Source organism: Streptococcus sp. bf_0095, assembly GCF_004166885.1.
Taxonomy (GTDB): domain Bacteria; phylum Bacillota; class Bacilli; order Lactobacillales; family Streptococcaceae; genus Streptococcus.
The window spans coordinates 1-114,059 of the sequence record NZ_RCYU01000004.1; the positions used below are offsets into that span (position 1 = coordinate 1).

The window sequence follows — 114,059 nt, forward strand, 5'->3', positions numbered from 1 at the left end:
CCTGCACATTGGTTCGTCTTGTTCAGTTTTCAAAGGTCTTTGTCGCTCTCGCGCGACAACTATATTAGTATATCACGACCATGAAAACTTGTCAATATCTTTTTTCTATTTTTTTAATTTTTTTGTTGTTTTTTTGATTTAAAAAAAAGGAAATGCTGTTAAATCAGCATTTCCCAAGCTCTTTTATGATTTCTTCGAGATAAACCTCTTCTTGGTTTCCACGATCCATCAATCCTCTTTTTGATATTTTTAACAGATCTAACGAATATTGTTTAATTTTCACCAATTCACTTTCAGTTAACTGTTTTTTCGAATATTGCCTTCTTAATTCTTTCGGATTTTCTTTACTAAAATCAAAAACGATGTTTTGAGCTAAATACTCGTTTAATTCTTTGATATTATGATGCAATCCGACATGAAATGCAATTGGTGCAAATGTTTTATTTAATGGTTGAGTACAAACACTTCTATATTCGATGGTTCCTCTTGTTGTTAAATCTTGAAAATGGTAGCTTCTATGATTCTTTAGGTCCTCTTCTTGCGGTTTTATTTCTTGTCTAGTTCTATCTAAGCGATAGGCTACTATTTTTTCTTTTGCGAGATAATCCTCTACTCTAATAGGTTCGAAATATAAGATTTCATTCTCACGATAAACATAAAACAAGGCTGTCTTCGCTAAATATTCTAGAAAGTCCTTTTCATTTATAAACTCTTTAGGATTTACACCAACATTTTCCTGATAATAGCCATGCATGGAATCTTCCCAGAAAATATCTCTTGAGATCTTCGTATCCCAGTCTTCTCCATCAAAAATGGAATTAGCAAACAGGTATGCTTTTGCTGACTCTACCTTATTCATCGCATTAATTATTTCCAAGTAATTCGTTCTTGAAACATCTAATTGTACTTGATTGCCACAAATAAAGGTTCCATAGTCTGGATAATGATGGAATCGATGGGTAGGATCTTGTTCAGACAGTTGTAAGAATTGAATCAGCATTTTATAACGATCAATTTTTACAGGTTGATTTTCATTTATTCTCCAATAAGGATGAATGCCTTTTCCTTCTATTTGATGCTGTCTCTCTCTTAAGAATGGTTGAATGATACCTAAATAGTGTTGATACCGGCTTTCGACTTCTTGGATGGTTTTAGTCTTTTCAAAAGCAAATTCAATGGTATTGTAAGATAACTCAAATACAATTTGATCTTTGTTTGTTTTATGTTGTAACTGGACTGGATTTCCATCTTCATCTTGTTTAATCGCAATAAAGTCTTCAACTTCTTGTAGATACCTAAAAAGAGCCTTTGTAACCAGTACATCCGTTTTATTCCCCATTTTATTTACGATTGGAAATTCGAGTTCAACCCCAATGTACTGCTCTGGACTATCTTTCAGCGAGGCAAGGTAACGCTTTGCCAATAATTGCTGGGCGAGTGCTTGTGATTTTTCTTTTACTGTCATAACTCTTCTATTATATCAAAAAAACGCCTGCTTACGAAATTGTTTTAAATTAAAGCAATTTCGTAAACAAGCGTCTACCATTTACCTCAATATGATGAGTGTTACCGCTAGGATAAATCCTAGCGGCAGACCAGAGCTAGACTAAGAAGAACCATTCAGTCCTTCCAACATCATAACACTCAACAAAATTGATGATTTTATACTAATTCGATAATTGCCATTGGCGCAGCATCCCCACGGCGTGGTTCAGTTTTAAGGATACGAGTATATCCACCATTGCGCTCAGCATAACGTGGTGCAAGTTCAGAGAACAATTTTTGAAGTGCAGTTGTTTCTGAATATTTACCAGTTTCTTCATCAAAGTTTTGTGATGCAACTTCGTTACGTACGTAAGCAGCTGCTTGACGACGTGCATGCAAGTCACCACGTTTACCTAAAGTAATCATTTTTTCAACTGATTTACGGATTTCTTTTGCACGTGCTTCAGTTGTTACGATTGCTTCATTGATGATAAGATCTGTTGTCAAATCACGAAGCATTGCTTTACGTTGTGAGCTAGTGCGTCCTAGTTTACGGTAAGCCATGTATTCCTCCTCTATTTATCGTTTTTTAGCCCAAGGCCTAAATCGGCAAGCTTAACTTTAACTTCTTCGAGACTCTTACGTCCAAGGTTACGAACCTTCATCATTTCTGGTTCAGATTTTTCTGTCAAATCATACACAGTATTGATACCGGCACGTTTCAAACAGTTATATGAACGAACAGAAAGATCCAATTCTTCGATGGTACGTTCTAGTACTCGATCATCTGATGCTGTATCTACTTCCTTCATAACATCTGTCGCAATCGCGATTTCTGTTAAGTTCGTAAAGAGGTTAAGGTGTTCTGTCAAAATACGAGCAGATAAACCTAAAGCATCTTCTGGAATAATTGTTCCATTTGTTAAGATTTCAAGGGTTAGTTTGTCAAAACCATCGTTGCTACCAACGCGAGCTGGTTCAACTTGGTAATTAACTTTTGTCACTGGCGTATAGATTGAATCTACAGCAAGTGTACCTACTGGTGCATCATCTTTTTTATTCTGATCAGCTGGAACATAACCACGACCGCTGTTTACAGTCAAAGTTGCTTTGAAGCTTGATCCTTCACCGATTGTAAAAAGATAATGATCAGGGTTTACAATTTCAATATCACTATCTGTAAGAATATCTCCAGCAGTTACTTCTGCAGGACCTTCTACATCAAGTTCAATAATCTTTTCGTCTTGGACGTAAGATTTTACAGCGATCCCTTTAACGTTAAGAATGATTTGCATAACGTCTTCACGGACACCTGGAACTGTATCAAATTCGTGCAATACACCTTCAATGTTAATTGAAGTAACAGCAGCACCTGGAAGTGAAGCTAATAATACGCGACGAAGAGAGTTCCCTAGTGTTGTGCCATAACCACGTTCAAGTGGTTCTACTACAAATACACCGTAATCTTTATTTTCATCAATTTTTGTTATATTTGGTTTTTCAAACTCAATCATTTGCTATACTCCCTCTGAAACGAAAAGCTGTGTAATTGTTGATGATTATACACGGCGACGTTTTGGAGGACGAGCACCATTGTGTGGCACAGGAGTCACATCGCGGATTGCAGTAACTTCAAGACCAGCAGCAGCAAGAGCACGAATAGCAGACTCACGACCAGAACCAGGACCTTTAACAGTAACTTCTACTGATTTAAGACCATGTTCTTGAGCTGATTTTGCAGCAGCTTCTGAAGCCATTTGTGCAGCAAATGGTGTAGATTTACGAGAACCTTTGAAACCAAGAGCACCTGCAGATGACCATGCAATTGCGTTACCATGCACATCAGTAATCATAACAATTGTGTTATTAAATGTTGCGTGAATATGAGCAATACCTGATTCGATATTCTTTTTCACACGACGTTTACGTGTTGGTTTAGCCAAGATTTTTACCTCCTTATTTTATTTTCTTATTTTTTCTTACCAGCAATCGCAACAGCTTTACCTTTACGAGTGCGAGCATTGTTTTTAGTGTTTTGTCCACGAACAGGAAGTCCACGACGGTGACGGATACCACGGTATGAACCGATTTCCATCAAACGTTTAATGTTCAAGTTCACTTCACGACGAAGGTCACCTTCTACTTTAATTGCGTCAACTTCACGACGGATAGCATCTTCTTGATCTGGTGTAAGGTCGCGAACACGAATATCTTCAGAAACGCCTGCAGCAGCAAGAATTTTCTTAGATGTTGGAAGTCCGATACCGTATACATAAGTCAATGAAATTACTACACGTTTGTCATTTGGAATGTCAACTCCAGCAATACGAGCCATGTTTTCTCCTTTCTATCTTATCCTTGACGTTGTTTGTGTTTTGGATTTGCTGGGCAAATTACCATAACACGACCATTACGACGAATTACTTTACAGTATTCGCAAATTGGTTTGACCGATGGTCTTACTTTCATTTTTATCCCTCCAAGTTTTTCGATTATTTAAAGCGGTATGTGATGCGTCCACGTGTCAAATCGTACGGACTCATCTCCACTGTAACACGATCTCCCGCTAAAATACGAATATAGTTTTTACGAATTTTACCAGAAACTGTTGCTAAAATCTGATGTCCATTTTCAAGTTCAACCGTAAACATAGCATTCGGCATTGTATCAACTACCTTGCCTTCTACTTCAATCACATCGTCTTTTGCCACGCAAAAGTACCTCCATAAATTTCGATTCATTCCTCTGAGCACAGAGGTAACAATTATAAGTCAGACTAATTCATTGTATCACTTGTTGTCAATTATTGCAAGCAACTAAAACGTTTTTATTTCAAATTCTCTAAGACTTTTTGGATATCCTTAAAGACGTCGTTAATATCTTGGTTTCCTTCGATATCATGGACTAAACCTTTTGCACGATAATGAGCAAGAATCGGCTCACCTTGAGCGATATTCACATCCAAGCGGCGTTTAACCGTTTCTGGTTTATCGTCCTCACGTTGGTAATAGTCTTCTTCCTTGTAATCAGCTGGTGGGTTGAATACTTTATGGTAGGTTTCACCTGTTTCACGGTGAATAATGCGACCGCTCAAGCGTTCAAGAAGGCAAGATGGATCCACTTCGATGTTGATTACACCCTCAAGTTCAAGGCCAAGATCTACCAAAATTTGATCCAAAGCATGTGCTTGTTCAATCGTGCGAGGAAAACCGTCTAAAAGGAATCCTTTTTCCTTAATATCGTCTTGAGCCAAACGTTCTTTTACAATCCCGTTGGTTACATCATCCGGCACCAATTCACCTTTATCGATGAATGATTTTGCCAACACACCCATTTCGGTTTGATTGGCCATTGCAGCACGGAACATATCCCCTGTTGAGATATGTGCAACTTGAAATTGTTCCACAATTTTAGCTGCTTGCGTCCCCTTACCTGCTCCAGGCAATCCCATGATTAATAAATTCATAATCATTTGCTCCTTATTTTGTTTTTAAATAAGCCTGTTACAATTTAACAAACTTATTCAAAAACAAAATAGAAGGTTGACAATGTCAACCTAATTCTATTCTGTTGTATCCATGAAACCAATGTATTTGCGTTTCAATAAGTAACCTTCTAATTGTTTCATTCCCTCAATACCAGTCGAGATGATGATCAAGAGACTAGTTCCTCCGAGAGCAACTGTATCTGTCAGACCAAAGATATCCCGAGCAAGGATTGGAATAATGGTGATAAATCCAAGGAATAGAGAACCGACCGTAGCCAAACGTCTAAGAAGACGTGACATGTAGTCTTCTGTTCCCTTACCAGGACGCACACCTGGAATGTAAGCACCACTCTTTTGTAGATTTTCCGCAGTTTTTTCTGGGTTAATCTGTACAAATGTGTAGAAGAAAGTAAACAAAATGATTAGCAAAGCATACATTGCTACACCAGTAGGTGTATTGGTTGCTAACATAGATTGTGCTGTTCGAACCCATCCAGCATTGTAACCCATGGCACTAATGACCTGGAAAATTGCTGCCGGTGCAGCCGTGATCGAACTAGCAAAGATGACAGGAATAACTCCAGCTGGGTTTACCTTCAATGGAAGATATGAGCTAGATGGTGCTCCTTGTGCAATCTTTGTGTATTGGATTGGAATTTTATACTGAGCTTGTTCCACAAAGGTTGTGAAGTAAATAATCACTAATACCGCTAAGATTAACAGACCTACGAAAATTAGTGAATTAGTCAATTGTCCAGAACGAACGTTAACAAATGAATCTTCATAAACACCTTTGATCATCTCTGGAATTGAAGAAACAATCCCCGCAAAGATAATCATAGAAACACCGTTTCCGTATCCTTTGTCTGAAATCTGTTCTCCTAACCAGGTCACAATCATCGAACCTGTCGTTAAAATTGCACCAATTAAGATGTAGGTTTCAACGTTTGGTGTCGACACTAATTTAGCCTGTGACAAGGTGTGGAAAGTAGCTGTAATTCCAATGGATTGAACGAAAGCTAGAACCAAAGCGATATAACGTGTTGCCTGATTCAACTTTCTCCGTCCAACTTCTCCTTGTTTCCCCCACTCAACAAACTTTGGAAGCAAGTCCATTTGAAGGAGCTGAACAACGATGGAAGCCGTGATGTAAGGACTCACCCCTAGGGCAAAGACAGAGAAGTTTCTCATGGCATTCCCTGACACCAAGCTCATCATATTCAAGAAGGAAACATCTTGTAAGTTGTTAAGGATTTTCGCATTCACACCAGGAACCGTAATCGTGGTTCCGATTCGAAAAACAAGTATGATAAAAATGGTAAATAAAATTTTTGATCTTACTTGTTTTACCTTAAATGCATCTTTTAATAATTTAAAGAACATAGGTCACCCCTCTTAGATGACTTCTACTGAACCACCTTTAGCAGTGATAGCTTCTTCAGCTGATTTAGAGAATTTAGCTGCCTTAACAGACAATTTCTTAGTCAATTCCCCGTTACCAAGAATTTTAATCCCTGATTTTTCAGCTTTTACAATACCTGCTTCAACAAGTACAACTGGTGTTACTTCAGCACCATCTTCGAAGACGTTCAACTGATCAAGGTTTACAATAGCATATTCTTTAGCGTTGATGTTTGTAAATCCACGTTTTGGAAGACGACGGAACAATGGAGTTTGTCCACCTTCAAAACCAAGACGTACACCGCCACCGCTACGAGCTTTTTGACCTTTTTGACCACGGCCAGAAGTTTTACCATTACCAGATGAAGTACCACGACCAACACGGTTGCGGACTTTACGTGAACCTGCAGCAGGTTGTAATTCATGAAGTTTCATTATTTAATTTCTCCTCTTTTGTAAATTGCTAACGCATGCAATCAGGAAAAGGTGTCCCGACTACAAACTCGCCTATACTTATATTTAGTTTTAGGGGATGAGAAATTTCCCATACCCCTGAAAACCTTGTTCTATTATAAATAGATTATTTTACTTCTTCAACTGTTACCAAGTGAGATACTGCAGTGATCATTCCACGTACTGCTGGGTTATCTTCTTTAATAACAGAGCTGTTCAATTTGCCAAGTCCAAGTGCTACAACAGTTTTACGTTGTGACGGGATGCGTCCGATTGGAGACTTAGTCAAAGTAATTTTAATTTGAGCCATTTGAATCTCCTTTCTTAAGCCAAGTCAGAAACTGAAATACCACGAAGGGCAGCAACTTCTTCAGCGCGTTTCAATTGTTTCAAACCTTCAACAGTTGCACGAACAATGTTGATTGGAGTGTTTGATCCAAGTGATTTAGATGTTACATCTGCAATACCTGCCAATTCGACAACGGCACGAACTGCACCACCTGCAGCAACCCCAGCCCCTTCGATAGCTGGTTTCAACAATACACGAGCTCCACCAAATACTGATGTTACTTCGTGTGGAATTGTTGTTCCAACCATAGGAACTTCAATCAAGTTTTTCTTAGCATCTTCTACTGCTTTACGGATTGCTTCTGGTACTTCTTGAGCTTTACCTGTACCAAAACCAACACGTCCGTTACGGTCACCAACAACTACAAGAGCTGCAAAGCGAAGACGACGTCCACCTTTAACAACTTTTGTAACACGGTTGATGGCAACTACACGTTCTTCAAGTTCAACTGCATTGTCTTTAAATGCCATTTTCTAGTGTCCTCCTATTAGAATTTCAATCCGTTTTCACGAGCTGCATCAGCCAAAGCTTTAACACGTCCGTGATATAGATATCCACCGCGGTCGAACACCACTTCAGAAATACCTTTAGCAACTGCACGTTCAGCAACAAGTTTGCCGACAACAACGGCTTGTTCAGTTTTAGTTCCTTTTGAAACTTCTTTGTCAAGAGTTGAAGCGCTTGCGAGCGTTACACCCGCTACGTCATCAATTACTTGAGCGTAGATGCCTGTATTAGAACGGAATACGTTCAAACGTGGGCGATCAGCAGTTCCAGAGAGTTTTCCGCGAACGCGACGGTGGCGTTTTTGACGGATTTTATTTTTATCTGGTTTCGAAATCACAATTTTCACCTCTTAATTTTAAAATCATGTGCTAAGCACTGAGTTGGAAAATAGGTGGGTGGTTGATAGACAACCACTCAACATTATTTACCTGTTTTACCTTCTTTACGGCGAACGAATTCACCAACGTAACGGATCCCTTTACCTTTGTAAGGTTCTGGTGAACGAAGGCTACGTACGTAAGCAGCTGTTTGACCAACTACTTCTTTTGAAATTCCGCTGATAACGATAGTCGTTGGGTTTGGAAGTTCAAAAGTAATTCCTTCTGGAGCTTCAACTTCGTCTGGGTGAGATTTACCAACAGCCAAGACAAGTTTGTTTCCTTGAAGTTGTGCACGGTAACCAACCCCGCGCATTTCAAGTTCTTTCTTGAATCCTTCTGATACACCAACAACCATGTTGTTCAAAAGGGCACGAGTAGTTCCATGGATGGTTTTCATTTCTTTTGAATCGTTTGGACGGTGAAGAGTTACTTCAGTACCTTCCACACGGATTTCAATATCTTTTGAGAACTCACGAGTAAGTTCTCCTTTAGGTCCTTTTACAGTTACTACGTTGTCATTGTTAGTGAGTTCAACACCAGCAGGCAACACGATAACTTTATTACCAATACGTGACATGTTTTTATTCTCCTGTTAAATTGTCAGGCCATGACGGCCAGTTTTCACGGGGTTTAAATCTTTTTGATTTAAAAATTAATGTTTAGGTCTCAATTTCTAAGTGAATCGAGGCATCGTCTCGCAGGCATAACTTTGAGTTAGGCAAGAGACGATAACGAAGAGTCACAACGAAATTGGGAGCTAAATATTACCAAACGTAAGCGATAACTTCCCCACCAACGTTCTTTTGGCGTGCTTCTTTATCAGTAAGCAAACCTTCAGAAGTTGAAAGGATAGCAATTCCAAGTCCGTTAAGAACTTTTGGAAGATCTTCACGTTTTTTGTAAACACGCAAACCTGGTTTAGAAACACGTTTCAAGTTTGTGATAACTTTTTCACCGTTTGCTCCGTATTTCAAGAACACGCGGATGATTCCCTGTTTGTCATCTTCGATTACTTCAACGTTTTTTACAAAACCTTCGCGTTTAAGGATTTCAGCAATCCCTTTTTTGATGTTTGATGCAGGTACTTCAAGTACTTCGTGTTTTGCTTGGTTAGCGTTACGAATACGAGTTAGGAAGTCTGCGATTGGGTCAGTCATAACCATTTTATATTTCTCCTCTTACTAGTAGTTTGAAATTTTCACTTGCTAGTTAATGATTGAGCTAGGCTCAGAATATGTTTCTAGGTTTCAATTCCTAAGTGAGTCTAGGCATCTGCTTGCAGGCATAACTTGAGTTAGGCAAATGCAGATAACGACGATTCACGACGGGATTGGAAGCTAGAATTACCAAGATGCTTTAGTGACACCAGGAATTTGTCCTTTGTATGCCAATTCACGGAAGCAAACACGGCAAAGTTTAAACTTGCGGTAAACTGAGTGTGGACGTCCACAACGTTCACAGCGAGTGTATGCTTGAGTAGAGAACTTAGCTGGGCGTTTGTTCTTAGCAATCATAGATTTTTTAGCCATTAGTTTTACCTCCTATATTATTTTGCAAACGGCATACCAAGGCCAGTAAGCAATGCACGTGATTCTTCGTCTGTGTTCGCAGTAGTTACGATTACGATATCCAAACCACGAGTTTTATCAACATCATCAAAGTTGATTTCTGGGAAGATCAATTGCTCTTTCACACCAAGTGTGTAGTTTCCGCGTCCGTCAAATGATTTTGTTGGAACACCGTGGAAGTCACGAACACGTGGAAGTGAAACTGAAACCAATTTGTCCAAGAATTCGTACATACGTTCGCCACGAAGAGTTACTTTCGCACCGATCGCTACACCTTCACGAAGACGGAAGCCGGCGATTGATTTTTTAGCTTTTGTGATAAGTGGTTTTTGACCTGAGATCAATGCCAATTCTTCAGCAGCTTTCTCAAGGTTTTTAGCGTTAGAAACAGCGTCTCCAACACCCATGTTCAAAACGATCTTATCAACTTTTGGCACTGCCATAACTGATGAGTAGTTAAATTGTTCAGTCAAAGCTGGAACTACTTCATTAAGGTATTTTTCTTTTAAACGATTAGCCATTATACTTCTCCTTTCCTTCGTGATTAGTCAAGCACTTCGCCTGATTTTTTGTTATAACGAACTTTTTTGCCGTCTACGAATTTGTAGCCAACACGTCCAGCAACACCGTTCTTGTCCAAGACTTGAACGTTTGATACATGGATTGGAGCTTCTTTTTCGATGATAGCACCTTGAGGGTTTTCGTTATTTGGACGTTGGTGTTTCTTAACAAGGTTTACACCTTCAACAACAACTTTATTTACTTTTGGAAGAGCAGCAACGACTTTAGCTTCAACACCTTTGTCTTTACCAGCAATTACACGAACTTTGTCGCCAGTTTTTACAAACATTTTATTCTCCTTTTATTCTTACGCCCGTTGGGCACCCTGGCCAATGAGCCAGGGGACTGTGTTTGTGATTTTTATATTAAAGTACTTCTGGAGCAAGTGATACGATCTTCATGAAACCACCGTCACGCAATTCACGAGCGACTGGGCCAAAGATACGAGTTCCGCGAGGAGTTTTGTCTTCACGGATAATCACTGCAGCATTTTCGTCGAACTTGATGTATGAACCATCTTTACGACGAGCACCTGATTTAGTACGAACGATAACAGCTTTTACAACGTCACCTTTTTTAACCGCACCACCAGGAGTAGCTTGTTTTACAGATGCTACGATAACATCACCGATACCTGCGAATTTACGTCCTGAACCACCAAGAACTTTGATGGTCAAGATTTCGCGTGCACCACTGTTGTCAGCAACTTTCAAACGAGTTTCTGTTTGAATCATTTAAGTTTTCTCCTTTCAGGTCAGATTAGATGATGACCGCTTCTTCAACAACTTCTACAAGACGGAAGCGTTTTGTAGCTGAAAGCGGACGAGTTTCCATGATACGAACGATATCGCCTTCTTTGGCAACGTTGTTTTCATCATGTGCTTTGTATTTTTTAGAATAGTTGATACGTTTACCATAGACTGGGTGGTTACGTTTAGTTTCAACTACAACTGTGATTGTTTTGTCCATTTTGTCAGACACAACGCGTCCAACAAGAACTTTACGATTATTGCGTTCCATTGAAATTCTCCTTCCCTAGTCTATTATTTAGCTTCTGATTGAACAGTTTTGATACGAGCGATTTGTTTTTTCACTTCTTTCAAACGTCCAGTTTGTTCCAATTGACCAGCAGCTGCTTGGAAACGAAGTTCAAACAATTCTTTCTTCAATTCATTTTCACGCTTCGCGAGTTCTTCTTGAGAAAGACCACGAAGTTCTTTAACAAATTCTTTTACTTCTGTAAGTTTCATGACCTCTCCTTATTTTGCTTCACGTTTTACGAATTTACATTTAACTGGCAATTTGTGGCTTGCAAGACGAAGCGCTTCGCGAGCGATCTCTTCAGATACACCAGCAACTTCAAACATTACTTTACCACGTTTAACTGGTGCTACCCAACCTTCAGGTGCCCCTTTACCAGATCCCATACGTACCCCGATAGCTTTAGCGGTGTATGATTTGTGTGGGAAGATCTTGATCCAAACCTTACCACCACGTTTCATGTAACGAGTCATGGCAATACGAGCAGCTTCGATTTGGCGGTTAGTGATCCAGTGGCTAGTTGTAGCCTGAAGACCGTATTCACCGAATGATACTTCTTTTCCACCTTTTGCTTCACCGCGCATTTTACCACGGAATTCGCGACGGTGTTTTACACGTTTAGGTACTAACATTGGTTATTTACCTCCTTTAGCGTCTTTACGAGCTGGAAGAACTTCACCACGGTAGATCCATACTTTAACACCAAGTTTACCGTAAGTTGTATCTGCTTCTTCCCAAGCGTAATCGATGTCTGCGCGAAGTGTGTGGAGTGGAACTGTACCTTCAGAGTATCCTTCAGCACGGGCGATATCTGCACCGTTCAAACGACCTGATACTTGAGTTTTAATTCCTTTAGCTCCAGCGCGCATAGTACGTTGGATCGCTTGTTTTTGAGCACGACGGAAAGCCACACGTTGCTCCAATTGACGAGCAATTCCTTCACCAACAAGGTGAGCATCCAAGTCAGGACGTTTGATCTCGATGATGTTGATGTGAACTTGTTTACCTGTCAATTTGTTAAGAGCTGCACGAAGTGCATCGACGTTTGCTCCACCTTTACCGATAACCATACCTGGTTTAGCAGTGTGAAGTGAAACGTTAACTTTGTTTACTGCGCGTTCGATTTCAATAGTAGAAACCGCTGCGTCAGCTAATTCTTTTTGAATAAATTTGCGGATTGCAAGATCTTCATGAAGGTAATCCGCGTATTCTTTTTCAGCATACCATTTGGCATCCCAATCACGGATGATGCCGACACGCATTCCAATTGGATGTACTTTTTGACCCACGATGTTACCTCCTTATTTTTCTGTCACAACCACTGTGATGTGGCTTGTGCGTTTGTTGATTGGTGAAGCTGAACCTTTCGCACGTGGACGGAAACGTTTCATAGTTGGTCCTTCATTTGCGAATGCTTCAGATACTACCAAGTTTGCTTTTTCCAAACCAAAGTTGTTTTCAGCGTTTGCTACTGCTGAGTTCAATACTTTCAAGATGATTTCAGCTGCTTTGTTTGGAGTGAATTTCAAGATTGCTACTGCATCGGCTACGCTTTTACCACGGATGTTGTCAAGAACAAGACGTGATTTACGAGGTGAAACACGCACTGTACGAGCCATTGCTTTAGCTGAAGTAATTTCTGCCATTTATGTTCTCCTTATTTTCTACGTGTCTTCTTGTCATCTGCAGCGTGACCTTTGTAAGTACGAGTTGGTGCAAATTCACCAAGCTTGTGACCTACCATGTCTTCTTGGATGTAAACCGGTACGTGTTTACGTCCATCATAAACTGCGATAGTGTAACCAATGAAACTTGGGAAGATCGTTGAACGACGTGACCAAGTTTTGATAACTTTTTTCTTTTCGTCATTAGCTTGAGCTTCAACTTTTTTCATCAAATGCTCATCGACGAAAGGTCCTTTTTTAAGACTGCGTCCCATTTTATTATTTTCTCCTTTAAATATAGTACCACAGCGGCTTGCGCTCCCAAGGAGCGCTACCGAGCTGGCGGATTCTCTAGCCACTTAAGCGACTAGTTTAAAATTATTTCTCGTTGCGACGACGAACGATAAGTTTGTCAGATTTCGCTTTCTTGTTACGAGTTTTAAGACCAAGAGCAGGTTTGCCCCATGGAGTTGATGGTGCTTTACGACCAACTGGTGCTTTACCTTCACCACCACCGTGTGGGTGATCGTTAGGGTTCATTACAGAACCACGAACTGTTGGGCGGATACCTTTCCAACGGCTACGTCCTGCTTTACCAAGGTTAACAAGTCCATGTTGTTCATTTCCGACAACACCAACTGTAGCACGGCAAGTACCAAGGATCATACGAACTTCACCTGATTGAAGACGAACAAGAACATATTTACCTTCAGAACCTAACACTTGAGCAGAAGCTCCAGCAGCACGTACCAATTCTCCACCACGACCTGGTTTCAACTCGATGTTGTGGATCAAAGTACCAACTGGGATGTTAGCAAGTGGAAGAGCGTTTCCGACTTTGATATCTGCTTCTGGACCTGAAACGATACGTTGATCAACTTCAAGACCTTTTGGAGCGATGATATATGCTTTCACACCGTCAGTGTAGTGTACCAAAGCGATGTTTGCAGAACGGTTTGGATCGTACTCAATTGTTTTTACAACTGCTTCAACGTTGTCTTTGTTACGTTTGAAGTCGATCAAACGGTAATGACGTTTGTGTCCACCACCTTGGTGACGAACTGTGATACGTCCGTTGTTGTTACGACCTGCTTTGCTCTTCAATGAAACAAGCAAAGATTTCTCTGGTGTGCTTGTTGTGATTTCAGCGAAATCCAAAGAAGTCATATTACGGCGACCGTTTGTTGTTGGTTTATAAACACGAATTCCCACGATATTTCCTCCTTAGATTATTCAGCTTCAGTAGCGAACAACTCGATTGCTTTTGAATCAGCTGTAAGCGTGATGATAGCTTTTTTAGTTTTTGAAGTAAAACCAGTGTAACGTCCAACACGTTTTGCTTTTGGTTTTACATTTACAGTGTTCACATTCGCAACTTTCACACCTTCAAAGGCAGCTTCAACAGCTTGTTTGATCAAAAGTTTGTGAGCGCGAGTGTCAACTTCGAATACATATTTGCCTGCTTCAAGTTGAGCCATTGACTTTTCAGTGATAACAGGTTTTTTGATAACATCATACAAATTCATTATGCAAGAACCTCCTCGATTTTAGAGATAGCTGCTTGAGTAACAAGAAGTTTGTCACTATTTGCGATGTCAAGAACACTTGCAGTTGTAGCAGTCGCAACTTTCACGTTTGGAAGGTTACGAGCTGAAAGAGCTGCGAATTCGTTTCCTTCTTCAAGAATAACAAGGACTTTAGAATCGATGCTCAAAGCTGCAAGAACTTTTGCAAATTCAGCAGTTTTTGGAGCTGTAAATTCAAGAGAATCAACGGCTACAAATTTGTTTTCAGCAACTTTTTCTGAGTAAACAGATTTAAGCGCAAGGCGACGAACTTTTTGAGGAAGTTTGTACGCATAGCTACGTGGAGTTGGTCCGAAGACGATTCCACCACCACGCCATTGTGGAGAGCGGATAGAACCTTGACGAGCACGTCCAGTTCCTTTTTGACGCCATGGTTTGCGTCCACCACCTGAAACGGCAGAGCGGTTTTTAACTGCGTGAGTTCCTTGACGAAGGCTAGCACGTTGGCTGATGATTACATCAAATACAACTGCTTGGTTTGGTTCGATACCAAAGATCGCATCGTTAAGAACAACTTCGCCCGCTTGTTTACCAGTTTGGTCGAATAATGTTACATTTGCCATTTTGACTGTATTCCCCTTTCCTTATTATTTACCAGCTTTAACTGCTGACTTGATAGTGATAAGAGATTTCTTAGCACCTGGTACGTTACCTTTGATAAGGATAACGTTCTTTTCTGGAACAACTTGTACAACTTCAAGGTTTTGAATGGTTACACGATCGCCACCCATACGTCCTGCAAGGTTTTTACCTTTGAATACGCGGTTAGGTGCAACAGGTCCCATAGAACCTGGACGACGGTGGTAACGAGAACCGTGAGCCATAGGTCCACGTGATTGTCCGTGGCGTTTGATAACACCTTGGAAACCTTTACCTTTAGAAGTACCAGTTACATCAACAATGTCTCCAGCTTCGAAAGTATCAACTGTGATTTCAGCACCAACTTCTAAGCCTTCAACGTTTTTGAATTCACGAATGAAGCGCTTAGGAGCCGTGTTAGCTTTTGCTACATGTCCTTTAGCAGGTTTGTTACTCAATACTTCGCGTTTGTCATCGAAACCAACTTGGATAGCGTTGTAACCATCTGTTTCAACAGTTTTAACTTGAAGAACAACGTTTGGAGTTGCTTCGATAACTGTTACAGGGATCAATTCGCCAGCTTCAGTGAAGATTTGAGTCATTCCCACTTTTTTCCCTAAGATTCCTTTTGTCATGAGAAAATAGTTCCTTTTCTATAATTTTTTATTCAAAAAGTTTTTAACGAGCGTTTTTTATGCTCAATGTATCAAGCTTTAGATTAAAGTTTGATTTCTACGTTTACACCACTTGGAAGATCCAATTTCATCAAAGCGTCAACTGTTTTTTGAGTTGGGTTGATGATGTCGATCAAACGCTTGTGTGTACGCATTTCGAATTGTTCGCGAGAATCTTTGTATTTGTGAGTCGCACGAATGATTGTGTAGAGGCTACGCTCAGTTGGAAGTGGGATTGGACCCGCAACTTGTGCACCTGTACGAGTAGCTGATTCTACGATTTTTGCAGCCGCTGTGTCAAGTGTACGGTGTTCGTACGCTTTCAAACGGATGCGGATTTTTTTGTTTGCCATCTTTTTCTCCTTTTCGTCTATTTAAGATAATAGGCTAGCTCCACAAGAAAACCGACATGCGTTGCGTGGCAATGCAACCGAGCGTGTCGCAACCTCTTGCATCAAAGCTAATAGCTGTTTTTCACAGCACCATAGTAGTTTAACACAATGAAAGGCTCAATGCAAGGGATTTGAACAGATTTTTTTCGTTTTTTTAATGAAAGTGTTTTCGAAAGAAATAGAGTACTAAAAAAGTTGCTATTATATAGAAAAAAGAAGCAAGACAGAACAAATTTATATCCAAATTTGTTCTGTCTTGCTCCCTCACAGTTGATTGGGTTATCTTCGGAGCTTCATAAGCTCCAAGGATAGCAATCAACCACTGCGTCTAGCAGTTGTTTCTATTATTCTCAGATGGCTGTAGTCTTTTCTCCAGCCTTTGTTCTTTATATGTAGCTCTTCCTAGAAATTCCGACCTGACTTGTTATAGCCATATTTTTCGACGAAATGCTCACGGAATTCTAAGAGATTGTCATCCATGATCGCTTGACGGACCTGCTTCATGAGGTTAATCAAGAAATAGAGATTGTGGTAGCTAGTCAAGCGGATCCCAAAGGTCTCATCCGCCTTGAGGAGGTGGCGGAGATAGGCCCGGGTGTAATTCTTACAAGTGTAGCAATCACATTCATGATCTAGCGGCGTAAAGTCTTCAGCAAATTGCGCATTTTTCACCACCAGGCGTCCTTGACTGGTCATGCAGGTACCATTTCGCGCAATCCGCGTTGGCAAGACACAGTCAAACATATCCACTCCACGAATTACCCCATCGATTAGACTGTCTGGAGCTCCCACTCCCATGAGGTAACGAGGCTTGTTCTCCGGCAAGAGAGGAGTTGTAAAATCAAGCACCGCATTCATTTCTTCATGGCTTTCTCCAACAGCTAACCCACCGATAGAATATCCTGGGAAGTCCATGCTGACCAGATCACGCGCAGACTGACGGCGCAAGTCTTCAAATCCAGCCCCTTGAACAATCCCGAAAAGACCTTGATCATGAGGGCGACGATGAGCCTTAAGGCCACGTTCTGCCCAACGACTGGTCCGTTCGATTGATTTCTTCACATAATCATAGGGTTGATAGAACTGAGGACATTCGTCAAAGGACATCATGATGTCGCTCCCTAGATTATTTTGGATCGAGATGGCCTTTTCTGGGGAGAGGAACATCTTCGAACCATTGAGGTGGTTTTTAAAGGTTACCCCTTCTTCGGTGATATTTCGGGTATCCGCTAGTGAATAGACCTGGAAGCCTCCACTATCTGTCAAAATGGGCTGGTCCCAGTTCATGAACTGGTGCAGTCCTCCTGCTTTTGCGACTAGATCATCCCCCGGACGAAGCCAGAGATGGTAGGTGTTGGCCAAAATAATTCCGGACCCCATTTCCTTGAGTTCTTCTGGTGATTGGGTCTTAACGGTTGCCTGAGTCCCTACAGGCATAAACATTGGAGTTGGGAAAGTCCCGTGGGGGGTGATAATTTCTCCCAGACGAGCTCCTGTATGCTTTTCTTTTTTGATTAATCGATATTGAATCGGTGAATCTGTCATGGTTACCTCCGTACTGGGAAAAACAGTCCCAGCCTTCTTATTCCTGTCACAGGATCTCCTGTGAGCACCTGTACGATTGTACCAAATTTTACCAGCTCTGTCACGGACTTGTGTTATAATAAAGGGTACTACTACCATGAAAGAGGACATTATGAATATAAAATTGGTTCGTGCTCAAGCTCGTCAGCTGCAATTGCAACATCCCAAAGTCTTCTCCTACTTTGCCTTACCAACTTTCCTGACAATCCTTGCAAGTTACATGCTGACAGGGACAGACATCACTGAAACACTTGCTCACATGGAACTTAGAGAAGGGATACTCTTTCTTCTAAGTCGGCAGATTTTTCCTGCGATTGTTGGTTTTATCCTGTCTTTTCTCTATTTAGGGGCAACTTTTCGCTTTTTGATTTCTGCCTCTAGCAAGGGAGAAAAGAACTTTGGTATCTTCACCATCTTTCAGAGCCAGTATTTTACACCTGCGTTTTTGACGCTATTCATTAAGCAAGTGATCCTGTCTTTGTGGGGGAGTCTCCTCTATGTGAGTCAACTCCTCTTAACGGTGGTCAGCTATCACGTTCTCGCTATCAATGAATCCTCCTCCACTACGTCTACCCTTAGAGCGGATACTCCAGAAGTTCAAGCAATTCTAAAGTTAGCTCCAACGATGACGACCGGCCTCTTAATGGCTCTGGTTGGGCTCCTGCTCTTCCTCCCTTTTTATTACCAGTATAGTTTGGTCGAGTTGATCCTATATAGTCGACTGATGACAGGAACCTATGATGGGCCTATGTCTATCCTCCGCCAAAGTAAGGAAGAGATGAAAGGCTTTAAGAGCCACCGCCTTGTTCTTGATTTGAGCCTGCTTGGTTGGCAAATTCTATCTTTTTTCACTTTAGGAATGGCGAATTTTTATGTCAAACCTTATGCAACCAGTTGCCAAATCATCTTCTACCATACCCTCCTTCAAAAACGGATGCAGGCGGACAGTCGCTTCCAGCAAAAGGCGCCGGATCTACCAAAGTCTAATCCACTTGATTAACAAAGAAAACAAGAAAACCCACCTTCGATTGGAGCCATTCTCCAAAGCACTAGGTGGGTTCTTTTATCTCTGTTAGGGAAATCCGTCTGTATTTATTTCATCTCCCGTATCAGTTTAATCACCGGATGAAAGACGCGAGGTTCTGGGATAAATCAAAGGCTATCCTTCTCCTAAGACCAAACGAGTGTGCTCGCGTTTGATACAGCGGTTCATGACGATATCTTCTCGTCCAGCTCCACGAAGGATTTCTTCTGCTTCTTGATTTTCCAGCTCCAATTGTGCCCAGAAAATCTTCGCATCCGACTCGATAAAGTCACGCGCTACATCTGGCAAAAACTCACTGCGACGGTAAACATCGACGATATCTACTGGGAAAGGAATTTCCTGCAGGCTAGCGTACACCCTTTCTCCAAGGATTTGGCCACCGGCTGCACGAGGGTTGACAGGAATAATCCGATAGCCCCGCTCTTGCATCTCCTTGCTAACACGATGACTGGTCGTATCTTCACGGTCAGATAATCCAACCACAGCGATGATCTTGCTGGTTTCTAGGTAATGTTTGATAATGCCATCACTAGGATTGCGAAATGAATAAGCCATAAGAATCTCCTTTTGTATGCGTTTCCTTTATTTAAATAGTATAACAATACGGAAGGCATTGCAAGTGTTTGTCGTTAAAAGCGGTAGGAAACTGAAAAGTTTCCTACCGCTTTCTGTTTTGAACAAACTTAATCTTATTTGGCCTCATACCATGTTTTGCCTGCATTCTCATCGGCTTCCAGTGGTACCGCAAGCTCAATAGCGGATTCCATGGTCTCTTTGACGAGTTCTTTGATCGCTGCAAGTTCATTACTTGGTACTTGCAGAACGATTTCATCGTGGACCTGAAGAAGCATCTTGGTCTTGTAGGCCCCTGCTTCTAGCGCTTCATCCAAGTGGATCATAGCAATTTTCAAGATGTCTGCTGCCGATCCTTGGATTGGTGAGTTGATGGCTGTCCTTTCCGCAAATCCTCGAATATTGAAGTTGCGAGAGTTGATATCTGGAATTTCCCGACGACGCTTGAAGAGGGTTTCTACATAGCCCTTATCACGCGCTTCCCGCACCACTCTTTCCATATAATCCTTGATGCCAGGATAGCGTTCAAAGTAGGTCTCAATGTAAGCTTTAGCTTCTTTTCGACTGATCCCTAGGTTGTTAGACAGTCCAAAATCGGAAATTCCATAAACCACGCCAAAGTTTACTGCCTTGGCATTGCGACGGTCATTTGCTGTCACATCTTCTGGTTTTTCAATATTGAAGACCCGCATAGCGGTTGATGTATGGATATCTGCCCCATGCTGAAAGGCATCAATCAAATGCTCATCTCCTGAAATATGGGCCAAGACGCGCAATTCGATTTGTGAATAGTCCGAGCTGAGCAAGACACTGTTTTCGTCTTCTGGAACAAAAGCCTTACGAATAAGACGACCTTGTTCCAAACGGACAGGGATGTTTTGCAGGTTGGGATCCACACTAGACAAACGGCCTGTCTGCGTCAAATCCTGTACATAGCGGGTGTGGATTTTCCCATCTTCCAAAATCCAGTCTTGAAGCCCGATGACATAGGTCGACTGAATCTTAGCAATCTGGCGGTATTCGAGAATCTTAGACACAATCGGTGCAATTGGAGCCAGGCGTTCCAAGACATCAACAGCAGTCGAATAACCAGTTTTGGTCTTTTTGGTATATTCAAGAGGGAGTTCTAATTTTTCAAAGAGGATGACCCCCAATTGTTTTGGAGAATTGATATTGAACTCTTCTCCTGCTAACTCGTAGATTTCTTGGGTCAAGCGCTCCAAGACTGCTTCGTTTTCCACCTGCATGTTTTGGAGGGTTTGGCGTTCTACCTTGATCCCCGCGATTTCCATCTTGGCCAAAACAGCTGCTAGTGGTTGCTCCATATCATAGAGCAAATCTAGTTGGTCATGGGCTTGCAACTGCTCCATCATGGGCTCTTCCGTATCTAGTAGAACAGCGACTTTTCGTGCCAAATGCTCTAATAAGACCGCCTTTTCTGGAATGGCTTTTTTGGCCCCCTTGCCATAAACAACTTCGTCGATCGGTAGCGCAATCTGGCTATAGAGGCTCGCAATCGTTGAAATTTCATTGTCCTCTACGGTCGATAAGAGATACTTGGCCAACCGACTATCAAAAGCCGGCTTTTGCAGGGTAATGCCCAAGTGGCTGAGCAAGACCTTGGCCCGCTTGAAGTCATAGACCTTAAGAGGCGTTTTTTCAAGAAATTCTTTAAAAATTGGTGTTTGTAAAAGACTACTGTCTGTGCTAGCGTAGAGCTGACCTTTTGTCCCCCATGCAAAACCAATGATGGGTTCTGTATGGTAATTGTCTCCAAAGATCTCAAAATGGAAGAAACTATCTTCTGTGAGCATATCCGAGGTGACCTGCTCCACCTCCGTGTAGTTAATGGCTACGGGAGCAGCTTCTTCTCCGCCTAAATCCAAGGCCTGACGAAGTTGCTTGAAGCCCATCTCCTCATAAAACTTAGCCAGATTTTCAAGATGGGGACCTGTATAGGTGATATCGTCCAGGCCAATCTCAATAGGTGCATTGGTATCGATGGTCGCAAGGGTCTTGGACAGGTAAGCCTGCTCCTTGTCGTTGATGAGATTTTCCTTCATTTTAGAAGGCTTCATCTCGTCAATATGCTCGTAAATGCCATCAAGAGACCCGTACTCTAGGAGTAGTTTGATCCCGGTCTTTTCTCCAATCTTGGTAACACCTGGGATATTATCCGACTTATCTCCCATCAAGGCCTTGAGGTCGATAAATTGCTCTGGTGTCAATCCCATCTTTTCTTTCAGATAGGCTGGAGTGAATTCTTCAAACTCTGCCACTCCTTTTTTAGAGATTTCAACGACCGTATTGTCATCCGTTAGCTGGATCAAGTCCTTGTCCCCAGAGACAATAGTGACTTCAAAGGGTACCGAGGTAGCTTCTGCCATCTTATCTAGCGTTCCAATAATGTCATCCGCTTCATACTGGGCCAGCTCATAATGGCGAATTCCCAGATGGTCCAATTGCTCGCGAATGAAAGGGAACTGCTCGCGGAATTCATCTGGTGTCTTTGCCCGCCCGCCCTTGTAGTCGGCATACATCTCCGTCCGGAAGGTGGTCTTTCCTGCATCAAAGGCGACGAGAACATGGGTTGGTTGGATGCGCTCCAAGAGATGGCTCAACATGAGGTTAAAGCCATAGACCGCATTGGTATGCAATCCATTGGCGTTTTTAAAGCGATCGATTTGATTATAAAGTGCGAAAAAGGCACGAAAAGCGACGGAAGACCCGTCGATGAGTAGTAATTTGTTCTTTTTTTCCATAGGCTTATTATACCACGAATCACAAGGTCTCTGGTACATAAAAACTCTACCCTTTCGGGTAGAGCCTTCTTTAGGAATTTCTTATGAAAAATGAAGAGAAGTGTTTATTCGCCGTAGCAAGAACCTTGTTGTGGCAATTTCTTAAAGCGTTTTGGATAATTAACTGAGATTTTCATTTTCTGTACCTCATTTCTTATTGGATGAGTTTAGTATACAGCTCAAACCTAAACCATTCCTTATAGAAAGCTTTAAGAAAACTAAAAGCTGAGGCGCAAAGCATGCAGTTGTTTTTTGCTGCAGACCGGTAACTGAAGATGGAGCCCTTGCCATCGTAGCCCTAAGAAAAGCAAAGTAAAAGACCACCGGATTTGGTGGCCTTTTAGGGAGATTATTATGAAAAAGAAAAGTTTTAGGATTTCATAAACAAAGTTAGGAGGTCTTTGTTTATGGTTTTATTATATCGGATTTATCTTAAAGATTTCTTAAGGAATTATTTCATTTCCAAAACAAATTGTTTACGGATTCTTTTCATAGCGCCATTCCAGCAACAAAGAAGCCTAGCTTTGTTAAATAAGTTAACTTTTTTCTTCTTCAAAATAGAGGCGAATGTCATCCAAATGACGAATCGCATGATTGACATCCGGCTTGTAATCCAAAAAATTAATACTCCCGATTCTTGCATTGTCTGCCAGATCAACATCCAAGGTTCGATCTCCAATATAATAGGTCTCACTCCGATCCAGTTGATACTTATCTACTAGATAATCGACTCCTTCTGGATCTGGTTTTCTTCGAAAGCCATTGTCCGTTGTGACAACCTCTTGGAAATAGGATAAGATCCCTAGATCTTCCAGAATTGGATAAGCATTTTTCCCCTTGTGGGTATAGACGAATTGGACAATCCCTTCCTCTTTGGCCCAAGCTAGAATGTCTCTAGCTCCTGACATCAGATGCACTTGGGCATTTTTCTCACGCAGGCTAGACGCGCGATAACGATTCATTTCTTCCGCATCCAAACCATGTTCTCTAGCCACTTCTTCAAGAAGTGCCTGGACGGATTGTTGAAGGATAAAGGCATGGACCACTTCTCGATCAAAGTCCAAAGAGTAATGCGCATAAGTCTCAGCAATCCCATCTAAAATAGCTTCATAAGAATCCAAAAGAGTTCCATCCAAATCCCAAATAAAAGCTCGTGTCATACATTTTATTCCTTCCATGTCCGATGATAGAGTGTTTTTAAGAAAATCCAGCGAAATCCATTGTCCAAAAGGGTACCAGCCCAAATCCCTGGCAAGCCCCAACCGAGGCTAACCCCCATCAGATAACCTGAGCCAATCCGAATCACCCACATGCCGATAGTGGTCGCATAGAAGGGAAGACGCGCGTTGCCTAACCCTTGCCAGACCGCGGTATAGATGACGGTCCCAGCTGTCAGAGGCGTTCCAAGTAAGGAGAACAAAATGACGGATAAGGAGGCAGCAAGGGCTCCTGGATCCTTAGTGTAAAGGGCTGTCAAAGGACTTCCAAACAAGAAGATGGTAAGGGCGAGGGGAAGCATGGTGAGAAAGGAAATCCAAAAACTCCTACTGATGATTTGCTTGATCCCTTGTAAATCATTCTGTCCCAAACTTTTGGCGACCAACATGACTGTCGCTGTCGCAATCCCAAAGACCGGCATATAGTTGAACTGGGTCAAGACTTCCCCAATAGCATTCCCAGCTACCGCTCTAGTACCAAAAACGGCCACCATAGCAATGATGACAATATCCCCTGCTCGCATCATGAGGCGCTCACCAGCAGCAGGCAAAGCAAGGGAGAGCAAGTCTCGATCCAAGCCCCAACGAAAAGGAGCAAAGGGAAGTTGAACCTGACGCCAGAGCAAGAAAGCCCCTAATAAGCGAGAGAGAACCGTTCCTAAGGCAGCCCCGGCGATGCCCAGCCCAAAAACAAAGATCAAGATGCTCGATAATAGAGCATTCAAAACATTGGTCAACAAACTGACATACATGGGTAGTCGCGGGTTATGGGCCACACGGACTAGGGCTCCCAAGGTCGTCATCAGACCTAAAAGCAAAATACTTCCTCCGACAAGGGATAAATAAATTCCTCCGGCTTCTGCAACCGCTGCTTCAACCCCCAAGAGGGCAATCAATTCCTTGCCAAAGCAGAGGGATAAGACCCCCAAGATACAACTTAATAAAACCGTGACTTTAATAGATTCAGTCGCCTGACGAGCTATGGCTTTCTGATCTTTTTGTCCCATACTTTTAGATAAGAGACTCACGACCGCTGCTCCAAGAGCGATAAAAATAGCTTGGTAAATCGTAATGATATTGCCTGCAACGGATACACCCGATACAGCTACTAAACCCAACTGAGCAACCAAGTAGCTATCTACCATCCCCATGAGCATTTGGAGAAAGTTTTCTCCGATGGCTGGAAGGGCAATTCTTAAAATTTGTCGATCTACTTGTTGTTGACGTGACACACTTTCCTCCTGATGAAAAGAAACTCAGCTAGTTGCCTAACTGAGTTCTGCTTGTAGAACTATTGTGAGATTTATTCAGTCAAGTCCTAGAGACTTCTGCTTTCTAATTTTGGGACTCCCACTTACAATCCCAAATAGGCTTCAACTGCAGCCTGCATATCTGTTGCTGCAACAGTTGTCTTGTGACGAACTGGAGCAGTTTCGAGACCATTCACTGCTGGTGGCAAGGCTACACCTGAGATTTCATGTAATTGAGCCAAGGCTTCAAAGTCGCTCAAACCTGATTTCCCTGTTACAGCTTCCACCGCAACCACTGGGAATTTGTAAGGACTAGCTGTTGATGCAATTACGGTCTTGGCCGCATCGCCTGTCGCTGCTTGGTATTTTTTATAAACTGCTGAAGCAACCGCTGTATGAGGGTCCTCAATATAAGAATCTGACTCATAAACACGCTTAATTTCTGCTGCTGTTTCCGCTTCCGTCGCATACTCAGCTGCAAAGAGGTCCAAAATCTCTGCATCAAAGTCTGTCAATTCATACTGACCTTGCGTATTCAAGGCATTCATGAGTTCAGCTGTCTTTTCAGCATCATTTCCCAAAAGATGGAAAATCAAGCGCTCCAAGTTTGAAGAGACCAAGATATCCATAGATGGGCTAGTGGTTACCTTAAACTCACGCTTCTTGTCATAAACACGAGTTTTAAAGAAGTCTGTCAAGACATTGTTGTCATTTGAAGCACAAATCAATTTGCCGACTGGTAGGCCGATTTGTTTAGCGTAGAAGGCAGCCAAGATATTTCCAAAGTTTCCTGTCGGTACAGTGAAGTTAACCTTGTCACCAGCATTAATCTCGCCAGTTTTAACAAGTTGAGCGTAGGCATAAACATAATAGACAATCTGTGGGACCAAACGACCGATATTCATAGAGTTAGCTGATGAGAACTGAAGCTTGTTGGCTGCCAATTTCTCACGAAGAGCCACATCATTGAACATATGTTTCACATTGGTTTGGGCATCGTCAAAGTTTCCATCAATGGCGATGACATGGGTATTTTCACCCGTTTGAGTGGTCATTTGCAACTCTTGGACCTTGCTGACACCATCTTTTGGATAAAAGACGATAATTTCCGTACCTGGAACATCCGCAAAACCTGCCATGGCAGCTTTCCCAGTATCTCCAGACGTCGCTGTCAAGATGACAATCTTGTTTTCCAAGCCGTGTTTCTTAGCTGCCGTTGTCATAAAGTAAGGCAAGATAGACAAGGCCATATCCTTGAAGGCAATGGTTGAACCGTGGAACAATTCCAAGTTGTATTGGCCATCTAGTTTCACAAGAGGAGCAATGGCTGGCGTATCAAACTTGCTGTCATAGGCGTTGGTGATACAGTAGTCCAACTCTTCTGCTGTAAAGTCATCCAAGAAAGCTGACAAGACAAGCTTAGCTACTTCTTGGTAAGAAGCGTCTTTCAATGTGTCAAAATCCAAATCTACCTTTGGATAGCTAACTGGAGTAAATAAGCCTCCATCTGTTGCCAAACCTTGCAAAATCGCTTGGCTGGCTGTTACGGTATTTTTCGCATCACGCGTTGATTGATAAACTAATGTCATGTCAATTTCCTCATTCTGTTCCTTAAATGTACGAGTTGGATCACTCTAACTTTCGTACAATCCATTCCATTATACCATGAATCCTTCTGAATTTTATCAGTGAGAATGAAATTGTCTGAAAAAAGAGCCCCCTTCTTGCAAACTGAAAAACCACGAAAACCTCTCTTCATCAATTTATTTGCCCTCCGACTCTTGCTACTCTCTTTTCACTTGTTCATAGGATTCCTTGCCATCATTGAGCTTGTCCCAGATGACGACTTTTCCTTCTTTGAGGGACTGTTGGACATCGATGATCCGCTGGTTGGAAGAGCCACGAAACTGCAACATGAGGTTGCGTTTGCTCTTATCATAGCGACCATCCACCAGAATATCAATCAGCGAAAGCAGCTCCAGTTTGTCCGGTGTTTCCAGCATCATTTCTTCCCAGGTGTAGCCGGTCCAAGACCAGATATCTTTGTCAGGCAACTCTCTTTTCACCCGCTTGACCAAGGGCAGCAGGATGCCAGTGTTGAGAAAAGGTTCACCCCCAAGCAGGGTCAAGCCCTGAACATAGGGTTGGGCCAGATCAGCCATGATCTGTTCTTCTAACTCTTTGGTATAGGGAATGCCAGCGTTGAAAGACCAAGTTGCTTCATTATAGCAGCCTTCACAGTGAAACATACAGCCACTGACATAGAGGGAGTTGCGGACGCCTTCGCCATCCACAAAGTTAAAGGCCTTATAGTCAATGATTCGCCCCTTACTCAGCTCCTCACTTTTCCATTCTTGAGGTTTGGGATTGTTCATGACACCTCCCCATCTAACTCTATCCAGTAGCGCTGACTTCTGTCGATTGTATTTTCGTAAACACCGCCAGCAGATAGAATCGTGCGACGGCTAGCTTCGTTGTCTTCATCACAGGTAATCAGCACTCGTTCTAGTCCTTGTTTTCGAGCCTCTGCTAGTCCTAGCTCTAGCTGCAACTTAGCCAAGCCCTTTCTGCGTTGACTGGGCCGGATGGAATAGCCAATGTGACCACCCTCTACAAATAATTTGTCATTCAAGGACAAGCGCAGGGCTAAAAAGCCCAGAGGGTAGCCAGTCTCATCAAAGGATAAAAATTGAATGGTAGGAACCCAGCCTTCTGGCAGATTCTCAGTATCCTCCTGCTGCTCTACGATTCGCAACCAATCCGCAAAATCCTTTGCTCGCTTCCAAGTGGAGCCCATGCCACCGTGCATATAGGATTTTGCAGCATCGAACTCAGCAATCATCTCTAAAATCGCGTCTTTATCTTCTAAAGTTGGTCGTTGTAACTTCATAAACTTTCCTCAATCTAAATCAATCCAATAGCGCTCTTTCCCGCCTCGAACATCCTCTAAAGCTCCGCCATTAGTCAGAATCACTGCTCGACTGGCAGCATTGTCACTATCACAAGTCACTAAAGCACGTTTGATATTTTTACTTTTGGCTACTTGCAATCCTTGCCGCAGCTGCTCTTTTGCCAATCCTTGCCCACGCGCAGAGGGACGGATACTATAGCCAATATGACCACCTACCTCCAGCAAATAGTCACTAAGACGCAATCTCAGATTGAGAAACCCTACGGCTTGTCCATCTCTCGAAAAAGCAACTAACTGAATATCAGGCACCCACCCTTCAGGCAAATTAATCCCCATTTCATGATTCTGATTACTTTCCAACCACTCTTCATAAACAAAATTCTCAGCATCCCAAAATCCGCCATCGTGAGCTGATTGATTCGCTTCAAACTCTGCCATCATGTCTAATACAGTTTCTTTATCTGCTAGAGTCGGTCTGCGTAGTTCCATCTTTACCTCCCCCCATACGAGAAAAGCGAGAGCGGACTCTCACTTTTATTTTTTCTTAGCCTTTTTTAAAAATTTCTCTCTTAGGCTGGCCACGCGGTCTTTTTTATTGACTCCACCTGTCGAATGCTTTTCGTGGAATCGTTGAACCTGGGCCTTGCCTTTATCGTCTAATTGGTATTTTCCCATAATCTTCCTTTTCTAATCTGTCACTTGCTGTCCAGCTGATTTGATCGTGGAGCCATTCATGTGTTTCACCCGTGCAGCTATTTCCTTATGGCGGCCATTGACCATGGGGCGAGCTTGAGGATTTCCGAGATAGCCGCAGGTCCGTTTGACCACATCTACTGTCTTGGGATCACTATTGCCACAGTTTGGGCAAGTAAAACCACGCTCGGTTGGTGTGAAGTCCCCTTCGAAGTCACACTTGTAGCAACGGTCAATCGGTGTATTGGTTCCGAGATAACCGACCCGGTCATAGGCATAATCCCAAACCGCCTCTAGGGCTTTTGGATTTTGTTGGAGCACTGGATACTCGCAATAGTGGATAAAGCCACCGGAGGCCCCTGCTTCTGGATAGACTTTTTCAAAATCCAGTTTCTCAAATGGAGTTGGGTTCTTGCGAACATCGTAGTGGAAACTATTGGTGTAATATTCCTTGTCTGTGATATCCGGAACCTGACCAAATTTCTCCGTATCCATGCGACAGAAGCGATCTGTCAAGCTTTCTGACGGCGTCGAATAAATCGAGAAGTGGTAGCCATACTGGTCGGACCATTCTTCGACCCGCTTCTTCATATCCTTGATGATGGCGATTGTAAATTGTTTGGCTTCTGGATTTGCTTCCCAATTTGGACCATAAAAGACGGTTGCAACTTCATAGAGTCCGATATAGCCAAGAGAAACAGTTGCTCTGCGATGACGGAAGAGCTGATCTACCTGATCGTACTTGCCCAAGCGTTTCCCGAAAGCCCCATATTGGTAGAGAATCGGCGCATTAGCTGGTGTCGCTTCTTTGGTGCGTTCCACCCGGTAAACCAAGGCATCTTCAGCGATGTTCATCCGTTCATTAAAAATTTCCCAGAACTTTTCTTTATTCCCTTCTGACTCCAAGGCAATCCGAGGGAGATTGACTGTCACAACCCCTAGGTTCATCCGACCAGAATTGACTTCAACGCCATTTTCGTCCTTCCACCCTTGGAGGAAAGAGCGACAACCCATGGGCACCTTGAAGGAACCCGTCAACTCGACAATCTTGTCATAAGACAAAACGTCTGGGTACATGCGCTTGGTCGCACATTCCAAGGCCAACTGCTTGATGTCGTAGTTGGGACTACCTGGTTCTAAGTTGAGGCCTCTTTTTAAACTGAAAATCAACTTAGGGAAAATAGCGGTCCTGTGTTCTGAACCAAGTCCCTTGATTCGAATTTCCAGAATGGCCTTTTGAATTTCCCGTTCGAAGCGATTGGTTCCAAGACCAAAGCCAAGCGAAGTAAAGGGCGTTTGCCCATTTGAGGTAAAGAGGGTATTGATCTCGTACTCCAAGGACTGCATGGCATCATAGATGTCCTTTTTCGTTTTCTGCCAAGCATAGTCCTCGAGTTTTTCAGGGAGAACCCACTCCTCTGCATCTTTCAAGTGCTTCTGATAATTCTTTTCTGCATAAGGAGCCAAGACCTCGTCGATCCGGTCTGCTGAGCAACCCCCATACTGGCTAGAGGCTACATTGGCAATGATTTGCGAGATCTGAGCCGTTGCAGTTTGGATGGACTTAGGACTTTCTACTTCTGCATTCCCAATCTTAAAACCATTGCGTAGCATGCCTTCAAAATCGATCAAACAACAGTTGGTCATCGGAGTGTAAGGACTATAATCCAAATCATGGTAGTGGATATCCCCTTTTTGGTGGGCATTGGCTACGTGTTTGGGCAACATTTTAAGACCAATAGACTTGCCGACAATTCCTGCTGTCAAATCGCGCTGGGTATTAAAAACGTCGCTGTCCTTATTGGCATTTTCATTAACGACAGCTTGGTCCTTGTTGAGTAGCTTGCCGATGGTAAAGTTGATATCCGTTGCCTTTGAGCGCTCAAAATCACGCTGCGTGCGATAGGTAATATAGCTCTCGGCAATCGCATATTCATTGGCTTGCAGCAACTCGTGTTCAACGACATTTTGAATCTCGTAGATTTTTACGCCACGAGGGAAGCGTTCCAAAATTTCAGCCACAATCCGGTCTGTTACGGTTTCTAATTTCGCTTCCAAGGCTGGAGTGAGACCGGCCACTTCTTCTGTCGCTTTGACCAAAGCACGGTAAATTTTATCGACATCAAACTTGACCTTCCGCCCATCTCTCTTTTCCACAAAGAGTTGGGGGAGACTTTGGATATGCTCTTCTCGTAACGTTATCATACGCTCGCCCACTTTCTTTTTTATACAAATAGAATTCACTCCATATTATATCACTCAAAAATAAAAAATCAATATCTTGTGGCACAAAATGTTATTTCATTTCAAAACCACAAGATATTGATAGTCTATTTATATTGGTACAAGGTATACTGGGAACCTTTCTGGTTCACTTTTTCATAATTTTTAGTTAAAACTTTTTGCAGAGCAGACGTTACATCTAGGTCCTTATTGACCACAATAAACTTCGGCTTGTCTTGCTTAATCTGATTAATCAGATTGGTTCGATTTTCCCTCGGACCTAGATAGGCCGTCGGAGTTAGGAGGGACGAAGATGCCAGGCGACCACTTTCCTGATAGAGATGGGCCGTCTGATCCCAAGCATAGATGGTATCCTTGGAATCACTATGACTCTTGATATAGTGGGCAATGGTGCTTCGTTCACTCGCTAGGTTGTTTTGGAGAACAAATTGATTCACAACTGGATAGCCAACTAGATAAGCCATTGCCAAAAACGGTAAGAAGGCTTGACTGGAGAAATAAAGGTCCCAGATAGAATTGTTCTTCATCTTCCGGCGCTGATAAGTGGACTCTTCTCCCGCAAACCAAAGAGCGAACAAAGGGAAACCAAAAGGCAAGAAGCTAAGGAACTGATAGGCCCCTTGCTCTGGTGTCCCAACCACAACAGTGGCAACCAGCAGAAGACCAAACCAACTCATAAACCGAATCACACGTTGACCGCTTGTCGATACTTTTCGGAAAGACATGACGAAAGCTGAAGCGAAACCAAGGGTCAACAGCAATAAACAGTAATAAACCAGGTTGGCAAATAGGTGCCCCGCATCAAACTGGAGGGAGCGGAGACTATATAAGGTCTGATGAATTGCATACCCAAAGGAGCCGTTCCACACAGTGATGTAGCCTAAGGGATAGAAAAGAAGAGAGAATCCCAAGAGGGCAGCAAGGAATTGATAGAAGCCGTGGGAAAATTTCTTTTGCTTCACATGATAGGCTGTCAATCCAAGGAAGGCAAGCAGATAAAAAATCACACTCAGCCATGGCACCATCATAAATGCCAAACAGGCTCCTGCGCCATAAGCGACAAAGGATTCATCTGTTTTCTCACCCTCTAGATAAGCGAGAATGAAATTCATAGAGCCAAATAGGAAGGGTAGGGCATAAAAGACAGCGTAATTGCCGCCAAATCCAAGCACTCCAGCAAGTAGGTAGAAGAGCAGCTGGACTTGTCCTGCAATTTTTTCACTTGCAACTAAGCTTCTGACCATCCGATACAGGCTCGTCCCAGCAAAAAAGTAGGCTAAAATCTGGAAGACCACCAGGAGAACTTGACCTCCTACCAAACTTCCTAAACCGCTGATCCCGTAGTAGAGCAAGCCATTGACCCCAAAGAAATGACCATAGGGAACTTGACCTTGAGACATTGCCCAACCGGCATATAAGTCCTGGGTTTGCTGATTGGTCGCCAGTAAGTTGATAAAAGGAAGGGCTACATGGACCAGCCCAAGTAGGACACTAAGAGCAATTGGTAGTGACAAGGGAACTGGTCGCTTAATGGCATAGCGCCCCAACGACTTTTCATCTTCTTGCTCTTCTAATGTCTCTTCTACATCCTCTTGGTCTTTCGATCTCGCTTCAACCTTCTCTTTGCGACGATGACCAGATTGTGATAGGCGACTTAGAGTTCCGGTCGAAGCTTCTGTTTCCACCGCTTCTCCAGCAACCTGGCTCTCTTCCTGGTTCTGCTCTGATTCCACCGGTTGACTAGCCGTCAAAACTTCTTCTTCCCGGCTAATTGATTGTTCCAATACCTTTCGTAGCTCTTGAGTATCTTGAAAATTGGACCCGACACTCAAGCCAAGTTTATGCGATTCTTTTTCTTTTTCACTCATACCGTGTTTTTTCCTTTACTAGAATTGCAAGTGCTAAAGGGCACATGCATACCCTACTAGTATATCAAAAATGGGCCCAGCTGTCAGCTTTCTCCACAAGGAGAAAGTAGAGGACATGCAAAAAGACTGACACCTTCTCGGCATCCGTCTTTTCTTTTTATAGTTGATTCAAAATAGTCTGAAAATCTTTTTTTACTTCTTCGATGGACGTGGTCATTTCCTGGCGAGTCTGGTTGTTTTTGACGGTGATTTGCCCACTTTCAACCTCGCTACCACCTAAGGCAATGATAGTTTTGGCCCCAAAGACGTCAGCTGACTTGAACTGAGCCTTCAACTTACGGCCTAGGTAATCACGTTCTGCGATGAAGCCTTGACGACGAAGGGCCTGAACCAATTCCAAGGCAGCTACTTCTGCTTCTGAACCCAACACAGCAATGTAGACATCCAATGACGTCTCAACAGGAAGCTCAACTCCTTGTTTATCGAGGATCAACAAGAGACGCTCAAGTCCCATCCCAAAACCAAAACCTGGTGTTGCTGGTCCACCAAAATATTCTACCAAGCCATCGTAACGACCTCCCGCACAAACGGTCAACTCATTCCCATCTACTTCTGTCACGAACTCAAAAATAGTGTGATTGTAGTAGTCTAGGCCACGTACCATATTGGTATCGATGACATAGTCAATTCCGAGACCGTCTAGCATAGCCCGTACGGCATCAAAGTGTGCCTGGCTTTCTTCGTCCAAGTAGTCTAGGATAGATGGAGCATTCTCAACCGCTTGCTTGTCTTCTTTTTCTTTTGAGTCCAAGACGCGGAGCGGATTTTCTTCTAGACGACGTTGACTATCTTTTGAAAGTTGGTCCTTCATTGGAAGGAGATAGTCGATCAAAGCTTGGCGATAAGCTGCCCGACTGGCTGTGCTACCTAGGGTATTCAAGTGGAGGACGACATTTTCAATGCCAATCTCTTTGAAGAATTGGTCAGCCATGGCAATCGTCTCGACGTCTGTGGCTGGATTGCTAGATCCAAAACACTCTACACCAATCTGGTGGAATTGACGCAAACGGCCAGCCTGAGGACGCTCATAACGGAACATGGGCCCAATATAATAGACCTTGCTTGGTTTTTGAACCTCTGGTGCAAAGAGTTTATTTTCAACATAGGAGCGGACCACTGGTGCTGTCCCTTCCGGACGCAAAGTGATATGACGATCACCCTTATCATAGAAGTCGTACATCTCCTTGGTCACGATATCCGTTGTATCCCCTACCGAACGACTAATCACCTCGTAATGTTCAAAAATAGGTGTGCGGATCTCTGCGTAATTGTATTTTTTAAAGGTTTCGCGAGCAAATCCTTCTACATATTGCCACTTAGCGGATTCCTGTGGCAGGATATCTTGGGTTCCTTTTGGTTTTTGTAATTTCATAGACACCACTCCTTTGCTTGCTTTGTACTATTTATTTTATCATAATTTCTAGTTCGTGACAGCGCTCAAGCGATAAAATCAGCCTACAAGCCCATCAGGAATAGAAAAAGGGAACTTCTCCAGCCCCATAAAAATCGAGCCCGCATCACATGCAAGGCTCGATTTCTTTCGTTTCTTTCTTTCAACTATCTTATAAGATATTTTCATATTGTTCGCGAACTTCCTGCGGCCAGACGCTGGTTTGGACTTCTCCGATATGTTTCTTACGAAGCAAGAACATAGCCATCCGCGATTGACCAATCCCACCTCCGATAGTTAGTGGAAAGAGTCCATTCAAGAGCGCGCGGTGCCATTCCAATTCTAAACGATCTTGATCTCCTGTAATAGCAACCTGGCGCTTGAGGGTGTCTTCATCAACCCGAATCCCCATAGAAGATAATTCGAATGCCGCCCCTAAGTTATCGTTCCAAACAAGGATATCCCCGTTTAAGCCCTTGTAGCCATTTTCAGTTTCTGTTGTCCAGTCGTCATAGTCTGGTGCCCGTCCATCGTGCGGTTTACCATCTGATAAGACGCCACCAATCCCAATCAAAAAGACAGCTCCATATTCTTTGGTGATGGCATTTTCCCGCTCTTTCGGCGTCAAGTCAGGATAACGCTCTACCAACTCTTCTGTGTGGATAAAGGTGATTTGCTTCGGCAGGATCGATTCAATATCATAGCGAGCTTCAACTGCCAACTCTGTTAGACGAATGGCCTTGTAGATTTTTTCAACTGTTTCCTTCAAGTAGGCTAGGTTACGGCTCCCATTTGGAATGACCTTTTCCCAGTCCCATTGGTCGACATAAACTGAGTGGGTCGCATCCAGCGAATCTTCATCTGGACGAAGGGCCTTCATATGGACGAAGAGACCTTCCCCTTCCCCAAAGCCAAATCGCGCCAAGGTATGACGCTTCCATTTTGCAAGGGAATGAACCACTTCATAGGTCTCATTGGGAATTTGTAAGACCTTTACAGAGACAGGGTTTTCCACACCGGATAGGTTGTCCTGCATCCCATCTCCTACCTTGCTCAAGATTGGACCTTGAACCTCAACGACTTCTAGTTTGTCTTTCAAATATTGAGTAAATGTTGTTTTTACAAATGAAATTTCTTCTTGCTGATGAATAAAACTCTTCTTCATAGAGACTCCCTTTAAATAGTATGAATTTGATTATACGCTTTTTTAGAGAAAAAGCAATACCTACTGCTTCAAAAAGGGGTTTTGAAAGCTGTTTCAAGACCCTCTCCTTTCAGCTATTTAACCTATCTATTTTATACTCATTTTTATTTTAACAATCAAAGTTATACTGTTGAAATAAGGTGCTTTTTGTGCTACAATCTATCTAAGAAAACAATTTTATGATTGTTTGAACAAAGGGAGGATTTTATTCTTAACAACACCATAACTAACAACCGAGTAACCTGTCGCAATACCGTGTCGTTTAATAGCGATTCCATCTTTTGGAAGCCTACTGTTCGTCTTAGTTGAACTAAGAGTAGGATTGTTTATTAAACACCCATCTTATGAAAAAGGAAGAAAATTATGGATAAAAAGAAATTTTGGATTTTCCCATTTGTTCTTTGTTTGCTAGCCACCCTATTCACTTTAGGGTTGAATAGATTATCTGCTGAAACATCGACTGTTTCGGTAACAGGAAAATTTGCGGACACGATTACCAGTGTCAACGTCACCAATAACGAAGGTGGAGATCTCACTTGGGAGTTGGAGCAATGGGCTACTTTCCGAATTAATGCCACTTACGATTTAGCTGGAAAAAATGTCAAGGCAGGAGACACCACCGTCGTGACTGTGCCAGATGCCCTCATCATTTCTTCAGACAGCTTCGAGATTCGAGATATTAACACCAACGAGGTCATCGCTCATGCAACCGTAGATGCTGCAAAAAAATCGATTTCCCTCACCTATACAGACTATGTTGAAAAACACTCTGACACAAATGGCTCCTTCTTCTTCTATGCACGGATTGATTTCCAAAAGCACCCTGAAAAAGGAGAAATCCCAATTGAAATTACCATTAACAACGAGGTAAAGGTCGGCGGAAAAGTAACCTTCAAGGGAGTTGGAGACGGCAATCCCAAAGTCTTGACAAAGACGAGCTGGGTGAATTCAGACAATCACAAGAAGGTATCCTATACCATTTCTGTCAACCGAACCAGAGAAAATATCAATAGCGTGACCATTGAAGATCACATGAAATTTACCAACGCTTCTTATGTGCCTGGCAGCATCAAAATCTTAAAAGGTACCTTTGCCTTTGTAGCAGGTGAATGGCAATTTAGCGATCGAACAGATGTCACTGACCAACACAAGGTGACGATTAGTGAAGACGGTCAATCCTTTGTAGTTGACTTAGGCGATATCACTGAAAAAGACCAGTATCGTATTGCTTACGACGTTGAGCTCAACTACGAGCCTGTAGATGGCGAACTCCTAAAAAATGATGCCATCTTGAAAGGAAAAAATACAGTAGTGAAAGAAGTAACCAATGCTGCCGCTGTACAAATCGCTGGTGGCTCTGGTGTTGGCTATGTATTTACTATCAATATCCACAAAGTAGATGATGCCAACCAACCTCTTCAAGGTGCCAAATTCAAGGTCGTACGTCAAGCGAACAACCAAGTCATCGGTGAGTATGTAACCGACGAAAACGGGAACATTACTGTCAGTGCTTTGCTAAAAGATAAGTATATCTTAACTGAAACAGAAGCACCCGCAGGCTACACCATCAAATCTGCAGATACAGAAGTCAATACTGAAGATTTCGGAGCCGATCACTCAGTAACTAAGACGATCGTCAATCCGAAGGAAGAAACGACCACGACTACGACTACGACCACGACTACAACGACTACTACAACAACTTCGACTACGACAACAACCGAAGAGCCAACTACTACTTCAACCACTACAGGTGAAACAACGACTACTACGACTACAACTGAAGAACCGACTACATCTTCAACTACTACAACAACCAAAGAAGATACAACAACGACTACTACGACAGGTGAAACAACGACAACGACAACAACTACCACAAGCGAAGAACCTACTACTAAAGTAACGACTACTCCAAACCCAACTCCGTCATCTTCAACAACTGAAGGTACCGGCGATGGCAAAGGTAAAGGTCGGAAGAAAGTCCTCCCAAGTACAGGTGAAGTTGCCGCTACTGGATTCATTGTTCTCGGAGCAGTTGTTCTATCAGGTGCTATCTTATTGAAACGTAAACTCTCACATCAATAAAGATGACTAAATCGCAACCTCTAGCTAATAGCTAGAGGTTTTTTGTGTCTTCTAAAATAACATTTCTACTGGCAACAACATCTTCCTAGCAGGTCACAAGGAGATCCAATTTAGACCTATTTCGATTTTTTTCAAAATAGAGTTGACAAAATGATAGTGGAGTTATACAATCTATTTAGAAAGATATCTAAATAGGTTAGAGGAGATAGAGAATGAATTTTGCGCAAACATTTAAGGCTTTATCAAACCCGATAAGAAGAAGTATCTTAGAACTGCTAAAGGCGGGGAAATTATCTGCTGGCGATATCGCTGGCCACTTTGATGTAGCAGGAGCGACCATTTCCCATCATTTAAGCATCCTCAAGCAGGCGGATTTGATTCGAGAGGAAAAAGAAAAGAATTTTATCTACTATGAACTCAATACTTCTGTCTTAGAAGATTTAATGGTCTGGCTCGTTGATTTGAAAGGAGATTCTACTGATGAAAACGAATAAAAAATTATTGGCCTTAACCTCTATTGTGATACTCTTTCCCATACTTTGGGGGCTGATGATTTGGTCACAATTACCTAACCAAATCCCGATTCACTTTAATGTTGCTGATCAGGCTGATAACTTCCAATCGAAACCCCTGGTTGTTTTTGGTCTTCCTATTCTCCTTCTCTTGGTGCATCTGTTTGTGATCTTTATGATCGGACGTGATCCTAAGAACCGTACTATGAATGAGAAAATGGTCAAAGTAATCTACTGGTTGATTCCAATAGTCTCCTTAATCGTCTCCTATCTCATCTATAGTAAGGCGCTAGGTTCTACTACCAATCCATCTGTTTTTGTTTCGGCTTTGCTAGGGCTCATCTTTGTAATCATGGGCAACTACATGCCTAAGCTAAAAGTGAACCATACGGTTGGGATCCGTCTGCCTTGGACCTTACAGAGTGAAGATAACTGGCACAAAACCCATCGCTTGGCAGGGAAGTTGTGGGTCCTCGGAGGCTTGATCCTCCTACTGGAAGCTGGCCTTCAATTCGCGCTTTCTTATGTATTGGTGCTGGTCATCCTCGCCATTGTGTTTATCCCTATGATGTACTCTTATCAATTAAGTCGGAAAAATCGTTAGTATAAAAAACAACCAGAGAAGAAGCAGTCGTGAACTGTTTCTTTTCTGGTTGTTTTTGCATATTCATCGTTTCAAATTCCAAATTTTCAGGGAAAGATTTTTTTCTGAAAGTCGAAGGTCTATCCTTTGTATGAGGAAGGTTTTATGTCTTTGGATAAGTAGAGTGGATGACTAGGGGTTCCATTTTTATTTCTCTTTAAGCAATGTAAGTTAGGTATCAATGAAATAACTTCTTTATCACGACTAAAAAGGATTTTTCCTTTGGCTTCAATTCCTAATTAATCAATGAACCTAATACTAGGTCTCGAAAAGAATTATGCTTCCTCTTTCTGTCTGAGTTCAAAGAGGTCTTCTATTTTCAGATTAAAAACTTGAGCAATTTTAAGAGCCATTTCCAGCGAAGGATTGTAACGGTTATTTTCTAAGTGCAGAATTGTCTCGCGTCGCATGCCGATGAGGTCGGCTAACTCCTGCTGGGTCATGCCTGTGGACTCACGAACAGATTTGAGATTAGTAATAATCTTGCTTTCTTTAGCCATGCTTATCCTCTCCGTTCCAAGATAAGATAGACAACCGCAAAGATGAAAATCAAGGCAGATATGCTAATAAAGATCTGGCCCATGTGAAGAGTGAGAGACCCTATATACCCAATGATAACTGCTAGAATCATCAGTGCGCCTAGTATAAAAACAAACATCAAGCTAGCTGCCTTGGCTAAATTAGCATAAAAGCGTTCGTCCGGAGTTTCCTTGACATTTTTCAAACAGAAAAAACCAAATACAATCACTTCAATAACGAGACCAATTCCCAAAATCCATTCTTTAATACCAGAACTTTCGCTTGGGGTCGCAACCCAAATCCCTACTGTATAAAAAATGCTTGCTGCAAAAAAAAGTATCGTGTAAAGCTTAGCAGACAAGTCAAAAATAGTCTTCCCCTCACCTTTCTGAATCTTATGAGGCCGTGGTTTCATATGTAGCCAGCTCCATATAGCTATAATTTGACCTGACACTGAAATACCAGTAATAACTAACTTGGACCCCCAACTAAGATTAGAACCAAATAAAACAATAAAATCAATAAAGAGAGCTACGGCAATCATTGCAATGAGGCCACGCATTTTTTGACTTTTTTTCACGATAGACTCCTTTTTTATGTTATAAATATATAACATTTAAATTTTATGTTATAAATATATCACACTTAAATTTAGAAAGCAAGAATTTATGTGTCAATGTGGCAATTATTTGAAAAAATTTTTTAATTAAAGACCTCGCTAGTCAAACAACTAAAGAATTTTTTGAAGCAATGCATCGGATTTGGTTTGGATGGTTTCGTTAATAATATTTGATGATAAAGAATTTTTGGAAAATCTAGATACTGTATGAATCTCTGCTTTTTTCTTAGACAGTTATAAAGTCGATCAGAATGAACCTTGTAAATGTATAAGCTAATTCTTACAGACCTAAACTATTCCCCTGTTTAAAAAATACTGATTCAAATTTTATGAAATTAAACAGTATATCCCGTTCTGAAAAGCCTTGATATTACGCTATTTTTAATCCAACTGAAACCCAAACTTTCCAAACCAGGCTTGAAAAAAGCTCGTAAAGCATCACAATTTAGTAAACGTTAAAACTTATTTAAACTTATTGAAAGCATTTCGTATCAAAAATACGGGATGCTTTTTCTGTTCACCCCAAATTTTTGTAACTAGGTGATACTTGAAATTAATACAAATTTGGTTGTTTTTGATAAATCTAAGCAACACTAAATGATGAAGTGAAAGGGGATGAATCTTTGATAGTATTCATTTATTGTGAAATATGATATATTTATTAATTAGATGGATGAATACTTCTAGAGTTAAATATAGCATAATAGGGACAGACTTTTTGGTTTATTTTTGTTTGTAGTCGGATTATGAAAGAATATCCAATATTATGCGATAAGATAGAATGTTACAAAAAAGAAAGGGGATGCAATCCGATGAAGAAAGACAGATTAATTGTATTGACAGATGCTGTTCTAGCAATTATTATGACCATCTTGATTTTAGAGTTAGAAAAACCAACAACACCAAGTCTTGAAGCTTTTTGGGATTTACGGCAAAATTTCTTTGCTTGTTTTCTTTCCTTTTTCTGGTTGGGATCGTTATGGATGGCACTAAACACATTATGGGAAAAGGTTGAGAAAATTTCCTCAGAAATTATTTGGTGGAATTTGTTTCTACTCTTGGAGCGGCAGGAGTTCTCTTTGGAGAATTTCATGCCATCCAAGATACCAGTCTGAATGATGTGGTGGACCGGATCTATATAAATGTCAAGGATTTACCGTTTCAGTCCTTGGGAGCTTTAGCTAATATCCTGTCTGATGTTAAGAAGGGACTGATTCAAGACAGTCATATCTGGTCTTTCTTCCAGTCATTTTTCAAACAATATCAGTTGATAATCAGCTTAAATCAGATCTATCAGTTTGTCTATCTTTCTCTGATGGAGATCATGTCCTATCTTCACTTTGATTATTGGAAAAAACGGCTCGGTCAGGAGCTAGTATGAATAAGGAGAACAAATGAGACGTTTAAAAATGTTATGGCATATTATACAGGTTACGGGTTTTACTCGGTTTGCTCTGAGTTTTGTGACCTTTGTTTTTGGGTCAGGAGGCGTGCTTTTCCTAGTTGAACCTGCTATCACAAATTACGGAGACGGTCTTTGGTATGCTTTTGTGACTTCGACGACTGTCGGCTACGGGGATCTCCTAGCTGTGACCTTGATTGGAAGGATTACCAGTGTCTTCTTGACGATTTATGGGCTCATATTTTTTGGCTGTTTATCAGCTGTTATTATTAATTATTATACCGATTTAAATAAGGAAAGAGGAGAGGACAAATGACTGCCAATTATTCAACACGGGAATACCGTGAGAAATTATACGATGACCTTCATGTTCGATTGAGAGATACAGCGATTTTGATGTGTGCAATTTTTATTGCCTCTATCGGTCTAAATATGAATTCAACAGCTGTTATTATTGGAGCCATGTTAATTTCACCTCTCATGACACCGATTGTTGGACTGGGATTCGGTTTAGCTATTTTTGATACGCGTTTAATCAAGCAATCTCTAGAGGTTTTATTGACTCAAGTGTTGGTCAGTTTGCTTGTCTCGACTCTGTATTTCTGGATTTCTCCCTTGTCTTATGCAAGTAGCGAGTTGATCGCACGAACCTCTCCAACCATTTGGGATGTTCTCATTGCTATTGCTGGTGGGATTGCTGGTGTGATCGGTTCAAGGAAAAAAGAAGCAAACAATATCGTGCCAGGAGTAGCCATTGCTACAGCTTTGATGCCGCCTATCTGTACTGCTGGCTATGGTTTAGCTAATGGGAATGTACGATTTTTATTGGGGGCTCTCTATCTTTTCTTGATCAACTGTGTCTTTATCATGCTAGCCAACATTGTTGGAACAAGAATTTTGATGAGAAAATCTCCTTTAACTTCATTTAAAGAGCTGAGCATTAAAATGAGAATTGGCTTGATTTCTTTGATTGTATTGTTGATTCTTCCAGCTAGCTATTCGGCAGTTACTCTGACAATAGAACAAGCGCGCAAAGAAGGGATCAAACAGTTTGTAGGAAAAGAGTTCGCCAATTATACGGTTATTAATCAAGTCTACAAGTCAAGTAACAATGAATTGGTCTTGACGGTTGTTGGAGATCCGATTTCAGAAGAAGAATTAGAAACACTCCACCAAAAACAAGCCTCTTACGGTATTCAATCTGTTCAATTGAAAGTGAATCAAGTTCAGAACTCGCCAACATTAGATAGTGAAGCGACCAAGGAATTTTATGAAAACATTGACAAGTATATTGATCAAAAACTCTCTGAAAAAGATTCACAAAACGATCTCGTAAAAGAAAATGAAGCAGACAAGGATTGAGGACAATGAACTGAATCGGTTTTTACGCCGTGTTTTTCTTGTATCTTCCTCTTTCTTACTTATAGCAGGTTGTTTTTGCTTGAATAAGAAATAAATTAGAAGTTCTATCATCTAAGAAAAATGATGAAAAAAATCATTTAACTAATGGTGTGAACGTTTAGTGTTTATCAGCTCCATTCTCTGTAATTTTGGGGGTAAAATCCACACCATTTAGATAAAATTAGTTGAATTTGATTGGAAAAACGCTTTTATAAAAGCGGAGAAAAGTCTTGATATTACGCTGTTTTTAGTCCAACTGAAATTCATACTTTCCAAACCAGGTCTTAAGAAAGCTCGTAAAGCATCACAATTATCAAAACGTTAATCAACACGCTTATATCAACGTTTACAGACATTTAAGAAATTTCTCTTGGATGTCTTTTTTTGTCTAGCTAAATTTTACAAATTGGGCAATTTAGGTTACTCAATAATATAAAAAAGATAAAAATTTAAAGTTCGAATTTTAATTTTAAAAAAAGTAATTATTATTGAATATCTGTTCAAACATTTTTTCTTTTCTAAGGTTAATATAAGTATATATACTTTAAAAAAGGAAGTCAAACATCTTGCTCATAGATTTTTGCATTTTTAAAAAATACATTTTGTCATATAATAATGTGGAAAATTGACAGATTCCTTAAATAATCATATGATATGAATATGTAAACCCTTACATACTATTCTACTTATACTTGATAAAATGCAAGTTCTTGAGGATCTATAAATATATAGACACTCTTCTATTTATAAAGTGAAATAAAGAATCACGGAGAAAGTTTATGGATATTAAAGAGACATTCAACCAGCTAGACAATACAAAATTTAATGATTTCAATAATCGCCTTGAAGGTTTTGAGAAACTTTTTAAAGACAAATATTATTTTACCCATCCCGAAGATTTTAGCTCAATCTTTAGCATTTTGGTAAAGTATGGAAAAAGTACAAGTAAATATATTTTATCGAAAGGAGAGATATATGAGTGAAATAGTTATTAATGCTCAGAATTTATCTAAAAATTTTTATAATTTTGATTCAAGACTCCCATTTATCAAGAGATTTTTGAAACGTAATCAAATAACGATTCGAGCTGTTCAAGATATTAGTTTTACGATTAAGAGAGGGAGTATAGTTGGCTTTATTGGGAGTAATGGAGCTGGTAAATCCACAACGATTAAAATGTTGACTGGGACTCTTTATCCTAGTTCCGGAAAATTAGAAGTGAATGGAGAAATTCCATTTAAAAGAAGTATAAATTTTAGAAAAAAAATTTCAATAGTAGTAGGAAATAAATTACAGTTATTTCAAGATGTTTCGGCTATGGATTATTTTCAATTGATTGGTACTTTATATGAGGTAGAACCGGCGATTTTACAAGAACGAATTCAGGAATTAAGCAATTTGTTGAATGTAAAAGATCAGCTTTACCAGCAGGTCCGGACCCTCTCTCTTGGACAAAAAATGAAAATGGAGTTTATCGCGGCATCTTTAACAAGTCCGGAAATATTATTTTTAGACGAGCCTACTATAGGGTTAGATATACAGTCTAAAAAAGATATCAGAACATTTTTAAAGAAAATGAATGAAGAATGTCATACTACTATTATTTTAACGAGTCATGATATGGATGATATTTCGTCTGTTTGTGACGAATTAATCGTCATTGACAAAGGAAAAATTATTTTGCAGGAGTCAATGGATGTTATTTTATCTAAATTTTCTGATTTTAAATATTTAAAGATAAAAATGACATTAGATTTGGTACCAGAGTTATGCTCTGTTAAAGGAGTAGTAGTCATTTCTCAAACAAAATCGGAATGTATACTAAAAATACCTAGAGATTTTGTCTTTGAGACATTAGAATCAATCAATAAGCTTGTAGATATAGAAGATTTTGAAATATCAAATCTTTCTTTAGAAGAAATTATTTTACAAAACTATTTTACAAAAAAGGAGCACAATTGAAAAAAGAAATGTCTATTATTCTGATATCATTTCGATCTATTTTGAACTATAAATCAAGTGTACTATTGTTAATGTTACAGGCAAGTATACAAATTATGATATCAGTATTTTTATGGACGTATATATATCAGAGTAACCAGATAAATATAGCAGGATATGATTTTACCTCAATGGTTCAATACTATTTGGGGACTATAATTTTTTCATATTTTGTTTTTTATCCAGTTGATTGGGAAATCAATGACGATGTTCATTCAGGAAATTTTTTTAGCATATTAATAAAACCTGTTACTTTTTATAAGTATTATTTTTGTAAAATGCTTGGAGATAGGCTTGCTCATTTATTATTTATCATCATTCCTGTCATTTTATTCTCCAGTGTTTATTACAAGAATGAGTTATTAACCATTGAAATTCTTATTTTAGGAAGTATTGCAATTATTCTATCTATGGTTCTATGGTTTTTAATATCATGTTGTGTAGGTATGCTTTCTTTTTGGTTAGAAAATATATTTTTTGTCCTTACTGTTAAAGAAATAGTAATTCAGTTTTTATCAGGAATATTATTGCCTTTAAGTTTTTTTTCAAATAATTTTCGTCTGTTTTTAGATGTATTACCTTTTAAATACTTAGTATATGAACCGCTTCAGATGTTTAGTAATGATACATATAAATTAATAGACTATTTGAGAATTATTTGTATTCAATTGATTTGGTGCATCATTTTTTATATTATATCAAGATTCATATTGAGAAAAGGAGTGGAGCACTTCTCAAATGTGGGAGGATAAAATGTTTAGAATAAAAGTAATTTTTAGGCTACTTCATTTTGGTTTTAAATCTGATATGAATTTTCATTTTGACTTCTTTTGTGGTCTATTTTCGTCGATACTGTGGATTGGTTTACCTATTGTATTTTTTAGATTGATTTTCTTAAACATAGACTCTTTTAATGGTTGGGACTATTATCAAATTTTATTTTTGGTAGGTTCCTACACTATTGTAGATGGAGTTATGATGGGATTGTTAATTAGAAGTATGGGAATTTTAGAATCAGATATTTTGAGTGGTAACTTGGATCAAATTTTATTGAGGCCGTTTGATACTCAGTTGTTCTATATTTTTAGATCATTTAATTTAGTTCAATTCGTGAATACTTTTTTTGGTCTTGCGATCATTTTTATAAGTTATGGAAATTTAAATGTACATTTAAATTCATTAAAAATATTATTTTATATCCTTTCTTTAATGTGTGGTTGTATTATATATTATTCAATTTGGTTTCTAATAACGATTAGTTCATTTTGGTTCCCAACTAAATTTTCAAAAGTAGATGTATTTTTGAATTATATTGGAATTTCTAAGTATCCATATAATATTTTTACAGGTATTAACAGATTGATCACTATGTTATTTGTTCCCAATTTATTAATTGCCAATCCTGCAGTATTAATATTTTTAGGGAAAGATACATTGAACCTATTTTTCTATCAAATAGTTTTTACAGTTTTTTTGATTATTATCAGTCGTACAATTTTTAGAAAAGGATTGAAAAAATATGAAAGTGCAGGAAGATAAACAATGTTGTTCAGTTATATGTTTGACTAAAGGAAGTGATTCGCTGTACTTTGTTTTGTGGTCATTGAAACATCAGATAATTATAAACTATAATTTAAAGAATAGTATTATTAACTTATAGGTGCTAAGAAAAAATTTAAAGAAATTCCCTCATTCAATCAAACTTATTCATATTTTTTAAAATAAGAAAATAGTTGGATTTTGATGATGGTTGATATAAAGCTAAACTGAAAGTACCTGAAATCCAACTGTGTCAAACCAGATCATACGATCTGTGAGAAAAAGAACACATAACAAAAAGAGGAGCTTCACAATAAAGTTCCTCTTCTTTTATATATCCGAATCATTATTCTTATTTCAAAAAAAGTAGTGAAAAAGGTAGTGATTCGGTTGATTTATATTGCAATGTAGTGAAATTTAGAATTTCAAGAATCGCTTAAAATCAAGGTTTCTAACATCTATTGACGTGTAGTGAACCCCTATTTCACCTCTGTAAACACGACGTGTTTGCGAAGTTTTGGTGAGTATTTCTTCAATTGAAGACGGTCTGGAGTGTTACGTTTGTTTTTAGAAGTAAGGTACAAGCGTTCACCAGATTCTTTGTGTTCAAGTGTAATATTTACGCGCATGGTATCTCCCTTCTATTATTCAGCTGATGCAGCTTTAGCGATCTTACGTCCTTTGTAGTATCCTTTAAGTGATACACGGTGTGAACGTGAGTAATCTCCAGTTGCTTCGTCAAAGTTTACAGATGGAGCTGTTACTTTGTAGTGCGTACGACGTTTGTTTTTCTTCGCTTTTGATGTGCGACGTGCAGGTACTGCCATTTCGTTTTTCTCCTTTTAAGATATAAATTCAATTAGGTTTGATTTTCATCAACTTTAACAGTATAACAAAACTTTTTTGTAAAGTAAAGTTACTTGACAACTTTTTTCAAATAATTTATTTCATCCTGCTGTCCTCCATCTTCACTCTGTTAAATTGTCTGAAAATTCAAGAATTTTCTTCTGTCGTTGGGCCGTAAATTGTGCTATAATAATAAAAAATACGATGAGAGGGAATTAGATGACAGAATTAGATACACGCCATCGCAGTAGTGTCTACGACAGTATGGTCAAGTCCCCTAACCGGGCCATGCTTCGGGCAACTGGGATGACAGATGAAAACTTTGAAAAACCAATCGTAGGGGTAATCTCTACTTGGGCTGAAAACACGCCTTGTAACATGCACCTCCATGATTTTGGAAAATTGGCCAAAGAAGGTGTAAAAGATGCGGGAGCTTGGCCGGTTCAATTCGGAACCATTACGGTTGCGGATGGGATTGCTATGGGGACGCCTGGGATGCGCTTCTCCTTGACTTCTCGTGATATCATAGCAGACTCTATCGAAGCGGCTATGGGCGGTCACAACGTGGATGCCTTTGTAGCCATCGGGGGTTGTGACAAGAACATGCCTGGTTCGATGATTGCCATTGCCAATATGGATATCCCTGCGATCTTCGCTTATGGTGGTACCATTGCTCCTGGTAATCTGAACGGCAAGGATATCGACTTGGTTTCTGTTTTCGAAGGGATCGGGAAATGGAACCATGGTGATATGACTGCTGAAGAAGTGAAGCAACTGGAATGTAATGCCTGCCCTGGCCCCGGTGGCTGTGGTGGTATGTATACGGCCAACACCATGGCGACAGCGATCGAGGTCCTTGGTATGAGCTTGCCAGGTTCCTCTTCTCACCCTGCTGAATCAGCTGATAAAAAGGCTGATATCGAAGAAGCGGGTCGTGCAGTTGTGAGAATGCTTGAAATGGGACTGAAACCATCTGACATCTTGACCCGTGAAGCTTTTGAAGATGCGATTACAGTGACCATGGCGCTAGGTGGATCCACCAATGCGACTCTTCACTTGCTAGCGATTGCTCACGCAGCTAACGTTGACTTGACACTTGAAGACTTCAATGATTTCCAAGAGCGTGTGCCTCACTTGGCAGACTTGAAACCTTCTGGTCAATACGTCTTCCAAGACCTTTACAATGTCGGTGGTGTGCCAGCCGTCATGAAATACCTTCTTAAGAATGGTTTCCTTCATGGGGATCGCATCACATGTACTGGTAAAACAGTAGCTGAGAACTTGGAAGCCTTTGCTGATTTGACACCAGGTCAAAAAGTTATCATGCCACTTGAAAATCCAAAACGTGCAGATGGTCCATTGATCATCTTGAAAGGGAACTTGGCTCCAGAAGGGGCGGTTGCCAAAGTATCAGGTGTGAAAGTTCGTAACATCACTGGTCCTGCTAAGGTCTTTGACTCTGAAGAAGCTGCCATTGAAGCGGTTCTTTCGGATGAAATCGTAGATGGGGACGTTGTTGTTGTTCGTTTCGTAGGACCTAAGGGTGGTCCTGGTATGCCGGAAATGCTGTCCTTGTCATCTATGATCGTCGGGAAAGGCCAAGGAGATAAGGTGGCCCTCTTGACAGACGGTCGCTTCTCAGGTGGGACTTATGGTCTCGTTGTTGGTCACATTGCGCCTGAAGCTCAGGTTGGTGGCCCAATCGCCTATCTCCACACAGGGGATCTGGTAACAGTTGACCAAGATACCAAAGAAATCACCATGCACGTCTCAGACGAAGAGTTGGCCAAACGGAAGGCTGAAACAACCTTGCCACCACTGTATAGCCGTGGTGTTCTCGGTAAGTATGCCCACACGGTATCCTCTGCTTCACGCGGTGCCGTGACAGACTTCTGGAATATGGAACAGTCTGGTAAACAATAAGATATGAAAAAACTCACTTTACGAATTTGTAAAGTGAGTTTTATTGATTTATCTCGGAGGAAGACCAAGGGCGATGCGCCCGTATCGGCTGATTCGTGTAATTTTCCAAGCAGGCGACCAGGTTACTTCTACTTTGACGTCTTCGATACCGTCAATTTCTTTTAGGCGGGCGACGATTTCGATAGGCAAACTTTCCGCACAGTCACAAGCGGTATCGGTAAAGGTCATGACTACTTTGCAAGTCCCTTCCTCATCCAGATCCAACTCATAAATCAAACCGAGGTTGTAGACATCCAATTCAACATCGGTATCAAACACAAGCTCTAACTTTTCAATCAATTGTTTCTCCAGTGCTAGGGCACGGTCGTTAATCTTGATATCCTCTCTCATCTCGCTATCCTTTCCCTCCTTTGATGAAGACTATTTTCTCACAATTCTGACAATAATGCAAGTTAACCTAGAATGAGATCGAATGACAGCTACAAATCAAGCCATCCGTCTTAAGACTGATTTTAAATTACAGGAAGGTATCTTAAGCTTTCTTTAAGTTTTCCGATTTATACTAATACCATCAAATGAAGACCTCCTAACTTTATTTGATAGAAAATCCTAAACTTTTTCATAATAATCTCCCATAAAGGCCACCAAATCAGGTGGCTTTTTTTCTACGTACCTTTACGAGCATCAGCGAGTTTAGGTACGTTGACGCAGTTTGAGCGGAGATAACTAGACTCCTATAAAAAGGATGTGTGAAGAAGGTTTTTAAACCTTCAAAAAATTTTTTCAGCTCTATCTTTCTATTGTTTCCTATATTTGTAGGCGAAATAGCTATTTTACGGGCTTTATCCCCCGATAATTCCTTTTGCCTCCTCCAAGTTCTTGTGCTATAATGATACGGATGCTGTTCATTTTTGAACAAGGAGGTACATTATGAAACAAAACCATTCACGTTTTCTCATTCCAGGGGTCCTTTTACTAGGAGTGGTCTTGCGGGCCCCATTTACGACCCTCTCCACTGTCTTATCAGATATTGCTACTAGCTTTGGTGTCGAGGTGAGTTCTCTCGGCCTCTTGACAAGTCTGCCCCTCCTAACCTTCGCTATTTTCTCTCCTTTTGCTACCAGCTGGGCGAGATGCTTTGGAATTGAGCGACTCTTTCTTGGAGTTTTGATCCTGATGACGATTGGATCGGCCCTACGTACCATCAATCTCCCTCTCCTCTATGTGGGAACTCTTTTGATCGGTGCTGCCATTGCCTTTATCAATGTCCTTCTACCAAGCTTGATCCAAGCCAATGAACCAAAACGTCTTGGCTTCTTGACTACCCTCTATATCACTGCAATGGGCTTGTCTACTGCAGTCGCTTCTTCTGTCGCTGTTCCTATTACTCAAGCTACCTCTTGGCAAGGCTTGGTCTGGGTGCTGACAGTTGTCTGTGCGGTCGCTCTTGTGATCTGGCTCCCTAATGCTCGCCACAATCATTATTTGAAAAAAAGCTCTTCTTCTCATGAAAATAAGACTAGCTGGTATAAGAATGGCAAAGTTTGGGCCATCATGCTTTTCTGTGGTCTCCAGTCTCTCTTATTCTATACCACGATGACCTGGCTTCCTACTATGGCAACCCAAGCTGGTATCAGTCAAGCCAATGCCGGAATTTTAGCATCTGTATTCACCCTGATGAGTCTTCCTTTCTCTATGACCATTCCAAGTCTTACCACCAGCCTTACTGAACGAAATCGACGTATCATGCTGATAACGACTGTTTTAGCTGGTTTTACTGGAATTGCCATGCTGTTAATAAAGACAAACAACTTCATTTACTGGTTGATTCTGAATATCTTGATTGGAAGTTTTACGAGTATCTTATTCCCTTACCTCATGGTCACCTTCTCCATGAAGTCTAGCTCTCCTGAGAAAACGGCTCAACTCTCTGGGCTAGCTCAAACAGGAGGATATATCTTTGCTGCACTTGGACCTATCTTATTTGGGTCAAGCCAACAAATCTTCCATTCTTGGACACCCGGAGTTTTACTTCTTCTGGTTGTTGTTTTATTCATGAGTATTGCTCTCTATCAAGTAGAGAAATCTGATGTTATCCTTTAATCCAATAAACCCCATTGATCAAATGGGGTTTATTTTTTATACAAAAAAAGAGAGTGGGACAGAAATCGGTCATTCGTTAGAATTCGATTTCGTCGTCCCACCTCCGCACAGTTGAGTAGGGCTATAAAAGCTGATGAAATCAGCGTAGTAGAGCCCACTCAACCACTGCGTCTTGCTCGACAATCCAAAGACAATTAAGAGGCTGGGACTTTTGTCCCAACCTCTTTGCTATGACTTGATTATGGGTTGAATGACACGTGTACGTGGTCGTAGTGATTTTCTGTTACACTTCCACGGTCTGGCATTTCATTCCAAGTATTTGCTGGTCCATAAATGTTGTCGAATGGAGCATAGAAACGTTGTTTCCAAATGATGTAGGAAATTCCATTTTCTTCAATATGATTGATTGCATATTGAGCAACTTGGTCACCGATTGCTGAGCTTTCTGGAACCATGACGTCGATTGCAAGACCTTTACCGTGATCTTCTGGGTCACCAGGACGGTAGCCACCGATATCAGTCAAGCCAAGTTCATTTATTACTTGTTCTTTGAAGCGAATCGCTTGAGGTTGAAGACCTTCATTTGAAGTAGGTGTCGCAGTTGAAGGAGTTGAAGCTGTCGTGTCAACAACTGGTGCTGGTGCACCATATTGTGGTGTTGAAGCAACCGCAGTAACTTCTGGTTCTGCTGGAACTTCAACGACTGGAGCTGGTTCAGCTACTGGAGCTGCTGGTGCTTCCTCAACAACTGGTGCTGCTACAGGAGCCGCTACTTCAGCTGGCGCTGCAGCAGGTTGCGCAGGTGCCTCTTCAACAACTGGTGCTGGTGCTTCATCTGCTACTGGAGCTGCTGGTGCAGGTGTTTCAGCTGGCGCTTCTGGAGTTGGCAAGCTTTCTGATACTTGGTCTGCCACTGCTGCTACAACTGCAGGTGCTTGAGGGAGTTCTACAGCTTGGTTGCTTTCATCTGCTACTGGTTTTGTCAAATCACCCACTGCAACAGTTTGGTTGTCTACTTTAATTTGGTTGTTGGTCAAATCAGCAGAAGTTGTCACAGTTGCATCAGCATTACCTGCTGTAGGAGTTTGGATTTCTACACCTGTCACTTGGTTTTGATCATTGACAGTTGTTGTCAAGACAGTTCCTGGGAAAATCAAATCAATGTTGCTGATTTGGTTCAAGTTTGCCAAAACAGTTACGTCAACATTCAAAGCTTCCGCAATCGTGCTTAGGGTATCCCCATACTTGATAGTGTAGGTTTGTTTGTTTTCTGAAGTTGAAATATCTGCACGAATTTCATCTACAGAACGGGCAACCCAGTCTCCATTTGATTCTGCTTTACCAGTTGTAAATGGCAAGACCGCCATAGCAACAGTCGAAGCAATTAGAGCTTTTTTGTTTACTTTCTTCATACGTTATTTCCTCGTTTTCTTATTATCGGAGATTTATCTCCAGACAGATACATTTAATATTCTACCACATTTTTTGCCCGAGGAATGACCCTTCTTTTCTTTTAATCTAACTGACCCTAATTTGTAACATTAACCCTTCCTTGTTACATTCTCTTAACATTTAGTGACAGTTAGTACTATTTGGATAATCAAATAAATTTGTTGTATCAGAAGCCTTCAAACGCCCTGAACAAAGAGATTTTAGAGAATTTTTCAGCGAAAATAGAAGCTAAAAACACCCTAAGTTCGTTTCCTGTAGACATCACTCGGGTGCTATTTTTAACGGCTTTGTATCTTGTTAATAGAACACGCCTACAACTCTTTGGAAAAAGATAAATCCAACTAGGAGCAATCACTCCGTCGTTGGATTTCCTAATTTCATCTTGCATTTTGTGGGCTTTATATCTTATTTGACCTTCATCATTCTGACCAGATTGGCGCGTTCGGCTTCTTCGAGTTTCATTTCGATATAATAGATGGTCTCCTTGAGGTCTGGAATGGTCGCATACTCCAGTCCATTTACCCGACGGCGCGTTTTTTCGATCTCATCGGCCATGAGCTGGCAAGTTTTTTCAATCTCAGCTAGACGAAGCAGGTCTGGGAGGAGTTCTTCCATTTCTTGAATGGTGCTATCCATCTGACTATTGGAAGCCACGTAGCTGTAGACCACGTCTCCCTCATCGTCTCCATAAGGATTATCGATATGGGCATGCATCTTGGGCACGCGCACACTCATGATATTCTCCGTCTCGATATGCAGGCTGACCTCACGCGTCGGCACCGCAAAGATTTCCTGGACCATGAGGTCATTTTCCAGACATTTGGCGAGGACAAATTCTTGCATATTTCCGACGAGAGCTGCCTCAACCTTCTGGCGGAGGCGGTCATTTTCACGGACCGATTCGATGAAGCGTCGCATGAGCTCGTCTCGTTTGTCCTTGAGAAGTTTATGCCCTCTAGTTGCTGTCTTCAGGCGCTCTTTGAGGGTGTTTAACTCCATCCGGGTGGGTTTGACATTTAATCGTGCCATTTGACTTCCTCCTTTCTACTCCTAGGCTTGTGCTTCCTTGGAAGTTTTTGGGAGGTATTCGTCGATCATATCATCCTTGATCCGCTTGAGCTCTGTCCTTGGCAAGATAGCCAGCAATTCCCAGCCCAGATCTAGACTTTCTTGAATGCTCCGATTGGTAGTAAAGCCTTGATTGATGTATTCCTTCTCAAAGCGATCAGTAAATTTGACATAGAGCTTGTCTGTATCTGACAAGGCAGACTCCCCAAGCACCACGGCTAACTCTTTTGCTTGTTTCCCTTGGGCATAGGCCGCAAAGAGCTGGTTCATGGTCGCCGCATGATCTTTCCGAGTCTTCCCTTCACCAGATCCCTTGTCTTTCAAACGAGATAGAGATGGAAGGACATTGATCGGTGGACGGTAGCCACTGTTGTAGAGATCACGGGACAGAATAATCTGACCTTCGGTGATGTAGCCTGTCAAGTCAGGAATAGGGTGGGTGATGTCATCTTCCGGCATGGAGAGGATCGGAATCTGGGTCACAGATCCTTTCTTTCCAACCAAGCGTCCGGCACGTTCGTAGAGGGTGGATAGGTTGGTATAGAGGTAACCTGGATAACCCCGACGTCCTGGAACCTCCCGGCGAGCAGCGGATACTTCCCGAAGGGCTTCACAGTAGTTGGTCATGTCGGTCATGATGACCAAGACATGCATGTCTTTTTCATAGGCCAAATATTCTGCCGCTGTCAAGGCAATCCGAGGAGTGGCTATCCGCTCGATAGCTGGGTCATTGGCTAGGTTGATAAAGAGAACAGAGCGGTCAATGGCTCCTGTTTCCCGAAGGTCATTCATAAAGAACTCTGCTTCTTCAAAAGTAATCCCCATGGCCGCAAAGACCACGGCAAAGTTTTCTTCGGAATTCAGTACCGTCGCTTGACGGGCAATCTGAGCTGCCAACTCCTTGTGAGGAAGACCAGAACCGGAGAAGACTGGGAGTTTTTGGCCCCGAACCAGGGTATTCAAGTGGTCAATGGCCGAGATTCCTGTCTGGATAAATTCATCTGGATAGTCCCGAGATACTGGGTTGATGGCTTGTCCATCAATGTCCAAGTACTTCTCTGGGATAATCTCCGGACCACCATCGATGGGTTTGCCCATCCCGTTAAAGATGCGGCCCACCATGTCTTCGGACACTGGAAGTTCTAAGGGACGTCCGGTAAAGCGGACTTTGGCTTTTTCCAAGTTGATCCCGCTAGATCCTTCAAAGAGCTGGACCATGGCCTTGTCTTCTTGGACTTCGAGGACTTGTCCCTGACGGGTTGTTCCATCATGGAGCTTGATTTCTACGAGTTCATTGTAGCGAACCCCTTGGACCTGATCGACAATCATCAAGGGGCCAACAACTTCGCTGACAGTACGGTATTCTTTAATCACGCTCATTGTCTACTCCTCCTTGGGCTACGATTTGGTGTAGGGTTTCTACGATTTCTTCTTTCAGGGCTTGAATGGTGGCCAACTGATCCTCATGGATAAACTTGCTACGGGCAATGCGGTCCCGAAGGTCTACCGTTCCTTCCATGATTTCTGTGAAGTAAGCCCCTAATTCCAATGCTTTTTGACTTTCTTGATCAAAGGTCAAAATGTTGGTCAACAAGGCAACCTGCTTACTGAAGGAGGTATAGGTATCGACCTCATCAAAGGCATTTTGTTGCAGGTAGTCTTCGCGGATCATCTTGGCCGCATTCATGGTCAAGCGGTCTTTTTCAGACAAGGAATCTAGACCAACCAGGCGCACAATCTCTTGCAATTCACTCTCTTTTTGCAACAGGTTCATAGCGCGGGTCACTTTTTCTGCCCAGCTAATCTGCTCGTGTTGATCGATGTATTGGCCCACCTCATCTTGGTAAAGGGAATAAGAACTCAACCAGTTGATGGCTGGGAAGTGGCGACGTTGCGCCAACTGAGCATCCAGTCCCCAGAAGACCTTAACAATCCGCAAGGTGTTTTGCGTTACGGGCTCTGAGATATCTCCTCCCGGAGGGGAAACGGCACCGATGGCAGTAATAGAGCCTTCACGCGCAGTGCTTCCAAGTGTCTTAACCCGACCTGCACGCTCGTAATACTCAGCAATCCGACTACCAAGGTAGGCTGGGTAGCCTTCATCCCCTGGCATTTCTTCTAGACGACCAGACATTTCACGGAGAGCTTCTGCCCAACGAGAAGTAGAGTCCGCCATGATGGCAACGGAATAGCCCATATCACGGAAGTATTCGGCAATGGTAATCCCTGTGTAGATGGAAGCTTCCCGCGCCGCAACTGGCATGTTAGAGGTATTGGCAATCAAAACCGTCCGTTGCATGATGGATTGGCCGGTTGTTGGATCGATCAATTCTGGAAATTCATTCAGAACGTCTGTCATTTCATTTCCACGTTCCCCACAACCAACGTAAATCACGATGTCCACATTGGCAAACTTGGCCACCTGGTGTTGCACGACGGTTTTTCCAGCTCCGAAAGGACCAGGAACAGCTGCAGCACCACCTTTTGTCACTGGGAAGAAGGTATCAATGACCCGTTGGCCTGTGACCAAAGGCTCTACTGGGATCAGTTTTTGTGCAAAGGGACGGCCTCGACGAACCGGCCATTTTTGCATCAAGGTTCCGGTAAAGAGGCTACCATCAGCCTGCTCGATCTCATAAACTGCTTCTTCTACTGTGTAAGACCCTGCTGCAATCTTGGTCACACGCCCACTGACTCCGTAAGGCACCATGATGCGGTGTTCCACCATATTGGTCTCTTGAACAGTGCCGACAATGTCTCCAGCGACCACCTCTGTCCCTTCTGCCACACTTGGTTTGAAGGTCCATTTGGTGTTACGGTCTAGATTTGGAACCTGAACCCCACGAATAAGGAAGTCACTGGCTGTGACTTCTTGGAAGCGTTCCAAGGGGCGTTGGATCCCGTCAAACATCTGCGAGATCAAACCTGGTCCTAACTCAACAGAGAGGGGAGCCCCAGTTGTGAGCACTGGTTCACCTGGTCCGACTCCAGACGTTTCTTCATATACTTGGATAGATGCCTCATCCCGACGCATCTCAATAATTTCGCCAATCAATCCAAGATCGCCGACCCGGCAAATATCTTGGATATTGGCCTCCTGCATCCCTGATGCGACCACCAAGGGACCGGAAACTTTAATAATTTTTCCTTGAGTCATGTATTCCTCCTGGGAATCCTTTGTTTCTTTGTATTACTTTTGCACCATATCGGCTAGAGATTGCTTTTGTTGACCATTTTCATCGAAATTAGTTGGATCCAGCCAAGCTTCGAAGCGCTCTTTGATAGCTGGCCATTCTTGATCAATGATGGACAACCAGTCTGTGTCTCGAGTCCGACCTTTATAAACAACAGCCTGACGGAAACAGCCTTCATAGGTGAATCCCAAGCGCTCAGCTGCTTTACGCGAAGCTTGGTTTAAGGCATCACATTTCCACTCATAGCGTCTGTAGCCCAAATCCTCAAACACATAGCGCGCCAAGAGATACTGAGCTTCGGTTGCCATGCGTGTCTTCTTAAGCAATGGTGAGTAGGTCACCGCTCCAACTTCGATCACCCGGTTGGCTTGATCCATCCGCATGAGAGAGAATGTCCCTAAAGCCTTGCCGGAATCTTTGTCTACAATCGCATAGTAAAAGCGACCTTGGGCTGTCATGAGATCATCCAACAGACGATCCCACTCAGCTTCATTGTGGGCAGGGCCATTGAATAGATAGGTCCACATATCTGCTGGGGAGGCTGGCCCGTAGACCTGATAAAGATCCGCTCCGTGTTTTTCCTTTGACAGGCGCTCGATTACGGTATAGCGCCCCTCAATCCGCTCAATAGCTGGTAGACGCCCCGGTGTAAAATCTGGCAGTTCATCTCCAATCGCTTGGCCAAATTCATTTATTCTCATAAAATATCCTGCCCCACTGCTTTTTCGACATTATCGCGAATGCGTTTCCGTCCTAGCCCAGTCGATCCCTTATGAGTAGGAATCAAGATGACTGCTGGAGTTACTTGGCGATCGTAGTGGGCAATGGTATCTGGGATTTCCTGAGCCATATCTTCCGTCAGATAGATGATGCCAAAATCTTCTTGGCTCAAGTGACGTAAGGTATTAATGGTTTCCTGAGCCTCTGCTACGGGAAAGGTCTGAAAGCCAATCATCTGAAAAGGAAGGATAGCATCTCGGTTTCCCACAACGGCAATTTTTTGCGTTTTACTGGCCATAGATCGGTCTCATCCTTTCTTTTATTTTGTCAATTGGAAGCTGATTGTCCAGACCTGTCAAGACCAAACGTAAATTCTTCACCTCTAGCTCTTTTCCGAAAAGATAGCGAGCTAAAGGCAAGGGGCCGTCTGTCTCAAAGGAAGCTTGTTCCAAAATTCGGTACTTAATCACATGCTCCAGGTATTCCACTGTCTCAGCGCTCACTCTCCCTGCTCGCATCTGCTCTTCGTACCGAGTCAATTCCACATCATAAGGCAAGGGATTGACTTGTTGAAACCAACTGATGAGGTTGCCCTGCTTCACACATTGGATGACTTCTCTTGCTGAGAGAGTTCCAGCATCGGACAAGAGTTGCTTCATAAAGCTTCCTGGCTTTTTCAGGCTGAGGGCTCGCTCAACTGTGATGACATTGTAACAATCAATGGTCAAGGTGACCAGCGATTCTAAAAGTGGATGCTCAAGGTTTTCCACCAAGCGTTTGAGATGATCAAAGTAAGCCAGATCCATGCCGATTTCCAGAACTCGAATATCCTGATAGTCGACATATTCCTGCCAGGTCGCTGCTACTTCCTGAGCCATAAACTCTGGACAGTTCTCTGAAGAAAAGGTCTTGGCTACTTGTTCAAGAACTGCTAACGAATAGGGGCCTGCATCCAATAATAAGAAGTTCAACTCCCTCCCCGTTGCTCGCTCTTTCAAGAAAACCTTGAGATTGTGATAGGTGTACTTGAGGGCAAAGAGGTCGACCACAGCTGGATTCGGAGCTACTTGATAAGCCCAGTCATACTCTGCTAGAAGGTGCTTCATCAAGGCTTGCTCGACTACTTGGACTTGACGCAGTTGATCTGCCTCCAAGGCATAGGCCGTCCCTTGCAAGAGACTGGCACGCGCTTCTGCCTCTGGGCTGGTCAGAAGGGCATCAAACTGAGCTGGGCTCAAAAAACTAGCTTCACGTACACTAATCCCGGTATTTACTTGAGAATACGTCCGTTCACTCATAGGCCCTCCTAGTTCTTCTCTTCTTTAAAAATGCTAGCTGCCATATGGAAGCTCTGCTCCTCCCGTACAGCATCGACGAGATCACGGTAGAGATAGCTGGCATCCACTTTGCCAAAGGAAAGGATAAAACCTGCTTCTTGGGCAAGAGTTTCTTTTGCTAACTGAAGCTGTGGATAGGCCTCTATCAAATCCTGACAATCTTGATCCGTTAGTTTTTCTGCCGTCACAGCACCTAGGGTTAAGACCATTGCTTGGTCTGCATAACGAGGAAGAACGCGGTGAAGAAATGCAAGTTCTTCTTCACGCGACCAAGTCGCCATTTTCTGGTAGGCGTCCGCAAACAGCTCTTTTAAAACCCGTTGCTTGGTGACCAATGTTGATTGACGCTTTTGATTTTCGATTTGTTGGCTTTCACGTTGCAAGCGGCGCTCAATCGTCTGCAATTGAACCGCCCGTTGGTGTAACTTTTCTTCTACCAAACGAGTTTCCTGCAACTGAGCTTCTGCTTGGACCTTAGCCGTCGCTTCCGCCACTAATTTCCGGCCTTTTTCATGGGCCTGTTCAAGGATGGAGTCCTTTAATTGGGAATAATCCGTCATTGTTTCTATTTCCTCCTTTGGAGTTCTTCACCACCGATAAAAGACGAAGAGAAGCCTCCTCTTCTTTGACTTAGGTGTGTCTAGATTAGCCGACGCGAAGAGTCAAAAGGAAGGACACAACGAAGGCCAAGATGGCATAGGTTTCAACCATGGCCGCAAGGATAACCCCTTTCATCATGTCTTCTGGGCGTTTTGCCAAGATTTGCATCCCAGCAGTTGCGACATTCCCTTGGTGTTTCGCTGAGAAATAACCAACAATCGCTACTGGAAGGGCTGTGAAGAAGTAAGCGACTCCTGTTTCAAGAGCCATATCTGGCTTGATTTGCAACCAGATCAAGATCCCGATAACGAAACCATACAGACCTTGTGTACCTGGCAACAATTGCAAGATCAAAGCTTGGGCAAATTTTTCTGGTTGTTCTTTCAAGAGTGCGGCAGCAGCTTGACCAGTCTTACCAACACCGAGGGCTGAACCCATTCCGCTAAGAGCCACTGCAATGGCTACACCAAGTGCTGCAAAGAAGGCACCCCCATGGGTTGAGAAATATGAAGCTAAAGATTCCATGAATATACTCCTATAAAATTTTTTATGATTGATTTACTGAATTATTTTTTTGTTTTAACATAGCGTTCTGACGGTTTTAGAGGTCGGAAGGGTTTGCCACCACCCTCGTAGAACTTGCCAAAGAACTCGACAAAGATCAAACGAGCCCCGTGCACGTAGCCTGATAAGAAGGACAGGAACATGTTGATAGCATGGAGTAGGACAAAGAGGACAAGGCCGACTGTGAACCGTCCCAGAGTCGGGAAGAGATTGACAATCAAGTTAAAGGCTGACCCGATGCTAGCCCCAGATAAACCGAGCGCCATCAAACGAGTGAAGCTGACCAAGTCTCCGACATAGCCACTAACATTGTAGAGGTTAAACAAACCTGCTGCTAATCCTGATAATTTCTTGGCACTGACAATGGACACCACCAGAATCCCAATCGCATTGAGAATAGCTAGCCACTGGCCAATGGGAACTAGGTAGGATAAGCCTGGTAGGATATTTCCGACTGCTAAGAGCATCAAACCTAATAAGATCAAGACCCAGGCAAAGCCTGCATTGTAGGCTTCGGTGTAGTCTTTCAGGCGGACATTTTTCATCCCTCCTAGGAAGAGACCAACCAAAACGGTGATGAAACCAAAGACAACCGATAGGATCAAGATGGTCATAGCATTGGTGGTCGTGCTGATCAAAGCAAAGGGCATCTCAAAGCCAAAGAAGGAACCATATACGACTCCCCAAAGGGCTACTGAGATTCCTAAGAGGCAGAAAAAGCGAAGGTTTTTTGCTGCGCTCGGCCGTAGCTGGAAAGCTTTTAGAGCAAAGCCAGTTGCCAGCGTTAACAAGAGGCCATAGCCGATATCTGCTACCATCATGCCAAAGAAAACAAAGTAGAAGAGAGAGACGATTGGCGTCGGATCTTTCTCATAATACTTGGGCAGGGCGTACATCTCGGTCACCAACTCAAAGGGCTCCACCAAGGCATTGTTTTTCAGTTTGATTGGCACCTGATCCCATTCTTCTTGGGTAACCTCTCGCGTCTGCAAGACGACTTGGTCCCCAAATTCCTTTTGAAGTTTGGCCTTTAAAGCTTCGAGTTGAGAGGTCTCAATCCATCCTTCTAATGCGACTAGATGGGTTGTACTGGCAAGAGAGCCTTTAGCCTCTTCCCGAGCTCCTAGACTCAAGACATAATCGAGTTGGTACTTGAGTTGATTGAGGTCTTCCTTTGCTTGGCTGAGCCTTTCCAAAGTAGCCGCTTCAACAGCACCTTGTTCTTTGATCTCTCTCTTGAGTTGCTCCAAACGTTCTTTCGGCAGGGTCTCTCCCTGATAGTCAAACTCTTTGAAATGCGAACTGGTCAGCGTATCTTGAAGATCCGCTAAGTCACCAGACTTATACAGGACAACGACTCCATGCTCTGTTTCCGAGCTGAAAACTACATCAACCTCTACATCTGGGTGCGCTAGCAAGGCTTGACGCGCCTGATCCTGTTCACTATTGGGAATGGTGCCGATTAAGCCACGAACATAGCGGAAACGCTTGAGCTGGTCAGGTGTCATTGACAAGTCAACCCATTTTTCTAAAGAGGCAAGCTCTTCTTGGGCTAGCTGGATGCGATCCCGTGCCTTTGCTAAGACAGCCAATTGTTTTTGCACCGACTGTAAGAGACGTTGCTCATCACGAATGACCCCATGGGACTCTAAATCGTGAAAAGACAAAGATAAGGGAGCTTCTTTTAGTTTTTCTAATCCCTTCTTTTGAGGAATAAAAGGCTCCAAGGCCTGAATAGCCTTTTCTAACTGCTCTTCCCGACGTCTGAGTTCATCCAGTCTTTGAGCTGATCCTTTGGCCCCATCACTCGTCTGGAAAGCAACTTGCCAGTCCTCTTGCTCGCTCAAATCATAGATTTGGACGGATTCCTCTGACTGAAGTGACAAGAGAAGCTCGTCCATTAGATTTGTGGGCAAGACTAGGGAAAGGTGTTGCATTGGGCTAATTGCCATAGGTTGCTACCACCTTTTCTACAATTTCGTCTACCAAAGCTGCTCGCTTATTTGTCATGGCTTGCTGCACCTTTTCGTCATTGCGCTGGCTGGTCACTGCAAGGTCTGCTTCCAAGCTAGCAATCGTCGCTCTCGAGGACTCTTCCCGCTCTGCTACTAGCTTAGCGGTCTCTTTGTCATAGGATGCTGCTACCTCCTGTAGGTGATCACCTAACTGTTGGCGCAAATCTTGGACCTGATCTTCGTAACTTGCGACAACGGCTTCTGCCGCCATTTCAATCTCTTGCATCATTTCTAGAGTTGCGTTGGCCATCACTCCACCTCCTTACCTCTTCCTTTACGAGAAGGAACAAATTCTTGTGTAAATTATAACATATTTTAACAACTTTTTTCAGCGTCTTTCCTTTGTCTCCAGAGGTTATTTTTTTAACAAAGGTGATTCAAAAGAGACGCTGATTCTGTTCCTTCTTTCAGTCGTTCGCTGGTCGTACTCCTTGTATATCCCGGTTTTTTATGTTATACTGTGAAATATATTATAGGATTTTCTCCATGTGTAACCTCAGTTGAAAGGAGGACCGCTGTGAAACAAGATCGTGATCTCCGAAGCATTATTAAGAGCCATCAAGAAGAAATGACGGAGCTAGAGTTAGACATCGCCCGCTATTTTTTATCTCCTGAAGCACAGCAACACTCTCTTTCCTCGTCTAGAGTGACGGAACTGTTGCATGTATCAAAAGCTGCTTTGACCCGTTTTTCCCAAAAGTGTGGCTTCACAGGCTATCGAGAATTTATCTATCACTTTAACGAAGAAACCAAATCTCAAAAACAACAATCCCCGCACGACGAATTAACCCAGGATGTCTTGCGTCGCTACCAACATGTCCTTCAGGCTACAGAAAACCTAGCAAAAGATGACCAAATCAAAGAAGTCGCTAACTTAATCACTCAAGCAGATCGGGTCTACTTCTTTGGAAAAGGAAGCTCAGGATTGGTGGCTTCTGAGATGAAACTTCGTTTCCTCCGACTAGGCGTTATTTGTGAGGCCTTAACCGATCAAGACGGCTTTGCATGGACGACCAGTATCTTGGATAAATCCTGTCTGGTCATTGCCTTCTCTCTGTCGGGAACCACACGCTCGATTATCCATAGCCTCTTGGATGCTCAAGAAATGGGGGCAAAAACCGTTCTTCTTACTGCTCAACCAGACGCTATCAAAGATGACTTTACGGAAATTTTACCAGTTGCTCCCCTACCTGGAAGCACCTATATTGACCGTATTACGGCGACCCTTCCGTTCTTAACCACGATTGATTTAATCTACGCTCACTTTCTTGAAATGGATCGGGAGCGCAAAGAGAGAATTTTCAATAGCTATTGGGAAAACAAAAAACTCAATGGCTACGATTCACGTAGACGGTAGTCTCCATATGTATCACCAGGCGCCAAGGGCTTTTGCCTTCGGCACCTGGTTTTTCTTTTCCACAAAAAGAGAGTGGGACAGAAATCGGTCATTCGTTAGAATTCGATTTCGTCGTCCCACCTCCGCACAGTTGAGTAGGGCTATAAAAGCTGATGAAAGTAGCGTAGTAGAGCCCATTCAACCACTGCGTCTTGCTCGACAATGCAAAGGCTGGGACTTTTGTCCCAGCCTCTTTTCGATTTAATTGCGTCTAGCTTGCTGTTGCTTGAAATGGTAGTAAGCTCCTATCATCCCCGCCGTATTTTGATGATGCGCAAACTCCAATTGTGTTTTGTCTGCAAGGCTGGGAACGAGGGAGTCTTTGAGGGCGGCTGAAATTTTTGGTTTCAATATAGCTTCCTGTCCCATGACCCCACCACCAAGAATGACCACTTGAGGATTGACAACATAACAGATATTGGCAAGCCCCTTACCTAGGTAGTCGACCATGCGATCGATCCCCGCCATACAGATGGTATTTCCTTGGGTCGCTTCCTTGAAAATACGACGACCGCTCCATTGTTCGACAGGGTCCCCATGTTGCTTAGCAACATATTCAACTAAAGCTGTTGTTGAGGCCAAATCTTGGAAGGCGCCATCTTGAAGATGGAGGTAACCGACTTCACAGGCAGAATTGCTAAAGCCATGGAAAATCTCCCCATTGATTAGGAGACAGCCACCGATTCCAGTGCCGACTGTTAAACAGACCGCAACTTGAGCCCCCTGGCCATTCCCTGACATGACTTCTGCTAAACCAGCACAGTTGACGTCATTTTCAATTTCGCAGGGAATATGATAGGCATCTTCAATTTCTTTTTTAAACTGAGTTCCCGCATAATTGGGAATCTGAGGCCCTGCATAAAAGATTTCTCCCTTATCTGGATCAACCATACCAGCTGACGAAATACAGACTCCAAGAATATTATTTTCTTGGAGGTAAGATTCTACTAAAGCTTTGGTTTTCCCTAGAATTCCAGGTCCCCCTTTTTCAGCTTCTGTCGGCATTTCATGCGACTCAATCAAATTCTCTGCTTCATCAATCAGACCATATTTAATATTGGTCCCACCGATATCAATCGCTAGGTAATAGGCCATACACCTCTCCTTTCCGATTTCCATTCCTTTTTAAAGAAAACGTTCCTTGACTTCACGGATTAAACTAGCTGCCTTTTGAACCACTTCCTGGTCAGCTTCAGTTACTGGAGTTAATGGACTCCGAACAGATCCCAGTTCTAGACCTTCATTGATCCGCAAGACTTCTTTAATGACTCCATACATGTTTCCATGAGCAGACGTCAAGACTCCGATGATACCATTGATGGCAAACTGCAAGGCACGCGCAGTCTCCAAATCCTTGTCCGCAATCAATTGATTGAGTTTCAAGAAGAGCTCAGGCATGGCACCATAAGTGCCTCCAATACCCGCTCCTGCTCCCATAAGACGGCCACCTAAGAATTGTTCATCTGGACCATTAAAGACGATATGGTCATCGCCTCCCAAAGAAGCAAAGGTCTGAATATCCTGAACAGGCATAGAGGAATTCTTCACCCCAATCACCCGTGGATTTTTCAACATTTCTTTATACAGACTCGGTGTCAAAGCTACCCCTGCCAATTGCGGGATATTGTAGATGACAAAGTCTGTGTTTGGCGCTGCTGCGCTGATTTCATTCCAGTAGTGGGCAACACTGTATTCTGGCAAGCGGAAATAAATTGGCGGAATGGCCGCAATGGCATCTACTCCTAGCTCTTCTGCATGTCGTGCCAATTCCACGCTGTCCTTGGTATTGTTGCAGGCCACGTGAGCGATGATGGTCAATTTTCCTTTAGCCACTGCCATGACTTCTTCTAAGACTAGCTTGCGATCGGCCACACTCTGATAGATACATTCGCCGGAAGATCCGTTGACATACAAGCCCTGCACACCTTTCGCGATAAAATATTCTACGAGAGCACGCACCCGCTCCGGGCTAATTTCTCCTTGGTCATCATAGCAAGCGTAAAAAGCTGGGATGACTCCTTCATATTTTTTTAAATCTGACATTCTTTTTTCCTTTCACGAATGTTTACAAAATCCTATTTTTTCTTTTTTATTCTTTAAAACGAGCAAATATTTTTTCCATCAATCCAACCTGTAGGAAGGTCAGGCTAGAAAAACCAATCAAGAAGAAGACCATGAGCCCTAGTAGAAAGCTTAAGACAGAAGTCACAAAAACCATAGCTACTAGCAACAAGAAAGTCCCCATAACGAAAAACCATGGGAAATACAAACCGGTTACAATCAGAGCTTTTTGAAGACACTCTACCCAAGTCAAGCGGTAACGCGCCGCAATTGGATAGGCCGCTAGCATGACCAGAACTAGGAATATGAAGAGTCCTAGACACACAGCTTTTAACACCTGCATCGGCAAAGCTGTCTGGTTCCAAAAGAGCAACAAGTCAAAGAGACAGATCCCTGAAACGAGCAACTCAATTCCTCCGAGCTGAAGACCCAACTTCCAATTTTCGCGAAAGGCGCTGATGTAGGTCCGAATGACTGGTAGGCGACGCTGATGTTTGATCGCAAAAACCGTTTGATACAAACTAATCTTCGCGATTCCGATGGTAACAATCGGTAGACAGCTCAGCACAAAAAGAAGATTGACTGTGACTAAGTCCGCTATTTTCTCGCTGATTCGCATCACCAGATTATCTGTATTAAAAACTGTTTTGATCAATCCTGTTTCTCTTTGTGACATACCGTCTCCTTTCTGACTCTCTTAATCGATTAAAATCTTCACTAACTGTTTTCGAACCTTATCTTCTTGACCCGCATAACCATTGGGCTGGTGAGGTTCTCCTGGGAAGAAAATCGCAAAATTATGATAACCCAGATGTAGCGGATAAGACTCCTGACAATGGACAAAACCGATGTCCGATGCTTCATCAAATGCGATAGCCTCATCTGTCACACGAGATCCATAACTCGAAAACTCATGCCCTTCTACCAATAGATGCAAATCGGCATATTTTTTGTGGTGCTCAAAGCGGTTGCTTTCTTCTTTATTGAGGGTATTTTCTTGAACAAGTAGAAAAACCTTATCCCCATCAATATCGTATCTCCCCAATTCAAAAGAATCCTTCCGATGCTCATAGAGAAAATCAATGGCCTGATCTAGATTGGGGTGGATTCCCTTGTAAAAGGTGATGTTTTTTAAATCATCAAATATCATATACTCATCCTTTCGACACTTCTTAAGACGAGAAAAGAAAACAAGCGGTTTCTTCCCCAGCCCCTTCTAGGGCACTGATGAGGTGCGGAGCTCGCAAGAGCCCTACACCTCTCAGCCTAGAAAAAAGTATCTGTACACAACTATCGTTTGTCCAAGCGGACAACTTATCCTTTGACCGCTCCCATAGTAATCCCTTGTGTGAAAGATTTTTGGAAGACAAGGAAGACCGTAACGATTGGCACCGCAGCTAGGGCTGCCCCAGCCATGATCAAGCCATAGTTGGTTGCCATTTCAGCCTGCATGGTCGCAACCCCTAGTGAAATGGTCAAGTTTTGACGAGAGGTCAGCATCACCAATTGCATAAAGTAATCGTTCCAAGTGTTAATGAAGGTGAAGATGGCAAGGGCTGCAAATCCCGGCTTGACAATCGGAAAGGCAACGCTCCAGAAAGTCCGTAACTCTCCACAACCATCGATCTTAGCGGATTCTAAGAGTTCTGTTGGGATGTTTTCACTAAACTGCTTCATCAAGAAGACCCCAAATGGCCATCCAACCAGTGGCAAGATAACCGCTGCTAGGGTGTCGTGGATTCCCATAAAGTTGATAATCCGTACCAATGGAACCAAGACAACTTGCTTCGGAAGGGCCATGGCTGCGATAAAGGTAGCGAAGAGAATTCGTTGACCATAGAAGCGTTTCTTAGCTAAGACATATCCTGCCAAGGAAGAGGTCATACACACTAAGAGCATGGTGGCAAGGGAGATGAAGACACTGTTCCACAACCATTGTAGAGCTGGGTTTTGTACCATCAACTGTTGGAAATTTTCCATGGTTGGTGTCTTTGGCCACCACTGAGGTGGGATCATAATGGTATCTGGTTGAGACTTAAAGGCCCCTGTCAAAATCCAATAAAATGGGAAAATGAACAAGACTGTCAAAAGGAGCAAAACGATGGTGGAAATCACTGTAAAGGCAGTGATGGGTTTCTTTTGTGTTGATTTCATCTGAGGCTCCTTTCTTTAGTATTCTACGTCGTTTCCGAGGATCTTGAATTGCGCAAAACTAATAATGGCAATCATCACCGCAAGGAAGACACCCATGGTGTTGGCATAACCGTATTCAGAGAGTTTAAAGGCTTTTTCATATAAGTAGTACATAAGGGTACTTGTTGAGTAGTTAGGACCACCAGATGTCAACAATTGGATCAAGGCGAAACATTGGAAAGAGTTAATGGTCGTAATGATCGCAATATACAGGGTTGTTGGCAACAAGCTTGGCCATTTGATCTTCCAGAAAACTTGAAGTTCTGTCGCACCATCGACACGCGCTGCTTCTACGAGAGAATTATCAATATTTCCCATAGCTGCGATGTAGAGGATGATTGGTTGACCAACAGAGGTGGTCAACAAAATAATGATGATGGCCATCAAAGCCCAGTGTTTGTCCCCCAACCAAGAAATATTTTGGTTGATGACATGTCCAGATTTCAATACAAAGTTCAAAATACCTGATAGTGGATCATAGATCCATTTCCATACCACTGTAACGGCTACACTCCCTGTAACAACAGGAAGGAAGAAGACGAAACGATAGAAGGAACGGGCAATGGCATTTTGATGATAGGTCTGAGAAGCCACAAACAAGGAAAACAATACTACGATTGGAACGGATCCAATAACGATGATAACGGTATTGATCAAGGACTTGATAAAGACCTTATCCGCAAACATGCGGGAATAATTTTCAAAACCAACAAATTTGAAGGAGGTCATAGAGTAATTGAAGAAACTAGTGACAAACCCCATAATCATTGGTGCTAATACAAAGACAATAAAGAAGATTAAAATGGGTGCTAAGAATGCGTAGGAAACCAGCGTCTCCCTCATTCGGATTTTGTTTACCTTCACAATAAGGCACCTCCTGATGTTCTTTTTCTATTTTGATTACTTGATTCTTTATTTGAAGCAATTCCATGTTGCTTCAAATAAAGAATCAATAGGAAGAATGAAAACACAAAGGCCCCTCTTTCAATCTACACATGGAGATAAGAAATCGAGGGGCCTATGCTTTCTTATTTCTATGAAAGGATCATTTTAATTTCATAGATGATCTATTTTTTCTTGATCGTTTCGTTTGCTTTTTCGGTGAATGTCTTCAAAGCATCTTCTGCTTTTTCATCTCCGTTTGAAACAGATTGCAACATTGGGAACCAAAGTGTACGCATTTCTGCAAAGCCGTCGATTGTGTTGTAGTATGGTGAGTAGTATTTAGTCCAAGTGCTGATGGTTTCCATCCGTTTGTCATCATACAATTTACCAAATGAGCTACGAACTGGGAAGGCACCTGTACGAACAACGTTCTTAGGACCCCATTCTTTGTCATCTGCGATGAATTGAACAAATTTCTTAGCTGCTGCTACTTTCTTTTCATCCTTGTTGTTGAAGACTGCAAAACCATTGACAAGGTATTCCAATTTTGGTTTGCCTGAATCAGATGGGAATGGTACTTCGACTACTTCAACTTTACTTGCGTCCAACAATTTAGCTTGGATACCGTTTTGTGAAGGTGCCCACAAGATAGTGTAAGAAGTTTGACCGTTGGCAAAGTTTTGGATGTCTGCTCCACCATCAAATTGGGAACCATTCATCATCAAACCGTCATTGATCCATTTAGAAGCTTTTTCTAAACCTTTGACAAATTTTGGATCATCCGTTGTATACTTGGTTACTTTTTCATCTGTTACAGAACCACCGTAAAGGTTGGCGATAAAGGCACGAGTACCTTGGTCTCCACCTTGACCATTACTGAAGAGTGATCCTGGTGTATAACCCTTGTCTTTCAAAGCTTTCAAGACTTTTTCGAAGTCATCTGTTGTCCAGCCTTCTTTGACAAGGTCTAGAACTCCTGCATCTTCCAACATTTTCTTGTTCATGGCCATGTAGAATGGTGCTGAACTGATTGGATACATGTAGGCAGTGTCGCCAGCCTTGCTAGCTTGGATGATATTGTCGTTGTTGACATCTTTTACAAAATCTTCTGTAAAGAGATCATTCAAATCAGCCAATTTACCATTTTTACCATATTGGATGATCCGCCCTGGTGCGTCAAAGAGCACATCTGGAGCAGTTCCAGCTTCAATAGCTGTTGTAATCTTTTCAGGACCAGATTTGAAGTCGATGGTTTCTAGTTTAACCTTGATATCTGGATTGGCTTTTTCGAAAGCTTCGATAATAGATTTTTCGTAGGTACCTACACCATCATCAGCTTTCTCTTGAGTAAAGACTGGGAAGGCCCACCAAGTGATTTCTGTTTTACCAGAGTTATCGCTTGAAGATTCAGACTTAGATCCTCCTCCAGATCCACAAGCTGCAAGTGCTAGCACCGCTGCACCAGCTACTAACGAGTACAGTACTTTTTTCATTTTCATGTGATTTCTCCTCACGTTTGCGGTAAGATTTCTCTTACTTAGTGTATCCTCACTGAGGACAGTGGTCATTAAGTATTCTCATTTCTACTGGGTGACTTCTCTCTTCCTAGCTTCCTCCTTGTCTCTTTTTACTGTTCTTTTTTTCTATTTTAAAGCTGCGACGAAGCGTTCTGTAATTTCTTTAGGTCGCGTAATAGCTCCTCCTACTACAACCCCTCTGACCCCCAGGTCGAGAATTTCTTTGGCTTGTGCAGGATAGTGGATCTTACCTTCAGCAATCACATCGACACCCGCTTGGCAGAGTTGGCGAATCAAGTCGATGTCTGGTCCGTCTATTTTCGGACTGTAATCGGTGTACCCAGATAAGGTCGTTCCGACAAAATCAACCCCTGCTTCGACAGCTGTTAAGCCTTCTTCAAAGGTGCTGATATCTGCCATCAAGAGTTGGTCAGGATATTTCTCCTTCACTTGGTGGATAAAGTCGACAATCGATAGACCGTCATGACGCGGACGTTTGGTACAATCCAGTGCAATCACTGCGATATCTAATACGGCCAATTCATCTACTTCTTTCATCGTAGCAGTAATGAATGGTTCTTCAGGAGGATAATCTCGTTTGATAATCCCGATAATCGGAAGCTTTGTCACTTCCTTGATTTCTTTGATATCGCGGACGCTATTGGCCCGGATTCCAACCGCTCCTCCTTGCTCAGCTGCTTTAGCTAAGAGAGGAATCACACCTCCAGCCTCTGTGTAGAGAGGTTCATGAGGAAGCGCCTGACAAGAAACGATAATGCCGTCTTTGATCTGTTGAATTAATTCTTCTTTCGTGATCTTGGACATACATTCCATCTCCTTTGTTTATTACGTCAACTCGAGTACTTGTAAAGTTATTATATAGTATTTTTAAAGCGCTTACAATATTAACTAATCAAATTGATAATAGTTTCATATTTTATACTATTCTTCCATTCCTCTGAAACTAGTTTCAGAGATGCAAACATTCTAAAATTTTTTAAGAAATTTTTTCCATTTCCAGATTTTTATACGAATAGTATAAGTGACCAAACAAAAAGAAAGGAGGACCTCAGATGTACTATACTCCCATTATCATCCCATGGTTTTTGTATTACTTCTTCCGTAAATAAATAAGGAAAGGGAATACCAAACATGAAAAAGAATACCAAAGCTTTTGTTCTATTAATCTTGCTTTCATTGATGTTGTTTTAAACTAAAACCTTGAAACGTAAGAAAAACACAGCATTGGCTATTGACCTTATCCTTGCTTCATCTAATCAGCTTAGCTGACACAAGATGAATAAAAGGCTACCCATACAAGCTAGCTCTATTGGAAAATTACCCTAGCTTTGCTTCTCAATAAGAATTAGGATTATTAAAATATGAGATGGCCTATCCACACTATAATCTTTGCAATCATCATCGCATTAACTGTTTTACATGATGCACACCTGATTGCATTTCAACCACAGATTAATTTAGCCATTGTGGCTACAATCTATCTAGCAGTTGATGCTAGATGGCGACAAACAAGAAAGAAAGAGGAAAATTAAATGACAACAGAATTCACACAAAAATTCACACCCTTAACAGAAGAAGAATTGACACAAGTCGATGGGGGAGCTATCCCATTGATTGCTTGGATCATTGCTCATCCCTATCTATCTGGCTCTATTGCTGGTGGTGTAACAGCTGTCGGAACTGCCATTTGGGGAGCGTTTAAATAATTAATTTGAAGGAGAAAATCAATGATCAACCAAGTACAATTTAAAGAGCTCACGCATGAAGAATTAAGTGATATCAACGGTGGAGCACTACCAGTTTTATTTGTATTCGCATCCGGTTTTTCCACTGCCTATATCGGGACGACTAAACTGATTGATGCCTTTCATCGAAATATGACACGAAAATGGTAAAGGAGGAACCCTATGAGTCTAGTATTTATCACCCTCATCCTTTTGACAGGGTACTGCATTCTTGATAAAAAAGCACCCAAACAGGTAGAAGGGTACCTTCCTAAATTTGCCATTGCCTTCATGGTCACTTTCACCATTCTGAACGAGGCAATTGATTTACTCTACACGATCTTACATTAAGGAGGATAGCTATGGATACAAGCATCCATTATACTTGCCTAACGGAAGCTGAACTTGCGACCATTGACGGGGGAGCCTCCGTCTTTGACTCGGCAAAATTCATCGTTCAAACATGGAATATTTTATACAATTCCGGACGTGATTTTGGCCGTAGTATCATCAACGGCATTATGCACTAGAAAGGAGCAAGCATGAAACTCGAAGAAATACGTTTTAAAAGCTTGTCCGAGCAGGAACTCAGTCATGTAGACGGTGGGTCCGTATGGATCACTGTTGGACTGATTGCAACTCCCCTACTTATGGGAACCTTCGCTGGCGCCTTTGACGAATATGCTCGCAAACGAGGCAAATATTAACCACTTCTTTATCATCTCTTAAACAGTTCAAAAAATCCCAGCTTTTAAGAAAGCTAGGATTTTTTTATGTGAACGAAGCAAGACCTTTTTCTATTCTCCCTCTTCCTTCTTCATCATCAAGGCAAAGAATAGGAAGGGTAAGGAAAGCAATAGACAAGCTCAGGAACTCCAACTGGACCAAGGACTAGAGATTCCGAACGTATAACGTATTATCCCGACAAGAGATCCAACTAAAGTGATTAGTCCCTGCTAGCTATTGTTGCTGAGGAAGTAGAGGAACAAAAACTTGGACCGACAATCAGATGACTAAAAAATCAGGCAAGGAATGGAGACCCTCCCCAGGGTGCCAGGCGCTTGCAAGACTATTAGTAGTAAAAGAGGAAAGTGATCCCAAATAAATGTCTTCTAGAACTTTCAATTCACTAGGCCACCTTTTGAACCGGTTTTTCCTTTACGACAAACACAAAGCCAATAGAGCCGACGAATGCCCCAAGCAAGATCCAATAAACTATATCCGTTGAAGTAAACGGACCTTCTAAGAGACCAGCCAATAAAAAGAGATCAATATACAGTCTGGTGTCACGATAAAAGTCCCAATTGAAATGGTAGCTACCTACTGGATACTGGCGATTGGACACCTGCGGTTGAAAGACCTGAAGAAGAATCAAAATCCCTACAAAAGCAAGATAAGCAAGGCTAACAACCGAAAGCGGATCCTGTGTCATCATAGCTACAGCCACTAAAAGTAAGACCAAGAGCCAGAAATGGAAGTCCAACCAGAACTCACGATGATAATGGAACATTTTCATAAGATCACACCTTTCTATTTATGTTACGTTTATAATTATATTATAGTATATTTTGTTAGGAGCGGTAAGTAAATAGATGTGACAAGAACAACTACTACATCTGTTAAAAAGGACAGAAATATGAAACAGTTCCTGTCCTTTTTATTTCAGCATCAAACGATTGAACCTTCTTAGCTGAGGTCGTTATCAATAATGACTTTCAAGGCATTGTTTTCGCCAGCATGTTTGAAAATTTCGTATGCCTTCTCTGCTTCTGAAAGTTTAAAGTGGTGTGTTACCAATTTAGTAGCGTCAATCTTACCAGACTTCAATACATTAAGAAGCATTTCAGTTGTATTGGCATTGACCAAACCAGTGTTGAGCGTGATGTTCTTAATCCAAAGGTCATCAAGGTTGAAGCTAACTGGTTTACCATGCACTCCGACGTTGGCAATATGACCACCGACAGAGATAATATTTTGACAGACATCGAAGGTTGCTGGATAGCCTACACATTCCATCGAGATGTCAACACCACGGCCATCGGTCACTTCATTGATAAAGGCCTTGATTTCATCAATATCACTTGAACAAATGGTATGGGTAGCACCAAACTTCTTAGAAGCTTCCAGACGAGATTCTGACAAGTCAACCATGATAATCGTTGCTGGAGAGAAGAATTGTACGGTTAGAAGAGCTGCTAAACCAATTGGCCCCGCACCAACGATACAAACGTTGTCTCCTGGTTTCACATGAGATGGGAGAACTCCAATTTCATAGGAAGTTGGAAGAATGTCTGAGAGCATTACCAGGGCTTCATCATCAACAGAGGCAGGTGCATGATAGAGACTGCCATCTGCGTGAGGGATATGGACATACTCTGCTTGAGTTCCGTTAATTAAGTGACCAAGAATCCAGCCACCGTCTTCACAGTGAGATGGCAAACCACGTTTACAGTAGTAGCAGGTGTTACAAGCCGTTACACAAGAGATGATAACCTTATCTCCAACCTTAAAGTTAGTAACCGCATCACCGACTTCTTCGACAATCCCGATTCCTTCGTGGCCGAGGATGGTTCCTTCTTTACAAGCTGGAACATCTCCTCCCAAAATATGGAGGTCTGTTCCACAAATGGTCGTTTTTACCAAACGAACAATTGCATCAGTTGGTTTCTTGATGACTGGTTTTGGTTGATCGATCAACTGAAGATTTCCTGCGGATACATATGTTGCTGCTTTCATAAGCGACTCCTTTTTTGTTGGTTTTATCAAACCATTTTATTACAGTTTTTACTTTGTGAATATTATAACATATAAAGTAAGCGCTTGCAACATATTTATTAGGTTTTTTTATAAAAGTATTTCAAAAAATAATCCCCCACTCTTTCGAGTGAGGGATAGCTGATAAACATCATTTGTTCAGTAGCGCCTTATTTACGACGTCCTGGACGTTCTTTGTAACCGTAGTAAGCATCTTCGATGATTTCTTGCATATGATCCACCATTGGAAGACGTGGGTTAGCTGGCGAACATTGATCTTCGTAAGCAAGGAAGGCCAATTCACGAGAATGTTTCTTCCATTCTTTTTCATCGATTCCTTGTGCTTTGAAGTTCATTTGGATACCTACGCGCTCACCAAGCTCGTAAACAGCTTTTGCATAAGCTTCTACTGCTTCTTCTGGTGTAGAGCATGGAAGTCCTAACATACGAGCGATGTCTTGATATTTCTCATCTGCACGGTAGTAGTTGTACTTAGGCCATGTCGCTGTCTTGGCTGGACGTGTACCGTTGTAGCGGATAACGTATGGAAGCAAGATCGCATTGGTACGTCCGTGGATGGTGTGGAATTGCGCACCAATCTTGTGGGCCATTGAGTGAGAAATACCGAGGAAGGCGTTGGCGAAGGCCATACCTGCGATGGTTGACGCATTGTGCATCTTTTCGCGTGAATGGAAGTCCGCGTTCTTCACTGAGCTTTCCAAGTTTTCGAAGACAAGTTTGATGGCTTGAAGCGCAAGACCATCTGTGTAGTCACTTGCCATTTGAGATACGTAAGCTTCTGTTGCGTGAGTCAAGACGTCCATACCAGTGTCCGCTGCAACAGATCCTGGAACTGTCAATACCAAAGCAGGGTCTACGATTGCCACAGTTGGTGTCAATGAGTAGTCAGCGATTGGGTATTTACGGTTGTTTGCTTTATCAGAGATAACGGCAAATGGCGTTACTTCAGATCCTGTACCAGATGTTGTTGGGATCGCAATGAATTTAGTCTTCTTACCAAGCAATGGGAACTTGAAGGCACGTTTACGGATATCCATGAATTTTTGAACCAAGTCACGGAAGTCCACTTCTGGTTGCTCGTAGAAGAGCCACATTACTTTAGCCGCATCCATTGGAGATCCACCACCAAGAGCGACGATGGTATCTGGTTTAAAGGCACGCATGATCTCTGTACCACGTTCAACGGTTGTGATATCTGGATCTGGTTCTACGTCAGCAAAGATTTGGTAAACTACCTTGTTGCGACGAAGGTCAAGCTGTTCGATGATACGATCAAGGAAACCAAGCTCTACCATAGCGTGGTCTGTAACGATCATGACACGTTCAACGTCACGACATTTTTGTAGGTATTCAATTGAATCACGTTCAAAGTATGTTTTTGAAGGAAGTTTCATCCATTGCATGTTATTTCTCCGGCGTCCGACTTTTTTGATATTCAAGAGGTTGATGGCACTAACGTTATCCCCAACAGAGTTGCGTCCGTAAGAACCACATCCAAGTGTCAATGATGGCAAGAAGGCATTGTAAACGTCCCCGATACCACCGAAAGTCGAAGGAGAGTTGCAGATGACACGAATGGCTTTAACTGCTTTACCAAATTCTTTGGTCAATTCTTCGTCTGCTGTATGGATAGCAGCTGAGTGACCAAGACCGTTGAATTCAACCATTTGGCGTGCTTTGTTAATTCCGTCTTCACGGCTTTCAGATTTCAAGACAGCGATAACTGGTGACAATTTTTCACGAGTCAACGGCTCTTTTTCACCAACTTCTTTACATTCTGCAGCAAGGATATTGGTTCCTTCTGGTACAGAGAAGCCAGCTTGTTCAGCGATCCATGTTGCTGGTTTCCCAACGATGTCCGCATTCAATTTCGCACCCGCACAGTTCTTGCTATTGGCTTTTACACCGAAGCAGAACTCTTCAAGAAGGGCTTTTTCTTTTTTGTTAACAAAGTAAGTATGGTAAGATTTGAATTCTTCAACAAACTCATCGTAGATTTCTTTATCGATGATGACCGCTTGTTCAGATGCACAGACCATACCGTTGTCAAATGATTTAGACATGACGATATCGTGTGCAGCTTGGCGGATATTGGCTGATTTTTCAACATAAGCCGGAACGTTTCCGGCACCTACCCCAAGAGCTGGTTTCCCACATGAGTAGGCCGCTTTCACCATGGCATTCCCACCTGTTGCAAGGATTGTTGCAACACCTTCGTGGTTCATAAGCGCACTAGTTGCTTCCATAGATGGTTGCGTGATCCATTGCACACAGTTTTCAGGAGCTCCTGCCTTAATCGCTGCATCGCGGACGATTTGTGCCGCATGAGCAGATGATTCTTGAGCAGATGGGTGGAAGGCAAAGACGATAGGGTTCCGTGTCTTCAAGGAAATCAATGCTTTAAAGATTGCTGTTGAAGTTGGGTTGGTTGTAGGAGTGATCCCGCAAACGACTCCGACTGGCTCAGCAATCAGGGTCAAACCTGTGACGTCATCTTCTTGAATGACACCAACTGTCTTGGTGTGGCGCATGTTGTTCACGACGTGCTCACAAGCGAACAAGTTCTTTGTCGCCTTGTCTTCAAAGACCCCACGACCAGTTTCTTCATAAGCATGAAGAGCAAGCTCACCGTGTGCGTCAAGAGCAGCTACAGATGCTTTTGCAACGATGTAGTCTACTTGTTCCTGATCCAATTTGTGCATTTCTTCAAGCGCCACAAGCGCTTTTTGCACCAACTCGTCTACGTGTTTTTCAGCAGCGAGTTTCTTTTCTTCAGGTGAGAGAGATTTTTTATCAGCCATTTGATGCTTTCCTCCAATGTTTGAAACCCTTATCCTTTTCCGGAACTTTTTCTTGTTTTCAAAAACTTTCAAGAATAGTGTAAGAAATTTCGATTTGTTAATTTTTTCACAATATTATTGTACTCTATTTTAGAAAATTTGTAAATAGTTTCACAAAGATTTTTTTAACTTTTTTCTATGAACCCTCCTTCTCCTTCTATATAGGAGTATTTTCAAGAAAAAATTGAAGGATTTTTTTGAGAAAGCACTTCAATTTCACAAGCAAATATTTTCACGCAATTTTTGTAAGCGTTTTCTTAATTTTATTAAAAAAAGCAATTTTCTTCAAGTGAAAATTGCTTAAATAGCTTAGTAAATTTCTACGGTTTAACTGGCCCCTGATTGGCTTGATCAACTGCTTCTTTCACAACGTTGGCATATAGGTTTCCTCCAACATCGATGGAACCATCTGATTCTAAACCAAAGTGAACATTATCCGTTCCAGCCCAAATAGCTGGGTTATCGATAGCAGCTTGGTACCAGTCTGCTATATAGACATAGTCATATTTTTTAGCCAACTCCAGCTCATACTGTCGAGTCTGAACGGTGACGCTATTGCTATCATTGGCTTCACGCCCGTCATATGGTGTCACAAAGATTAAGCGATGTCCTTTTGGTAATTCTTGAACAAACTTATCCAACAATTCTTGATAATTATTAGAAGAGTTGGTTCCAAGTGCAATCACCACGTTCTTGAGCAAGACTCTATTGGCAATATCCGTTTCATATACTTTTAAGCCTGAGTCCAGATTGCGGCTCACCAAGGCATCCATTTGGATATCCGGCATAACTTGTTTCAAATAATCTGATGCCCGGAGGTTTACAGAATCTCCGATCATGGTCACTCCATCTGACACATTGTAAGAAGTCGCTGAAGCATTGTCTACTTGGGCACGCGTAATCTGCATCTTGCTGTCGGATTGACGAAGCCCTTCGGTAATCAGGTTTTCATCAAAGGCTCCGACGCGTGGCGCAAAAAGTGCAATCCCAAACATGAGCAAGGTCAACGGAATCGCGCTGTAAAAGAGTGGTTTCGTGAAACTTCTGAGATCCATAGAAATGCCAAAAATCTTTGGTTCACGTCCAGCCAAGGTTGGTTCAATAATATAAAAACTTAAAGCAGCAAGGCTAAAGGATACCAGTGTTGTTAGCAGAGAAGCCCAGCCATTGGTCATTAATTGAGAAAAGATGATGTAAAAGGGCCAGTGGAAGAGATAGACCCCATAACTTGTATCCGCAATAAAGGTAATCACTGCAGGTTCTTTCTGATCTGGCGTCTTTTCATGGAGGACACGAGTCATCACAATCATCACAGATCCAGCAAGAGTCGCTACTAAAAAGCCAAATAAATAGGTCCAAACACTATCAAACGGAAGAATAAAGGTCAAGAGCAACAAGACTAGAAAAGCACCAGCTAAAATCGCTAAGGTCTTCTGTAGAGATAACTTCTTCACTAATTGAGTAAGATTTGGGCTAGTCGTTGTAATCCCTGTCACTGTCGCTAAAGCACTCCCCACAAAGAAAGGAAAGACGTGAGCGATGCTAGAAAAATAGACATTGGACAAATTCTTCGTGACCAGTGCTCCGACAAAGAAGGTCAGGAAGGTCACTAAAAAGAGACCTGTCGAAGAAAGGAAGATATAACCTCTATATTGGCCAACTGATTTAGCTTTTTTACCCAAAAACCAAGCCAAAAGAGCCCAGAGTACGTAGTAATGAACTTCAAGAGCCAAACTCCAGGTATGAATGAAAAGATGAGGGATGAACTGACTTTCGTAACTTCCGCCACTTAACATCTCATAGAAGTTGGTCACAAAGCCAAAGACGGCCGCAATTTGTGTCCCAATCCCAGCAATAAAATCTCGTCTGACCAAGAAGGTAAAAGGCATGACCAGCAAGACCATAAAGACTAAAGGAGGGACAATCCGGTAGAAGCGTCGTCTAAGGAAGCCCTTGAGATCAATTTTTTGATGACGGGCAAACTCATCGATTAGAAGAGCCGTAATCAAAAATCCTGAGAAAGTAAAGAAGATATCGACTCCAATAAATCCACCAGGAAAAACTTTTTGAAAGAAATGGTAGAGAAGAACGAGAAGAAGTCCCGTTATCCGTACCAATGAAAACCATTTAATTCGCATTTTGATAAATTCCTTGTTTAAACGTTCCCTTATAAACGACATTTTGTTCTGTCGTCAAGGTTCCCTGGCCTTCTGGTTGGCCATTGACAAATTCACCTTCATATTTCCAGCCAGCCTTGGCTGTAAAGGTTCCATAACCACTAAAGGTCCCATTGACAAAATTGCCCTTGTAGGTGTCCCCGTTCTCAAAAGTCACCGTCCCTTGGCCATTCATCTTGCCTCGGACGACACTTCCGTCGTAGCGAATAGCTCCCTTATCGAGGGTCAACACACCTCCGAAAGGAATGGAGGAAAGAAAAACCCACAAAGCAGACAGAACAATAATCCCCAAGGACAAGCGTTCAATATTCTCTCTCGTAACATAGACCTTATAGGTCTCATATAATTCTTTTATTTTTTCCATACTCTGTTCATTCTTTTTATCTTCAGCCGGTTAGTCCTTTAAGGAGCCAGTCCGAAACTAATCTTCTAATCGTTCCAACCACTCTTGACAACCAGCTAGGACACGGCGATAGGTCTCTTCGAAATCTCCTGTGTACCATGGATCTGGGACACTTTCTCCTGCAAAGAGATGAATCTTATGCTCTGTTCCAGGCGGTGCCATTCGTTTGAGGTCAGCCACATTGTTCTCATCCATTCCTAAGATCAGATCAAAGGTATGAAAATCTTGGTCACTGATTTGAAGGGATGTTTTAGACACATCATAGGGCACGCCATGACTGCGAAAAATCTTTTGAGTCCCTTGGTGAATAGGGTTCCCGTGCTCCCAGTCAGAAGTAGCACGGCTCTCAATCTCATACTGGTTGGTCAAATCCTTCATGACAAACTCTGCCATGGGGCTCCGACAAATATTTCCTAAACACACAAATACAATTTTTTTCATGACAGCACCTCCTTTCTATTATAACAGAATGTGAGAAAAATATAATCTGCTAAAATTATAATTTTGAGGCAAGACGAAAAAAGCCTGTCCACCGTTGAGGTGGGCTGACTTTCTTTTTTTATTTAGGCAGGATGATCTGAAGGGCTGGCCATTTTCGTTTCCAATCTTTCTTCCGCATACGCTCTCTATAAACTGCCAAACGCTCGGGACTAGCTAAAAAATGTGGAGTCGGCTGAACGATGAAGTCTTCGATATCCCTTGTCCCATAGGGGAGAAAGAGCTCTAGCTGACCATCATTCCTTAAGCAAACTGCAAGAGCTGTACACTGCTCGGGGTATTTGGAAACCGCATCACAGGCACTATGATAAGGAGCCGTCCCCGGGCTATGCTGGTGCATGTAGACTTGGTTTTTGACTTCCCAGTCATACTGAGGATAGGTCTTCTTTAATCCCTGCTCGATCTGCAGAGTCTCCTCATAGCTGATCGCGGGGTCATAAAAGACCAGATCCAGATCCGTCGCCGCGTCAAACCCTGGTCTGCCAGAAAGCTGGTTCCAGATAAAATTGCGCACCGCACCTGCTGCTAACCAAGCGTCTGCCAGGTTGAGATCCCGAATAATAGCCAAGACAGTCATCATCTCCGGATCCGCTTGGATCTGCTCTACTATCGCTTCTTCCGTCAGCATCTTCTTCTAGTCTCCATTGTAGGGATAACCCAGGTGTTCATAAGCTTTGCGGGTCGCCACGCGCCCTGTCCGGGTCCGCATGATAAAACCTTTCTGAATCAAGTAAGGCTCATACATATCTTCTACGGTCTCTCGCTCTTCAGCAATATTGACCGATAGGGTCCCAAGGCCAACCGGGCCGCCACCGTACATCTCAATCATGGTCCGCAGGATCTTTTGATCGACATAGTCAAGTCCTTCATGGTCCACATCTAGCATAGAGAGGGCCTTGTCAGTAATGGTGTCATCAATCAAGCCATCACCCATAATCTGAGCAAAATCACGCACCCGTTTAAGCAAACGGTTGGCAATCCGAGGAGTCCCCCGACTACGAAGAGAAAGCTCTTCGGCAGCCTCGTGGGTAATCTCCATCTCAAAGATCTCGGCGGTCCGTTCGACAATCTCTGTCAGATCATCTTGCTCATAGTATTCCATGTGCCCCGTAATCCCAAAGCGAGCGCGCAAGGGATTGGACAGCATCCCAGCTCGAGTCGTCGCCCCAATCAGAGTGAAAGGAGGAAGATCCAGGTGGACACTCCGGCTGGTCTCGCCAGCACCAATCATAATATCGATGTAAAAATCTTCCATGGCGCTGTATAGCACTTCTTCGACGGACATAGGCAGACGGTGGATCTCATCGATAAAGAGAACATCCCCCGGCTCTAAGTCATTAAGGATGGCTACTAAGTCACCAGCCTTTTCAATGACAGGACCGGAAGTCTGCTTGAGATTGACACCCAGTTCATTGGCAATGACAAAGGCCATAGTGGTTTTCCCAAGCCCTGGAGGGCCAAAAAGAAGGACATGATCCAGCGCCTCATCCCGAAGCTTGGTTGCCTCAATAAAGATTTTTAGCTGGTCTTTAACCTTATCTTGACCAATATATTCATGTAAATATTGTGGGCGCAGCGTCCGTTCAACGGCCTCTTCATCGCCCATGATTTCATTGTCTAAAATTCTACTCATACAGTCTATTATAGCAAAAAATGATGCCTCTGATGATTTAAAATCATATTCTATCCAATATTTCACTAATTATTGATTGTTAGGTGTTGGGAATCGATTCCCCTCTTAAACTACCTTGTTTCTTTTTAAGGAACGTACCTAAGCTCACTAACGTTTGCTAAGAAATAAGGATCGTAGTTCTCACTAGCGTTCGAACTGCGTCAATGTACCTAAACTCGTCTACGTCCCTATCAGGCTTGGTTAGATGAAATAGGTTTAGTAATAATTACATAACGCAGTGGTTGATTGGTATCTTTGTTCGCTCTTATAGCTCCAAAGATTACCTAATCAACTGTGCGGGGGTGAGACAACGAACAATTTTAAAAAATTGTTCTGTCTCACTCCCAGAAAAAAACCACCGGTTTTGGTGGCTCTTATAGGGAGATTATTATGAAAAAGTTTTAGGAGTTTTATCATTCAAAGTTAGGAGGTCTTTGATGATGGTATTAGTATACGACGGGAAGCTTAAAGTTTCCTTATAGTCATTTTTAAAATTTTTTTTCAAAAAAAGAGGAGGTTTCAAGCAAGGTTTTCACATCCTTGTTTGTCACCCTCTCTTTCTTATCTATTTCTTAGCAATGGCATGGTAGCTGGTCTTGCTGGTGAAGACTTGACCTGCTTTCAAGATAACCTTTTCAGCTTGGTCACTATGAATGGCGTCTGGTACGATTTGGAATTCCAAGGCCAGGCCATTGTGTTGAACCATTGGTTGCCCTTCCAGATAAACAGTATCATCCACAAAGTTAGCTGAATACACCACCAAGGCGGGAGCTTCTGACTTGAAGGTCAAGAAACGTCCAGACGGCTGATGGTAAAGAAAGCCTGCATTCTCATGCCCTTCTGGCAAAGCGAAAGGATGGTCCAAGCCTTCTACCAGGCGGATTTGAGGATCCGAATCCTTAAAGAGATCCTCTAAGAGCATAGCTTGGTAGAGATGCTGAACAACCGGACTTTCTTTATCCACAGTGTGAAGAGGGACACCGTCGGGATGGATAGGGTAAAGCCCTTGATGGTTGATCTGAAAGACATGGTCATTAATCGGCTGGGTGAAGTTGCCTGATAGGTTGAAATAGCTGTGGTTGGTCGGATTAACTAGAGTATCTTGGTCCGTTTCTACTCGATAGCTGATTTCCAACTCCCCTACTTCCGTCAAGCCATAGGTCACCCAGATCTTGAGATTTCCAGGGAAACCACCGATACCATCTGCACGCTCTGTGTACAGGGTGATTTCTTGGTCCGTTACAGACTCCACGCTAAACAAGGCGCTGTCCCAGCCCGTCGGTCCACTGTGGTTGCAGTTGGCGCCATTATTGGCTTCTAAGTGATAGGTTTGACCATTGAGCTCAAAGCTGGCCCCTGCGATCCGACCAGCAACCGGACCAATGCTGGCTCCGTACTTGGGGCTATTGCCGACATAGGCATCAAAATTGTCAAAACCCAATACAATATTAGCGAATTGATCATGCTTGTCTGGTGTCACATACTCTAAGATCGTCGCCCCATAGGTCATGACAGACAATTGATAACCTAGGTCATTTTCGAGGCGATAAGCTTCTACGTCTTGGCCGTCCAGTTGACCAAATAGATATTTTTGATAATGTTTCACAAGTTGTCTCCTCCAAGATCATTCATTCTAGTGAAAAGGGTGAATCACCACTCCTTGTACAACACGGTTGACTGTTCCAGTTGGTGATGGTGTGTCTGGGCGATTTTGAACCTTGAGCGAAGTCAAGAGAGAAATCAATTGACTGTAGATAATGTAAGGGAAGGCACGGTAGATATCCAGTGAGTCTGCAGAAGCTTCTACTAACACTTCTCGTACCTGCTCAATACCTGCAGCTTGGTCCGTCAAGAGGACGACCTGACGGGCAATCTGATCCCCTGCTACTTCTCCAACCAAATCTAGATCATACTGACGCGTATAAGGATCAATGGAGCCAAATACCAAGACGAGAGTTTGGTCATTGATGAGGGATTTCGGACCGTGACGGAAGCCGACAGGACTCTCATACATGGTCGCGATTTTACCGGCAGTCAGTTCCAAAATCTTGAGCTGGGCTTCATGAGCTAGCCCAAAGAAAGGTCCTGCTCCTAGATAGATGACACGTTCGAAGTCTAAATCTACAACTTCCTTGACCTCGCGATCTTTCTCCAAGACCTGCTCTGACAGATAAATCAATTCTTCCACTCGTTTTTCCTTGATTTCTTCCTCACTTGGATCAAAGACCAAGAGGGCTGTCAAGAGCATAGAAGTAAAGCTGGATGTCATGGCAAAGCCAGCATCATTGGTTTCTTTTGGTTGGAGAAGCAAGAGATTGCGCTCATCTCCGTGAGCTTGCTGAGCTAGCTTGCCTTCTTCCGCACAGGTAATGGTGATCTGATAGAGTTCATCGACCAAGTCTTGAGCCAACTCAACTGTCGCAACACTTTCAGGCGAGTTGCCACTTCGTGCAAAGGAAACTAAGACCGTCGGCACTTCTTTTTTGAGGTAGGTTTGTGGATGCGCCACGATATCAGTCGTCGCAATGGATTGGAAATTCCAATGGCGTTCATCGTACACTTCCTGCAAATAGGGAACCAAGGTGTCCCCCACATAGGCCGAGGTCCCTGCTCCTGTCAGGATGACTTTGATGTAGCCATGACGCTTCCCAATGGTCTCTAAAAACTCTTGGATTTCTTTCGCTTTCTCTTGATAGAGACGATAGGTTCCTTTCCAAACTTCTGGTTGCTGGTAAATTTCGCGAGTCGTAATTTCAGCCCCCAGTTCAAGCAGTTCTTCTTTTGTATAATCTAGCATGCTTTTCCTCTTTTCTACCCGCCTTATAAGCGGTAAGAGGCCGAGACAATTGTCCCAGCCCCATTCCGAATGTTCAAGCGGTCTTCGCTATCGTATCTTATTCATCCTCGTCGTCATCAAAGTTGGATAAAAGATCATTAACCTTCACGATGCTTTCTTGTGCACGCGCTGGATAAGCTTCTTCTCCTCCGACCAGGCTGTTATTAATAAATTCAATTACCATTGGCAAGTTCATCCCTGCATAGAGGTCAATCGCACGTCCTTCAAGAATCAGACGGCTAACTGTATTACAAGGAGTGCCTCCCAAAAGATCCGCAAAGACGATATAGTCCTCAAAGTCTGCAACACAGGCTTCAAACTTGGCTGTAAACTCCTCAGGACCTTCCTCTGGCAAGAGGGCCACGGCATGAATATTGTCTTGTGGTCCCATAATCATTTCTGTACTGGCTTTGAGCTCTTCACAGAAGCGACCATGACTGACCAATACTAACTGTTTTGCCATACCTTACTCCATTATGCCATTCCAAAGAAGAAGTGGCCAAATGCTGAGAATGCGATTGCTGCAAGGATGATGAGCAAGATAGCTTTTGTAGAGTTCATACCTTTACGTCCAAGCAACCAGTAGATCACACCTGTGATGATAGCTGGTACCAAACGTGGGAAGATAAGGTTGAGCATATCTTGAATTTCAATCGCTTTGTCCCCAATGTGTGGAGCCCAAGAAACTTCAACACCAATCATGCTGGCAATCAAGGCACCAACCATGAAGATACCCAGAACGGCAGCTGCATCAATCAAAGCTGTCAAGGTACTTTGCATGTTGTTGATGAGGTTAACCCCTTCTTTATAGGCAAATTCCAATTGTTTCCAACGGAAAATGTCATAAGCAACTGCCACAGCGATCCACAAGAAGATACCGGCTGGGTTTCCTGCAACAGCCAAAGTTGCTGCGATTGAACCCATAATAGCTGGTACCAATGATCCAAAGATTGAGTCCCCAAGAGGAGCGAATGGTCCCATGAGACCTGTCTTGATACCATTGACCGCATCTTTTGATTTGACACCATCTTTTTCTTCCAAAGCAAGGTCAAAACCAGTGATAATGGTGTGGAAGAATGGTGAAGTATTGAAGAATTGCGTATGCAATTTCATCATTTCTTTTAGTTCAGGTGTGCCGTCTCCATACATTTTACGCAACTGAGGTAAAATCATATAAAGGTAACCAGAAGCCTGCATCCGTTCATAGTTCCAACCTAATTGGAAAGTAAACAGACTACGTTTGTTAATTTGATTAAAATCCTCTTTAGTGAGTTTGTAATTCTTAGAATTCGTCATCTTCAATTTCCCCGCTTTCTGATTCAGTTACTGGAGCAGCTACGACTGTACGTTGACTGTTTTTGAAGTGTTGTACTGCAAGGAAGATACCGATAATGGCAATACCAATCATAGATACAGATTTGAAGTTGTTTGTGAAGGCAACCATTTGTTCTTGTGGAAGTTTTGCAAAAGCATCTGTTCCAAGCATTGCTGAAACGGCATTACCAACACTTTGAACATTGCTATAAAGCACTGTCAACATAGCTGTCAAACCAAAGCCAAGTGCTAAGTAGTGAAGGTTACGACGAACAGGAAGGTAACGGAGCAAGATCGCAAATCCAAGACCTGGAAGCATTTGACCTGCAAGTTTCAGACCGTTTGCCAACCATTGTACATTAGCAAGACCTGTAACAACAGTTTCTACGAAAGATCCACCAAAAGCAAGCGCGAAGTAAACTGGGAGAGCTCGAGAAAGAGCCCATGGAATCGCACCAAGGAGATAGTTGCGTTCGATGCCTTTGTAATCAAAGCGTTCAATCGCAGCATCTACACGGTGAGCGAAGTAAGTTGTAGTCATACGACCAAGAATATCAAAGTATGTCAACAAAGTTGCTACCGGTACAGCGATTGTAGCAATAGCAAGCTCTGGATCAATCCCTTGTGCTACTGAGAAGGCAGTCGCAAGAACGGCACCAGAAGTGGCGTCAATACGAGAAGCTCCACCGAAAGTACCAACACCGAGCACTGTCAATTGAAGAGAAGCTCCGATAAAGAGACCTGTCTTTAAATCCCCCATGACAAGTCCTGTAATGAAACCAGCAAAGACTGGTGATCCTGCTGATGAAACAATCGTCAACTCATCACAGATTTGATAAGCTGAGTACAAAGTAAGTAGTAAAATTTGCCACCATTGTATCATGACAATTTCCTCCTAAAATTTTTCTTTTTTATTTATAAACTATTTGAGTAACTTCAAGAAGTCTTCAATTGGATCATTTGGAACCATTTGAGCAGTTAGCTTAACTCCTTTTTCAGCTAGCTTGTGGAAAGCTTCCACATCAGCATCCACTACGTTGATCGAACGAGTAATCGGACGAGTCTCGTCTGATTGAGACATGTTCCCAACGTTTAAGGTTTCAAGTGGCACACCTGCTTCTACCAAACCGAGGAAACGATCTGGCTTGCGAGCTACGATGAAGAGACGTTGGCTGTCATATTTTCCAGCCAAGATATTTTCTGCAGCCTTTGCTACTGGCAAGATACTGAGCTTGACACCAGGTGGTGTCGCTAGTTTCAAACCACTTTTTTCGATATCATTTTGAGCGACTTCATCATCGATCACCATGATACGTGAAATATTCAGTTTGGTAGTCCAAAGATTGGCTACCTGCCCGTGGATCAAACGTCCATCGATACGGCATCCTACAATAGTCATAAGTTTTCCCCCTTTACTTCTTTGAATGTAGGTTGTGAAACAAGTTTTAAGGTCTCCGTCCAAGTCCCCTCGGTCTCAAAGACGAGAATCTCATTTTCCCCATCTTTGAGAAAACCATGAGGGATGTAGAGGGAGAGTGTTGGACCGACTTCCCAGAAACGGCCGATATGGTGGCCGTTTACAAGAACGATCCCTTTTCCAAATCCAGTCATATCAAGGAAGGTATCCTCAACCTGATCTAGATGAAAAGCAAATTGATAAAAAGCTGGTTGACCTTCTTGCCATTCTTTCGAAAAATCCAAGCGATCCAACTGGCTAAAATCAAGCGCATATTGTTTCCAATCAAGCTTGAAATGTAGATCGATACAAACTCCTGTTCGGATTCCTTTTCGTTGGGTGTCCGCTAAAAGTTTGTGCCCATAATTGACTCGTCCCATGTTTTCGATCAAGAGCTTTAAGTTTGTAATCGTTTTCTTTTTCCCGTTTAAAAAAAGATCTTGACCGATTTCTTCTTGGTATTGAGTGGCAATCAATTGATCATTGGCATAAACCTGTACCCGGTCACGCGCATCGATGATACGCAAGCGCTCTTCTTCCGCATCCATTTCAACATCTGTCTCATAGAGTAGATAGCCTAAGGGATGGTCGATTTCTTCCATGGTCTGTGGATAAAGACTTTCTGTGACCTGAGCAATCTCGTTTAAATTACCAAATAAACTAGTCTTGTTGGTTACCTTTAGTCTATGCTCTGGCAAAGTCGACTTCACAAGCGGATCCATCTGTGGATACTCTGGATAGTAGGTCGCCATCATCTTTTTGACTGCATGGTACTTAGGAGTCGGATTGCCCTGCTCATCTAAGAGAGCATCATAGTCGTAAGATGTCACTTGCGGGAGATCCACGGTCCCTCGTGCTGAGCAACCGTTCATAAATCCAAAGTTGGTCCCACCATGGAACATATAGAGATTGATAGAGCCTTCTTGTAAGACTTCATGGACTGCTTCTGCCAACTCTTCTGGATCTCGCTTGATGATAGGCTCTTTCCACCGATTGAACCAGCCATCCCAAAATTCCATACACATGAGTGGCCACTCTTTATCATGCTCAGCAAAGAATTCTTTCATCTGAGAGAAGTTGTAATTCGCACGCGAACCAAAATTACCGGTTACAAAGAGTCCATCCTCAATCAAGGTCCCTGCTCGAAGGGTCGCCCTCCAAGGTCCATCAGAGGTGAAGAGTGGACAAGTAATATCCCGCTCAATCATTAGATCTCTGATCGCCCGAAGGTAGGCCTTGTCTTCGCCATAAGAGCCATATTCGTTCTCAACCTGCATCATGAGGATATTGCCCCCACGATCCAATTGGTACTTGGCCACACGTGGCAAGAGCTCGTCGTAATAGTGAGCCACTTCCTTGAGAAAGGCCGGATCCGATGAGCGAATCCGAAGGTCTTCTTCTATTAACCAGGCTGGCAAGCCCCCAAATTCCCACTCCGAACAGATGAACGGTGACGGACGGAGAATCACATACAGATCCAACTCTTGAGCTACTTGGATAAAGTGCTCCAGGTCCAAATTCCCTTCAAAGTGAAAGTGGCCTCTTTGCGGCTCATGAGCATTCCATGGAACATAGGTTTCAACAGTATTAAAACCTAGAGCTTTTAGGTTATATAAGGAATGATACCAATCCTCACGATCGATCCGAAAATAATGAATTGCACCAGATAAAATCTTAAAAGGTTGATCATTTAAATAAAAATCTTCACGGATTTCAAATGCCCCCATACTGAGAACCTCCTTCTAAGAAACCCTTTTCATTTATCAATATAATATATTAATAAAAAAATGTCAACCACTTTTGAAAAAATATGTTAAAATAATATTAACAAGGGATATCGAAAGAAGAGGTGAAGCACATGGCAATCCCAAAATACCAACACATCAAAGATGATTTGAAGCAACAAATTATCTCAGGCAAATTCGAAAATGGAGATAAATTTTACACAGAAGCCGAGTTGATTAAAATTTATAATGTTAGCTCGATTACTGTTGTTCGTGCTTTGAACGATTTGGCTAGCGATGGATACATCGTCCGTCAACAAGGAAAAGGAACCTTTGTTTCGCGCGCTAGAAAACACAAGCTGGTTGAGTTTTCAGACGTTGAAACCTTCCCTATCCAAAAAGCGACTGTAAAAGTTCTCTCTATTAAGCGTGGCAACGCGCTGAACATCTTGGATAAACTAGGGCTCGCTCCGACTCAATTCTATTATAAGATTGATCGGACTCGTCATATTGGTGAAGATACCTATATCTACCACCAGACCTATGTCCCAGAGCAATATATTAACCCAAATTATCCGAGCTTAGATTACTATAGTTCGATTTATGATCGCTTTAAAGAAGATTATCATATCCATATGAATGATGAACACTTTGAAGAAATCAATGATATTGTATTCCCAACACCAAGCAAAATCGCTTCTGTGTTGAATATCGATGAAAACTTCCCAACTGTCCGTCAAGTGAAGACGACAAAATTGGAAGCGACCGGTCAAATTCTCGAATATAGCGAAACCTATAAACGCGGCGACTACTATAAAATCAAATTTATCTCTTGTGATCGTGATCATTGATCATTCAAAGTCTGGGGTCTGGCCTCAGACTTTTATGATACAAATTATAGCATGAAAAAATAGTTCCTAAAACATGTAAAACGAATAATCTATAATTAGTGATAGACTTCCTATAAATAGTTTAATCAGTCAAAATTTATTATGATAAATTCAAGCTCTAGAGCACCTGTTATAGGAAAAGAGAGTGGGACAGAAATCGGTAATTCGTTAGAATTCGATTTCGTCGTCCCACCTCCGCACAGTTGAGTAGGGCTGTAAAAGCTGATGAAATCAGCCTAGTAGAGCCCACTCAACCACTGCGTCTTGCTCGACAATCCAAAGACAATTGAGAGGCTAGGACTTTTGTCCCAGCCTCTTTTCGTCTATTTTTCAAATTCTCGTTTTTCGTTGCGATTAGTCACCCAAACCGATGCGTTCGAAGATTTCATCCACCCGTTTGGTGTAGTAAGTTGGGTTGAAGATTTCATCAATTTCTTCTTGAGTGAGGCGAGAAGTTACCTCTGGATCTGCTTCAAGAAGTGGTTTGAAGTCTACTTGGTTATCCCAAGAGTAGGCTGTTTTTGGTTGCACCAAGTCATAGGCTTGCTCACGGGTCATCCCTTTTTCAATCAAGGTCAACATGGCACGTTGGCTGAAGATCAAACCAAATGTTGAGTTCATGTTGCGGATCATGTTTTCAGGGAAGACTGTCAAGTTCTTAACGATGTTTCCAAAACGGTTAAGCATGTAGTCAATCAAGATGGTCGTATCTGGTGCGATGATTCGCTCAGCTGATGAGTGAGAGATATCACGTTCGTGCCAAAGAGCGACGTTTTCATAGGCTGTCACCATGTGACCACGGATGACACGCGCAAGACCTGTCATGTTTTCAGAACCGATCGGGTTCCGTTTGTGAGGCATGGCTGAAGATCCTTTTTGGCCTTTGGCAAAGAACTCTTCCACTTCACGTTGTTCTGATTTTTGAAGACCACGGATCTCCGTTGCCATACGCTCGATAGAAGTTGCGATGCTAGCAAGAACCGCAAAGTACTCAGCGTGAAGGTCACGAGGAAGGACTTGTGTAGAGATTTCTTGAGCACGGATACCAAGCTTGTCGCAGACGTATTTTTCAACGAATGGTGGGATATTGGCAAAGTTCCCAACCGCACCAGAAATCTTACCAGCTTCCACACCAGCAGCCGCATGCTCGAAACGCTCGATGTTGCGTTTCATTTCGCTGTACCAAGTTGCCAATTTAAGACCAAAGGTTGTAGGCTCAGCGTGCACACCGTGCGTACGCCCCATCATGATCGTGAACTTATGCTCCTTAGCCTTGTCCGCGATGATGGTAAGGAAGTTTTCAAGATCCTTGCGGATGATATCGTTGGCTTGTTTGTAGAGGTAACCATAGGCTGTATCTACCACGTCGGTAGATGTCAACCCATAGTGAACCCACTTGCGCTCTTCGCCAAGCGTCTCAGAAACCGCACGCGTGAAAGCCACCACATCGTGGCGAGTCTCCTGCTCAATCTCCAAAATACGGTCGATGTCAAAGTCCGCTTTTTCACGAATCAAAGCCACATCTTCCTTAGGAATTTCCCCCAATTCAGCCCAGGCTTCGTCAGCCAAGATTTCCACCTCAAGCCAAGCACGGTATTTATTTTCTTCAGTCCAAATGTTCGCCATTTCGGGGCGGCTATATCTATCAATCATGTTGTTAATTTTTCCTTTCTTTTGATGTTTCACATCAGTTAGCAAGCGGCAATCACTTTATTCAAATTCTTCTTTCCCAATCCACACAGAGGGATAGTGATCCAGTGTATTCAAATCCTTATCCAGCGGGGCATCATAGATAGCTAAATAGTTATCAGGATATTGTGCAACTAGCTCTTCATACTTAGTTTTCACCTTTTCGTGATCACTACTAGCATACAAAACTTCAACGACTGCCCCCGTCTTCTCTTTTTCGACAAATGCGTTGACGATGAGTTGAATCATAAGAATTAATCAAGTCCGTAGCCCGTATTCAGTTTTGGTGAATACGTGAGCCCTTGTTCCTTTCTATTTTTCGTTTTTTCCTGAAAAATGATTGACTATTGCTGTTCCTCCAACAGAAAGTATTACTGTTGCAATCAATCCAATATTTTCCTTCACAATTTTAACAGGTTTATTTAATGTTTTACCGATTTGATGAATTTGTTTTTTATCCATGTTGTTCTCCGTTCAATAATTCTTCACCAGTAAGTTCAATACTAACTATATCTCTTTCCAGTAGTTCCATTGTTCCAATTTGAGCAATGAAGTCATTGGGTTCAATGCACCATTTTATTTGACATTGCTGTTCTTCATTGTCTAAATCTTGTAATTCTACTAGTTTTGATACATATTCACGGTTATCTTCAACCAAAGATTTTATAGGTGAATAAATTGTATCAAGCAATTTATCATTACCTGTCACCAAATAAGTTTTAGCAAGTAAATCACTAGCCTTTATGATATAAGAAAATTGATCATTTAATTCAAAGAAACTATGTGAAATGTCTTCGTTAAATTTATCATCAAATAAAGATTTTAAAAACAGCATAAATTTTGAATTTGGAATAGGAATTTGTTTGTTGATCTCTCTTTCAAATTCTTTAATAAGGGCTGCTCGCCCTTCATTCAACTGGTTTATTGAATTTAATAACAAAAATTGTTTGTGTGGATTATCATCAGACATTAGTAAAGCCTGATTTACCGTGCTTTCTGCACCTAAAATTTTTGCTCGTCTATCATCTTTCTGTCCCTGCTTAATTTCCAAACTGAGCTGTTTAACTTCAGAGAGAAGAATTTCTAAATCATTAATTTTCTGAGCATTTGCTAATTGATTCACATTATATATGATATTCTGTAAAACTTCAGGATTATCCATAACAATCTTTTCTAGTCTAGCTTTAGAAACAATATCGTTATTTGTTCCTTTAGTCACAAAATTGGGTAGCAGAGACTTCCTATCCGCTGTCTTCTGAAAATCAATTTCTCCATTTTGAAATTTTTTTAACTGATCCTGAGTGAATTTAACAACATACATTTCCTCAGGATTGATATTTTGTTTAATTTCTTTGTAAGAATTAACAATAGTCGAAAAATAATTACCAACTTGTTCAAAACTTTTTATTTTATTTTGAAATAGTTCAACATCAAGTGGGGTATTTCCCGCTTCTTTCGTTTTGGCTAGTTTATCATTTTTTATGACTAATTCGCCCATATATCCTCCTGTCAAAAATCAATTTCATCGCTAAACTCTATCATATACCATTTTATCACAACGATCATCTACTTATCGCCATATCCACTACCTCTTGGGCATAGATAGTTGTTGTCCCATAAAGAGGGAGAGCTGTGTCTGCTTGCTTTACTGATAAATTAAAAACTCTTTGATTGTATCATTGATGAGCTCATAATAGGAAGTCGTGTTTCCCCTACTCATGCCACCGATAAGATCGATTGTTTTTAGGTTTGTTCTCCGATTAAGATGTTTCTCCTTTAAAATATTGTTCATCCTCTGCAAAGTGTTTTAAAATGTCAGAATCGGTCCGCTCCTTATCTTTATCAAAAGAATAACAGAAGCTAATATGACGTTCATTTTGAAGTTTATCATATAATAACGGTCTAAGTAATTTTGTTTTATTTGAATTGAATATGCTTCGTTCACCATTGTTAGGATTTCTTCTTACATGAGTACAATATACTTTATTGGGATCTTCTGCATCACTTCTACTCAAAGAATGAACCATCGCATTTTTTTCGATTGTGCTAATATCATTTGGAGCAGGAACAACGGGAGGAACCGACCTTCCTATTTGCTCAGTAAGCTGGTGAAGCATACTTCCCAAATTACTAGCATACTCAATGCCAAAAAACTCCCTCAAATTTTTTGCATCTACAAACAACCGCTGGCTACTCGCTTCAACTTGCAATTCATGACCTAAATCATCACTTTTCATAAAATGTAATTTTACTAGTGAATATTCTTCTGTTCTTTGTTCTCTTCCAACAAATCTTTTTACTAAAACTATATATTCTACATTCTTATATGTAAAGATAAAACTACAAATAGTCCAACTTTTTCTTTCATATCTGACTTTAATAACTTCAAATTCTCTAGCATAAACAAAACTCCTCAACCTTATCCGGTTCATTACTAAACAAAGTCACATGTCCCATTTTGCGGTTGTGCTTTGCTTCTAGTTTACCATATAAGTGGAGGTGAGCGCTTGGATTTTCTGTCACATATGTTTCAGCAGTCTCGACATGTTGGCCGAGAACGTTGAGCATGACAGCTGGAGCATGGAGGTGTATTGCTGGTAATGGTGCTCCAAGAACACCTAAGATATGCGTGTCAAATTGTGAAAAGTCGCAGGCTTCGATTGAGTAGTGCCCAGAGTTATGCGGACGTGGGGCAATCTCATTGACAATGATGTCATCAGCTGTCGCAAACATTTCCACGCAAAGAGTTCCAGACAAGTTCAGTTGCTCAGCAATTCGTACTGACATAGTTTTGGCTTTCTCAGCTAGACTCTCAGAAATGCGAGCTGGCACAATGGTCTTAGAAAGGATGTTGTTGCGGTGGATATTTTCCTGCACTGGGAAAACTGTCACGTCCTTGCCATTTCCTGATACAATAACAGAAATCTCCAAGTCAAAATTAACAAATTCTTCCAAGACGCAGTCTGCTGAATCCGCTAGTGCATAGGCTTCTTCTAAATCTTCGGCTGAACGAATAACCTTCTGACCATGCCCATCGTAACCACCTGTCGCCGTCTTGAGGACATAGTTTTTTGATAGGTCTATATCTATCAAGTCTTGGCTAGAAGTCACGACCTTGTAAGGTGCCACGGTGACTTGAGCCTTGTTTGATAAAAAGTCCTTTTCAAAGATACGGTTTTGTGAAATGCGGAGTAGGTCTGTCCCTTGAGGGAGCTGACCATCCTTAATGACAGCATCCAAACCGTCTGCATCGACATTTTCAAACTCATAGGTCAGGACATCGCAACGCTCAGCTAACTGACGGAGGGCATCCACATCGTTATAAGGAGCCACGATAATTTCCGCTACACGAGAGGCTGGGCAATCCGCCGCAGGATCCAGCGCGATAACCTTGTGTCCCATGTAGATAGCAGAAATGGCCATCATCTGACCCAGCTGACCGCCACCGATAATTCCGATTGTTTTAGATGAGCTCATTTGTAGACTCCTCTGCGATTTTTCCTTGTTCTTCTGCGAAATCTGCCAAAGCTGTCGCAATAGCCTGGTCCTCTACTGATAGGAGACGGAGGGCAAAGAGGGCTGCGTTGGTCGCACCAGCTTCACCGATAGCCATGGTTGCGACTGGTACACCACCTGGCATCTGTACAATCGAGTAAAGCGAGTCCACACCACTAAGGGCACGAGACTTGACGGGCACGCCGATGACTGGAAGGGTTGTTTTAGCAGCTACCATTCCTGGCAAATGGGCTGCGCCACCCGCACCCGCGATGATGACTTTGATGCCACGGCTACGTGCTTCCTCCGCATGTCTAAACATGAGGTCTGGTGTACGGTGAGCGGAAACAACTTTCTTTTCGTAGACTACACCGAAGCGGTCTAGGACTTCTGCTGTTTTTTGCATGGTTGCCCAGTCGGATTTTGAGCCCATGATGATGGAAATTACTGGTTTCATTTCTTCTCCTTTTTGATAATCGTCTATTGTAGTGCGGACGTAAGCGACCGCCCAGGGCGTTCCATTACTAAAACTGGAGCCTAGGTCTCCAGTTTTCCGCTCCTAGTAGCAAAGCTACTAGAGTTCCACTACTGCGACGATTATCCTATACTAGCTCGCTTTCGCTCGCCATTGACAAATATTATATCTGTTAATCTTTTATGGCTTTGCTACCGATATCTGTACGGTAAAATAGGCCTTCTGTGTTTTGTTTGTTGAGTTCCTTGTAGATAATGTTTTGGCCGTCTTTGACGGTGTCTGCTGTGGTAACCAGCATGTAGACACGTCCGCCATTTGAGAGGAGGTCTTGGCCATTTTCAGCGAACTTAGCACCGGCATAGTAGGTGATGATGTCGCCTTCTGTCTTGGCTGGAAGCTTGACACCTTTTTCATAGTCTAGTGGATAACCGTTGGATGCTACAACCACACCCAGTGTCACACCCTTGTCTGTCCAAGTGATAGCTGGCTCCTTGCCATCGAGGATGTCCGTGATATTTTGGGCAAAATCAGATGTCAAACGAGGCAGGATAATTTGCGTTTCTGGATCTCCGAAGCGAGCATTGAACTCGATGACTTTGGGTCCATCAGCTGTCAAGATAAGACCAGCGTAAAGGACACCAAGATAAGGGCGACCTTCTTTGATCATGCCTTCAAGAACCGGCTTGACAATGGTATCAACCGCTGTGTCAACCACGCTCTGTGGCAAGTGAGGAACTGGCGCATAAGCCCCCATCCCACCAGTATTAGGACCCTTGTCACCATCATAAGCACGTTTGTGGTCCTGAGCCGTTGGCATGATGTAGAACTTGTCGCCATTGACAAAGGCAAAGAGAGAGAACTCTTCCCCGTCCAGGAATTCCTCGATGACCACACGCGCACCTGAGTCACCAAATTTATTGTCCAAAAGCATTTCGTGAGCGGCTTCGACGGCTTGCTCGACTGTCTCCGCAACGACGACACCTTTCCCAAGAGCCAAACCATCTGCCTTGACTACGATAGGTGCCCCCTGCTCTTCAATATAGGCCTTGGCTTCCTCGAAATCTGAAAATGTGCCATAGGCTGCTGTTGGAACGCTGTATTTGACCATGATTTCTTTAGCAAAATCCTTAGACCACTCTAGCTCAGCCGCAGCCTTTGTCGGACCAAATGCTTTGAGTCCAGCTGCATTGAAGTCATCCACGATACCAGCTGCAAGGGCATCATCTGGACCGATAAAGGTCCAAGCAATATCGTTGACTTTTGCGAAGTCAATCAACTTAGAATGTTCGGAAATTCCGATATTGATCAAATCCAGACCGTCTAATCGCATCCCGTCATTACCAGGAGCCACAAAAACCTGCTCAACGTCCTTAGACTCCAACAACTTCTTAGCAATCGCATGTTCACGACCACCAGAACCAACAACCAAAAGTTTCATCTCGAACCTCTTTTGCGAATTATTTTATTAAATTATATCATAATCGTTCGTTTTGTTCTAATATTACAAGGGATGTCCGATGATTTTCGTTAGAAAACAAACTTTTTCATTATTTTTTAAATTTCTGCTACTTTTTACGAATATTATAATTGAGACCTCTAATATTTTTAAAAAAGGAGTTTTATGCAGGGAATTAAGAAACTACTATTGGCAGCTTGCCTTTTCTGGGCAGGGACTTCACAAATTGCAAGAGCAGACCAAAACGTCAATTACATCTACAAGGAAAAGGGACAATTAGTTGTTCACCTCGGGACCATTCCAGACCGCTTCCAAAGCGTTAGCGTCCCCATTTGGTCTGAGCAAAATGGCCAGGACGACCTCATTTGGTATCCTGTTCAACGAGGAGAAAATGGCTTTGATTTGCAAGTACCTTTGACCAATCATATGGATCAAGCAGGACTTTACCATATCCATGTCTACGGCATCCATTCTAACGGAAACATTGAAGGATTGTTTCCTCTACAGACAATCGTTGAGAAAAAAGACCTCGCATCTTCCCAACCCAAGATCTCAGTCCGACCTATCACTGCACAGCTATTCGAGATCCAACTCCAGCTCTTTGAAGATGTGGAAGAAGTCCTCTTTCCCATCTGGTCTGAACAAGATGGCCAAGACGACTTAATCTGGTATCCTGCAAAAAGAACGGAACCTGGTCGCTACCAATTGTCCTTCAACGCTGAAAAACATAAAGGGAACGGAACCTTTCATCTCCATGTCTATCAAAGAGACAAGGGGCACTTAAAAGGCCTGCTCGCCACAGAATTTCAGGTCGAGCGGGCTAAACCTGCGCCACTCGTCACCCAGCCGGATAATTACTATCCCGTTGGCGAATGTACCTGGGCAGCAAAAGAGCTGGCTCCTTGGTCACAAAACTGGTGGGGAAACGGTGGTATGTGGGCTGCTAGCGCTCGCGTTGCAGGCTTCCGGACAGGAACTACCCCTGAGATCGGCGCTATCGCCTGCTGGGACAACGGTGGCTATGGCCATGTTGCAGTCGTGACAGAGGTTGAACATGAACAAAAGATTCAAGTGAAGGAAGCTAATTACAATGGAAATCGGACCATCAACAATTTCCGTGGCTGGTTTGACCCCACGAATGTTGTCTGGGGAACGGTCAGCTATATCTACCCAAATTAAAGGTTTCTTAACCAGCAGAAAAGGCACTCATCAATCGATGAGTGCCTTATTTGATTAGTGTCTGAAGTGACGAACACCTGTAAAGATCATGGTTAAACCGTATTTATCAGCTGCTTCGATGGATTCTTGGTCACGGACTGAGCCTCCTGGCTGGATGATGGCTTTGATCCCTGCTTTGGCAATTTCTTCTACATTATCCGCAAATGGGAAGAAGGCATCTGAAGCAAGAACAGCGCCGTCAAGACGGTCTTTCGCTTGGTCAATCGCAATACGGACTGAAGCTACACGATTGGTTTGACCAGGGCCAACACCAAGTGTCATGTGGTCATTAGTCACGATAATTCCATTTGATTTGACATACTTGATGGCTTTCCATGCAAACTCAAGAGCAGTTGCTTCTGTCTCCGTTGGTTGGCGCTTGGTCACCACTTGCCAGTCAGCTGGACTTTCTTTCACCACGTCTTGGTTTTGCACGAGGAGTCCGCCGACAACACCTGTATATTCTGCTTCCACTTCACTATCATCTTGAGCGTCAAATGGCAAGGCAAGGATTCGCAAGTTTTTCTTTTTATTGGTCAAAATATCTAGCGCCTCATCCGTATAGCTTGGCGCGATGATGATTTCAAGGAAAACACCATGCATCTTCTCAGCAGTCGCAGCATCTACCTCACGGTTGAGAACGACGATCCCACCAAAGATAGAAACTGGGTCAGACTCATAAGCGTAGTCCCAAGCTGTTTCGATATCGTCGGCTTGACCAATACCACATGGGTTCATGTGTTTCAAAGCCACAACGGTTGGACGTTCTTTGAAATCGCGGATGATCCGAATCGCCGCATCCGCATCACGGATGTTATTGAAGGACAATTCTTTCCCGTTGAGCTGTTTAGCGGATGCAATCGAGTAATCCGTCGGCAAGGCTTTTTGGTAGAAATCGGCATCTTGTTGAGGATTTTCCCCATAACGCATAGCTTGTTTGAGGTCATAGGTTAAAGTAAGTTTTTCAGGTTTGCTTTCGCCCACTTGAGCTGTGAAGTATTCTGCAATCAAGGCATCGTAAGCTGCTGTGTGACGGAAAACTTTGGCTGCCAAACCTTGTCGAGTTTCGTAACTTGTTTCGCCATTAGCTGCCAATTCGTCAAGCACAACAGCGTAGTCCGCAGGATCTACTACAACTGTCACGCTAGCGTGGTTTTTCGCTGCTGAGCGAAGCATGGATGGCCCACCGATATCGATGTTTTCAACAGCATCCGCATAAGTCACGGCTGGTTTGAGGACGGTTTCCTTGAATGGGTAAAGATTGACCACAACAAGATCAATGAGCTCAATCTGATTGTCCTTGGCTGCTTCCAGGTGGCTATCCAAGTCACGGCGCGCGAGGAGACCACCGTGGATATTTGGATGGAGAGTCTTGACGCGACCATCCATCATTTCCGGGAAACCAGTCACATCGTCGATGGCAATGGTGTCTACCCCAGCATTGTCAAGGGCAACTTTGGTACCACCTGTTGAGATGATGTCCCAACCGAGTTTTTTAAGTTCTTGGGCAAATTCAACAATGCCCGCTTTGTCTGAAACGCTGATTAAGGCACGTTTGATCATGTTAGTTATCTTCCTTTTCTAAGAGCATATATTTTACTGCTGAAAGAACATCCGATAGATAAACTTCTTTTGAAGCTTTTCCAAATATAGGATATTTAATAAAACCTTTTATTCCACCATCTATTGCTTTAAGCAAAATCACTATTATAGCTACTAAAGCGAGTAAACCTAAAAAGGTGCCAAATGATATACCCGTTTTGTCTGTAACAAACAGTCGATTTAAAATCAAAGTAATAAACGCTGTTACTAAAACCGTTCCAACTGTCCCAATAGATTGTACAATATTCTCGTATTTTTTAAGCTGGATATTTCGTTTAGTACTTAAATCTTCTAATAACATATTAGCAACACTGTAGGCGTTACTACCATAGAGATTTTTCAAGCTAGTTTTTACTTCATTACATAATTCTGAAAATTTGCTAGGCGCTCCTGCTGATACATTATCAAATTTACGCACACAAAACCAAAATAATACAATAGCAACTACAGTACAAAAAAGAGAAATAAACTTCAAACAGTTAAAATCAGAAGAAAGGTGAAACAAAATTAGATCTATAATATAAAAAATTATCATAGCAAGAAGAGAATACACTAAACGTCTTCTCATTTTTCTGATTTCGGGATAAAATTCTTTCTCATATTCATTGAAAAAAATTTCAAATTTTTTGACATTTTCTAATAAATCATCAATTACTTTATTCATAAAACTCCTTTATAATTTCCTCTCTACTCCCAAACTTTCCAACACCCCTGGATACAATTTGTACTCTGTTTCGTGGATGCGAGTCTCGAAAGTATCAAGGGTATCATCCGATAGACGTGGCACACGAACTTGTTTGATGACCTTGCCAGTATCAACGCCAGAATCTACCCAGTGAATGGTCACGCCGCTCTCAGCAACACCTGCATTCCAAGCATCTTCAATGCCATGAGCACCTGGAAATTCTGGCAGATAGGCAGGATGGATATTGATGATACGGCCTTCATAAGCTGCTAGCAAGGTTGGGCCAACGATTTTCATATAGCCTGCGAGGCAAACCAAGTCAATCTGGTGCTCATCCAAGAGCTCGACAATAGCTGCTTCGTAGTCTACCTTGCTCTCAAATTCCTTGAGTTCAAAAGCGTAGGATAATACCCCTAGCTTTTCGGCACGTTCTATGACATAGGCGTCACGATGGTCTGAAAAGACAAACTCCACCGGAAATTCTTCCGCAATCACCTGAAAATTTGAGCCATTACCAGAGGCAAAAACAGCAATCCTTTTAGCCATTATTTAATCACCACACTTGCGCCATCTTTCTTCACAATTCGACCGATTTCATAAACAGGTTCATCAAGAAGCTCTCTGACACGTTCCACATTTTCTGGTTTCACCGCAAGCATGAGACCAATCCCCATGTTGAAGATTTCAAACATTTCTTCATGTTTGATTTGGCCATATTTTTCAAGGGCTTTGAAAATTGGAAGTACTGGCACTTTGCTTTCATCAATTTCAGCAGCCAAGTCATCTGAGAACATACGTGGTACATTTTCGATGAAACCACCACCTGTGATGTGGGCAATCCCGTTGACCAATTCTTCTTTGATGAGTGGCAAAGCTGCTTTGACGTAGATACGAGTTGGTTCCAAAAGAACGTCTTTAAGTTTCTTGCCTTCCAATTCTGGGAGGACTTCTTCACCTGTGTAATCCGCAAAGACACGACGAACAAGTGAGTAACCGTTTGAGTGGATACCACTTGAAGCAAGTCCCAGAATCACATCCCCTTCAGCTACTTTTGAACCGTCGATGATTTGAGATTTTTCAGCAACACCAACAGCAAACCCAGCCAAGTCATAGTCGTCTTCGCCATACATACCAGGCATTTCAGCAGTTTCCCCACCGATGAGGGCTGCACCTGCTTGTACACACCCTTCAGCCACACCAGCAACGACTTGTTCTAGTTTAGCTGGTTCATTTTTACCAGTTGCGACATAGTCAAGGAAGTAAAGAGGCTCTGCACCTGCAGCGATAATATCGTTAACACACATAGCCACACAGTCTTGACCAATGGTGTCATGCTTGTCGTACTTGATGGCCAGCATGAGTTTAGTACCGACACCGTCAGTTCCTGAAATTAGAACGGGCTCTTTGACACCTGTTTTTGAAAGGTCAAACATGCCACCGAAACCGCCTAGAGCTCCCATGACACCTGCACGCTCTGTACGTGCCACGTGTTTTTTGATCCGTTCAACAACTTCATAACCCGCTTCAACATCCACACCCGATTGAGCATATGCATTCTTATTTGTCATTTGTTTATTCCTTTTTCTCTTCCTAGAGTCTACTGTGATTGATCAGATTCACTTGCAAACATTCCTAATAAAAGGAGGTCTGCTCATTCAAGCTTTCCAAATAGCGTTCTTCGTAGTCATATAAAGGTGTTGGGTATTTCCCATCGAAGTAAGCTACACAAAGACCACCGTTTGGTGCATCGGTATCAATACCAATAGAATCAATCAAGCCATCAATGGACAAGTAGGTCAAGCTATCCGCACCAATAATCTCACAAGTTTCCTCTACTGTATGGTTGGCTGCGATTAACTCTTCGCGACTCTGAATATCAATTCCGTAGAAACATGGATAAGCCAGAGCTGGGCTAGCAATTGCCACATGGACTTCTGTAGCCCCTGCTTCTTTCAACAATTTCACAATCCGACGAGAGGTGGTTCCACGCACGATAGAGTCATCAATCATGACAACTCGTTTGCCTTTCACGACACCAGATACGGCAGAAAGCTTCATCCGCACCCCTTGTTCCCGCAATTCCTGAGTCGGTTGGATAAAGGTCCGTTGGACATACTGATTCTTGATCAAGCCCATTTCATTTGGTAATCCAGATTCTTCCGCAAAGCCCATAGCAGCACTGAGAGAGGAGTTGGGAACCCCCACTACAATATCTGCTTGGTTCTTAAATTCTCGTGCCAATTGAGCTCCCATCCGCTTGCGAGCGGTATGGACGTTGACCCCTTGGATATTGGAATCAGGACGAGCAAAATAGATATACTCCATGGAACAAATCGCTAGTTGGGTATCATCCGTATAGTGATCATAGGTAATGCCGTTTTCATCGAAGATAACAAGCTCACCCGGATGTACATCTCGGATCCATTCTGCCCCAATCACCTCAAAAGCACAGGTTTCAGAAGAAACAACCAAGGCTCCATTAGCCATTTTCCCGATAGAAAGAGGACGGAAGCCATTTGGATCCAGCGCCGCAATCAGCTTATCTTCAAACAGCATCAGATAAGCAAAACCACCTTTGACCGTATTGAGTGCTTCCTTGATTTTCCCCATAAAGGAAGGGTTGTGGCTCCGACGAATCAAGTGAGCTAAAATTTCTGAATCAGATGTCGAGCTAAAGATGGCCCCATTTTTTTCTAATTCAGATTTGAGCGATTGGGCATTGGTCAAATTCCCATTATGGGCCAGACCAAACTGGGTATCTTGAAAGCGGAAGAGGAAGGGTTGGATGTTATCCACAGAAGCTTCCCCTGCTGTCGCATAGCGAACATGCCCAATAGCAGAACTTCCTGTCAATTTTTCCAGATTTAAAGGATTTCGAAAGACTTCTGAAAGCAGACCGGTATCCCGATGGCGTCTCAAGGTTCCTTGATCATTGGCCAGGATTCCTGCCCCCTCTTGTCCCCGGTGTTGGAGACTGTGAAGGCCAAAATAGGTGAGTTTCGCAGCGTCTGGATGACCCCAAATCCCAAAGACTCCACACTCTTCATTAAGAGATTTTACTTCGTATGTCATGTTGTATACCTTTTATTTTCCAGTAAAATATTGAACCGCTGATGCAAAGAGGTGCTGGTCTTTATTTCCTGGAATATTTTGGAAGAGACCGTCTTCGAAACGTTCTGAGTGTCCCATCTTCCCAATGATTTGACCGTTTTTGCTAGTGATTCCTTCAATCGCATGGACAGAACCATTTGGATTGTATTTAGAATCCATGCTAGGTTTTCCTTCGAAGTCAACATATTGGCTAAAGATTTGACCATTGTCACGAAGCTCTGCAAATTCCTCAGCCGTTACGACAAACTTCCCTTCACCGTGTGATACTGGGATGGCATGGATGTCACCAACTTCCACTCCAGCAAGCCATGGTGAGTTGGTATTGGCAATCCGTGTTTCCACCATCTTCGCCACGTGTTGGTTGGCATCATTGTAGAAGAGGGTTGGACTAGTACCGCTTGCATCTTCAAAGTTACCGTATGGAAGGAGACCTGATTTAACAAGGGCTTGGAATCCATTACAGATACCGATGATCAAACCACCACGTTCGATGAAACTATCAATAGTTGCACGTACTTTTTCATTGAGCAAGATGTTGACGATAAATTTAGCAGATCCATCTGGTTCATCCGCTGCTGAGAAGCCACCTGCAAAGAAGATAATGTTGGCTTTTCCGATGTTGTCAACCATGGTGTCAACCGACTTGACAATCGCTTCTTCATTCAATGTAACAAATGGTACTAAGTTGACTGTTGCACCTTCTTTTTCAAAGGCCTTAGCGGAGTCGTATTCCGAGTTGGTACCTGGAAATACTGGAATGTAAACCACTGGTGTTTCAACTGTTTCTTTGGCTTTAATCACAACATCTGATGCCACTGCAGGTACTTCTTCTAGTTCAGTAGCCTGTTCAAACTCAGTAGGGTAAACTTCTTCCAATTTACCTTGGAAAGCACTGTCAAGTTTGTGTCCATCAAGCGTTACACCATTGACAGTAAGTGTAAAGTCAGCCACTGTTCGTCCGATCTTGGTAATACCTGCAATCTCTTCAGGAGACGTGAAGACGAATCCACCCAATTGGGCTGTCAAGCTAGTGTCAAGGTCAGCTAATTCGACGTTAGCACCGATATGGTTCCCAAAGCTTGCAAGGGCAAGAGCTTCAAGGACACCACCATATTTGACAGCTGATGCGGCTGTCACTTTGTGAGCCTTTTGAATGGCTTCAAATTGAGCAAAGTTCGACTTGATGAGATCAAAGTCAATCTCTTGGGTTAAAGCTTGACCTGGGATGTAGTAGATATGTTCACCAGCAGCCTTAAATTCTGGAGAAAGAACCTTACGGCTGTCTGCTGTTGTCACCCCAAAAGCAACCAAGGTTGGTGGTACTGTCAATTCTTCAAAAGTACCAGACATCGAGTCCTTCCCACCAATAGATGGCAAACCAAGTTGAATCTGAGCTTCAATAGATCCAAGAAGAGCAGCTACTGGTTGACCAAAACGCTCTTCTTGTTTATCCATCCGCTCGAAGTACTCTTGATAAGAGAAACGGGCCTTAGACCAGTTTGCACCAGCAGCAACCAAGCGAGCGGTTGCTTCGATGACCGCATAAGCAGCTCCATGATATGGAGACCATTCAGCTACATAAGGGTTGAAGCCTTGCGCCATGACAGACGCAGTTGTTGTCACACCATGTTGGACTGGCAATTTCTGTACAGAAGCTTCCGTTGGTGTGAGTTGGTAGCGACCACCAAGTGGGTGATTGACTGTTGAACGACCAACCGAGCTATCAAAGATAGTTTGTAAACCTTTTTGACTTGCGTGGTTCAGGTCAGCCAAGACTTCAAGCGTATCCGCTTCAAGGGTTTTAGCAGATGTTTGGCGTTCTTCTGGAAGCTTGACATCCTTGTCAACCACCTTGGCATCGACAACTACCCGTACTCCGTTTGTATCAAGGAAACGACGTTCCAAATCAACGATGGTTTGGCCATTCCAGTGCATGACAAGATTTGGTTTCTCCGTCACGGTTGCCACGACAACCGCGTCAATATTTTCTTTATTACATGCCACAACGAAGGCCTCTACGTCTTCTGGACGAACCACCACGGCCATCCGTTCTTGTGATTCGGAGATAGCAATTTCTGTACCATTCAAGCCTTGGTATTTCAATGGCACTTTGTCTAGATCAATTTCAAGACCATCTGCCAATTCACCAATAGCCACACAAACTCCACCAGCTCCAAAATCATTGGATTTCTTGATCAGACGGGTCACATCCCCATTACGGAAAAGACGTTGAATCTTACGTTCTTCGATGGCATTTCCTTTTTGAACCTCAGCACCAGCTGTTTCAACTGATTCAACCGTTTGAACTTTAGAAGAACCTGTCGCACCACCGACACCATCACGTCCAGTCTTACCACCGAGCAAGATAATGACATCACCAGCTTCAGGCTTTTCACGAACAACATTTTCCTTAGGAGCTGCACCGACAACGGCACCTAGCTCCATACGCTTAGCAACGAAACCTGGGTGGAAGTATTCACGAACATAAGTTGTTGCAAGACCAATTTGGTTCCCGTATGAAGAATAACCGTGAGCTGCTGTTTTAGAAATCACTTGTTGTGGCAATTTCCCAGCACGCGTTTCGGAAATCGGCGCTGTAATATCACCAGCACCTGAGATACGCATGGCTTGGTAAACGTAGGAACGACCTGACAATGGGTCACGAATAGCACCACCGATACAAGTAGCTGCTCCACCAAATGGTTCGATTTCCGTTGGGTGGTTGTGGGTTTCGTTCTTGAACATGAGAAGCCATGGTTCTTTGACACCATTGATATCTACTTCAATTTCAACAGAGCAGGCATTGATTTCATCAGACACTTCCATGTCATCCAAACGACCATTGGCACGCTCATAGCGACCAAAAATAGTCGCCATATCCATCAAGGTTTGAGGTTTTTCCGTACGTCCCAACTCATCACGCATGGCGATATACTTGTCATAAGTCGCTTGCAATTGTTTTTGGAATTTAGAAGCTGAGAAGTCGATGTTTTTCAACTCAGTCTCGAACGTTGTGTGACGGCAGTGGTCAGACCAGTAAGTATCCAAAACCTTAAGCTCCGTCTCCGTTGGAACCCGTCCAATTGACTTGAAATAGTCTTGGATGAAGAGCAGGTCGTCCACTTCCATGGCCAATCCTTGCTCTGCCTTATATTGAGCAAATTCTTCTGCCGTATAAGTTTCAAAGAAATCCAAGTTTGGAATGGTCTTATCAGACTCAGAGAAATCCTGTTTAGCAATGCCAAGAGTGATATCTTTGAAACGAGAGTCCACTGGGTTCAAGAGATAGTTTTTAACAGCTTCCAATTCATTCGCATCAATATCCTTATTGACCAAGTACAATTGTGCTGTATTCACTGTTACATCATTTGAACTACCAAGCAAAAGCAAAGCTTCTTGTGAAGATGCTGCACGTTGGTCAAATTGACCAGGTAAACTTTCGATAGCAAAGAAAGCATAATTCTCAAGATCAGCCTGAACCGCAGCCTCGTCCAAAACAGTATCAGTCACTTGCTCAGAGAAGATGTGTTTTTCCGCACGCGCAAACAAGTCCTCTGCCAAACCAAAGACATCATAAACCTGAACAATCCGAAGATCCTTCAACGTTTTCAACTGAAGATTATGCTGTAATTCTTTTACTAAAGAGTCTGATTTTACACGAAAATCAGCTTTTTTCTCAACGAAAATACGTTTATCCATTTTAGTTCCTTTATTTCTATTCAAACACGCTATTGAAGACGAAGATTTACCGTTTCAAACAACTTATTTCAAGTCTTGTAATTTCTCCAACACAACCTTATAAACATCTGTCAAACTTCCCAAGTCCCTACGGAGTGAAAAGGTCTAGTAGACCTTTTCAGCCTGAGTCCTTTTACTTGAAAGACGAAGGTTTTCCGTTTCAAACAGGCTACTTCAATCCCTGCAATTTTTCTAAAACAACTTTATATACATCCGTTAAACTGCCCAGATCTCTACGGAAAACATCCTTGTCCATATGGTGACCTTCCGCATCCCAAAGGCGGCAGTTGTCTGGTGAGAATTCGTCTGCCAAGATAATCTTGCCATCCTTATCAAAACCAAATTCCAATTTGAAGTCAATCAAGCGAAGACCAATTTGTGCAAACCAATCTTTCAGCAACTCATTGATACGACGCGTTTCTTCCTTGATATAAGCGATTTGCTCATCATTGGCAATTTCCAAAAACTTCACATGCTCATCATTGATGAATGGATCATCCAATTCATCGTTCTTGTAGTAAAATTCAACGATTGGAGTCTCCAAGTCTAAACCTTCTTCAACACCAAAGCGTTTAGAAAAAGAACCCGCAGTCACATTTCGAAGAACAACCTCCAAAGGAATGATGGTCACTTTCTTGTTCAATTGTTCGGTATCAGAAATACGTTCAATAAAGTGCGTCGCTACACCCGCAGCATTCAATTTTTCAAAAATAAGAGACGAAATCTGATTATTCAGCACACCTTTCCCCTCAATGGTCTCTTTGCGAGCTCCATTCAGCATGGTAGCCTGGTCCTTATAAACGGACTTAATCACATGTTCGTCTTCTGTACTATAAATATCTTTTGCTTTCCCCGTATAAATTAATTGATCGGACATCTTCTTGTTCGCCTTTCATCTTTTATCCCTTTCAGTGTATCACAGAGAGGTTGTTTTTTCAAGTTAAATCCGTATCTTGTTAGCTTGTAATACAAAAATAATAAGAGATTGAATCAAAAAGATTCAACCTCTTATTTTTAGATGCTTATTCGTTCGTAAAAACCGAACTTTATTTGCTTGTTTTCTTCAAAACGTAGTCTACCATATCTCCAACAGTTGCCATGGCATCAATGTCTTTATCTGGGATATCAATTTGGTAGGCTTCTTCCAAATAAATAATGTATTCCATGAGATCAACGGAATCTACTTCCAAGTCCTTTCGTAAGTCCAAATCCAAAGTAACCTCATACTCAGATCCTTTATGATCTTGAATCAACCCTTCAACTAGTTTAAAAATTTCTTGATGACGACTCATTTCTCTTCCTCCAATTCTGATAATTCAACCACAGATTTACGAATAACATCTGTTTCTAACATGGTCCGGATCTGGCGGATCGTGCTATAGACTGCCTTTGCATCACTAGAACCATGGGTTTTCACGACAGGGGCTTGCAAGCCAAACAAGACCGCACCTCCAACATCTGAATAATCCAAGGTCTTTTTCAAACCTCGTAGATCATTCTTCAAGAGAAAGGCTCCTATCTTAGCTTTCAAGCCACCACCACTAAGGACCGTTTTCAACTGTTTAAAGAGGCCCAGAGCAGTTCCTTCCATAGTCTTAAGGACAGCATTTCCTGTAAATCCATCTGTGACAATGACGTCAGCAACTCCATCCATCAAGTCACGCGCTTCTACATTTCCTACAAAATTAAGAGAAGGATCTGCTGCTAATAATTGATAGGTCTCCTTGCGTAGGGGATCCCCTTTGCTTTCCTCTGTTCCGTTATTTAAGAGACCGATACGAGGCCGCTTAATGCCACGGACATTCTCTGCATAATAGGCCCCCATAATCGCATATTGGTGCAAGTGAGTTGGCGTATTTTCAGCATTTGCCCCCAGATCCAACATATCATAGCCCTTCCCATCAAGGGTAGGAAGAGTCGACATCAAACCTGGACGATCGATGACCTTGATCCGACCGACGATGAAGTAACCAGAGGCAAGAAGAGCTCCTGTATTTCCTGCAGAAAGCATCGCATCCGCTTCCCCATTCTTAACTGCATGCGCTGCTAAGACCATACTGGCTTGCTTTTTCCGACGAATCGCACGAGTTGGCTCATCATCTGAGTTGATTTTCTCATCCGTATGGACGATAGATACCCGTTCAGTTGCTGTCAGGTATTGCTTAATTTTGGCCTCATCCCCATACAAAATGACTTCAATATCCTTAAATTCTTGTATGGCTTGATTGACCCCTTCTACTAGGGCCTGTGGAGCATGATCTCCGCCCATTGCATCAACTGCAATTTTTTTCATTTCTTACCTCCAGACTGATCTTTTAAGATCTCTCCCCAGCTTCCCAGGGAATCAATAAATTTCTTAGCTTTGAGATGAATACCTACATATTCATCATAGAGTTGGTCTAGACACTTTCTCAACTCTTTCTTCATCTCACCATGGATGGAAATCGTCTCTAACTCACTAAATTTCACAGCTTGAAAACGATCCAACAAATAGAGGGCATTTGGATCCCAGTGGGCCCGTCTTTCATCACGATCATAATGATCTGGGCAAAGGACACCACCCAAGCGGAATGAAAAATCAAAAGGCAACCCCACTCGATGACAGACACAACACTCATGAACGTTTAAGGCAACACCAAATCGGGATAAAATCTGCATTTCAAAAATATTGGTCAAGATTTCATAATCCAAGCCCCGATCCATCAATTGCAAGGTCTGCTCTAAAAAAGCAAATAAAGCTGGATCAGGTTGACGATCCTGTATACTAGCATCTGCCAAAGCCAGTATATAGGTTGCGTAGGAAAGACGAAAAAGGTCTTGGTTAATCCCTTGGAAACTTTGAACCTCATGAATATCTTCGATATAGCTGAGTCCGTCATCATTGATTTTCAGATACATATCCGCTAAAGTCAAAGGTTGGATCATAGAATTCAACCGAGAACGATTGGCATGTTTCACGAAAAACATGAGCTTGCCAGCTTGCTCTGTAAAGATTTTAACCAGCTTATCATCCTCTCGGTAATCCCGATGGTAGAGGACGATGCCACGACTCTCAATGCTCTCCAGCATGTTCTTTCATAAACTCCTTCAACCGACTCATCGCTTCTTGGATCACTTCCATACTTGCTGCATAGGACAAGCGCACATAGCCTTCTCCATATGGGCCAAAAGCCATTCCTGGGATAAAGGCAACAGCCTTTTCTTGGGCTAGGAGCTTCAAAAAATCGAAGGAATTTTGAAGATATCCTTGTGGGATCTTAGCAAAAATATAGAAGGCCCCATCCGGGCGGATAATATCAAAGCCCATGGCAGACATTTCTTTGATGATATAATCTCGACGCTCTATGTATTCTCGTTTCATCGGCTCTGCGTCGTCTTTACCAACTGTTAAGGCTTCAATGGCTGCATACTGGTTCATGGTCCCCGCTGCAGTCACCAAGTACTGATGACTCTTGATTAATTGAGCTGTCAAAGGAGCCGGAGCAAAGATAAAACCAAGTCTCCAGCCTGTCATAGCATGAGACTTAGATAAGCCATTGATAATAATGGCTTGGTCCCGTAGATAGGATCCCAAGGAAACGTGAGGCTGTCCTGTATAGGTTAGCTCTGAATAAACTTCGTCACAAACGACAAAGATTTCATATTTCTTCAAGACTCTAGCCAACTCCTGCATCTGCTCCTTAGAGTAGGTGACACCTGTCGGATTAGCTGGGTAGTTGAGAATAACCGCCTTGACGCGATCTCCTTGCTCTTCTATGGCCTTTTCTAAAGCCTCTGGGCTGAGGATAAAGCGATTGTCTGTCGTATCAATTTCGACGACACTAGCCCCCATCAGTTTAATAATAGGTTCGTAACCAGGATAAGCAGGTGCTGGTAAGAGCACCACATCTCCCGGTTCCAATATAGCGGTCAAGGTCGCAGAAAGGGCCTCCGTTGCCCCAATCGTAACCAAAATTTCATCCTCTGGTCGATACTGTAGGTTATATTTTTCAGCTACAAACTGACTAGCAGCTTCTCGCAAAGCTAGCAAGCCACTCATCCCCGTATAATGACTCTGGTTGGCATCAATAGCTGCTTTTGCTGCTTCCTTTACATGATCCGGTGTCGTAAAATCTGGCTCACCCAAGGTCAAGCGTAAAATACCTGGAATAGAAGAAATGGCTTGGTCAAACTGACGAATCAAAGAAATCTCGATTCGATTCAAATTTTGATTAAACCGTTTTGTTAAATCCATAGCCACCTCCAAAAAAAGTTCTATCACCATTATACTATAAATAGAAAACCATCGCAAAAAAGGGGCTACTCCCAACTAAAATGATACAATAATGGCCTTTTTCATCAAAAAAGGACTTAGCACATGCTAAATCCTCTCATTGAATAAATTTTACCAAATCTTTTCTATTCTTGACCACGTGTTGCAACATAATTCAACTGATCACCATGTTTTGCCAAGAAATCCTTCATTTCCGAATCCGGAATTTGACGAAGGTAGAGATTGGAACGGATAGTTTCATCTTCTTCGCGACAAGTAGACAAGACTAGGTACTTATCAGAAGCATTGATTTTAATATTTGGATTCTTTGTACGCGCTGACTCATAGATGTTTTTCAACTGGGTAGTGAAATCTTCATCATCTGAAAAGCTAGTACGATAGAAAGCTGTTGTTTCAGGAACAATGACCAAGCCCATTGCTTCATAATAATACTTGCGCTCAGGTGTTTCAATAACTACGTAAGGGTGCTGGTTAAAGTACTCTTGATTATCATAGAAGTTAACATCGTTAAACATCCGATGATCTTCAACCTGGCTTCCACGAGCATGACCGAATAACCAGGTCAAACGATCACTAAAGTCCTTTTTATTATCAGTATCCATGAAGACCGTTCCCAATAAAGGTTGGTTTCCACCCTCAAATGTCTTATCCAAATAAGTAGCATTGTCCCCTGTTTGAACAACAGGCTCATCTAACTCAGTTCCTGGAGCATAAACATAGGCAATCGCTTCTGGATTGACAGAAGTTAATTGAGCAAAGCGGTTGGCTAAATACTCTTTTTCTTCTTGACTTGGCTCATATTTGACTTCCTTGACCTCTTTGCTACTTGCATTAGACGATGAGCTCGTATCCTTTTTATCAGATGAGGTCTGTTTCCCAAATGGATTAAAGAGGATAAATCCACCTACAAGGGCTACAAGAGCAAGCAAAGCAAGAATAAGCGAAATGCCCTTTCTTTTAGAACTAGAATGTTTATCTGTACGATTCATAAAAATAAGATCCCCTATATACCGTTTACTCTAAAAAATAACACCGAGCCCGAAGGCTCAGTGATATTTAATTTAAGAGCTAATTAATATAAATTATTTAACTGCGCTTGTTTTTGGAAGAGCTTTGTCAGCTTGTTTAGATCCAGCTTTACCAGCTGCTGCTGCTTTAGCTGCTTCTTCTGCTTTAGCTGCTTCTTCTTTAGATTGTTTAGCTGCTTCTTCTTTAGAAATTCCATGTTCTTTCAAGTAACGTGCGTTAGCTTGTTCTGGAGTTTCATTCAAGATGTAGTAAGAACCTTGTGCCTTGTCAGCAGTGTTGTATGTTTTTTGAGATTCTTGGATTTTAGCGTTACGAGCTGCATTACGAGCATTGTTCAATGCTGCTTCATAAGCTGCTTTCTTTTCACCGTAAAGGTGTGAACCACCTTCAACAGCATCCAATTCAGCTTTAGCTGCAACTACTGCTGGATCTTGTGATGCGATAGCATCAACGTTTTCTTGGTGACCACCAACATATTCGTTAGCTTTACGACCATTTTTAAACTCAGATTGAGCGTTGTAAGCATCGTTAACACCGCCACCAGTTACTGGTTGGTCGTAAGCACCTGGAGTGTTAGCTCCACCATTAATAGGGTTTTCATTTGCAAATGCTGGTGCTGCTGCTGCAAATACTGCAAGAGCTGCTACTGATGATAATAAAACTTTTTTCATTGTTTTATCTCCTTTTTTCATTTTAAAAAATAATTCGTTACTTCGTAACTATTACTAGTTTACTACGATATATTTTATTTGTCAATAAAATCTGACCTATTTTTTAAATTAATTTTATATTTTTTAGGTAAGAGAAGATTTGACTTTTAAAGTAGAAATCTTTTATTTTGTAAGTGTTTTACTTCTTTTATTTGATTGCACCACTTTTTGGCAAGGTCTTTTTTGGTAGACAAGGATCCATTCTATCCTCATTTTTTTGTGCTTCTTTCAGTAACTCCTCCCTCTGATTTTTTATCTTACTTTCTTTTTTTAACCAGTTGAAAAACATATCTTTCCTTTCTTAAAAAAGAGGCTCTCTACAACCTCTTTTTTACATTTTTAAGATTTTTTCGCATTTCCAATTTCAAATAGTGGAGACAGAGGACGTTTTTCATGGATGCGGATAATCGCTTCTGCCAATAGTTTTGCGATGGAGATTTGTTCAATTTTATCGATTAAGCGCTCTTCAGGTAGGTAAATGGTATCCAACACCACCAACTTCTTAATTGCTGATTTCTGAATATTGTCCATAGCTGGACCAGATAATACAGGGTGCGTACAACTTGCATAGACTTCTACAGCTCCTGCTTCAGCAAGTGCATCCGCAGCGTGGCAAATGGTTCCCGCAGTATCAATCATATCATCGATCAGGATACAAGTTTTCCCTTCAACGTTCCCAATGA

The 114,059-nt window shown here is 42.4% G+C and carries 127 protein-coding genes (1 of these 127 running past the window's edge); 22 read left to right on the forward strand and 105 right to left on the reverse strand.

Going from position 1 to position 114,059, the window contains the following annotated elements:
* Window positions 1–163: 163 nt before the first annotated feature.
* The 31 genes from EAI95_RS08780 to tgt form a co-directional block, all read right to left on the reverse strand.
* Entirely contained in the window at window positions 164–1,465 is a 1,302-nt protein-coding gene (locus EAI95_RS08780) for a gamma-glutamylcysteine synthetase (RefSeq protein WP_129822752.1), read from the reverse strand.
* Window positions 1,466–1,662: 197 nt separating this feature from the next.
* The gene (gene rplQ / locus EAI95_RS08785) at window positions 1,663–2,049 is read right to left on the reverse strand and encodes a 50S ribosomal protein L17 (RefSeq protein ID WP_006595176.1); all 387 of its coding nucleotides are present in this window, start codon (window positions 2,047–2,049) and stop codon (window positions 1,663–1,665) included.
* An 11-nt stretch (window positions 2,050–2,060) separates the two neighbouring features.
* The gene (locus EAI95_RS08790) at window positions 2,061–2,999 is read right to left on the reverse strand and encodes a DNA-directed RNA polymerase subunit alpha (protein ID WP_006595177.1); all 939 of its coding nucleotides are present in this window, start codon (window positions 2,997–2,999) and stop codon (window positions 2,061–2,063) included.
* A gap of 45 nt (window positions 3,000–3,044) precedes the next feature.
* Window positions 3,045–3,428, reverse strand: coding sequence for a 30S ribosomal protein S11 (gene rpsK, locus EAI95_RS08795; RefSeq protein ID WP_001118385.1), 384 nt, complete (start codon window positions 3,426–3,428; stop codon window positions 3,045–3,047).
* Between the two features lie 26 nt (window positions 3,429–3,454).
* On the reverse strand, window positions 3,455–3,820 hold the full coding sequence (gene rpsM / locus EAI95_RS08800; protein ID WP_003009631.1) for a 30S ribosomal protein S13: 366 nt from the start codon (window positions 3,818–3,820) through the stop codon (window positions 3,455–3,457).
* 17 nt (window positions 3,821–3,837) lie between these two features.
* Window positions 3,838–3,954 (reverse strand): 50S ribosomal protein L36, encoded by a 117-nt coding sequence (gene rpmJ, locus EAI95_RS08805; RefSeq protein WP_001808836.1) that lies wholly within the window; start codon window positions 3,952–3,954, stop codon window positions 3,838–3,840.
* A 23-nt stretch (window positions 3,955–3,977) separates the two neighbouring features.
* Window positions 3,978–4,196 carry a translation initiation factor IF-1 gene (infA, locus tag EAI95_RS08810; RefSeq protein ID WP_001029883.1) on the reverse strand — a complete coding sequence of 73 codons (219 nt, stop codon included), beginning with the start codon at window positions 4,194–4,196 and terminating at the stop codon, window positions 3,978–3,980.
* Window positions 4,197–4,312: 116 nt separating this feature from the next.
* Window positions 4,313–4,951, reverse strand: a complete 639-nt coding sequence (locus EAI95_RS08815; RefSeq protein WP_006597039.1) for an adenylate kinase — start codon at window positions 4,949–4,951, stop codon at window positions 4,313–4,315.
* 96 nt (window positions 4,952–5,047) lie between these two features.
* Window positions 5,048–6,355, reverse strand: coding sequence for a preprotein translocase subunit SecY (gene secY / locus EAI95_RS08820; RefSeq protein WP_023025007.1), 1,308 nt, complete (start codon window positions 6,353–6,355; stop codon window positions 5,048–5,050).
* Window positions 6,356–6,367: 12 nt separating this feature from the next.
* Window positions 6,368–6,808 (reverse strand): 50S ribosomal protein L15, encoded by a 441-nt coding sequence (rplO, locus tag EAI95_RS08825; RefSeq protein ID WP_006595181.1) that lies wholly within the window; start codon window positions 6,806–6,808, stop codon window positions 6,368–6,370.
* Window positions 6,809–6,953: 145 nt separating this feature from the next.
* Window positions 6,954–7,136, reverse strand: a complete 183-nt coding sequence (gene rpmD / locus EAI95_RS08830; protein ID WP_002894509.1) for a 50S ribosomal protein L30 — start codon at window positions 7,134–7,136, stop codon at window positions 6,954–6,956.
* Window positions 7,137–7,150: 14 nt separating this feature from the next.
* Window positions 7,151–7,645 carry a 30S ribosomal protein S5 gene (gene rpsE / locus EAI95_RS08835; protein ID WP_123160865.1) on the reverse strand — a complete coding sequence of 165 codons (495 nt, stop codon included), beginning with the start codon at window positions 7,643–7,645 and terminating at the stop codon, window positions 7,151–7,153.
* 17 nt (window positions 7,646–7,662) lie between these two features.
* A complete protein-coding gene (gene rplR / locus EAI95_RS08840) occupies window positions 7,663–8,019 on the reverse strand; it encodes a 50S ribosomal protein L18 (RefSeq protein WP_003010871.1) in 357 nt (118 codons plus the stop codon).
* Between the two features lie 83 nt (window positions 8,020–8,102).
* The gene (gene rplF / locus EAI95_RS08845) at window positions 8,103–8,639 is read right to left on the reverse strand and encodes a 50S ribosomal protein L6 (RefSeq protein WP_009732027.1); all 537 of its coding nucleotides are present in this window, start codon (window positions 8,637–8,639) and stop codon (window positions 8,103–8,105) included.
* Window positions 8,640–8,826: 187 nt separating this feature from the next.
* Window positions 8,827–9,225 carry a 30S ribosomal protein S8 gene (rpsH, locus tag EAI95_RS08850; protein WP_006595183.1) on the reverse strand — a complete coding sequence of 133 codons (399 nt, stop codon included), beginning with the start codon at window positions 9,223–9,225 and terminating at the stop codon, window positions 8,827–8,829.
* A 180-nt stretch (window positions 9,226–9,405) separates the two neighbouring features.
* A complete protein-coding gene (locus EAI95_RS08855) occupies window positions 9,406–9,591 on the reverse strand; it encodes a type Z 30S ribosomal protein S14 (protein WP_001085699.1) in 186 nt (61 codons plus the stop codon).
* Between the two features lie 17 nt (window positions 9,592–9,608).
* Window positions 9,609–10,151, reverse strand: a complete 543-nt coding sequence (rplE, locus tag EAI95_RS08860) for a 50S ribosomal protein L5 (protein WP_006595184.1) — start codon at window positions 10,149–10,151, stop codon at window positions 9,609–9,611.
* Window positions 10,152–10,174: 23 nt separating this feature from the next.
* Window positions 10,175–10,480, reverse strand: coding sequence for a 50S ribosomal protein L24 (gene rplX / locus EAI95_RS08865; RefSeq protein WP_006595185.1), 306 nt, complete (start codon window positions 10,478–10,480; stop codon window positions 10,175–10,177).
* A 76-nt stretch (window positions 10,481–10,556) separates the two neighbouring features.
* Entirely contained in the window at window positions 10,557–10,925 is a 369-nt protein-coding gene (rplN, locus tag EAI95_RS08870; RefSeq protein ID WP_023025002.1) for a 50S ribosomal protein L14, read from the reverse strand.
* Between the two features lie 25 nt (window positions 10,926–10,950).
* Window positions 10,951–11,211 (reverse strand): 30S ribosomal protein S17, encoded by a 261-nt coding sequence (gene rpsQ, locus EAI95_RS08875; RefSeq protein WP_000440801.1) that lies wholly within the window; start codon window positions 11,209–11,211, stop codon window positions 10,951–10,953.
* Window positions 11,212–11,234: 23 nt separating this feature from the next.
* Complete coding sequence (gene rpmC, locus EAI95_RS08880) at window positions 11,235–11,441, reverse strand: 50S ribosomal protein L29 (protein ID WP_003002350.1); 207 nt, start codon at window positions 11,439–11,441, stop codon at window positions 11,235–11,237.
* Window positions 11,442–11,450: 9 nt separating this feature from the next.
* Window positions 11,451–11,864, reverse strand: a complete 414-nt coding sequence (rplP, locus tag EAI95_RS08885) for a 50S ribosomal protein L16 (protein ID WP_023024998.1) — start codon at window positions 11,862–11,864, stop codon at window positions 11,451–11,453.
* Between the two features lie 3 nt (window positions 11,865–11,867).
* Complete coding sequence (rpsC, locus tag EAI95_RS08890; RefSeq protein ID WP_006595187.1) at window positions 11,868–12,521, reverse strand: 30S ribosomal protein S3; 654 nt, start codon at window positions 12,519–12,521, stop codon at window positions 11,868–11,870.
* Between the two features lie 12 nt (window positions 12,522–12,533).
* The gene (rplV, locus tag EAI95_RS08895; RefSeq protein WP_006595188.1) at window positions 12,534–12,878 is read right to left on the reverse strand and encodes a 50S ribosomal protein L22; all 345 of its coding nucleotides are present in this window, start codon (window positions 12,876–12,878) and stop codon (window positions 12,534–12,536) included.
* Between the two features lie 11 nt (window positions 12,879–12,889).
* The gene (rpsS, locus tag EAI95_RS08900) at window positions 12,890–13,171 is read right to left on the reverse strand and encodes a 30S ribosomal protein S19 (protein ID WP_000533766.1); all 282 of its coding nucleotides are present in this window, start codon (window positions 13,169–13,171) and stop codon (window positions 12,890–12,892) included.
* 103 nt (window positions 13,172–13,274) lie between these two features.
* Entirely contained in the window at window positions 13,275–14,108 is an 834-nt protein-coding gene (rplB, locus tag EAI95_RS08905; RefSeq protein WP_123160866.1) for a 50S ribosomal protein L2, read from the reverse strand.
* 17 nt (window positions 14,109–14,125) lie between these two features.
* The gene (locus EAI95_RS08910; protein WP_006595190.1) at window positions 14,126–14,422 is read right to left on the reverse strand and encodes a 50S ribosomal protein L23; all 297 of its coding nucleotides are present in this window, start codon (window positions 14,420–14,422) and stop codon (window positions 14,126–14,128) included.
* Entirely contained in the window at window positions 14,422–15,045 is a 624-nt protein-coding gene (rplD, locus tag EAI95_RS08915) for a 50S ribosomal protein L4 (protein WP_003009591.1), read from the reverse strand. The genes EAI95_RS08910 and rplD overlap by 1 nt, the downstream gene beginning before the upstream one ends.
* A gap of 24 nt (window positions 15,046–15,069) precedes the next feature.
* The gene (gene rplC / locus EAI95_RS08920) at window positions 15,070–15,696 is read right to left on the reverse strand and encodes a 50S ribosomal protein L3 (RefSeq protein ID WP_003010846.1); all 627 of its coding nucleotides are present in this window, start codon (window positions 15,694–15,696) and stop codon (window positions 15,070–15,072) included.
* A gap of 83 nt (window positions 15,697–15,779) precedes the next feature.
* On the reverse strand, window positions 15,780–16,088 hold the full coding sequence (gene rpsJ / locus EAI95_RS08925) for a 30S ribosomal protein S10 (protein ID WP_003009585.1): 309 nt from the start codon (window positions 16,086–16,088) through the stop codon (window positions 15,780–15,782).
* A gap of 441 nt (window positions 16,089–16,529) precedes the next feature.
* Window positions 16,530–17,672, reverse strand: coding sequence for a tRNA guanosine(34) transglycosylase Tgt (tgt, locus tag EAI95_RS08930; protein ID WP_023024993.1), 1,143 nt, complete (start codon window positions 17,670–17,672; stop codon window positions 16,530–16,532).
* 151 nt (window positions 17,673–17,823) lie between these two features.
* Between tgt and EAI95_RS08935 the strand changes: the two genes are divergently transcribed.
* Complete coding sequence (locus tag EAI95_RS08935; RefSeq protein WP_229046334.1) at window positions 17,824–18,711, forward strand: DUF975 family protein; 888 nt, start codon at window positions 17,824–17,826, stop codon at window positions 18,709–18,711.
* 159 nt (window positions 18,712–18,870) lie between these two features.
* On the opposite strand, the gene EAI95_RS08940 is transcribed toward EAI95_RS08935, so the two are convergent.
* The 13 genes from EAI95_RS08940 to asnA all read right to left on the reverse strand — a co-directional run bounded on the left by EAI95_RS08940 (window position 18,871) and on the right by asnA (window position 34,928).
* Window positions 18,871–19,311 carry a CoA-binding protein gene (locus EAI95_RS08940; protein WP_129822754.1) on the reverse strand — a complete coding sequence of 147 codons (441 nt, stop codon included), beginning with the start codon at window positions 19,309–19,311 and terminating at the stop codon, window positions 18,871–18,873.
* 134 nt (window positions 19,312–19,445) lie between these two features.
* A complete protein-coding gene (gene polA, locus EAI95_RS08945; RefSeq protein WP_123159682.1) occupies window positions 19,446–22,091 on the reverse strand; it encodes a DNA polymerase I in 2,646 nt (881 codons plus the stop codon).
* Window positions 22,092–22,666: 575 nt separating this feature from the next.
* Window positions 22,667–23,290: an HAD-IA family hydrolase gene (locus EAI95_RS08950; protein ID WP_129822755.1), complete on the reverse strand. Its 624-nt coding sequence runs from the start codon at window positions 23,288–23,290 to the stop codon at window positions 22,667–22,669.
* Between the two features lie 5 nt (window positions 23,291–23,295).
* Window positions 23,296–24,579, reverse strand: coding sequence for an MATE family efflux transporter (locus EAI95_RS08955; RefSeq protein WP_129822756.1), 1,284 nt, complete (start codon window positions 24,577–24,579; stop codon window positions 23,296–23,298).
* Between the two features lie 122 nt (window positions 24,580–24,701).
* Window positions 24,702–26,186 (reverse strand): threonine synthase, encoded by a 1,485-nt coding sequence (thrC, locus tag EAI95_RS08960; protein WP_129822757.1) that lies wholly within the window; start codon window positions 26,184–26,186, stop codon window positions 24,702–24,704.
* Between the two features lie 195 nt (window positions 26,187–26,381).
* Window positions 26,382–26,972 (reverse strand): anaerobic ribonucleoside-triphosphate reductase activating protein, encoded by a 591-nt coding sequence (gene nrdG, locus EAI95_RS08965; protein WP_129822758.1) that lies wholly within the window; start codon window positions 26,970–26,972, stop codon window positions 26,382–26,384.
* Window positions 26,969–27,487 carry a GNAT family N-acetyltransferase gene (locus tag EAI95_RS08970; RefSeq protein WP_129822759.1) on the reverse strand — a complete coding sequence of 173 codons (519 nt, stop codon included), beginning with the start codon at window positions 27,485–27,487 and terminating at the stop codon, window positions 26,969–26,971. Before EAI95_RS08970 ends, nrdG begins: the two co-directional genes overlap by 4 nt.
* A gap of 9 nt (window positions 27,488–27,496) precedes the next feature.
* The gene (locus EAI95_RS08975) at window positions 27,497–27,997 is read right to left on the reverse strand and encodes a GNAT family N-acetyltransferase (RefSeq protein WP_048716276.1); all 501 of its coding nucleotides are present in this window, start codon (window positions 27,995–27,997) and stop codon (window positions 27,497–27,499) included.
* Between the two features lie 45 nt (window positions 27,998–28,042).
* Window positions 28,043–28,183, reverse strand: coding sequence for a hypothetical protein (locus tag EAI95_RS08980; protein WP_129822760.1), 141 nt, complete (start codon window positions 28,181–28,183; stop codon window positions 28,043–28,045).
* Between the two features lie 12 nt (window positions 28,184–28,195).
* Complete coding sequence (nrdD, locus tag EAI95_RS08985; protein ID WP_129822761.1) at window positions 28,196–30,406, reverse strand: anaerobic ribonucleoside-triphosphate reductase; 2,211 nt, start codon at window positions 30,404–30,406, stop codon at window positions 28,196–28,198.
* A gap of 125 nt (window positions 30,407–30,531) precedes the next feature.
* On the reverse strand, window positions 30,532–32,313 hold the full coding sequence (locus tag EAI95_RS08990; protein ID WP_129822762.1) for an MFS transporter: 1,782 nt from the start codon (window positions 32,311–32,313) through the stop codon (window positions 30,532–30,534).
* Between the two features lie 157 nt (window positions 32,314–32,470).
* The gene (gene hisS, locus EAI95_RS08995; RefSeq protein WP_129270518.1) at window positions 32,471–33,745 is read right to left on the reverse strand and encodes a histidine--tRNA ligase; all 1,275 of its coding nucleotides are present in this window, start codon (window positions 33,743–33,745) and stop codon (window positions 32,471–32,473) included.
* Between the two features lie 190 nt (window positions 33,746–33,935).
* The gene (asnA, locus tag EAI95_RS09000; RefSeq protein WP_048692049.1) at window positions 33,936–34,928 is read right to left on the reverse strand and encodes an aspartate--ammonia ligase; all 993 of its coding nucleotides are present in this window, start codon (window positions 34,926–34,928) and stop codon (window positions 33,936–33,938) included.
* A gap of 402 nt (window positions 34,929–35,330) precedes the next feature.
* Here asnA and EAI95_RS09005 point away from each other — a divergent pair, with 402 nt between their 5' ends.
* From EAI95_RS09005 to EAI95_RS09015, 3 genes are all read left to right on the forward strand, one after another.
* The gene (locus EAI95_RS09005) at window positions 35,331–37,055 is read left to right on the forward strand and encodes an LPXTG cell wall anchor domain-containing protein (RefSeq protein ID WP_129270520.1); all 1,725 of its coding nucleotides are present in this window, start codon (window positions 35,331–35,333) and stop codon (window positions 37,053–37,055) included.
* Between the two features lie 212 nt (window positions 37,056–37,267).
* Window positions 37,268–37,549: an autorepressor SdpR family transcription factor gene (locus EAI95_RS09010; RefSeq protein WP_061564603.1), complete on the forward strand. Its 282-nt coding sequence runs from the start codon at window positions 37,268–37,270 to the stop codon at window positions 37,547–37,549.
* On the forward strand, window positions 37,536–38,171 hold the full coding sequence (locus tag EAI95_RS09015) for an SdpI family protein (RefSeq protein WP_129270522.1): 636 nt from the start codon (window positions 37,536–37,538) through the stop codon (window positions 38,169–38,171). The genes EAI95_RS09010 and EAI95_RS09015 overlap by 14 nt, the downstream gene beginning before the upstream one ends.
* A 314-nt stretch (window positions 38,172–38,485) precedes the next feature.
* Here the strand turns inward: EAI95_RS09015 and EAI95_RS09020 are convergent, their stop codons facing one another.
* Window positions 38,486–38,710 (reverse strand): helix-turn-helix transcriptional regulator, encoded by a 225-nt coding sequence (locus EAI95_RS09020; RefSeq protein ID WP_009732004.1) that lies wholly within the window; start codon window positions 38,708–38,710, stop codon window positions 38,486–38,488.
* A 2-nt stretch (window positions 38,711–38,712) separates the two neighbouring features.
* The gene (locus tag EAI95_RS09025) at window positions 38,713–39,309 is read right to left on the reverse strand and encodes a hypothetical protein (RefSeq protein ID WP_009732005.1); all 597 of its coding nucleotides are present in this window, start codon (window positions 39,307–39,309) and stop codon (window positions 38,713–38,715) included.
* Between the two features lie 851 nt (window positions 39,310–40,160).
* Here EAI95_RS09025 and EAI95_RS09035 point away from each other — a divergent pair.
* The 8 genes from EAI95_RS09035 (at window position 40,161) to EAI95_RS09075 (ending at window position 45,691) form a co-directional block, all read left to right on the forward strand.
* Window positions 40,161–40,463, forward strand: a complete 303-nt coding sequence (locus tag EAI95_RS09035; protein WP_004240734.1) for a TMEM175 family protein — start codon at window positions 40,161–40,163, stop codon at window positions 40,461–40,463.
* Entirely contained in the window at window positions 40,388–40,729 is a 342-nt protein-coding gene (locus tag EAI95_RS09040) for a hypothetical protein (protein WP_000397556.1), read from the forward strand. Before EAI95_RS09035 ends, EAI95_RS09040 begins: the two co-directional genes overlap by 76 nt.
* 13 nt (window positions 40,730–40,742) lie before the next feature.
* The gene (locus tag EAI95_RS09045) at window positions 40,743–41,066 is read left to right on the forward strand and encodes a potassium channel family protein (RefSeq protein ID WP_001253404.1); all 324 of its coding nucleotides are present in this window, start codon (window positions 40,743–40,745) and stop codon (window positions 41,064–41,066) included.
* Window positions 41,063–42,112, forward strand: a complete 1,050-nt coding sequence (locus EAI95_RS09050; RefSeq protein WP_000126416.1) for a DUF389 domain-containing protein — start codon at window positions 41,063–41,065, stop codon at window positions 42,110–42,112. Before EAI95_RS09045 ends, EAI95_RS09050 begins: the two co-directional genes overlap by 4 nt.
* A gap of 818 nt (window positions 42,113–42,930) precedes the next feature.
* Window positions 42,931–43,134 (forward strand): hypothetical protein, encoded by a 204-nt coding sequence (locus EAI95_RS09060; RefSeq protein WP_003010127.1) that lies wholly within the window; start codon window positions 42,931–42,933, stop codon window positions 43,132–43,134.
* On the forward strand, window positions 43,127–44,113 hold the full coding sequence (locus tag EAI95_RS09065) for an ATP-binding cassette domain-containing protein (protein WP_003010129.1): 987 nt from the start codon (window positions 43,127–43,129) through the stop codon (window positions 44,111–44,113). The genes EAI95_RS09060 and EAI95_RS09065 overlap by 8 nt, the downstream gene beginning before the upstream one ends.
* On the forward strand, window positions 44,110–44,904 hold the full coding sequence (locus EAI95_RS09070; protein ID WP_003013825.1) for an ABC-2 family transporter protein: 795 nt from the start codon (window positions 44,110–44,112) through the stop codon (window positions 44,902–44,904). Before EAI95_RS09065 ends, EAI95_RS09070 begins: the two co-directional genes overlap by 4 nt.
* A gap of 1 nt (window position 44,905) precedes the next feature.
* On the forward strand, window positions 44,906–45,691 hold the full coding sequence (locus EAI95_RS09075) for an ABC-2 family transporter protein (protein ID WP_003013947.1): 786 nt from the start codon (window positions 44,906–44,908) through the stop codon (window positions 45,689–45,691).
* A 479-nt stretch (window positions 45,692–46,170) separates the two neighbouring features.
* On the opposite strand, the gene rpmG is transcribed toward EAI95_RS09075, so the two are convergent.
* Both rpmG and rpmF read right to left on the reverse strand, forming a co-directional pair.
* Complete coding sequence (rpmG, locus tag EAI95_RS09080; protein ID WP_001265622.1) at window positions 46,171–46,320, reverse strand: 50S ribosomal protein L33; 150 nt, start codon at window positions 46,318–46,320, stop codon at window positions 46,171–46,173.
* Window positions 46,321–46,335: 15 nt separating this feature from the next.
* A complete protein-coding gene (gene rpmF / locus EAI95_RS09085) occupies window positions 46,336–46,518 on the reverse strand; it encodes a 50S ribosomal protein L32 (protein WP_003009516.1) in 183 nt (60 codons plus the stop codon).
* A 238-nt stretch (window positions 46,519–46,756) separates the two neighbouring features.
* Here rpmF and ilvD point away from each other — a divergent pair, with 238 nt between their 5' ends.
* The gene (gene ilvD / locus EAI95_RS09090) at window positions 46,757–48,460 is read left to right on the forward strand and encodes a dihydroxy-acid dehydratase (protein WP_129822763.1); all 1,704 of its coding nucleotides are present in this window, start codon (window positions 46,757–46,759) and stop codon (window positions 48,458–48,460) included.
* A 48-nt stretch (window positions 48,461–48,508) separates the two neighbouring features.
* Here ilvD and EAI95_RS09095 read toward each other — a convergent pair whose 3' ends face one another.
* Window positions 48,509–48,850: a metal-sulfur cluster assembly factor gene (locus EAI95_RS09095; protein ID WP_006595245.1), complete on the reverse strand. Its 342-nt coding sequence runs from the start codon at window positions 48,848–48,850 to the stop codon at window positions 48,509–48,511.
* A 540-nt stretch (window positions 48,851–49,390) separates the two neighbouring features.
* Here EAI95_RS09095 and EAI95_RS09100 point away from each other — a divergent pair.
* A complete protein-coding gene (locus EAI95_RS09100; protein WP_129822764.1) occupies window positions 49,391–50,563 on the forward strand; it encodes an MFS transporter in 1,173 nt (390 codons plus the stop codon).
* Between the two features lie 239 nt (window positions 50,564–50,802).
* Here EAI95_RS09100 and EAI95_RS09110 read toward each other — a convergent pair whose 3' ends face one another.
* From EAI95_RS09110 to EAI95_RS09160, 11 genes are all read right to left on the reverse strand, one after another.
* Window positions 50,803–51,975 (reverse strand): LysM domain-containing protein, encoded by a 1,173-nt coding sequence (locus EAI95_RS09110; RefSeq protein ID WP_129822765.1) that lies wholly within the window; start codon window positions 51,973–51,975, stop codon window positions 50,803–50,805.
* A 445-nt stretch (window positions 51,976–52,420) separates the two neighbouring features.
* Window positions 52,421–53,044, reverse strand: a complete 624-nt coding sequence (locus EAI95_RS09115) for a V-type ATP synthase subunit D (RefSeq protein WP_023027505.1) — start codon at window positions 53,042–53,044, stop codon at window positions 52,421–52,423.
* 21 nt (window positions 53,045–53,065) lie between these two features.
* On the reverse strand, window positions 53,066–54,463 hold the full coding sequence (locus EAI95_RS09120) for a V-type ATP synthase subunit B (RefSeq protein ID WP_023024949.1): 1,398 nt from the start codon (window positions 54,461–54,463) through the stop codon (window positions 53,066–53,068).
* Window positions 54,450–56,240 (reverse strand): V-type ATP synthase subunit A, encoded by a 1,791-nt coding sequence (locus EAI95_RS09125; protein ID WP_129822766.1) that lies wholly within the window; start codon window positions 56,238–56,240, stop codon window positions 54,450–54,452. Before EAI95_RS09125 ends, EAI95_RS09120 begins: the two co-directional genes overlap by 14 nt.
* A 33-nt stretch (window positions 56,241–56,273) precedes the next feature.
* Window positions 56,274–56,978, reverse strand: coding sequence for a GNAT family protein (locus EAI95_RS09130; RefSeq protein ID WP_129822767.1), 705 nt, complete (start codon window positions 56,976–56,978; stop codon window positions 56,274–56,276).
* The gene (locus tag EAI95_RS09135; RefSeq protein ID WP_120701392.1) at window positions 56,975–57,295 is read right to left on the reverse strand and encodes a V-type ATP synthase subunit F; all 321 of its coding nucleotides are present in this window, start codon (window positions 57,293–57,295) and stop codon (window positions 56,975–56,977) included. The genes EAI95_RS09130 and EAI95_RS09135 overlap by 4 nt, the downstream gene beginning before the upstream one ends.
* Complete coding sequence (locus EAI95_RS09140; RefSeq protein WP_129822768.1) at window positions 57,285–58,295, reverse strand: V-type ATPase subunit; 1,011 nt, start codon at window positions 58,293–58,295, stop codon at window positions 57,285–57,287. The genes EAI95_RS09135 and EAI95_RS09140 overlap by 11 nt, the downstream gene beginning before the upstream one ends.
* 8 nt (window positions 58,296–58,303) lie before the next feature.
* A complete protein-coding gene (locus EAI95_RS09145) occupies window positions 58,304–58,894 on the reverse strand; it encodes a hypothetical protein (protein WP_129822769.1) in 591 nt (196 codons plus the stop codon).
* A gap of 85 nt (window positions 58,895–58,979) precedes the next feature.
* Window positions 58,980–59,459, reverse strand: a complete 480-nt coding sequence (locus tag EAI95_RS09150) for a V-type ATP synthase subunit K (RefSeq protein WP_023024938.1) — start codon at window positions 59,457–59,459, stop codon at window positions 58,980–58,982.
* Window positions 59,460–59,500: 41 nt separating this feature from the next.
* Window positions 59,501–61,450 carry a V-type ATP synthase subunit I gene (locus tag EAI95_RS09155; protein ID WP_129822770.1) on the reverse strand — a complete coding sequence of 650 codons (1,950 nt, stop codon included), beginning with the start codon at window positions 61,448–61,450 and terminating at the stop codon, window positions 59,501–59,503.
* Window positions 61,440–61,763, reverse strand: coding sequence for a hypothetical protein (locus tag EAI95_RS09160; protein WP_117745130.1), 324 nt, complete (start codon window positions 61,761–61,763; stop codon window positions 61,440–61,442). The genes EAI95_RS09155 and EAI95_RS09160 overlap by 11 nt, the downstream gene beginning before the upstream one ends.
* 267 nt (window positions 61,764–62,030) lie before the next feature.
* Here EAI95_RS09160 and EAI95_RS09165 point away from each other — a divergent pair, with 267 nt between their 5' ends.
* The gene (locus EAI95_RS09165) at window positions 62,031–62,870 is read left to right on the forward strand and encodes a MurR/RpiR family transcriptional regulator (protein ID WP_120701396.1); all 840 of its coding nucleotides are present in this window, start codon (window positions 62,031–62,033) and stop codon (window positions 62,868–62,870) included.
* Window positions 62,871–63,110: 240 nt separating this feature from the next.
* Here the strand turns inward: EAI95_RS09165 and EAI95_RS09175 are convergent, their stop codons facing one another.
* The 8 genes from EAI95_RS09175 to EAI95_RS09210 all read right to left on the reverse strand — a co-directional run bounded on the left by EAI95_RS09175 (window position 63,111) and on the right by EAI95_RS09210 (window position 70,390).
* Window positions 63,111–64,004 carry an ROK family protein gene (locus EAI95_RS09175; protein WP_129822771.1) on the reverse strand — a complete coding sequence of 298 codons (894 nt, stop codon included), beginning with the start codon at window positions 64,002–64,004 and terminating at the stop codon, window positions 63,111–63,113.
* A 30-nt stretch (window positions 64,005–64,034) separates the two neighbouring features.
* Entirely contained in the window at window positions 64,035–64,952 is a 918-nt protein-coding gene (locus EAI95_RS09180; protein ID WP_129822772.1) for a dihydrodipicolinate synthase family protein, read from the reverse strand.
* A gap of 46 nt (window positions 64,953–64,998) precedes the next feature.
* The gene (locus EAI95_RS09185; protein WP_123159730.1) at window positions 64,999–65,646 is read right to left on the reverse strand and encodes a YesL family protein; all 648 of its coding nucleotides are present in this window, start codon (window positions 65,644–65,646) and stop codon (window positions 64,999–65,001) included.
* Between the two features lie 21 nt (window positions 65,647–65,667).
* Complete coding sequence (locus EAI95_RS09190) at window positions 65,668–66,120, reverse strand: YhcH/YjgK/YiaL family protein (protein ID WP_129822773.1); 453 nt, start codon at window positions 66,118–66,120, stop codon at window positions 65,668–65,670.
* A gap of 164 nt (window positions 66,121–66,284) precedes the next feature.
* Window positions 66,285–67,124: a carbohydrate ABC transporter permease gene (locus EAI95_RS09195; protein ID WP_023027491.1), complete on the reverse strand. Its 840-nt coding sequence runs from the start codon at window positions 67,122–67,124 to the stop codon at window positions 66,285–66,287.
* A 15-nt stretch (window positions 67,125–67,139) separates the two neighbouring features.
* Complete coding sequence (locus tag EAI95_RS09200; protein WP_023027490.1) at window positions 67,140–68,027, reverse strand: sugar ABC transporter permease; 888 nt, start codon at window positions 68,025–68,027, stop codon at window positions 67,140–67,142.
* Window positions 68,028–68,230: 203 nt separating this feature from the next.
* Window positions 68,231–69,547, reverse strand: coding sequence for an ABC transporter substrate-binding protein (locus EAI95_RS09205; RefSeq protein WP_120701401.1), 1,317 nt, complete (start codon window positions 69,545–69,547; stop codon window positions 68,231–68,233).
* A 144-nt stretch (window positions 69,548–69,691) separates the two neighbouring features.
* Entirely contained in the window at window positions 69,692–70,390 is a 699-nt protein-coding gene (locus tag EAI95_RS09210; protein WP_129822774.1) for an N-acetylmannosamine-6-phosphate 2-epimerase, read from the reverse strand.
* A gap of 728 nt (window positions 70,391–71,118) precedes the next feature.
* On the opposite strand from EAI95_RS09210, the gene EAI95_RS09220 reads away from it, so the two are divergent.
* The 5 genes from EAI95_RS09220 to EAI95_RS09235 are packed head-to-tail and all read left to right on the forward strand — an operon-like array spanning window position 71,119 to window position 72,017.
* Window positions 71,119–71,292, forward strand: coding sequence for a Blp family class II bacteriocin (locus tag EAI95_RS09220; protein ID WP_117745137.1), 174 nt, complete (start codon window positions 71,119–71,121; stop codon window positions 71,290–71,292).
* 21 nt (window positions 71,293–71,313) lie between these two features.
* Window positions 71,314–71,481, forward strand: a complete 168-nt coding sequence (locus tag EAI95_RS09225; protein WP_023024916.1) for a class IIb bacteriocin, lactobin A/cerein 7B family — start codon at window positions 71,314–71,316, stop codon at window positions 71,479–71,481.
* 12 nt (window positions 71,482–71,493) lie between these two features.
* Window positions 71,494–71,661, forward strand: a complete 168-nt coding sequence (locus tag EAI95_RS09990; protein ID WP_023024914.1) for a hypothetical protein — start codon at window positions 71,494–71,496, stop codon at window positions 71,659–71,661.
* A gap of 11 nt (window positions 71,662–71,672) precedes the next feature.
* Window positions 71,673–71,840, forward strand: a complete 168-nt coding sequence (locus tag EAI95_RS09230; protein ID WP_023024913.1) for a hypothetical protein — start codon at window positions 71,673–71,675, stop codon at window positions 71,838–71,840.
* A gap of 12 nt (window positions 71,841–71,852) precedes the next feature.
* On the forward strand, window positions 71,853–72,017 hold the full coding sequence (locus EAI95_RS09235; RefSeq protein ID WP_023024911.1) for a bacteriocin: 165 nt from the start codon (window positions 71,853–71,855) through the stop codon (window positions 72,015–72,017).
* 422 nt (window positions 72,018–72,439) lie between these two features.
* On the opposite strand, the gene EAI95_RS09240 is transcribed toward EAI95_RS09235, so the two are convergent.
* From EAI95_RS09240 to EAI95_RS09315, 15 genes are all read right to left on the reverse strand, one after another.
* Complete coding sequence (locus tag EAI95_RS09240; protein ID WP_023024909.1) at window positions 72,440–72,826, reverse strand: hypothetical protein; 387 nt, start codon at window positions 72,824–72,826, stop codon at window positions 72,440–72,442.
* Window positions 72,827–72,996: 170 nt separating this feature from the next.
* Window positions 72,997–74,046 (reverse strand): zinc-dependent alcohol dehydrogenase family protein, encoded by a 1,050-nt coding sequence (locus EAI95_RS09245; RefSeq protein WP_023027479.1) that lies wholly within the window; start codon window positions 74,044–74,046, stop codon window positions 72,997–72,999.
* Between the two features lie 188 nt (window positions 74,047–74,234).
* The gene (adhE, locus tag EAI95_RS09250) at window positions 74,235–76,886 is read right to left on the reverse strand and encodes a bifunctional acetaldehyde-CoA/alcohol dehydrogenase (RefSeq protein ID WP_129822775.1); all 2,652 of its coding nucleotides are present in this window, start codon (window positions 76,884–76,886) and stop codon (window positions 74,235–74,237) included.
* Window positions 76,887–77,245: 359 nt separating this feature from the next.
* Window positions 77,246–79,063 carry an acyltransferase family protein gene (locus tag EAI95_RS09255; RefSeq protein ID WP_129822776.1) on the reverse strand — a complete coding sequence of 606 codons (1,818 nt, stop codon included), beginning with the start codon at window positions 79,061–79,063 and terminating at the stop codon, window positions 77,246–77,248.
* Complete coding sequence (locus EAI95_RS09260; protein ID WP_129270555.1) at window positions 79,053–79,466, reverse strand: hypothetical protein; 414 nt, start codon at window positions 79,464–79,466, stop codon at window positions 79,053–79,055. The genes EAI95_RS09255 and EAI95_RS09260 overlap by 11 nt, the downstream gene beginning before the upstream one ends.
* 57 nt (window positions 79,467–79,523) lie before the next feature.
* Window positions 79,524–79,946 (reverse strand): low molecular weight protein-tyrosine-phosphatase, encoded by a 423-nt coding sequence (locus EAI95_RS09265; protein WP_129822777.1) that lies wholly within the window; start codon window positions 79,944–79,946, stop codon window positions 79,524–79,526.
* A gap of 118 nt (window positions 79,947–80,064) precedes the next feature.
* A complete protein-coding gene (locus tag EAI95_RS09270) occupies window positions 80,065–80,631 on the reverse strand; it encodes a nucleotidyltransferase family protein (protein WP_129822778.1) in 567 nt (188 codons plus the stop codon).
* Window positions 80,632–80,637: 6 nt separating this feature from the next.
* Window positions 80,638–81,636: a Holliday junction branch migration DNA helicase RuvB gene (gene ruvB / locus EAI95_RS09275; RefSeq protein ID WP_129822779.1), complete on the reverse strand. Its 999-nt coding sequence runs from the start codon at window positions 81,634–81,636 to the stop codon at window positions 80,638–80,640.
* Between the two features lie 604 nt (window positions 81,637–82,240).
* Window positions 82,241–83,281, reverse strand: coding sequence for an aldose epimerase family protein (locus EAI95_RS09285; protein ID WP_129822780.1), 1,041 nt, complete (start codon window positions 83,279–83,281; stop codon window positions 82,241–82,243).
* A gap of 27 nt (window positions 83,282–83,308) precedes the next feature.
* Window positions 83,309–84,472, reverse strand: coding sequence for an SIS domain-containing protein (locus EAI95_RS09290; RefSeq protein WP_129822781.1), 1,164 nt, complete (start codon window positions 84,470–84,472; stop codon window positions 83,309–83,311).
* A gap of 97 nt (window positions 84,473–84,569) precedes the next feature.
* A complete protein-coding gene (locus EAI95_RS09295) occupies window positions 84,570–84,974 on the reverse strand; it encodes a PTS sugar transporter subunit IIA (RefSeq protein WP_023024891.1) in 405 nt (134 codons plus the stop codon).
* An 11-nt stretch (window positions 84,975–84,985) separates the two neighbouring features.
* Window positions 84,986–85,807: a PTS system mannose/fructose/sorbose family transporter subunit IID gene (locus tag EAI95_RS09300; RefSeq protein ID WP_023024889.1), complete on the reverse strand. Its 822-nt coding sequence runs from the start codon at window positions 85,805–85,807 to the stop codon at window positions 84,986–84,988.
* The gene (locus EAI95_RS09305; protein ID WP_129822782.1) at window positions 85,794–86,708 is read right to left on the reverse strand and encodes a PTS mannose/fructose/sorbose/N-acetylgalactosamine transporter subunit IIC; all 915 of its coding nucleotides are present in this window, start codon (window positions 86,706–86,708) and stop codon (window positions 85,794–85,796) included. Before EAI95_RS09305 ends, EAI95_RS09300 begins: the two co-directional genes overlap by 14 nt.
* 39 nt (window positions 86,709–86,747) lie before the next feature.
* Window positions 86,748–87,224 (reverse strand): PTS system mannose/fructose/N-acetylgalactosamine-transporter subunit IIB, encoded by a 477-nt coding sequence (locus tag EAI95_RS09310; protein ID WP_023024885.1) that lies wholly within the window; start codon window positions 87,222–87,224, stop codon window positions 86,748–86,750.
* A complete protein-coding gene (locus EAI95_RS09315; protein WP_129822783.1) occupies window positions 87,221–89,008 on the reverse strand; it encodes a beta-galactosidase family protein in 1,788 nt (595 codons plus the stop codon). The genes EAI95_RS09310 and EAI95_RS09315 overlap by 4 nt, the downstream gene beginning before the upstream one ends.
* A gap of 131 nt (window positions 89,009–89,139) precedes the next feature.
* Between EAI95_RS09315 and EAI95_RS09320 the strand changes: the two genes are divergently transcribed.
* Window positions 89,140–89,856, forward strand: coding sequence for a GntR family transcriptional regulator (locus EAI95_RS09320; protein WP_006595289.1), 717 nt, complete (start codon window positions 89,140–89,142; stop codon window positions 89,854–89,856).
* Window positions 89,857–90,249: 393 nt separating this feature from the next.
* On the opposite strand, the gene purB is transcribed toward EAI95_RS09320, so the two are convergent.
* The 8 genes from purB to purD form a co-directional block, all read right to left on the reverse strand.
* Entirely contained in the window at window positions 90,250–91,548 is a 1,299-nt protein-coding gene (gene purB / locus EAI95_RS09330; RefSeq protein WP_129822784.1) for an adenylosuccinate lyase, read from the reverse strand.
* Window positions 91,549–91,605: 57 nt separating this feature from the next.
* On the reverse strand, window positions 91,606–91,833 hold the full coding sequence (locus EAI95_RS09335; protein ID WP_129822785.1) for a phosphoribosylaminoimidazole carboxylase: 228 nt from the start codon (window positions 91,831–91,833) through the stop codon (window positions 91,606–91,608).
* A 63-nt stretch (window positions 91,834–91,896) separates the two neighbouring features.
* Entirely contained in the window at window positions 91,897–92,046 is a 150-nt protein-coding gene (locus EAI95_RS09995) for a hypothetical protein (protein ID WP_173018625.1), read from the reverse strand.
* The gene (locus EAI95_RS09340; protein WP_129822786.1) at window positions 92,039–93,082 is read right to left on the reverse strand and encodes a hypothetical protein; all 1,044 of its coding nucleotides are present in this window, start codon (window positions 93,080–93,082) and stop codon (window positions 92,039–92,041) included. The genes EAI95_RS09995 and EAI95_RS09340 overlap by 8 nt, the downstream gene beginning before the upstream one ends.
* A 262-nt stretch (window positions 93,083–93,344) precedes the next feature.
* Window positions 93,345–94,001: a DUF6037 family protein gene (locus EAI95_RS09345; protein ID WP_238662908.1), complete on the reverse strand. Its 657-nt coding sequence runs from the start codon at window positions 93,999–94,001 to the stop codon at window positions 93,345–93,347.
* Window positions 93,979–95,061, reverse strand: a complete 1,083-nt coding sequence (gene purK, locus EAI95_RS09350) for a 5-(carboxyamino)imidazole ribonucleotide synthase (RefSeq protein ID WP_129822787.1) — start codon at window positions 95,059–95,061, stop codon at window positions 93,979–93,981. Before purK ends, EAI95_RS09345 begins: the two co-directional genes overlap by 23 nt.
* Window positions 95,048–95,536, reverse strand: coding sequence for a 5-(carboxyamino)imidazole ribonucleotide mutase (purE, locus tag EAI95_RS09355; protein WP_000805610.1), 489 nt, complete (start codon window positions 95,534–95,536; stop codon window positions 95,048–95,050). Before purE ends, purK begins: the two co-directional genes overlap by 14 nt.
* A 190-nt stretch (window positions 95,537–95,726) precedes the next feature.
* Window positions 95,727–96,992 carry a phosphoribosylamine--glycine ligase gene (gene purD / locus EAI95_RS09360; RefSeq protein ID WP_129822788.1) on the reverse strand — a complete coding sequence of 422 codons (1,266 nt, stop codon included), beginning with the start codon at window positions 96,990–96,992 and terminating at the stop codon, window positions 95,727–95,729.
* 183 nt (window positions 96,993–97,175) lie between these two features.
* On the opposite strand from purD, the gene EAI95_RS09365 reads away from it, so the two are divergent.
* Window positions 97,176–98,189, forward strand: a complete 1,014-nt coding sequence (locus EAI95_RS09365) for a GBS Bsp-like repeat-containing protein (protein WP_129822789.1) — start codon at window positions 97,176–97,178, stop codon at window positions 98,187–98,189.
* Window positions 98,190–98,243: 54 nt separating this feature from the next.
* Here EAI95_RS09365 and purH read toward each other — a convergent pair whose 3' ends face one another.
* The 14 genes from purH to EAI95_RS09440 form a co-directional block, all read right to left on the reverse strand.
* Window positions 98,244–99,791, reverse strand: a complete 1,548-nt coding sequence (gene purH / locus EAI95_RS09370) for a bifunctional phosphoribosylaminoimidazolecarboxamide formyltransferase/IMP cyclohydrolase (RefSeq protein WP_129822790.1) — start codon at window positions 99,789–99,791, stop codon at window positions 98,244–98,246.
* A gap of 1 nt (window position 99,792) precedes the next feature.
* Window positions 99,793–100,494 carry a hypothetical protein gene (locus EAI95_RS09375; protein ID WP_129822791.1) on the reverse strand — a complete coding sequence of 234 codons (702 nt, stop codon included), beginning with the start codon at window positions 100,492–100,494 and terminating at the stop codon, window positions 99,793–99,795.
* 9 nt (window positions 100,495–100,503) lie between these two features.
* Window positions 100,504–101,061 carry a phosphoribosylglycinamide formyltransferase gene (gene purN, locus EAI95_RS09380; RefSeq protein WP_129822792.1) on the reverse strand — a complete coding sequence of 186 codons (558 nt, stop codon included), beginning with the start codon at window positions 101,059–101,061 and terminating at the stop codon, window positions 100,504–100,506.
* Window positions 101,061–102,083 carry a phosphoribosylformylglycinamidine cyclo-ligase gene (gene purM, locus EAI95_RS09385; protein ID WP_129822793.1) on the reverse strand — a complete coding sequence of 341 codons (1,023 nt, stop codon included), beginning with the start codon at window positions 102,081–102,083 and terminating at the stop codon, window positions 101,061–101,063. Before purM ends, purN begins: the two co-directional genes overlap by 1 nt.
* 64 nt (window positions 102,084–102,147) lie before the next feature.
* On the reverse strand, window positions 102,148–103,587 hold the full coding sequence (gene purF / locus EAI95_RS09390; RefSeq protein ID WP_129822794.1) for an amidophosphoribosyltransferase: 1,440 nt from the start codon (window positions 103,585–103,587) through the stop codon (window positions 102,148–102,150).
* A gap of 12 nt (window positions 103,588–103,599) precedes the next feature.
* Entirely contained in the window at window positions 103,600–107,325 is a 3,726-nt protein-coding gene (locus EAI95_RS09395) for a phosphoribosylformylglycinamidine synthase (protein WP_129822795.1), read from the reverse strand.
* A 208-nt stretch (window positions 107,326–107,533) separates the two neighbouring features.
* Entirely contained in the window at window positions 107,534–108,241 is a 708-nt protein-coding gene (purC, locus tag EAI95_RS09400) for a phosphoribosylaminoimidazolesuccinocarboxamide synthase (RefSeq protein WP_129822796.1), read from the reverse strand.
* A 169-nt stretch (window positions 108,242–108,410) separates the two neighbouring features.
* Complete coding sequence (locus tag EAI95_RS09405) at window positions 108,411–108,656, reverse strand: acyl carrier protein (RefSeq protein WP_129822797.1); 246 nt, start codon at window positions 108,654–108,656, stop codon at window positions 108,411–108,413.
* Entirely contained in the window at window positions 108,653–109,657 is a 1,005-nt protein-coding gene (plsX, locus tag EAI95_RS09410) for a phosphate acyltransferase PlsX (RefSeq protein WP_048687892.1), read from the reverse strand. Before plsX ends, EAI95_RS09405 begins: the two co-directional genes overlap by 4 nt.
* Window positions 109,654–110,433, reverse strand: coding sequence for a DNA repair protein RecO (gene recO / locus EAI95_RS09415; RefSeq protein ID WP_129822798.1), 780 nt, complete (start codon window positions 110,431–110,433; stop codon window positions 109,654–109,656). The genes plsX and recO overlap by 4 nt, the downstream gene beginning before the upstream one ends.
* Window positions 110,417–111,598, reverse strand: coding sequence for a pyridoxal phosphate-dependent aminotransferase (locus tag EAI95_RS09420; RefSeq protein WP_129822799.1), 1,182 nt, complete (start codon window positions 111,596–111,598; stop codon window positions 110,417–110,419). Before EAI95_RS09420 ends, recO begins: the two co-directional genes overlap by 17 nt.
* 164 nt (window positions 111,599–111,762) lie before the next feature.
* Window positions 111,763–112,626 carry a class B sortase, LPKTxAVK-specific gene (gene srtB, locus EAI95_RS09425; RefSeq protein WP_129822800.1) on the reverse strand — a complete coding sequence of 288 codons (864 nt, stop codon included), beginning with the start codon at window positions 112,624–112,626 and terminating at the stop codon, window positions 111,763–111,765.
* 93 nt (window positions 112,627–112,719) lie between these two features.
* On the reverse strand, window positions 112,720–113,337 hold the full coding sequence (abpA, locus tag EAI95_RS09430; protein ID WP_129822801.1) for an amylase-binding adhesin AbpA: 618 nt from the start codon (window positions 113,335–113,337) through the stop codon (window positions 112,720–112,722).
* A gap of 378 nt (window positions 113,338–113,715) precedes the next feature.
* A protein-coding gene (locus tag EAI95_RS09440; protein WP_023027441.1) for a ribose-phosphate diphosphokinase crosses the window boundary here: on the reverse strand, window positions 113,716–114,059 show its 3' portion. It continues 631 nt past the right edge of the window; only the last 344 of its 975 coding nucleotides appear in the window; the start codon falls outside the window, past its right edge; its stop codon occupies window positions 113,716–113,718.

Bases quoted from the DNA above. Each gene is read 5' to 3' on its own strand.
- EAI95_RS08780 (WP_129822752.1), bottom strand. From the start codon at position 1,465: ATGACAGTAAAAGAAAAATCACAAGCACTCGCCCAGCAATTATTGGCA.
- rplQ (WP_006595176.1), bottom strand. From the start codon at position 2,049: ATGGCTTACCGTAAACTAGGACGCACTAGCTCACAACGTAAAGCAATG.
- EAI95_RS08790 (WP_006595177.1), bottom strand. From the start codon at position 2,999: ATGATTGAGTTTGAAAAACCAAATATAACAAAAATTGATGAAAATAAA.
- rpsM (WP_003009631.1), bottom strand. From the start codon at position 3,820: ATGGCTCGTATTGCTGGAGTTGACATTCCAAATGACAAACGTGTAGTA.
- rpmJ (WP_001808836.1), bottom strand. From the start codon at position 3,954: ATGAAAGTAAGACCATCGGTCAAACCAATTTGCGAATACTGTAAAGTA.
- EAI95_RS08815 (WP_006597039.1), bottom strand. From the start codon at position 4,951: ATGAATTTATTAATCATGGGATTGCCTGGAGCAGGTAAGGGGACGCAA.
- secY (WP_023025007.1), bottom strand. From the start codon at position 6,355: ATGTTCTTTAAATTATTAAAAGATGCATTTAAGGTAAAACAAGTAAGA.
- rplO (WP_006595181.1), bottom strand. From the start codon at position 6,808: ATGAAACTTCATGAATTACAACCTGCTGCAGGTTCACGTAAAGTCCGC.
- rpmD (WP_002894509.1), bottom strand. From the start codon at position 7,136: ATGGCTCAAATTAAAATTACTTTGACTAAGTCTCCAATCGGACGCATC.
- rpsE (WP_123160865.1), bottom strand. From the start codon at position 7,645: ATGGCATTTAAAGACAATGCAGTTGAACTTGAAGAACGTGTAGTTGCC.
- rplF (WP_009732027.1), bottom strand. From the start codon at position 8,639: ATGTCACGTATTGGTAATAAAGTTATCGTGTTGCCTGCTGGTGTTGAA.
- rpsH (WP_006595183.1), bottom strand. From the start codon at position 9,225: ATGGTTATGACTGACCCAATCGCAGACTTCCTAACTCGTATTCGTAAC.
- EAI95_RS08855 (WP_001085699.1), bottom strand. From the start codon at position 9,591: ATGGCTAAAAAATCTATGATTGCTAAGAACAAACGCCCAGCTAAGTTC.
- rplE (WP_006595184.1), bottom strand. From the start codon at position 10,151: ATGGCTAATCGTTTAAAAGAAAAATACCTTAATGAAGTAGTTCCAGCT.
- rplX (WP_006595185.1), bottom strand. From the start codon at position 10,480: ATGTTTGTAAAAACTGGCGACAAAGTTCGTGTAATTGCTGGTAAAGAC.
- rplN (WP_023025002.1), bottom strand. From the start codon at position 10,925: ATGATTCAAACAGAAACTCGTTTGAAAGTTGCTGACAACAGTGGTGCA.
- rpsQ (WP_000440801.1), bottom strand. From the start codon at position 11,211: ATGGAACGCAATAATCGTAAAGTTCTTGTTGGACGCGTTGTGTCTGAC.
- rpmC (WP_003002350.1), bottom strand. From the start codon at position 11,441: ATGAAACTTACAGAAGTAAAAGAATTTGTTAAAGAACTTCGTGGTCTT.
- rplP (WP_023024998.1), bottom strand. From the start codon at position 11,864: ATGTTAGTACCTAAACGTGTAAAACACCGTCGCGAATTCCGTGGTAAA.
- rplV (WP_006595188.1), bottom strand. From the start codon at position 12,878: ATGGCAGAAATTACTTCAGCTAAAGCAATGGCTCGTACAGTGCGTGTT.
- rpsS (WP_000533766.1), bottom strand. From the start codon at position 13,171: ATGGGACGCAGTCTTAAAAAAGGACCTTTCGTCGATGAGCATTTGATG.
- EAI95_RS08910 (WP_006595190.1), bottom strand. From the start codon at position 14,422: ATGAATTTGTATGATGTTATCAAAAAACCTGTTATCACTGAAAAGTCA.
- rplD (WP_003009591.1), bottom strand. From the start codon at position 15,045: ATGGCAAATGTAACATTATTCGACCAAACTGGTAAACAAGCGGGCGAA.
- rplC (WP_003010846.1), bottom strand. From the start codon at position 15,696: ATGACAAAAGGAATCTTAGGGAAAAAAGTGGGAATGACTCAAATCTTC.
- rpsJ (WP_003009585.1), bottom strand. From the start codon at position 16,088: ATGGCAAACAAAAAAATCCGCATCCGTTTGAAAGCGTACGAACACCGT.
- tgt (WP_023024993.1), bottom strand. From the start codon at position 17,672: ATGACAGATTCACCGATTCAATATCGATTAATCAAAAAAGAAAAGCAT.
- EAI95_RS08935 (WP_229046334.1), top strand. From the start codon at position 17,824: ATGAATATAAAATTGGTTCGTGCTCAAGCTCGTCAGCTGCAATTGCAA.
- EAI95_RS08940 (WP_129822754.1), bottom strand. From the start codon at position 19,311: ATGGCTTATTCATTTCGCAATCCTAGTGATGGCATTATCAAACATTAC.
- polA (WP_123159682.1), bottom strand. From the start codon at position 22,091: ATGGAAAAAAAGAACAAATTACTACTCATCGACGGGTCTTCCGTCGCT.
- EAI95_RS08950 (WP_129822755.1), bottom strand. From the start codon at position 23,290: ATGACACGAGCTTTTATTTGGGATTTGGATGGAACTCTTTTGGATTCT.
- thrC (WP_129822757.1), bottom strand. From the start codon at position 26,186: ATGACATTAGTTTATCAATCAACGCGTGATGCGAAAAATACCGTAACA.
- nrdG (WP_129822758.1), bottom strand. From the start codon at position 26,972: ATGAACAATCCCAAACCTCAAGAATGGAAAAGTGAGGAGCTGAGTAAG.
- EAI95_RS08970 (WP_129822759.1), bottom strand. From the start codon at position 27,487: ATGAAGTTACAACGACCAACTTTAGAAGATAAAGACGCGATTTTAGAG.
- EAI95_RS08975 (WP_048716276.1), bottom strand. From the start codon at position 27,997: ATGGAACTACGCAGACCGACTCTAGCAGATAAAGAAACTGTATTAGAC.
- EAI95_RS08980 (WP_129822760.1), bottom strand. From the start codon at position 28,183: ATGGGAAAATACCAATTAGACGATAAAGGCAAGGCCCAGGTTCAACGA.
- nrdD (WP_129822761.1), bottom strand. From the start codon at position 30,406: ATGATAACGTTACGAGAAGAGCATATCCAAAGTCTCCCCCAACTCTTT.
- EAI95_RS08990 (WP_129822762.1), bottom strand. From the start codon at position 32,313: ATGAGTGAAAAAGAAAAAGAATCGCATAAACTTGGCTTGAGTGTCGGG.
- hisS (WP_129270518.1), bottom strand. From the start codon at position 33,745: ATGAAATTACAAAAACCAAAAGGAACCCAAGATATCCTGCCACAGGAA.
- asnA (WP_048692049.1), bottom strand. From the start codon at position 34,928: ATGAAGAAGAGTTTTATTCATCAGCAAGAAGAAATTTCATTTGTAAAA.
- EAI95_RS09005 (WP_129270520.1), top strand. From the start codon at position 35,331: ATGGATAAAAAGAAATTTTGGATTTTCCCATTTGTTCTTTGTTTGCTA.
- EAI95_RS09010 (WP_061564603.1), top strand. From the start codon at position 37,268: ATGAATTTTGCGCAAACATTTAAGGCTTTATCAAACCCGATAAGAAGA.
- EAI95_RS09015 (WP_129270522.1), top strand. From the start codon at position 37,536: ATGAAAACGAATAAAAAATTATTGGCCTTAACCTCTATTGTGATACTC.
- EAI95_RS09020 (WP_009732004.1), bottom strand. From the start codon at position 38,710: ATGGCTAAAGAAAGCAAGATTATTACTAATCTCAAATCTGTTCGTGAG.
- EAI95_RS09035 (WP_004240734.1), top strand. From the start codon at position 40,161: ATGAAGAAAGACAGATTAATTGTATTGACAGATGCTGTTCTAGCAATT.
- EAI95_RS09045 (WP_001253404.1), top strand. From the start codon at position 40,743: ATGAGACGTTTAAAAATGTTATGGCATATTATACAGGTTACGGGTTTT.
- EAI95_RS09050 (WP_000126416.1), top strand. From the start codon at position 41,063: ATGACTGCCAATTATTCAACACGGGAATACCGTGAGAAATTATACGAT.
- EAI95_RS09060 (WP_003010127.1), top strand. From the start codon at position 42,931: ATGGATATTAAAGAGACATTCAACCAGCTAGACAATACAAAATTTAAT.
- EAI95_RS09065 (WP_003010129.1), top strand. From the start codon at position 43,127: ATGAGTGAAATAGTTATTAATGCTCAGAATTTATCTAAAAATTTTTAT.
- EAI95_RS09075 (WP_003013947.1), top strand. From the start codon at position 44,906: ATGTTTAGAATAAAAGTAATTTTTAGGCTACTTCATTTTGGTTTTAAA.
- rpmG (WP_001265622.1), bottom strand. From the start codon at position 46,320: ATGCGCGTAAATATTACACTTGAACACAAAGAATCTGGTGAACGCTTG.
- rpmF (WP_003009516.1), bottom strand. From the start codon at position 46,518: ATGGCAGTACCTGCACGTCGCACATCAAAAGCGAAGAAAAACAAACGT.
- ilvD (WP_129822763.1), top strand. From the start codon at position 46,757: ATGACAGAATTAGATACACGCCATCGCAGTAGTGTCTACGACAGTATG.
- EAI95_RS09095 (WP_006595245.1), bottom strand. From the start codon at position 48,850: ATGAGAGAGGATATCAAGATTAACGACCGTGCCCTAGCACTGGAGAAA.
- EAI95_RS09100 (WP_129822764.1), top strand. From the start codon at position 49,391: ATGAAACAAAACCATTCACGTTTTCTCATTCCAGGGGTCCTTTTACTA.
- EAI95_RS09110 (WP_129822765.1), bottom strand. From the start codon at position 51,975: ATGAAGAAAGTAAACAAAAAAGCTCTAATTGCTTCGACTGTTGCTATG.
- EAI95_RS09115 (WP_023027505.1), bottom strand. From the start codon at position 53,044: ATGGCACGATTAAATGTCAAACCCACCCGGATGGAGTTAAACACCCTC.
- EAI95_RS09120 (WP_023024949.1), bottom strand. From the start codon at position 54,463: ATGAGCGTGATTAAAGAATACCGTACTGTCAGCGAAGTTGTTGGCCCC.
- EAI95_RS09125 (WP_129822766.1), bottom strand. From the start codon at position 56,240: ATGACTCAAGGAAAAATTATTAAAGTTTCCGGTCCCTTGGTGGTCGCA.
- EAI95_RS09130 (WP_129822767.1), bottom strand. From the start codon at position 56,978: ATGAGAATAAATGAATTTGGCCAAGCGATTGGAGATGAACTGCCAGAT.
- EAI95_RS09135 (WP_120701392.1), bottom strand. From the start codon at position 57,295: ATGGCCAGTAAAACGCAAAAAATTGCCGTTGTGGGAAACCGAGATGCT.
- EAI95_RS09140 (WP_129822768.1), bottom strand. From the start codon at position 58,295: ATGAGTGAACGGACGTATTCTCAAGTAAATACCGGGATTAGTGTACGT.
- EAI95_RS09145 (WP_129822769.1), bottom strand. From the start codon at position 58,894: ATGACGGATTATTCCCAATTAAAGGACTCCATCCTTGAACAGGCCCAT.
- EAI95_RS09150 (WP_023024938.1), bottom strand. From the start codon at position 59,459: ATGGAATCTTTAGCTTCATATTTCTCAACCCATGGGGGTGCCTTCTTT.
- EAI95_RS09155 (WP_129822770.1), bottom strand. From the start codon at position 61,450: ATGGCAATTAGCCCAATGCAACACCTTTCCCTAGTCTTGCCCACAAAT.
- EAI95_RS09160 (WP_117745130.1), bottom strand. From the start codon at position 61,763: ATGGCCAACGCAACTCTAGAAATGATGCAAGAGATTGAAATGGCGGCA.
- EAI95_RS09175 (WP_129822771.1), bottom strand. From the start codon at position 64,004: ATGGCCTATTACCTAGCGATTGATATCGGTGGGACCAATATTAAATAT.
- EAI95_RS09180 (WP_129822772.1), bottom strand. From the start codon at position 64,952: ATGTCAGATTTAAAAAAATATGAAGGAGTCATCCCAGCTTTTTACGCT.
- EAI95_RS09185 (WP_123159730.1), bottom strand. From the start codon at position 65,646: ATGTCACAAAGAGAAACAGGATTGATCAAAACAGTTTTTAATACAGAT.
- EAI95_RS09190 (WP_129822773.1), bottom strand. From the start codon at position 66,120: ATGATATTTGATGATTTAAAAAACATCACCTTTTACAAGGGAATCCAC.
- EAI95_RS09195 (WP_023027491.1), bottom strand. From the start codon at position 67,124: ATGAAATCAACACAAAAGAAACCCATCACTGCCTTTACAGTGATTTCC.
- EAI95_RS09205 (WP_120701401.1), bottom strand. From the start codon at position 69,547: ATGAAAATGAAAAAAGTACTGTACTCGTTAGTAGCTGGTGCAGCGGTG.
- EAI95_RS09210 (WP_129822774.1), bottom strand. From the start codon at position 70,390: ATGTCCAAGATCACGAAAGAAGAATTAATTCAACAGATCAAAGACGGC.
- EAI95_RS09220 (WP_117745137.1), top strand. From the start codon at position 71,119: ATGACAACAGAATTCACACAAAAATTCACACCCTTAACAGAAGAAGAA.
- EAI95_RS09225 (WP_023024916.1), top strand. From the start codon at position 71,314: ATGATCAACCAAGTACAATTTAAAGAGCTCACGCATGAAGAATTAAGT.
- EAI95_RS09990 (WP_023024914.1), top strand. From the start codon at position 71,494: ATGAGTCTAGTATTTATCACCCTCATCCTTTTGACAGGGTACTGCATT.
- EAI95_RS09230 (WP_023024913.1), top strand. From the start codon at position 71,673: ATGGATACAAGCATCCATTATACTTGCCTAACGGAAGCTGAACTTGCG.
- EAI95_RS09235 (WP_023024911.1), top strand. From the start codon at position 71,853: ATGAAACTCGAAGAAATACGTTTTAAAAGCTTGTCCGAGCAGGAACTC.
- EAI95_RS09240 (WP_023024909.1), bottom strand. From the start codon at position 72,826: ATGAAAATGTTCCATTATCATCGTGAGTTCTGGTTGGACTTCCATTTC.
- EAI95_RS09245 (WP_023027479.1), bottom strand. From the start codon at position 74,046: ATGAAAGCAGCAACATATGTATCCGCAGGAAATCTTCAGTTGATCGAT.
- adhE (WP_129822775.1), bottom strand. From the start codon at position 76,886: ATGGCTGATAAAAAATCTCTCTCACCTGAAGAAAAGAAACTCGCTGCT.
- EAI95_RS09255 (WP_129822776.1), bottom strand. From the start codon at position 79,063: ATGCGAATTAAATGGTTTTCATTGGTACGGATAACGGGACTTCTTCTC.
- EAI95_RS09260 (WP_129270555.1), bottom strand. From the start codon at position 79,466: ATGGAAAAAATAAAAGAATTATATGAGACCTATAAGGTCTATGTTACG.
- EAI95_RS09265 (WP_129822777.1), bottom strand. From the start codon at position 79,946: ATGAAAAAAATTGTATTTGTGTGTTTAGGAAATATTTGTCGGAGCCCC.
- EAI95_RS09270 (WP_129822778.1), bottom strand. From the start codon at position 80,631: ATGCTGACGGAAGAAGCGATAGTAGAGCAGATCCAAGCGGATCCGGAG.
- ruvB (WP_129822779.1), bottom strand. From the start codon at position 81,636: ATGAGTAGAATTTTAGACAATGAAATCATGGGCGATGAAGAGGCCGTT.
- EAI95_RS09290 (WP_129822781.1), bottom strand. From the start codon at position 84,472: ATGCTAGATTATACAAAAGAAGAACTGCTTGAACTGGGGGCTGAAATT.
- EAI95_RS09295 (WP_023024891.1), bottom strand. From the start codon at position 84,974: ATGGCAAAACAGTTAGTATTGGTCAGTCATGGTCGCTTCTGTGAAGAG.
- EAI95_RS09300 (WP_023024889.1), bottom strand. From the start codon at position 85,807: ATGACGAATTCTAAGAATTACAAACTCACTAAAGAGGATTTTAATCAA.
- EAI95_RS09305 (WP_129822782.1), bottom strand. From the start codon at position 86,708: ATGATACAATGGTGGCAAATTTTACTACTTACTTTGTACTCAGCTTAT.
- EAI95_RS09310 (WP_023024885.1), bottom strand. From the start codon at position 87,224: ATGACTATTGTAGGATGCCGTATCGATGGACGTTTGATCCACGGGCAG.
- EAI95_RS09315 (WP_129822783.1), bottom strand. From the start codon at position 89,008: ATGGGGGCATTTGAAATCCGTGAAGATTTTTATTTAAATGATCAACCT.
- EAI95_RS09320 (WP_006595289.1), top strand. From the start codon at position 89,140: ATGGCAATCCCAAAATACCAACACATCAAAGATGATTTGAAGCAACAA.
- purB (WP_129822784.1), bottom strand. From the start codon at position 91,548: ATGATTGATAGATATAGCCGCCCCGAAATGGCGAACATTTGGACTGAA.
- EAI95_RS09335 (WP_129822785.1), bottom strand. From the start codon at position 91,833: ATGATTCAACTCATCGTCAACGCATTTGTCGAAAAAGAGAAGACGGGG.
- EAI95_RS09995 (WP_173018625.1), bottom strand. From the start codon at position 92,046: ATGGATAAAAAACAAATTCATCAAATCGGTAAAACATTAAATAAACCT.
- EAI95_RS09340 (WP_129822786.1), bottom strand. From the start codon at position 93,082: ATGGGCGAATTAGTCATAAAAAATGATAAACTAGCCAAAACGAAAGAA.
- purK (WP_129822787.1), bottom strand. From the start codon at position 95,061: ATGAGCTCATCTAAAACAATCGGAATTATCGGTGGCGGTCAGCTGGGT.
- purE (WP_000805610.1), bottom strand. From the start codon at position 95,536: ATGAAACCAGTAATTTCCATCATCATGGGCTCAAAATCCGACTGGGCA.
- purD (WP_129822788.1), bottom strand. From the start codon at position 96,992: ATGAAACTTTTGGTTGTTGGTTCTGGTGGTCGTGAACATGCGATTGCT.
- EAI95_RS09365 (WP_129822789.1), top strand. From the start codon at position 97,176: ATGCAGGGAATTAAGAAACTACTATTGGCAGCTTGCCTTTTCTGGGCA.
- purH (WP_129822790.1), bottom strand. From the start codon at position 99,791: ATGATCAAACGTGCCTTAATCAGCGTTTCAGACAAAGCGGGCATTGTT.
- EAI95_RS09375 (WP_129822791.1), bottom strand. From the start codon at position 100,494: ATGAATAAAGTAATTGATGATTTATTAGAAAATGTCAAAAAATTTGAA.
- purN (WP_129822792.1), bottom strand. From the start codon at position 101,061: ATGGCTAAAAGGATTGCTGTTTTTGCCTCTGGTAATGGCTCAAATTTT.
- purM (WP_129822793.1), bottom strand. From the start codon at position 102,083: ATGACAAATAAGAATGCATATGCTCAATCGGGTGTGGATGTTGAAGCG.
- purF (WP_129822794.1), bottom strand. From the start codon at position 103,587: ATGACATACGAAGTAAAATCTCTTAATGAAGAGTGTGGAGTCTTTGGG.
- EAI95_RS09395 (WP_129822795.1), bottom strand. From the start codon at position 107,325: ATGGATAAACGTATTTTCGTTGAGAAAAAAGCTGATTTTCGTGTAAAA.
- purC (WP_129822796.1), bottom strand. From the start codon at position 108,241: ATGTCCGATCAATTAATTTATACGGGGAAAGCAAAAGATATTTATAGT.
- EAI95_RS09405 (WP_129822797.1), bottom strand. From the start codon at position 108,656: ATGAGTCGTCATCAAGAAATTTTTAAACTAGTTGAAGGGTTGATTCAA.
- plsX (WP_048687892.1), bottom strand. From the start codon at position 109,657: ATGAAAAAAATTGCAGTTGATGCAATGGGCGGAGATCATGCTCCACAG.
- recO (WP_129822798.1), bottom strand. From the start codon at position 110,433: ATGCTGGAGAGCATTGAGAGTCGTGGCATCGTCCTCTACCATCGGGAT.
- EAI95_RS09420 (WP_129822799.1), bottom strand. From the start codon at position 111,598: ATGGATTTAACAAAACGGTTTAATCAAAATTTGAATCGAATCGAGATT.
- srtB (WP_129822800.1), bottom strand. From the start codon at position 112,626: ATGAATCGTACAGATAAACATTCTAGTTCTAAAAGAAAGGGCATTTCG.
- abpA (WP_129822801.1), bottom strand. From the start codon at position 113,337: ATGAAAAAAGTTTTATTATCATCAGTAGCAGCTCTTGCAGTATTTGCA.